This window comes from Actinoplanes sp. NPDC048988, from assembly GCF_043197815.1.
GTDB lineage: Bacteria > Actinomycetota > Actinomycetes > Mycobacteriales > Micromonosporaceae > Actinoplanes.
Genome location: NZ_JBICTW010000001.1, coordinates 1,044,359 through 1,154,476, shown reverse-complemented (window position 1 = coordinate 1,154,476; position 110,118 = coordinate 1,044,359). Strand labels below are relative to the sequence as shown.

At 70.0% G+C, this 110,118-nt stretch carries 112 protein-coding genes and 1 pseudogene; 66 read left to right on the top strand and 47 right to left on the bottom strand.

What is annotated here, in order from left to right; all coding sequences use genetic code 11:
- Positions 1 to 69 precede the first annotated feature (69 nt).
- The 4 genes from trpS to ACGFJ7_RS05130 are packed head-to-tail and all read left to right on the top strand — an operon-like array spanning position 70 to position 2,956.
- On the top strand, positions 70 to 1,092 hold the full coding sequence (trpS, locus tag ACGFJ7_RS05145; RefSeq protein ID WP_360246679.1) for a tryptophan--tRNA ligase: 1,023 nt from the start codon (positions 70 to 72) through the stop codon (positions 1,090 to 1,092).
- 6 nt (positions 1,093 to 1,098) lie between these two features.
- A complete protein-coding gene (locus ACGFJ7_RS05140) occupies positions 1,099 to 1,620 on the top strand; it encodes a 2'-5' RNA ligase family protein (RefSeq protein ID WP_392640973.1) in 522 nt (173 codons plus the stop codon).
- 21 nt (positions 1,621 to 1,641) lie between these two features.
- Positions 1,642 to 2,553, top strand: coding sequence for a YihY/virulence factor BrkB family protein (locus ACGFJ7_RS05135; protein ID WP_360246675.1), 912 nt, complete (start codon positions 1,642 to 1,644; stop codon positions 2,551 to 2,553).
- Between the two features lie 7 nt (positions 2,554 to 2,560).
- Positions 2,561 to 2,956, top strand: a complete 396-nt coding sequence (locus tag ACGFJ7_RS05130; RefSeq protein ID WP_360246673.1) for a hypothetical protein — start codon at positions 2,561 to 2,563, stop codon at positions 2,954 to 2,956.
- On the opposite strand, the gene ACGFJ7_RS05125 is transcribed toward ACGFJ7_RS05130, so the two are convergent.
- A complete protein-coding gene (locus ACGFJ7_RS05125; RefSeq protein ID WP_392640971.1) occupies positions 2,946 to 3,197 on the bottom strand; it encodes a hypothetical protein in 252 nt (83 codons plus the stop codon). The two genes, ACGFJ7_RS05130 and ACGFJ7_RS05125, sit on opposite strands and share 11 nt — an antisense overlap.
- Here ACGFJ7_RS05125 and ACGFJ7_RS05120 point away from each other — a divergent pair.
- From ACGFJ7_RS05120 to ACGFJ7_RS05070, 11 genes are all read left to right on the top strand, one after another.
- Positions 3,181 to 3,717, top strand: a complete 537-nt coding sequence (locus ACGFJ7_RS05120) for a hypothetical protein (RefSeq protein ID WP_392640969.1) — start codon at positions 3,181 to 3,183, stop codon at positions 3,715 to 3,717. The genes ACGFJ7_RS05125 and ACGFJ7_RS05120 overlap by 17 nt on opposite strands.
- Before the next feature lie 28 nt (positions 3,718 to 3,745).
- Positions 3,746 to 4,006, top strand: coding sequence for an SCO4848 family membrane protein (locus ACGFJ7_RS05115; RefSeq protein ID WP_360246667.1), 261 nt, complete (start codon positions 3,746 to 3,748; stop codon positions 4,004 to 4,006).
- 195 nt (positions 4,007 to 4,201) lie between these two features.
- Complete coding sequence (locus ACGFJ7_RS05110) at positions 4,202 to 5,299, top strand: BMP family ABC transporter substrate-binding protein (RefSeq protein ID WP_360246665.1); 1,098 nt, start codon at positions 4,202 to 4,204, stop codon at positions 5,297 to 5,299.
- A gap of 112 nt (positions 5,300 to 5,411) precedes the next feature.
- Positions 5,412 to 6,929 carry an ABC transporter ATP-binding protein gene (locus ACGFJ7_RS05105; protein WP_392640967.1) on the top strand — a complete coding sequence of 506 codons (1,518 nt, stop codon included), beginning with the start codon at positions 5,412 to 5,414 and terminating at the stop codon, positions 6,927 to 6,929.
- Positions 6,926 to 8,185 (top strand): ABC transporter permease, encoded by a 1,260-nt coding sequence (locus ACGFJ7_RS05100; protein WP_392640965.1) that lies wholly within the window; start codon positions 6,926 to 6,928, stop codon positions 8,183 to 8,185. Before ACGFJ7_RS05105 ends, ACGFJ7_RS05100 begins: the two co-directional genes overlap by 4 nt.
- 5 nt (positions 8,186 to 8,190) lie before the next feature.
- The gene (locus tag ACGFJ7_RS05095; protein ID WP_360246661.1) at positions 8,191 to 9,459 is read left to right on the top strand and encodes an ABC transporter permease; all 1,269 of its coding nucleotides are present in this window, start codon (positions 8,191 to 8,193) and stop codon (positions 9,457 to 9,459) included.
- A gap of 42 nt (positions 9,460 to 9,501) precedes the next feature.
- Positions 9,502 to 9,969 (top strand): hypothetical protein, encoded by a 468-nt coding sequence (locus ACGFJ7_RS05090; protein WP_360246660.1) that lies wholly within the window; start codon positions 9,502 to 9,504, stop codon positions 9,967 to 9,969.
- On the top strand, positions 9,966 to 10,319 hold the full coding sequence (locus ACGFJ7_RS05085; protein ID WP_360246658.1) for a hypothetical protein: 354 nt from the start codon (positions 9,966 to 9,968) through the stop codon (positions 10,317 to 10,319). The genes ACGFJ7_RS05090 and ACGFJ7_RS05085 overlap by 4 nt, the downstream gene beginning before the upstream one ends.
- A gap of 31 nt (positions 10,320 to 10,350) precedes the next feature.
- Positions 10,351 to 11,076: a cytidine deaminase gene (locus ACGFJ7_RS05080; RefSeq protein ID WP_360246656.1), complete on the top strand. Its 726-nt coding sequence runs from the start codon at positions 10,351 to 10,353 to the stop codon at positions 11,074 to 11,076.
- Positions 11,069 to 12,346, top strand: a complete 1,278-nt coding sequence (locus ACGFJ7_RS05075; protein ID WP_392640962.1) for a thymidine phosphorylase — start codon at positions 11,069 to 11,071, stop codon at positions 12,344 to 12,346. The genes ACGFJ7_RS05080 and ACGFJ7_RS05075 overlap by 8 nt, the downstream gene beginning before the upstream one ends.
- Before the next feature lie 6 nt (positions 12,347 to 12,352).
- On the top strand, positions 12,353 to 13,033 hold the full coding sequence (locus ACGFJ7_RS05070) for a DUF4272 domain-containing protein (RefSeq protein ID WP_360246652.1): 681 nt from the start codon (positions 12,353 to 12,355) through the stop codon (positions 13,031 to 13,033).
- Here the strand turns inward: ACGFJ7_RS05070 and ACGFJ7_RS05065 are convergent.
- Positions 12,988 to 13,806, bottom strand: coding sequence for a putative RNA methyltransferase (locus ACGFJ7_RS05065; RefSeq protein ID WP_360246650.1), 819 nt, complete (start codon positions 13,804 to 13,806; stop codon positions 12,988 to 12,990). The two genes, ACGFJ7_RS05070 and ACGFJ7_RS05065, sit on opposite strands and share 46 nt — an antisense overlap.
- Positions 13,807 to 13,832: 26 nt before the next feature.
- Between ACGFJ7_RS05065 and ACGFJ7_RS05060 the strand changes: the two genes are divergently transcribed.
- The 6 genes from ACGFJ7_RS05060 to ACGFJ7_RS05035 all read left to right on the top strand — a co-directional run bounded on the left by ACGFJ7_RS05060 (position 13,833) and on the right by ACGFJ7_RS05035 (position 21,582).
- Positions 13,833 to 14,918, top strand: a complete 1,086-nt coding sequence (locus tag ACGFJ7_RS05060) for an adenosine deaminase (RefSeq protein ID WP_360246648.1) — start codon at positions 13,833 to 13,835, stop codon at positions 14,916 to 14,918.
- A 402-nt stretch (positions 14,919 to 15,320) separates the two neighbouring features.
- Positions 15,321 to 19,082 (top strand): nitrate- and nitrite sensing domain-containing protein, encoded by a 3,762-nt coding sequence (locus ACGFJ7_RS05055; protein WP_392640959.1) that lies wholly within the window; start codon positions 15,321 to 15,323, stop codon positions 19,080 to 19,082.
- Positions 19,079 to 19,483, top strand: coding sequence for a roadblock/LC7 domain-containing protein (locus ACGFJ7_RS05050; RefSeq protein ID WP_014447580.1), 405 nt, complete (start codon positions 19,079 to 19,081; stop codon positions 19,481 to 19,483). The genes ACGFJ7_RS05055 and ACGFJ7_RS05050 overlap by 4 nt, the downstream gene beginning before the upstream one ends.
- Before the next feature lie 91 nt (positions 19,484 to 19,574).
- Entirely contained in the window at positions 19,575 to 19,955 is a 381-nt protein-coding gene (locus ACGFJ7_RS05045; protein WP_097318707.1) for a DUF742 domain-containing protein, read from the top strand.
- A 1-nt stretch (position 19,956) separates the two neighbouring features.
- Complete coding sequence (locus tag ACGFJ7_RS05040; protein WP_203768488.1) at positions 19,957 to 20,544, top strand: ATP/GTP-binding protein; 588 nt, start codon at positions 19,957 to 19,959, stop codon at positions 20,542 to 20,544.
- A gap of 93 nt (positions 20,545 to 20,637) precedes the next feature.
- Positions 20,638 to 21,582 carry an aminoglycoside phosphotransferase gene (locus ACGFJ7_RS05035; protein WP_392641302.1) on the top strand — a complete coding sequence of 315 codons (945 nt, stop codon included), beginning with the start codon at positions 20,638 to 20,640 and terminating at the stop codon, positions 21,580 to 21,582.
- On the opposite strand, the gene ACGFJ7_RS05030 is transcribed toward ACGFJ7_RS05035, so the two are convergent.
- Entirely contained in the window at positions 21,571 to 22,029 is a 459-nt protein-coding gene (locus ACGFJ7_RS05030; protein WP_360246642.1) for a DUF2000 domain-containing protein, read from the bottom strand. The two genes, ACGFJ7_RS05035 and ACGFJ7_RS05030, sit on opposite strands and share 12 nt — an antisense overlap.
- A gap of 99 nt (positions 22,030 to 22,128) precedes the next feature.
- On the opposite strand from ACGFJ7_RS05030, the gene ACGFJ7_RS05025 reads away from it, so the two are divergent.
- From ACGFJ7_RS05025 to ACGFJ7_RS05015, 3 genes are all read left to right on the top strand, one after another.
- Positions 22,129 to 22,593, top strand: a complete 465-nt coding sequence (locus ACGFJ7_RS05025; protein ID WP_360246641.1) for an Lrp/AsnC family transcriptional regulator — start codon at positions 22,129 to 22,131, stop codon at positions 22,591 to 22,593.
- Between the two features lie 18 nt (positions 22,594 to 22,611).
- Positions 22,612 to 23,259, top strand: a complete 648-nt coding sequence (locus ACGFJ7_RS05020; protein WP_392640956.1) for a 4a-hydroxytetrahydrobiopterin dehydratase — start codon at positions 22,612 to 22,614, stop codon at positions 23,257 to 23,259.
- Between the two features lie 481 nt (positions 23,260 to 23,740).
- Entirely contained in the window at positions 23,741 to 23,893 is a 153-nt protein-coding gene (locus tag ACGFJ7_RS05015) for a hypothetical protein (RefSeq protein ID WP_392640954.1), read from the top strand.
- Between the two features lie 1,282 nt (positions 23,894 to 25,175).
- Here the strand turns inward: ACGFJ7_RS05015 and ACGFJ7_RS05010 are convergent.
- From ACGFJ7_RS05010 to deoC, 5 genes are all read right to left on the bottom strand, one after another.
- Positions 25,176 to 27,518 carry a transposase gene (locus ACGFJ7_RS05010; protein WP_360246635.1) on the bottom strand — a complete coding sequence of 781 codons (2,343 nt, stop codon included), beginning with the start codon at positions 27,516 to 27,518 and terminating at the stop codon, positions 25,176 to 25,178.
- A 71-nt stretch (positions 27,519 to 27,589) separates the two neighbouring features.
- On the bottom strand, positions 27,590 to 28,435 hold the full coding sequence (locus ACGFJ7_RS05005; protein WP_360246633.1) for a DNA primase: 846 nt from the start codon (positions 28,433 to 28,435) through the stop codon (positions 27,590 to 27,592).
- 117 nt (positions 28,436 to 28,552) lie between these two features.
- On the bottom strand, positions 28,553 to 29,368 hold the full coding sequence (locus ACGFJ7_RS05000) for an aldehyde dehydrogenase family protein (RefSeq protein ID WP_360246631.1): 816 nt from the start codon (positions 29,366 to 29,368) through the stop codon (positions 28,553 to 28,555).
- Positions 29,361 to 30,779 carry an aldehyde dehydrogenase family protein gene (locus ACGFJ7_RS04995; protein ID WP_360246629.1) on the bottom strand — a complete coding sequence of 473 codons (1,419 nt, stop codon included), beginning with the start codon at positions 30,777 to 30,779 and terminating at the stop codon, positions 29,361 to 29,363. Before ACGFJ7_RS04995 ends, ACGFJ7_RS05000 begins: the two co-directional genes overlap by 8 nt.
- A gap of 7 nt (positions 30,780 to 30,786) precedes the next feature.
- A complete protein-coding gene (deoC, locus tag ACGFJ7_RS04990; protein WP_360246627.1) occupies positions 30,787 to 31,737 on the bottom strand; it encodes a deoxyribose-phosphate aldolase in 951 nt (316 codons plus the stop codon).
- Between the two features lie 59 nt (positions 31,738 to 31,796).
- On the opposite strand from deoC, the gene upp reads away from it, so the two are divergent.
- On the top strand, positions 31,797 to 32,429 hold the full coding sequence (gene upp, locus ACGFJ7_RS04985) for a uracil phosphoribosyltransferase (RefSeq protein WP_360246625.1): 633 nt from the start codon (positions 31,797 to 31,799) through the stop codon (positions 32,427 to 32,429).
- 494 nt (positions 32,430 to 32,923) lie between these two features.
- Here the strand turns inward: upp and ACGFJ7_RS04980 are convergent, their stop codons facing one another.
- Positions 32,924 to 33,412 (bottom strand): 8-oxo-dGTP diphosphatase, encoded by a 489-nt coding sequence (locus ACGFJ7_RS04980; protein WP_360246623.1) that lies wholly within the window; start codon positions 33,410 to 33,412, stop codon positions 32,924 to 32,926.
- 84 nt (positions 33,413 to 33,496) lie between these two features.
- Here ACGFJ7_RS04980 and ACGFJ7_RS04975 point away from each other — a divergent pair, with 84 nt between their 5' ends.
- Positions 33,497 to 34,180 (top strand): GPP34 family phosphoprotein, encoded by a 684-nt coding sequence (locus ACGFJ7_RS04975; RefSeq protein ID WP_360246621.1) that lies wholly within the window; start codon positions 33,497 to 33,499, stop codon positions 34,178 to 34,180.
- 44 nt (positions 34,181 to 34,224) lie between these two features.
- Here the strand turns inward: ACGFJ7_RS04975 and ACGFJ7_RS04970 are convergent, their stop codons facing one another.
- A complete protein-coding gene (locus tag ACGFJ7_RS04970; protein ID WP_392640950.1) occupies positions 34,225 to 35,862 on the bottom strand; it encodes a phospho-sugar mutase in 1,638 nt (545 codons plus the stop codon).
- 28 nt (positions 35,863 to 35,890) lie between these two features.
- Positions 35,891 to 37,798, bottom strand: coding sequence for a protein kinase (locus tag ACGFJ7_RS04965; protein ID WP_360246617.1), 1,908 nt, complete (start codon positions 37,796 to 37,798; stop codon positions 35,891 to 35,893).
- 205 nt (positions 37,799 to 38,003) lie between these two features.
- Here ACGFJ7_RS04965 and ACGFJ7_RS04960 point away from each other — a divergent pair, with 205 nt between their 5' ends.
- Both ACGFJ7_RS04960 and ACGFJ7_RS04955 read left to right on the top strand, forming a co-directional pair.
- Complete coding sequence (locus tag ACGFJ7_RS04960) at positions 38,004 to 39,566, top strand: methylmalonyl-CoA mutase family protein (RefSeq protein WP_360246615.1); 1,563 nt, start codon at positions 38,004 to 38,006, stop codon at positions 39,564 to 39,566.
- Positions 39,567 to 39,752: 186 nt separating this feature from the next.
- A complete protein-coding gene (locus ACGFJ7_RS04955) occupies positions 39,753 to 41,009 on the top strand; it encodes an amidohydrolase (protein WP_360246613.1) in 1,257 nt (418 codons plus the stop codon).
- Positions 41,010 to 41,019: 10 nt separating this feature from the next.
- Here ACGFJ7_RS04955 and ACGFJ7_RS04950 read toward each other — a convergent pair whose 3' ends face one another.
- The gene (locus ACGFJ7_RS04950) at positions 41,020 to 41,970 is read right to left on the bottom strand and encodes a DUF4349 domain-containing protein (RefSeq protein WP_360246611.1); all 951 of its coding nucleotides are present in this window, start codon (positions 41,968 to 41,970) and stop codon (positions 41,020 to 41,022) included.
- A gap of 103 nt (positions 41,971 to 42,073) precedes the next feature.
- Here ACGFJ7_RS04950 and ACGFJ7_RS04945 point away from each other — a divergent pair, with 103 nt between their 5' ends.
- The 4 genes from ACGFJ7_RS04945 (at position 42,074) to ACGFJ7_RS04930 (ending at position 45,401) form a co-directional block, all read left to right on the top strand.
- Positions 42,074 to 42,691 (top strand): MBL fold metallo-hydrolase, encoded by a 618-nt coding sequence (locus tag ACGFJ7_RS04945; RefSeq protein ID WP_392640947.1) that lies wholly within the window; start codon positions 42,074 to 42,076, stop codon positions 42,689 to 42,691.
- Positions 42,692 to 42,696: 5 nt separating this feature from the next.
- A complete protein-coding gene (locus ACGFJ7_RS04940; RefSeq protein ID WP_360246607.1) occupies positions 42,697 to 43,593 on the top strand; it encodes a hypothetical protein in 897 nt (298 codons plus the stop codon).
- A 67-nt stretch (positions 43,594 to 43,660) separates the two neighbouring features.
- Positions 43,661 to 44,398 carry a hypothetical protein gene (locus tag ACGFJ7_RS04935; protein ID WP_360246605.1) on the top strand — a complete coding sequence of 246 codons (738 nt, stop codon included), beginning with the start codon at positions 43,661 to 43,663 and terminating at the stop codon, positions 44,396 to 44,398.
- A gap of 46 nt (positions 44,399 to 44,444) precedes the next feature.
- Complete coding sequence (locus ACGFJ7_RS04930) at positions 44,445 to 45,401, top strand: GNAT family N-acetyltransferase (RefSeq protein ID WP_360246603.1); 957 nt, start codon at positions 44,445 to 44,447, stop codon at positions 45,399 to 45,401.
- On the opposite strand, the gene ACGFJ7_RS04925 is transcribed toward ACGFJ7_RS04930, so the two are convergent.
- Complete coding sequence (locus ACGFJ7_RS04925) at positions 45,394 to 45,858, bottom strand: gamma-glutamylcyclotransferase family protein (RefSeq protein WP_360246601.1); 465 nt, start codon at positions 45,856 to 45,858, stop codon at positions 45,394 to 45,396. The two genes, ACGFJ7_RS04930 and ACGFJ7_RS04925, sit on opposite strands and share 8 nt — an antisense overlap.
- A gap of 83 nt (positions 45,859 to 45,941) precedes the next feature.
- Here ACGFJ7_RS04925 and ACGFJ7_RS04920 point away from each other — a divergent pair, with 83 nt between their 5' ends.
- Positions 45,942 to 47,342, top strand: coding sequence for an NAD(P)H-quinone dehydrogenase (locus ACGFJ7_RS04920; protein WP_360246599.1), 1,401 nt, complete (start codon positions 45,942 to 45,944; stop codon positions 47,340 to 47,342).
- Here the strand turns inward: ACGFJ7_RS04920 and ACGFJ7_RS04915 are convergent.
- Positions 47,272 to 48,003 (bottom strand): DedA family protein, encoded by a 732-nt coding sequence (locus tag ACGFJ7_RS04915; protein ID WP_360246597.1) that lies wholly within the window; start codon positions 48,001 to 48,003, stop codon positions 47,272 to 47,274. The genes ACGFJ7_RS04920 and ACGFJ7_RS04915 overlap by 71 nt on opposite strands.
- Before the next feature lie 402 nt (positions 48,004 to 48,405).
- Between ACGFJ7_RS04915 and ACGFJ7_RS04910 the strand changes: the two genes are divergently transcribed.
- A complete protein-coding gene (locus tag ACGFJ7_RS04910) occupies positions 48,406 to 48,951 on the top strand; it encodes a GNAT family N-acetyltransferase (RefSeq protein WP_392640944.1) in 546 nt (181 codons plus the stop codon).
- A 7-nt stretch (positions 48,952 to 48,958) separates the two neighbouring features.
- Here ACGFJ7_RS04910 and ACGFJ7_RS04905 read toward each other — a convergent pair whose 3' ends face one another.
- Positions 48,959 to 50,701, bottom strand: coding sequence for an acetyl/propionyl/methylcrotonyl-CoA carboxylase subunit alpha (locus ACGFJ7_RS04905; protein WP_392640942.1), 1,743 nt, complete (start codon positions 50,699 to 50,701; stop codon positions 48,959 to 48,961).
- 34 nt (positions 50,702 to 50,735) lie between these two features.
- Here ACGFJ7_RS04905 and ACGFJ7_RS04900 point away from each other — a divergent pair, with 34 nt between their 5' ends.
- Genes ACGFJ7_RS04900 through ACGFJ7_RS04890 form a run of 3 tightly spaced genes read left to right on the top strand, consistent with a single transcriptional unit; the run spans position 50,736 to position 53,009 of the window.
- Complete coding sequence (locus ACGFJ7_RS04900) at positions 50,736 to 51,275, top strand: PadR family transcriptional regulator (protein ID WP_360246591.1); 540 nt, start codon at positions 50,736 to 50,738, stop codon at positions 51,273 to 51,275.
- 32 nt (positions 51,276 to 51,307) lie between these two features.
- Entirely contained in the window at positions 51,308 to 52,252 is a 945-nt protein-coding gene (locus ACGFJ7_RS04895) for an ATP-binding cassette domain-containing protein (protein WP_392640940.1), read from the top strand.
- Position 52,253: 1 nt separating this feature from the next.
- Complete coding sequence (locus ACGFJ7_RS04890) at positions 52,254 to 53,009, top strand: ABC transporter permease (RefSeq protein ID WP_392640938.1); 756 nt, start codon at positions 52,254 to 52,256, stop codon at positions 53,007 to 53,009.
- On the opposite strand, the gene ACGFJ7_RS04885 is transcribed toward ACGFJ7_RS04890, so the two are convergent.
- From ACGFJ7_RS04885 to ACGFJ7_RS04865, 5 genes are all read right to left on the bottom strand, one after another.
- Positions 53,010 to 53,633 carry a Maf family protein gene (locus tag ACGFJ7_RS04885; RefSeq protein ID WP_392640937.1) on the bottom strand — a complete coding sequence of 208 codons (624 nt, stop codon included), beginning with the start codon at positions 53,631 to 53,633 and terminating at the stop codon, positions 53,010 to 53,012.
- Between the two features lie 64 nt (positions 53,634 to 53,697).
- Positions 53,698 to 54,735 carry a S8 family serine peptidase gene (locus ACGFJ7_RS04880; RefSeq protein ID WP_392640935.1) on the bottom strand — a complete coding sequence of 346 codons (1,038 nt, stop codon included), beginning with the start codon at positions 54,733 to 54,735 and terminating at the stop codon, positions 53,698 to 53,700.
- A 111-nt stretch (positions 54,736 to 54,846) separates the two neighbouring features.
- Positions 54,847 to 56,265: a hypothetical protein gene (locus ACGFJ7_RS04875; protein ID WP_392640933.1), complete on the bottom strand. Its 1,419-nt coding sequence runs from the start codon at positions 56,263 to 56,265 to the stop codon at positions 54,847 to 54,849.
- Entirely contained in the window at positions 56,265 to 56,693 is a 429-nt protein-coding gene (locus ACGFJ7_RS04870; protein WP_360246579.1) for a hypothetical protein, read from the bottom strand. The genes ACGFJ7_RS04875 and ACGFJ7_RS04870 overlap by 1 nt, the downstream gene beginning before the upstream one ends.
- Positions 56,694 to 56,797: 104 nt before the next feature.
- On the bottom strand, positions 56,798 to 56,995 hold the full coding sequence (locus tag ACGFJ7_RS04865) for an acyl-CoA carboxylase epsilon subunit (RefSeq protein WP_360246577.1): 198 nt from the start codon (positions 56,993 to 56,995) through the stop codon (positions 56,798 to 56,800).
- Positions 56,996 to 57,096: 101 nt separating this feature from the next.
- On the opposite strand from ACGFJ7_RS04865, the pseudogene ACGFJ7_RS04860 reads away from it, so the two are divergent.
- From ACGFJ7_RS04860 to ACGFJ7_RS04850, 3 genes and pseudogenes are all read left to right on the top strand, one after another.
- Positions 57,097 to 58,356, top strand: a pseudogene (locus ACGFJ7_RS04860) (serine/threonine-protein kinase); the annotation flags it as partial.
- Positions 58,357 to 61,082: 2,726 nt separating this feature from the next.
- The gene (locus ACGFJ7_RS04855) at positions 61,083 to 61,298 is read left to right on the top strand and encodes a hypothetical protein (RefSeq protein ID WP_360246575.1); all 216 of its coding nucleotides are present in this window, start codon (positions 61,083 to 61,085) and stop codon (positions 61,296 to 61,298) included.
- A 24-nt stretch (positions 61,299 to 61,322) separates the two neighbouring features.
- Complete coding sequence (locus ACGFJ7_RS04850) at positions 61,323 to 62,054, top strand: M50 family metallopeptidase (protein WP_360246573.1); 732 nt, start codon at positions 61,323 to 61,325, stop codon at positions 62,052 to 62,054.
- A gap of 7 nt (positions 62,055 to 62,061) precedes the next feature.
- Here the strand turns inward: ACGFJ7_RS04850 and ACGFJ7_RS04845 are convergent, their stop codons facing one another.
- Positions 62,062 to 63,648, bottom strand: a complete 1,587-nt coding sequence (locus ACGFJ7_RS04845) for an acyl-CoA carboxylase subunit beta (RefSeq protein WP_360246571.1) — start codon at positions 63,646 to 63,648, stop codon at positions 62,062 to 62,064.
- 119 nt (positions 63,649 to 63,767) lie between these two features.
- Between ACGFJ7_RS04845 and ACGFJ7_RS04840 the strand changes: the two genes are divergently transcribed.
- From ACGFJ7_RS04840 to ACGFJ7_RS04830, 3 genes are read left to right on the top strand one after another with little or no spacing between them, the layout of a single operon-like run.
- Positions 63,768 to 65,000 carry a hypothetical protein gene (locus tag ACGFJ7_RS04840; protein WP_392640930.1) on the top strand — a complete coding sequence of 411 codons (1,233 nt, stop codon included), beginning with the start codon at positions 63,768 to 63,770 and terminating at the stop codon, positions 64,998 to 65,000.
- 16 nt (positions 65,001 to 65,016) lie between these two features.
- On the top strand, positions 65,017 to 65,871 hold the full coding sequence (locus ACGFJ7_RS04835) for a biotin--[acetyl-CoA-carboxylase] ligase (protein WP_392641300.1): 855 nt from the start codon (positions 65,017 to 65,019) through the stop codon (positions 65,869 to 65,871).
- A 4-nt stretch (positions 65,872 to 65,875) separates the two neighbouring features.
- On the top strand, positions 65,876 to 66,451 hold the full coding sequence (locus tag ACGFJ7_RS04830; protein ID WP_392640928.1) for a PH domain-containing protein: 576 nt from the start codon (positions 65,876 to 65,878) through the stop codon (positions 66,449 to 66,451).
- Here the strand turns inward: ACGFJ7_RS04830 and ACGFJ7_RS04825 are convergent.
- The 3 genes from ACGFJ7_RS04825 to ACGFJ7_RS04815 are packed head-to-tail and all read right to left on the bottom strand — an operon-like array spanning position 66,429 to position 68,331.
- Positions 66,429 to 66,965: a GtrA family protein gene (locus ACGFJ7_RS04825; protein WP_392640926.1), complete on the bottom strand. Its 537-nt coding sequence runs from the start codon at positions 66,963 to 66,965 to the stop codon at positions 66,429 to 66,431. The two genes, ACGFJ7_RS04830 and ACGFJ7_RS04825, sit on opposite strands and share 23 nt — an antisense overlap.
- A gap of 27 nt (positions 66,966 to 66,992) precedes the next feature.
- Positions 66,993 to 67,535 carry a GtrA family protein gene (locus ACGFJ7_RS04820; RefSeq protein ID WP_360243406.1) on the bottom strand — a complete coding sequence of 181 codons (543 nt, stop codon included), beginning with the start codon at positions 67,533 to 67,535 and terminating at the stop codon, positions 66,993 to 66,995.
- A 22-nt stretch (positions 67,536 to 67,557) separates the two neighbouring features.
- Positions 67,558 to 68,331, bottom strand: a complete 774-nt coding sequence (locus ACGFJ7_RS04815; protein ID WP_360243403.1) for a sigma-70 family RNA polymerase sigma factor — start codon at positions 68,329 to 68,331, stop codon at positions 67,558 to 67,560.
- Positions 68,332 to 68,606: 275 nt separating this feature from the next.
- Between ACGFJ7_RS04815 and ACGFJ7_RS04810 the strand changes: the two genes are divergently transcribed.
- The 4 genes from ACGFJ7_RS04810 to ACGFJ7_RS04795 are packed head-to-tail and all read left to right on the top strand — an operon-like array spanning position 68,607 to position 73,226.
- Positions 68,607 to 70,412, top strand: a complete 1,806-nt coding sequence (locus tag ACGFJ7_RS04810) for a phosphoenolpyruvate carboxykinase (GTP) (protein WP_392641298.1) — start codon at positions 68,607 to 68,609, stop codon at positions 70,410 to 70,412.
- Positions 70,413 to 70,468: 56 nt separating this feature from the next.
- Complete coding sequence (locus tag ACGFJ7_RS04805; protein ID WP_360243658.1) at positions 70,469 to 71,269, top strand: hypothetical protein; 801 nt, start codon at positions 70,469 to 70,471, stop codon at positions 71,267 to 71,269.
- A gap of 11 nt (positions 71,270 to 71,280) precedes the next feature.
- Entirely contained in the window at positions 71,281 to 72,411 is a 1,131-nt protein-coding gene (locus tag ACGFJ7_RS04800) for an NAD(P)/FAD-dependent oxidoreductase (RefSeq protein WP_392640924.1), read from the top strand.
- A gap of 32 nt (positions 72,412 to 72,443) precedes the next feature.
- On the top strand, positions 72,444 to 73,226 hold the full coding sequence (locus tag ACGFJ7_RS04795; RefSeq protein ID WP_360243397.1) for an isoprenyl transferase: 783 nt from the start codon (positions 72,444 to 72,446) through the stop codon (positions 73,224 to 73,226).
- Positions 73,227 to 73,230: 4 nt separating this feature from the next.
- On the opposite strand, the gene otsB is transcribed toward ACGFJ7_RS04795, so the two are convergent.
- Positions 73,231 to 74,007, bottom strand: a complete 777-nt coding sequence (gene otsB / locus ACGFJ7_RS04790; RefSeq protein WP_360243394.1) for a trehalose-phosphatase — start codon at positions 74,005 to 74,007, stop codon at positions 73,231 to 73,233.
- Between the two features lie 310 nt (positions 74,008 to 74,317).
- Here otsB and ACGFJ7_RS04785 point away from each other — a divergent pair, with 310 nt between their 5' ends.
- The 3 genes from ACGFJ7_RS04785 (at position 74,318) to ACGFJ7_RS04775 (ending at position 77,616) form a co-directional block, all read left to right on the top strand.
- The gene (locus ACGFJ7_RS04785) at positions 74,318 to 75,694 is read left to right on the top strand and encodes a PhoH family protein (protein WP_392640921.1); all 1,377 of its coding nucleotides are present in this window, start codon (positions 74,318 to 74,320) and stop codon (positions 75,692 to 75,694) included.
- Positions 75,695 to 76,009: 315 nt separating this feature from the next.
- Positions 76,010 to 76,759 carry a lytic transglycosylase domain-containing protein gene (locus tag ACGFJ7_RS04780; RefSeq protein WP_360243388.1) on the top strand — a complete coding sequence of 250 codons (750 nt, stop codon included), beginning with the start codon at positions 76,010 to 76,012 and terminating at the stop codon, positions 76,757 to 76,759.
- Between the two features lie 68 nt (positions 76,760 to 76,827).
- Positions 76,828 to 77,616 carry a serine protease gene (locus ACGFJ7_RS04775; RefSeq protein WP_360243385.1) on the top strand — a complete coding sequence of 263 codons (789 nt, stop codon included), beginning with the start codon at positions 76,828 to 76,830 and terminating at the stop codon, positions 77,614 to 77,616.
- Here the strand turns inward: ACGFJ7_RS04775 and ACGFJ7_RS04770 are convergent.
- Together ACGFJ7_RS04770 and glpX are read right to left on the bottom strand one after the other, a co-directional pair.
- Entirely contained in the window at positions 77,610 to 78,245 is a 636-nt protein-coding gene (locus ACGFJ7_RS04770) for a rhomboid family intramembrane serine protease (RefSeq protein WP_360243382.1), read from the bottom strand. The two genes, ACGFJ7_RS04775 and ACGFJ7_RS04770, sit on opposite strands and share 7 nt — an antisense overlap.
- A 65-nt stretch (positions 78,246 to 78,310) precedes the next feature.
- Entirely contained in the window at positions 78,311 to 79,354 is a 1,044-nt protein-coding gene (gene glpX, locus ACGFJ7_RS04765) for a class II fructose-bisphosphatase (protein ID WP_360243379.1), read from the bottom strand.
- A gap of 226 nt (positions 79,355 to 79,580) precedes the next feature.
- Between glpX and ACGFJ7_RS04760 the strand changes: the two genes are divergently transcribed.
- Positions 79,581 to 80,081 (top strand): DUF4245 domain-containing protein, encoded by a 501-nt coding sequence (locus tag ACGFJ7_RS04760; protein WP_360243655.1) that lies wholly within the window; start codon positions 79,581 to 79,583, stop codon positions 80,079 to 80,081.
- Between the two features lie 7 nt (positions 80,082 to 80,088).
- Here the strand turns inward: ACGFJ7_RS04760 and ACGFJ7_RS04755 are convergent, their stop codons facing one another.
- From ACGFJ7_RS04755 to ACGFJ7_RS04740, 4 genes are read right to left on the bottom strand one after another with little or no spacing between them, the layout of a single operon-like run.
- Complete coding sequence (locus ACGFJ7_RS04755) at positions 80,089 to 80,292, bottom strand: exodeoxyribonuclease VII small subunit (protein ID WP_360243376.1); 204 nt, start codon at positions 80,290 to 80,292, stop codon at positions 80,089 to 80,091.
- The gene (xseA, locus tag ACGFJ7_RS04750; RefSeq protein WP_360243373.1) at positions 80,289 to 81,515 is read right to left on the bottom strand and encodes an exodeoxyribonuclease VII large subunit; all 1,227 of its coding nucleotides are present in this window, start codon (positions 81,513 to 81,515) and stop codon (positions 80,289 to 80,291) included. Before xseA ends, ACGFJ7_RS04755 begins: the two co-directional genes overlap by 4 nt.
- 9 nt (positions 81,516 to 81,524) lie before the next feature.
- Positions 81,525 to 82,106, bottom strand: a complete 582-nt coding sequence (locus tag ACGFJ7_RS04745) for a hypothetical protein (RefSeq protein ID WP_360243370.1) — start codon at positions 82,104 to 82,106, stop codon at positions 81,525 to 81,527.
- A 30-nt stretch (positions 82,107 to 82,136) separates the two neighbouring features.
- Positions 82,137 to 82,637: a hypothetical protein gene (locus ACGFJ7_RS04740; RefSeq protein ID WP_360243367.1), complete on the bottom strand. Its 501-nt coding sequence runs from the start codon at positions 82,635 to 82,637 to the stop codon at positions 82,137 to 82,139.
- Positions 82,638 to 82,646: 9 nt separating this feature from the next.
- On the opposite strand from ACGFJ7_RS04740, the gene ACGFJ7_RS04735 reads away from it, so the two are divergent.
- The gene (locus ACGFJ7_RS04735) at positions 82,647 to 83,675 is read left to right on the top strand and encodes a 4-hydroxy-3-methylbut-2-enyl diphosphate reductase (protein ID WP_360243364.1); all 1,029 of its coding nucleotides are present in this window, start codon (positions 82,647 to 82,649) and stop codon (positions 83,673 to 83,675) included.
- Here the strand turns inward: ACGFJ7_RS04735 and rmuC are convergent.
- Positions 83,672 to 84,808, bottom strand: a complete 1,137-nt coding sequence (rmuC, locus tag ACGFJ7_RS04730) for a DNA recombination protein RmuC (RefSeq protein ID WP_360243361.1) — start codon at positions 84,806 to 84,808, stop codon at positions 83,672 to 83,674. The genes ACGFJ7_RS04735 and rmuC overlap by 4 nt on opposite strands.
- A 54-nt stretch (positions 84,809 to 84,862) precedes the next feature.
- Between rmuC and ACGFJ7_RS04725 the strand changes: the two genes are divergently transcribed.
- Complete coding sequence (locus ACGFJ7_RS04725) at positions 84,863 to 85,627, top strand: hypothetical protein (RefSeq protein ID WP_360243358.1); 765 nt, start codon at positions 84,863 to 84,865, stop codon at positions 85,625 to 85,627.
- Between the two features lie 24 nt (positions 85,628 to 85,651).
- Here ACGFJ7_RS04725 and ACGFJ7_RS04720 read toward each other — a convergent pair whose 3' ends face one another.
- The 4 genes from ACGFJ7_RS04720 to ACGFJ7_RS04705 form a co-directional block, all read right to left on the bottom strand.
- Positions 85,652 to 86,200 carry a hypothetical protein gene (locus ACGFJ7_RS04720; protein ID WP_360243355.1) on the bottom strand — a complete coding sequence of 183 codons (549 nt, stop codon included), beginning with the start codon at positions 86,198 to 86,200 and terminating at the stop codon, positions 85,652 to 85,654.
- Between the two features lie 69 nt (positions 86,201 to 86,269).
- Positions 86,270 to 88,807, bottom strand: coding sequence for a valine--tRNA ligase (gene valS / locus ACGFJ7_RS04715; RefSeq protein WP_392640917.1), 2,538 nt, complete (start codon positions 88,805 to 88,807; stop codon positions 86,270 to 86,272).
- Positions 88,808 to 88,853: 46 nt separating this feature from the next.
- On the bottom strand, positions 88,854 to 89,351 hold the full coding sequence (locus tag ACGFJ7_RS04710; protein WP_360243349.1) for a methylated-DNA--[protein]-cysteine S-methyltransferase: 498 nt from the start codon (positions 89,349 to 89,351) through the stop codon (positions 88,854 to 88,856).
- Between the two features lie 82 nt (positions 89,352 to 89,433).
- On the bottom strand, positions 89,434 to 90,867 hold the full coding sequence (locus ACGFJ7_RS04705; protein WP_360243346.1) for an AlkA N-terminal domain-containing protein: 1,434 nt from the start codon (positions 90,865 to 90,867) through the stop codon (positions 89,434 to 89,436).
- Between the two features lie 80 nt (positions 90,868 to 90,947).
- Here ACGFJ7_RS04705 and ychF point away from each other — a divergent pair, with 80 nt between their 5' ends.
- The gene (gene ychF / locus ACGFJ7_RS04700; RefSeq protein ID WP_360243343.1) at positions 90,948 to 92,033 is read left to right on the top strand and encodes a redox-regulated ATPase YchF; all 1,086 of its coding nucleotides are present in this window, start codon (positions 90,948 to 90,950) and stop codon (positions 92,031 to 92,033) included.
- 17 nt (positions 92,034 to 92,050) lie between these two features.
- Here ychF and ACGFJ7_RS04695 read toward each other — a convergent pair whose 3' ends face one another.
- Genes ACGFJ7_RS04695 through ACGFJ7_RS04680 form a run of 4 tightly spaced genes read right to left on the bottom strand, consistent with a single transcriptional unit; the run spans position 92,051 to position 94,120 of the window.
- Positions 92,051 to 92,632, bottom strand: coding sequence for a Uma2 family endonuclease (locus ACGFJ7_RS04695; protein WP_360243340.1), 582 nt, complete (start codon positions 92,630 to 92,632; stop codon positions 92,051 to 92,053).
- Positions 92,633 to 92,667: 35 nt separating this feature from the next.
- Entirely contained in the window at positions 92,668 to 93,072 is a 405-nt protein-coding gene (locus ACGFJ7_RS04690) for a GtrA family protein (RefSeq protein WP_360243337.1), read from the bottom strand.
- Entirely contained in the window at positions 93,069 to 93,761 is a 693-nt protein-coding gene (locus ACGFJ7_RS04685; protein ID WP_360243334.1) for a glycosyltransferase family 2 protein, read from the bottom strand. Before ACGFJ7_RS04685 ends, ACGFJ7_RS04690 begins: the two co-directional genes overlap by 4 nt.
- A gap of 8 nt (positions 93,762 to 93,769) precedes the next feature.
- Complete coding sequence (locus tag ACGFJ7_RS04680; protein WP_360243331.1) at positions 93,770 to 94,120, bottom strand: DUF2304 domain-containing protein; 351 nt, start codon at positions 94,118 to 94,120, stop codon at positions 93,770 to 93,772.
- Between the two features lie 247 nt (positions 94,121 to 94,367).
- Between ACGFJ7_RS04680 and ACGFJ7_RS04675 the strand changes: the two genes are divergently transcribed.
- Positions 94,368 to 96,116, top strand: a complete 1,749-nt coding sequence (locus tag ACGFJ7_RS04675; protein ID WP_360243328.1) for a hypothetical protein — start codon at positions 94,368 to 94,370, stop codon at positions 96,114 to 96,116.
- A gap of 10 nt (positions 96,117 to 96,126) precedes the next feature.
- Here ACGFJ7_RS04675 and ACGFJ7_RS04670 read toward each other — a convergent pair whose 3' ends face one another.
- Complete coding sequence (locus ACGFJ7_RS04670; RefSeq protein ID WP_392640915.1) at positions 96,127 to 96,582, bottom strand: GNAT family N-acetyltransferase; 456 nt, start codon at positions 96,580 to 96,582, stop codon at positions 96,127 to 96,129.
- 44 nt (positions 96,583 to 96,626) lie between these two features.
- On the opposite strand from ACGFJ7_RS04670, the gene ACGFJ7_RS04665 reads away from it, so the two are divergent.
- Positions 96,627 to 97,238, top strand: a complete 612-nt coding sequence (locus ACGFJ7_RS04665) for a TetR/AcrR family transcriptional regulator (RefSeq protein ID WP_392640913.1) — start codon at positions 96,627 to 96,629, stop codon at positions 97,236 to 97,238.
- On the opposite strand, the gene ACGFJ7_RS04660 is transcribed toward ACGFJ7_RS04665, so the two are convergent.
- Positions 97,207 to 97,692 (bottom strand): MarR family transcriptional regulator, encoded by a 486-nt coding sequence (locus ACGFJ7_RS04660; RefSeq protein ID WP_360243319.1) that lies wholly within the window; start codon positions 97,690 to 97,692, stop codon positions 97,207 to 97,209. The genes ACGFJ7_RS04665 and ACGFJ7_RS04660 overlap by 32 nt on opposite strands.
- Positions 97,693 to 97,787: 95 nt before the next feature.
- Here ACGFJ7_RS04660 and ACGFJ7_RS04655 point away from each other — a divergent pair, with 95 nt between their 5' ends.
- From ACGFJ7_RS04655 to ACGFJ7_RS04635, 5 genes are all read left to right on the top strand, one after another.
- The gene (locus ACGFJ7_RS04655) at positions 97,788 to 98,354 is read left to right on the top strand and encodes an NAD(P)H-dependent oxidoreductase (RefSeq protein WP_360243316.1); all 567 of its coding nucleotides are present in this window, start codon (positions 97,788 to 97,790) and stop codon (positions 98,352 to 98,354) included.
- A 110-nt stretch (positions 98,355 to 98,464) separates the two neighbouring features.
- A complete protein-coding gene (locus tag ACGFJ7_RS04650) occupies positions 98,465 to 99,340 on the top strand; it encodes a G5 domain-containing protein (RefSeq protein WP_392640910.1) in 876 nt (291 codons plus the stop codon).
- A 5-nt stretch (positions 99,341 to 99,345) separates the two neighbouring features.
- Positions 99,346 to 100,074 carry a methyltransferase domain-containing protein gene (locus ACGFJ7_RS04645; RefSeq protein ID WP_392640908.1) on the top strand — a complete coding sequence of 243 codons (729 nt, stop codon included), beginning with the start codon at positions 99,346 to 99,348 and terminating at the stop codon, positions 100,072 to 100,074.
- A complete protein-coding gene (locus ACGFJ7_RS04640) occupies positions 100,065 to 100,898 on the top strand; it encodes a nucleotidyltransferase domain-containing protein (RefSeq protein WP_360243310.1) in 834 nt (277 codons plus the stop codon). Before ACGFJ7_RS04645 ends, ACGFJ7_RS04640 begins: the two co-directional genes overlap by 10 nt.
- Positions 100,895 to 101,623 carry a peptidase E gene (locus ACGFJ7_RS04635; RefSeq protein WP_360243307.1) on the top strand — a complete coding sequence of 243 codons (729 nt, stop codon included), beginning with the start codon at positions 100,895 to 100,897 and terminating at the stop codon, positions 101,621 to 101,623. The genes ACGFJ7_RS04640 and ACGFJ7_RS04635 overlap by 4 nt, the downstream gene beginning before the upstream one ends.
- Here the strand turns inward: ACGFJ7_RS04635 and ACGFJ7_RS04630 are convergent.
- The gene (locus ACGFJ7_RS04630) at positions 101,620 to 101,982 is read right to left on the bottom strand and encodes a PH domain-containing protein (RefSeq protein WP_360243304.1); all 363 of its coding nucleotides are present in this window, start codon (positions 101,980 to 101,982) and stop codon (positions 101,620 to 101,622) included. The genes ACGFJ7_RS04635 and ACGFJ7_RS04630 overlap by 4 nt on opposite strands.
- Before the next feature lie 23 nt (positions 101,983 to 102,005).
- The gene (locus ACGFJ7_RS04625; protein ID WP_360243301.1) at positions 102,006 to 102,332 is read right to left on the bottom strand and encodes a pterin dehydratase; all 327 of its coding nucleotides are present in this window, start codon (positions 102,330 to 102,332) and stop codon (positions 102,006 to 102,008) included.
- Positions 102,333 to 102,515: 183 nt separating this feature from the next.
- Here ACGFJ7_RS04625 and ACGFJ7_RS04620 point away from each other — a divergent pair, with 183 nt between their 5' ends.
- A complete protein-coding gene (locus ACGFJ7_RS04620; protein WP_360243298.1) occupies positions 102,516 to 102,941 on the top strand; it encodes a (deoxy)nucleoside triphosphate pyrophosphohydrolase in 426 nt (141 codons plus the stop codon).
- On the opposite strand, the gene ACGFJ7_RS04615 is transcribed toward ACGFJ7_RS04620, so the two are convergent.
- Positions 102,927 to 104,459 (bottom strand): long-chain fatty acid--CoA ligase, encoded by a 1,533-nt coding sequence (locus ACGFJ7_RS04615; RefSeq protein ID WP_360243295.1) that lies wholly within the window; start codon positions 104,457 to 104,459, stop codon positions 102,927 to 102,929. The genes ACGFJ7_RS04620 and ACGFJ7_RS04615 overlap by 15 nt on opposite strands.
- Positions 104,456 to 105,628: an acyl-CoA dehydrogenase family protein gene (locus ACGFJ7_RS04610; RefSeq protein ID WP_360243292.1), complete on the bottom strand. Its 1,173-nt coding sequence runs from the start codon at positions 105,626 to 105,628 to the stop codon at positions 104,456 to 104,458. Before ACGFJ7_RS04610 ends, ACGFJ7_RS04615 begins: the two co-directional genes overlap by 4 nt.
- Positions 105,629 to 105,692: 64 nt before the next feature.
- Between ACGFJ7_RS04610 and ACGFJ7_RS04605 the strand changes: the two genes are divergently transcribed.
- Genes ACGFJ7_RS04605 through ACGFJ7_RS04590 form a run of 4 tightly spaced genes read left to right on the top strand, consistent with a single transcriptional unit; the run spans position 105,693 to position 109,398 of the window.
- Positions 105,693 to 106,322 carry a TetR family transcriptional regulator gene (locus tag ACGFJ7_RS04605; RefSeq protein ID WP_360243289.1) on the top strand — a complete coding sequence of 210 codons (630 nt, stop codon included), beginning with the start codon at positions 105,693 to 105,695 and terminating at the stop codon, positions 106,320 to 106,322.
- Positions 106,319 to 107,728, top strand: a complete 1,410-nt coding sequence (locus ACGFJ7_RS04600) for an aldehyde dehydrogenase family protein (protein ID WP_360243286.1) — start codon at positions 106,319 to 106,321, stop codon at positions 107,726 to 107,728. Before ACGFJ7_RS04605 ends, ACGFJ7_RS04600 begins: the two co-directional genes overlap by 4 nt.
- A complete protein-coding gene (locus tag ACGFJ7_RS04595; RefSeq protein ID WP_360243283.1) occupies positions 107,725 to 108,813 on the top strand; it encodes an alcohol dehydrogenase catalytic domain-containing protein in 1,089 nt (362 codons plus the stop codon). Before ACGFJ7_RS04600 ends, ACGFJ7_RS04595 begins: the two co-directional genes overlap by 4 nt.
- A 42-nt stretch (positions 108,814 to 108,855) precedes the next feature.
- Complete coding sequence (locus ACGFJ7_RS04590) at positions 108,856 to 109,398, top strand: DUF6886 family protein (RefSeq protein ID WP_392640904.1); 543 nt, start codon at positions 108,856 to 108,858, stop codon at positions 109,396 to 109,398.
- Positions 109,399 to 109,415: 17 nt separating this feature from the next.
- On the opposite strand, the gene ACGFJ7_RS04585 is transcribed toward ACGFJ7_RS04590, so the two are convergent.
- Positions 109,416 to 110,009 carry a TetR/AcrR family transcriptional regulator gene (locus ACGFJ7_RS04585; protein ID WP_360243277.1) on the bottom strand — a complete coding sequence of 198 codons (594 nt, stop codon included), beginning with the start codon at positions 110,007 to 110,009 and terminating at the stop codon, positions 109,416 to 109,418.
- Positions 110,010 to 110,118 lie beyond the last annotated feature (109 nt).

The window sequence follows — 110,118 nt, the reverse complement described above, 5'->3', positions numbered from 1 at the left end:
GGTTCGAACATGCGACAGGGCCCGCCGGGGTGTTCGCGCCTCGCCGTGGGGGACTGACACAATGGGCTCATGTCCGATCTCGCCCGTCGCCCGCGCGTGCTTTCCGGCATTCAGCCGACCGCCGATTCGTTCCACCTCGGCAACTACCTCGGCGCGGTGCGCAACTGGGTGGCGATGCAGGAGACCCACGACGCGTACTACTGCGTCGTCGACCTGCACGCGATCACGATGGGCCACGACCCGGCCGCCCTGCGGGCCCGGACCAGGATCTCGGCCGCGCAGCTGCTCGCCGCCGGGCTCGACCCCGAGCGCTGCACGCTGTTCGTCCAGTCCCACGTGCCCGAGCACGCGCAGCTCGGCTGGGTGCTCAGCTGCATCACCGGGTTCGGCGAGGCCGGCCGGATGGTCCAGTTCAAGGACAAGTCGGCCAAGGCCGCCGACTCCACCACCGTCGGCCTGTTCACGTACCCGATCCTCCAGGCCGCCGACATCCTGCTCTACCAGGCCGACCAGGTGCCGGTGGGCGAGGACCAGCGGCAGCATCTCGAGCTCACCCGCGACCTGGCCCAGCGGTACAACACCCGCTTCGGCAAGACGTTCACGGTCCCCTCGGCGTACATCGTCAAGGACACCGCGAAGATCACCGACCTCCAGGACCCGACGTCGAAGATGTCGAAGTCGGCCTCGTCGCCGAACGGCATCATCGAGCTGCTCGAGGACCCGGCCCGCTCGGCCAAGAAGATCAAGTCCGCGGTGACCGACACCGGGCGCGAGATCCTCTACGACGAGGAGAACAAGCCGGGCGTGAGCAACCTGCTCACCATCTACGCCGCGCTCACCGCGCGGACCATAGACGATCTGCTCGAGGCGTACGAGGGACGCGGCTACGGCGACCTCAAGAAGGACCTGGCCGAGATCGTGGTCGAGTTCGTCAAGCCGATCCAGGAGCGGACCCGCGCCTACCTCGACGACCCCGGATACCTCGACAAGGTGCTCGCGATCGGCGCCGAGAAGGCGCGCTCGGTCGCGTCGGGGACGCTCGCCGAGGCGTACAAGAACATCGGTTTCCTGGCCCCCGCCCGCGAGGTCTGACCAACGGTGCTCACTACCCGCATCGGTGTGGCCATCGACATCCCCGAGCCCTGGGGCGAGCAGTTGACTCGCCGCCGGGCCGAGGCGGGCGATCCGCAGGCGGCGTACACCCCGGCCCACGTCACGCTGCTGGGGCCGACCGAGGTGCGCACCGAGGCGCTGCCGGCGATCGAGCGTCACCTCGAGAAGGTGGCCGCGGCCCAGCCGCCGTTCACCATCCACCTGCGCGGCACCGGCACGTTCCGGCCGGTCACCGAGGTGGTGTTCGTGACGCTGGCCGTCGGCATCAGTGAGTGTGAGCTTCTGGCCGAGGCGATCACGTCGTCCGACGAGGTCAACCGCGACTCCCGCTTCCCGTACCACCCGCATGTGACGGTGGCCCAGGACGTGCCGGCCGAGGCCCTGGACGCGGCGTTCGAAGATCTGGCCGGCTTCTCGGCGAAGTTTCCGGTGCCGGCCTTCACGCTCTTCTCGCACGGCGGCGAAGGGCCGTGGAAACGCCGCCGCGACTACACGTTGGGTTCGTAGTTTTTCGGCTACCTTCAGCGCGTGAATCCGATCGATCGGGCGTACGACACCGCGGAGATGCAGATTCTCCGCCTTCGCCGGCGCTCGAAGTACTTCGATCACCTCAGCCGGGCCCTGCTGCGTTTCTGGGAGGCGCAGGGTGGGCGACTGGCCGCGGCCATCGCCTACTACGGGTTCTTCGCGGTCTTCGCGCTGCTGCTGATCGGGTACTCGATCTTCGGCATTCTGCTGAACAACAACAAGGAGCTGTTCGAGGTCGTCAGCGACTTCCTCCGGCAGAACCTGCCCTTCCTCGACGTGCCGGCGATCCTGGCCAGCGGCAAGACGGTCGGCATCGTGGGCATCATCGGCCTGACCTTCACCGGTATCGCCTGGGTCGAGGCGATCCGGTCGTCGCAGCGGCTGATCTGGCGCCTCAACGAGCAGCCCGGCTACATCGGGGTGCGGCAGGCGCTCGACCTGCTGGTGCTGCTCGGCATCCTGGCCCTGCTGGCGCTCAGCCAGCTCGCCGTCTACGGCCTGGAGAAGCTGCTGGCCTGGATGGCCGACGGCATCGTCCAGTCCGGGGTGAGCTGGATGCTCACGGTGGCGGTCAACATGCTGCTCGCGGCGGCGCTGCTGGCCGCCGTGCCGCGCCTGCGGATGACGGTGCGCCGGATGGTCCCGCCGGTCCTGCAAGTGGGCATCGGTGTGACCCTGCTCAACACCGTGGGCAAGTCCTTCGTCGGCCTGGTCCAGCGCAACCCGGCCTACGGACTGGTCGGTTCGGCCGTCGGCGTGCTGGTTTACCTGTACGTCTTCAACCAGCTGCTGCTCTTCGGGGCGGCCTGGGCGGCGACCAGCCCGCACGGCCGCGTGATCGACCTGTCAGCTGACGATAAAAGTGCTCCGGTGGGGCAAAATACCTGGATTCGGCACAGCCGCCCGGAATGATGTGCCCGTGGGCACTCTCGTGACGCTCGACCTGCCCGCCGGATCGCCGGTGGCCGACCTCCCCTGGGTCATCACCATCGGCGCGCTCGGCGACGAGGAGGACTGGGAACCCGTGGTCTGCGGGCCGTACGAGCGCGCGCACGCGCTCGCCCTGGCCCAGGCCGTCGTGGCCGACGAGGACCTGATGGCGGTGGTCGAACCCCTGCTGCCACGGCCCGACGCCGAGTCCATCCGGGAAGAGATCGCGCTGGCCCGGGCGGTCGCCGAGGCTCCCCTCGACGAGAAGGACGACCAGGAGGAGTACGAGACCAGGCGGGTGCGCCCGGGCCGCCCGCCGACCGAGGCCGAGGTGCGCGAGGGCTGGTCCCGGATAGCGGCCCGGCTGACCGTCCCTACCGGTTGAGCAGCTCCCGGACGCCCCGCATGTAGGTCTCCTTGTCCGGCGAGCCGGTGAGGATCCGCTGCAGGGCATAGCCCGGGACCAGGGAGAAGAACGCGGTGGTGACCGCCGCGCCGGCGGCGGCCGGTGCGGGCGGGGCCGTGGTGAAGGACGTCGTGCCGCTCGACGCGGACGACCCGCGCGGGGCCGGGTTCGGGGCGGCCTTCCTGCCGCTCGCGATCACCAGCATGATCGCCGGGATCATGGTCTTCCTGCTGCTCAAGCACCGCACGGCCCGCGTGGCCGGGCTGCTCGCCTACGGTACGTTCGCCGGGCTCGGGGCCGCCGCCGTGCAGCACTTCTGGCTCGGCATCGTGCCGGGTGACTACCTGGCCGTGGCCGGGGCGCTGGGCCTGTTCGCGCTCGGGATGTCGGCCGCGGTGGCCGGGCTGGCCGCCCTGTTCGGTGAGCCGGGCATCGGTCTCGGCGCGCTGACTTTCTTCCTGGCCGGTAACGCGATCTCCGGCCTCTCGGCGGCGCCCGAACTGTTGCCGCAGCCGTGGGGAGCGGTCGGGCAGTGGTTGCCGATCGGCGCCGGCGGGTCGTTGCTGCGCTCGGCCTCCTACTTCGACGGCTGCGGGGCGAGCTTCCCGGCCGCTGTGCTCACGGCGTACGCCATCGGGGGTGTGGTCCTAGTGTTGATCGGCCGCAAGCGGCTCGGAACGGCCCCGGCGGAGGTCGTGGAGGAGACGGTGGCCTCACCCGAGCTGGTCCCGGCGAGGTGAGCGACCGGCCCGCTGCGATAGTGGGCGCATGGTGATCTCGCGGCGATGGGCGGTCTTCCTGACGGCGGTCGGGGTGTGGACCTGGGTGATCTGGCCCCGGTTCGGCCTGGCGATCTGGCAGGACGACCGCTCGTTCGCCGATGGGCGGCCGACGTCCTTTCTGATCGTGCACGCCGTGTTGATCGTCACTTCGCTGGCGGTCGGCACGGTCGTCGGCGTCCTGGGAATCCGGGCATGGCGGACTTGCCGCAAGTTGTCCACTGTCTCGGCCGGTGCGCCGAAAGATTAAGGGCTTGTTACCGCCCGGCCCGGGAAATTGCCGCAGTATCGGATACAAGCGACGGCCAGTGTGCCTTGCGATTGCGGGCAGATAACGGTGCGCCAACAGTCCGGACCAAACTGCCTCCGCCGTCCTGGCCTGCGGCTACGCTCCCGCGTTGAAGACTCACCGACATGTGTCGGTGTGCGTTGGAAGGAGGGCGTCTTGCGCCCAGTACGTGGGAAGCGGATCGTTGCGATTCTCGCGGCAGGTGGGCTGACGCTCGCTGCCGCGGCCTGTGGCGACGCCCCTGACGAGACTCCCGCCGGCGGCAGCTCGAACGCTGCCGCCGCCGCATACAAGGCCTGCATGGTCACCGACACCGGCGGCATCGACGACAAGTCGTTCAACGCGTCCGCGTGGGCCGGAATCAACGCCGCGAAGAGCCAGGCCAGCAACGTCGACGCGAAGGTCGCGGCGTCCTCGAGCGAGGCCGACTACGAGCCCAACCTGCGCGGCTTCGTCACGCAGAAGTGCAACTTCACCCTCGCGGTCGGCGGTCTGATGATCGACGCCACCAAGAAGATCGCGTCGGAGAACACCGGCGCGCAGTTCGGCATCGTGGACGGCGTCGTCGCCGGCCAGAGCAACGTCTACCCGATGCAGTTCGCCACCGACGAGGCCGCGTTCCTCGCCGGCTACCTGGCCGCGGGCTACTCGAAGACCAAGAAGGTCGCGACCTTCGGCGGCATGAAGCTGCCGACCGTCGCCATCTTCATGGACGGCTTCGTCGACGGCGTGAAGTACTACAACGAGCAGAAGAAGGCCAACGTCCAGGTCCTCGGCTGGGACAAGGCCAAGCAGGCCGGCTCGTTCACCGACGACTTCGCCAGCCCGGCCAAGGGCAAGGCGCTGGCCAACACGTTCGTCGCCCAGGGCGCCGACGTGATCCTGCCCGTCGCCGGCGGCACCGGCCTGGGCGCGGCCGAGGTCGCGCAGGGCTCGTCCGGCAAGGTCTCGATCGTCTGGGTCGACCAGGACGGTTGCAAGAGCGCCGCGCAGTTCTGTGACGTCTTCCTGACCACCGTCGTCAAGAACATCACCGACGCGGTCGAGAAGGCGGTCGTCGCCGGCGCCACCGGCAAGCCGCTCGCGGCCACCCCGGGCTACCTGGGCAAGCTGGAGAACGAAGGCGTCTCGCTGGCGCCGTACAACAAGTTCGACAGCAAGATCGACGCCACCCTGAAGTCCGAGGTCGACGCGCTGAAGGCGGACATCGTCTCGGGCAAGGTCAAGGTCGAGTCGACCAACGCGCCGAAGTGACGTTGCGCTAGGTAACATTTCGCCGCCGCCGGTTGTGAGCCTCGCTCGCAACCGCGCGGCGGTTTCCCCTGTTCTGCAGCTGAGCGCTTAGGAGATTCCGCTGAGACTCGAATTGCGCGGCATCACCAAGCGCTTCGGCGACCTGGTGGCCAACGACCACATCGACATCACCGTCGAGCCGGGCGAGGTCCACGCCCTGCTCGGTGAGAACGGCGCCGGCAAATCGACGCTGATGAACCAGCTGTACGGCCTGCTCCAGCCGGACGAGGGCGAGATCCTGGTCGACGGCGAGAAGAAGGTCTTCCGCAGCCCCCGCGACGCCATCGCCGCCGGCATCGGCATGGTCCACCAGCACTTCATGCTGGTACCGGTCTTCACCGTGGCCGAGAACATCGCGCTCGGCGCCGAGGAGATCCGGGGCGGTCCGCTCGGGATCCTCGACCGCCGGCGCAGCCGCCGCGACGTGCTCGAGACCTCCCAGAAGTACGGCCTGCCGGTCGATCCCGACGCCCTGGTCGAGAACCTCTCGGTCGGCGCCCAGCAGCGCGTCGAGATCGTCAAGGCCCTGACCCGCGACGTCGACCTGCTCATCCTCGACGAGCCGACAGCGGTCCTCACCCCGCAGGAGACCGACGAGCTGCTCGCGGTGATGCGCTCGCTGGCCGAGACCGGAAAGTCGATCGTCTTCATCACCCACAAGCTGGGCGAGGTCAAGGCGATCGCCGACCGGATCACGGTCATCCGCCGCGGCCGCACGGTGGGCACCGCCACCCCCGCCACCTCGGAGGACGAGCTGGCCGCCCTGATGGTCGGCCGCGACGTCAGCCTCGAGGTGGTCAAGGGACCGGCCCAGCCGCAGGGCGAGGTGCTCAAGGTCGCCGGCCTGATCGTCGACGACGACCGCGGCGTGCGCGCCGTCGACGGCGTCGACCTGACCGTCCGGGGCGGTGAAGTGCTCGGCATCGCGGGTGTGCAGGGCAACGGGCAGACCGAGCTGGTCGAGGCGATCATGGGCCTGCGCCCGGCCCGGGCCGGCACGATCCAGCTCGAGGACGAGTCGCTGATCGGCAAGAGCACCAAGCAGGTGCTGCGCTCCGGCGTCGGCTACGTGCCCGAGGACCGCAGCCTCGACGGCGTGGTCAAGGACTTCTCCGTGGCCGAGAACCTCGTGCTCGACATGTACGACCGCGAGCCGTACGGCAGCGCCTTCAAGCTCAATCCCAAGGCGATCGCGGTCAACGCGGCCCAGCGGGTCGAACAGTTCGACATCCGGGTCTCGTCACCGCAGTCGGCGGTCGGCAACCTCTCCGGCGGCAACCAGCAGAAGGTCGTCGTGGCCCGGGAGATGTCCCGGCCGCTGCGGCTGTTCATCGCCGCCCAGCCGACCCGCGGCGTGGACGTCGGCTCGATCGAGTTCATCCACAAACAGATCATCCACGAGCGGGACAACGGCACCGCCGTTCTCGTGGTCTCCAGCGAGCTCGACGAGGTGGTCGGCCTGGCCGACCGCATCGCGGTCATGTACCGCGGCCGGGTCCTCGCCATCGTCTCGCCGGACACCCCGCGCGAGGAGATCGGCCTGCTGATGGCCGGCATCACGGGCACAAACGACGAAGAGGACGGCCAGTGACCACCGAAGTAGCACCTCCCGAGAAGAAGGAGGAAGAGAAGCGGGAGACGTTCATCTCCCTCTTCCTGCAGAACCTCTGGTCGGCCAACACGGTCACTGTCACCTTCCTGTCGATCTTCCTGGCCCTGGTCATCGGCGCCGTCCTGATCGTGGTCTCCGACTCGCAGGTGCTCTCCTACTTCGAGTACTTCACCTCCCGGCCCAGCGACGCGCTGAACGCGAGCTGGGACCTGATCAGCCAGGCCTACGCCGACCTGTTCAAGGGCGCGATCTTCGACCCGGCCGCGTTCCAGGCCTGGTTCGACGGGACCGGCACCTGGCAGGCCGCGTTCGGCCCGATCTCCGAGACGCTGACGTACGCGGCGCCGCTGGTCTTCACCGGCCTGTCGGTCGCGATCGCCTTCCGCGGCGGCCTGTTCAACATCGGCGGTCAGGGCCAGGCGGTCATCGGCTGCGTCACCGGCGGCGTGGTCGGCTTCGCGGTCGGCCTGCCGGTCGGCCTGCACCTACTGGTGGCGCTGGTCGCCGGCTTCCTCGGCGGCGCGCTCTGGGGCTTCCTGCCCGGCCTGCTCAAGGCCCGCACCGGCGCCCACGAGGTGATCACCACGATCATGCTCAACTACATCGCCACGCTCTTCCTGAGCTGGCTGATCCTGCAGAACGGCGTCCGCGACCCCGACCGTACCGACGCGATCAGCAAGACCATCGAGTCGTCGGCCCAGCTGCCCGCCCTGCCCTCGCCGCTACGGGTGCACCTGGGCATCGTGCTCGCGGTCGTCGCCACCGCGGTCGTGGCCTGGCTGCTCAACAAGTCGCCGTTCGGCTTCGAGCTGCGCGCGGTCGGCGTCAACCCGCCCGCCGCCAAGACCGCCGGCATGAGCGTGGCCAAGACGTACACGCTGCTGATGGTCATCGCCGGCGGCCTGGCCGGCCTCGGCGGCGCGGTCCAGGTGCTCGGCACCGCCGACAAGCTGACCGCGCAGGTGGCCGGCAACATCGGCTTCGACGGCCTGCTGGTGGCCCTGCTCGGGCGCAACAAGCCGTGGGGCACGCTGCTCGCCGCCATCCTGTACGGCGCGCTGCGCGCCGGCGGCAACCTGATGCAGGTCGACGCGGGCATCTCGCTCGAGCTGGTCACCGTGCTCCAGGCCCTGATCGTCATCTTCATCGCCGCGCCGGCCCTGGTGAAGGCGATCTTCCAGCTCCGCGCCGCCCGTTCCGCACGGCTCGGCGCCACGATGGCGAAGGGCTGGTGAGCCACATGTCGACAGCGACAGTGGAAGACCTGACCGAGATCACCGCCCCCGACCGCTTCTGGAACCGGCAGCGCCGCCTGGGCGCCGCCCTGGTGATCATCGGCCTGATCGCGGCGGTCGTGTTCGGCTCGCTCGCCGACTCGAAGACCGCCAAGTTCACCCTCAGCGACGACGCCGAGGGCGCCGCCCTGTCGATCAACGGCCAGTTCGGGGCCATCCTGTTCGGCGTCGTGACCATCGCCGCCGGTGCCGCCCTGCTGGCCGGCGTGGCCAAGCGCTGGCAGACGTGGCTGCTCGGCCTCGGCATCGTCACGTTCGTCCTGTCGTTCCTGTGCTGGCAGGTCGCGGGCAAGTTCCTGCCGCTGGTCGACACGGCCAGCGGCTCCCTCGAACTGGCCCTGCCGCTGATCCTGGGCGCGCTGGCCGGCGTGCTCTGCGAGCGCTCCGGCGTGGTGAACGTGGCCATCGAGGGCCAGTTCCTGATGGGCGCGTTCGGCGCGGCCCTGGTCGGCACCCTGGCCACCAGCGTCTGGGCCGGCCTGATCAGCGCGGTCGTCGGCGGTGTCATCATCGCCGCGATGCTGGCCTGGCTCGCCATCCGCTTCCTGGTCGACCAGGTCGTCGTCGGCATCGTGCTCAACCTGTTCGCGCTCGGCGTCACCGGCTTCCTGTACGAGCGGCTGATGCAGCCCGACGCGCTGAAGTACAACTCGCCGCCCCGCCTGCCCGAGTGGAAGATCCCGGGCCTGGCCGACATCCCGGTGGTCGGCCCGGTGCTGTTCGACACCAATCTGCTGGTCTGGATCGCCCTGATCCTGGTCTTCGTCATCCACTTCGCGCTCAAGCGCACCCGCTGGGGCCTGCGCACCCGGGCGGTCGGCGAGCACCCCACGGCGGCCGACACGGTCGGCATCCGGGTCCGCGGCCTGCGCTACATGAACGTCCTGCTGGGCGGCGTGGTGGCCGGCCTCGGCGGCGCGTACTTCACGCTGGTGTCGACCAGCGCCTTCAACAAGAACATGACGGCGGGCGCGGGCTTCATCGCGCTGGCCGCCCTGATCTTCGGGCGCTGGACCCCGTTCGGCGCCCTGGGTGCGGCCCTGTTCTTCGGCTTCGCCCAGAAATTGGCGAACTACCTGAGCGCGGTCGGCAGCCCGGTCCCGAACCAGTTCCTCAACATGCTCCCGTACATCGCCACCATCATCGCGGTGGCCGGCCTGGTCGGTCGCGTCCGCGCCCCCGCCGCCGACGGCGTCCCGTACGTGAAGAGCTGAGAACGCTGGACGACCGGCATACTTTCAAACTATTTTGAAAGTATGCCGGTCGCCGAGGCTCCGTTCTCCGAGCTCATCAACAAGCCCAAGTCGACCCTTCAGTCGCTCACCGGTTCGCGCGCCCACGCGATCCGGTTGCGGCGCCGCGACGACGTCGACCTCGTACTCACCACGGCCGACCGCTACGAGCAGGACCACGCGGTGGTCTCCGCCGCGCTCCGCCTGTTCCGCACGATCGTGCTCAACGGCCAGACCGACGCCGTGCTCGACCTGTTGCCTGAAGTCTTCCCCTGGTCGCGGTTCCTCCCCGCGGGTGACAGGCACACCTTCCTGATCGAGTTCGTCGATACGCTGCGTGCCGTGGAAGATCTCGACACACTCGCGCCCGTCACCCAGCTCCTCGCCGAATGGCGGCACACCGCCGAGGCCCACGCCGACCCGGCCGTACTGGCCGCCTTGACCGGAGGCGCCGATGACTTCGGCCCGGTGCCGGACCCTCCGAGCGCATGACCCCTAAGCGAGGCGAGCGGGTGGCGCCGCCGCCGGGCCCCGATGAGTACGACCTGACCTTCGGCACCAGCGAGGCGGCCAAGGGCTGGATCGACCTCTGCGCCCAGGCACCGGCGAATGCCCTGGAGATGTGGCGAACCCTGCGCGCGAACCCCGCTCCGTCCCCGCCGACCAGCCGCCATCATCAGCTCAAGGGATCTCTGTCGACGGGCGCCTACCGCGGTGCGGTCCTGCCGCAATGGCAGTACGAAGTAACGGCGGGCGGCCGGGTCTGGTATCTCGTCGACGCTGCGGGCAAGAAGGTCTATCTGATGTACGCGGGGACGCGGCATCCCAAGGTGACCGAGTAGCGGAGCTGGGGCGTCAGGCACAATCAGCTGCATGGAGATCGACTGGGTTGGGCTGCGGGCCGCCGCTACCGAGGCCATGCGGCACGCCTATGCGCCGTACTCCGACTTTCCGGTCGGGGCGGCGGCGCTCGTGGACGACGGCCGGGTGGTCGTCGGGTGCAACGTGGAGAACGCGTCGTACGGCGTGGGGCTCTGTGCCGAGTGCGGTCTGGTCAGCCAGCTGCACGCCAGCGGCGGGGGACGCCTGGTGGCGTTCTCGTGCGTGGACGCGACCGGCAACCCGCTGATGCCGTGCGGGCGCTGCCGTCAGCTGCTGTGGGAGCACGGCGGCCCGGAACTGCTGGTCGAGTGGCACACCGGCCCGATCCGGATGACCGAGCTGCTGCCGCACGCGTTCGGCCCGGAGGACCTGGAGCGGGTCAACGGCGCCACCAGCGGCCCCGAGGTGCCGGCCGAGCTGGCCAAGTGGCGTGGCCGCGGAACCGTCTTCGTGCACCCGGACCTGTCCGGTGGCGCCACGGTCTGGACCGCGTACTGGGAGCGCTCCGGCGGCAGCTCGGCCGAGAGCGACGCCGACAAGGGTGTTCTCGAGGAGGGCCCGAACTTCGCCACCACGGCCGAGGCCGTGGGCTGGGGTCAGGCCCGTACCCCACGGATCGTCGTGGTGGACGCCGAGGGTGGCCTGGCCTGGGCCGGGGAGGGTGAAGCGCCGGAGGGCATTCCCTCCAAGTGGACGGAAGGTTCCATCGATGAGTGAGTTCGCCGCCGTCGACGTCATCCGGGCCAAGCGGGACGGGCACGCGCTGAGCGACGCCCAGATCGACTGGGTCGTGGACGCGTACACCAAGGGTGTTGTCGCCGACGAGCAGATGTCGGCGCTGGCCATGGCGATCCTGCTGCGCGGCATGACGCCGGCCGAGATCGCCCGCTGGACCGCCGCGATGATCGCGAGCGGGGAGCGGCTGGATCTCTCCTCGGTGACCCGGCCGACCGCCGACAAGCACTCCACCGGTGGTGTCGGTGACAAGATCACGCTGCCGTTGACCCCGTTGGTCGCCGCGTGCGGTGTGGCCGTGCCGCAGCTGTCCGGGCGCGGTCTCGGGCACACCGGCGGCACGCTCGACAAGCTGGAGTCGATCGCCGGCTGGCGGGCGAAGCTGAGCAACGACGAGTTCAAGAGCCAGCTGCAGGACATCGGCGCGGTGATCTGCGCGGCCGGCGAGGGCCTGGCCCCGGCCGACCGCAAGCTGTACGCGTTGCGCGACGTGACCGGCACGGTCGAGTCGATCCCGCTGATCGCCAGTTCGATCATGAGCAAGAAGATCGCCGAGGGGACCGGCGCGCTGGTGCTGGACGTCAAGGTCGGTTCGGGCGCCTTCATGAAGGACCTGGCGACCGCCCGCGAGCTGGCGAGCACCATGGTACGGCTGGGCCGGGACAGCGGCGTGAACACGGTCGCGCTGCTCACCGACATGAGCACCCCGCTCGGCCTGGCCGTCGGCAACGCGAACGAGGTGGCGGAGTCGGTCGAGGTGCTCGCCGGTGGGGGCCCGGCCGACGTGGTCGAGCTGACCCTGGCGCTGGCCCGCGAGATGCTGGCCGCGGCGGGCGTCGACGCCGATCCGGCCCAGGTCCTCGCGTCGGGCGCGGCCATGGACACCTGGCGGGCGATGATCCGGGCCCAGGGTGGCGACCCGGACGCTCCGCTGCCGGTGGCGCGCGAGACCGAGGTGCTGCGGGCGACGGCCGACGGGGTGGTGAGCGGCGTCGACGCGTACGGCATCGGCATCGCGGCCTGGCGCCTCGGCGCCGGACGGGCCCGCAAGGAGGACCCGGTCAGCTTCGGCGCCGGCATTCAGCTCAAGGTCAAGCCCGGCGATTCGGTACGTACGGGGGACGTGCTCCTGGAGCTTCGCGCGGACGACCCGTCCCGCATCCCGACGGCCCGCGACGAGGCCGCGGCGGCGGTGTCGATCGGTACGGAGCGCCCCGCCCCTTCAAAGCTGGTGCTCGACCGCATAGCCTGACCCACCATGACGAAGGCCGCACCCGATCCGCACGCCGTTCGCGAGGCCAGCCTCGACGAGCTGCGGCGGCTCGGCCTGCCGCTGCCACCGGCGGGCTTCCCTCTGGTCTGGGAGGCGGGCGACGCCATCGAGCTGAGACCGACGGCCGAGATCGAGGCCCGGACGGCGGTGCTGCACGTGGTGGTCGCCCGCTGTTTCGGCATGCCGACCGAGGTCGCCATGAGCTGGCTGCTCGGTTCGCACCTGGTCGATTTCGTCACGCCGCCGGAGTGGCAGTTCGTGATCGGCGCCAAGGGCGATCACCGGTCGTTCGTGCTTCACCACGACGCGGTGTTCGCCCTCGCCTGGTTGCTCGGCCTGGCCCGTCATCTGGATCCGACCGCGCCGCCCGAGGGCCGGATGATGTCTCAGATGCCTGATCTGCCGGCTGGTGAGAGTTTCAACAGCTGGCGGTCGCGCTCCCTGATGTCACCGCGCGACCCGGTCGAGGCGGCCGTCCTGCTCGACCTCTACTACTGCCTCGACTGGGCGTTCCAGGAGGCCGAGCAGACCGGCCTGCCGCTGCCCGGTGAGATCGACGGCAACGCGATCGGCCAGCGACGCTGGGCGCTGGAGTGGGCAGTGGTCTTCCACGGCCCGTATCACGACAAACCGGCCGAGTGGGAAGAAGTCGACCTCTCGGTGTAGGTGGTGATCTCCACCGCCGCCGTGACCGTGACGTCGCCGGTCGGCCGGTCGCCCGGCGGGACGTGCCGGGCGGCGGGGGTCATTCCGATGAGGGTACGGGCCTCGGCCGCGCTCAGGCGCAACGTGCGGCGCTCGGTGACGGCCGGCCCGGCGGTGAAGTGCTCGCCGAGCGCGTCCCCGACCCGCTCCGCCTTGTCCGGGTCGACCCGGATCAGCCCGCGCATCAGCTCCCCCAGGTGGTCGGCGGCCGGGGTGACGACGACCAGCGCCCCGCCGGGGCGCAGAATCCGGCGGTACTCGGCGCCGTTGCGGGGCGCGAAGACGTTGAGGACCATCGCGGCGGCGCCGTCGGCGATCGGCAGCGGGCGCCAGAGGTCGGCCAGCACGGCCGCGGCGCGGGGATGGGCCCGGGCCGCCCGGCGCAGGGCCGGCTTGGAGACGTCCAGGCCGAGCCCGGTCGCCGCCGGCGCCTTCTGCAGGACTTTTCCCAGGTAGAAGCCCGTGCCCGTGCCGGCGTCGACCACGAGGCCGTCCGTTCCCGGCAGCGCGTCCGCTATGAAGTCGTAGTGGCCGGCGGCCAGGAACGCCTCACGGTCGGCCACCATCTCCGCGGTGTCGCCCACATGCGGCATGCGGCCGGCGGTCAGATCCGCGTACCCCTGCTTGGCCATGTCGAAGCTGTGTCCCCGGGTGCAGAGCAGCCGCTTGTCGTCGCGCCGGAGGTGCTGGCGGCAAACCGGGCACCGCAGGTACGGCAATGCGCCGTCGATCATTCGTCTCCTGCCTCTAGGCTCGGCTGATGGCCGCCATCGCTTACTCCGACATCGTTCCGGCGCCCAAGGCGCTGCTGCACGACCACCTTGACGGTGGTCTGCGCCCCTCGACCATCGTCGAACTGGCCGAGGCGGTGGGTCATGAGCTGCCGACGACCGACCCGGCCGCGCTGGCCGACTGGTTCGTGGCCGCCGCCGACTCGGGTTCGCTGGAACGCTACCTGGAGACGTTCGCCCACACGGTCGCGGTGATGCAGACCGAGGAGGGCCTTTTCCGGGTCGCCAAGGAGTGCGCGCTCGACCTGGCGGCCGACGGGGTGGTGTACGCCGAGGTGCGGTACGCCCCCGAGCAGCATCTGGAGCGTGGCCTCACGCTCGATCAGGTGGTCGACGCCGTGAACGCCGGTTTCACCGAGGGCATGGCCGAGGCGGCCGCCCAGGGGACGCCGATCCGGGTGGGTGTGCTGTTGACCGCCATGCGCCACGCCGCCCGCTCGCAGGAGATCGCCGAGCTGTCGGTGCGCTACCGGGACAACGGCGTGGTCGGTTTCGACATCGCCGGCGCCGAGGCCGGTTTTCCCCCCACCCGTCACCTGGACGCCTTCGAATACCTCCAGCGCGAGAACTTCCATTTCACCATTCACGCCGGCGAGGCGTTCGGCCTGCCGTCGATCTGGCAGGCCATCCAGTGGTGCGGCGCCGACCGGCTCGGTCACGGTGTGCGTCTGGTCGATGACATCACGGGTACGCCGGGTGGCGGCGAGACGGTTCTCGGCCGGCTGGCCGCCTATGTTCGCGACAAGCGGATCCCGCTCGAGCTGTGCCCGTCGTCGAACGTGCAGACCGGCGCCGCGCCCTCGATCGCCGAGCACCCGATCGGCCTGCTGCACGATCTGCGGTTCCGGGTGACCGTCAATACCGACAACCGGCTGATGAGCGGTACGTCGATGTCGCGCGAGATGGCGCTGCTCTCCGAGGCCTTCGGCTGGGGCTGGGCCGAGTTGCAGTGGCTGACGATCAACGCGATGAAGTCGGCCTTCATCCCGTACGACGAGCGGTTGGCGATCATCAATGACGTGATCAAGCCTGGTTACGCAAAGTTGATCAGCTGACTCCTTTCGGCAAGCGGCCTTGCCGGTTCGGCGGTGACACTCATCCGTTCGGTCAGAATGGTCCCTACAAAGACTGCGAAATCGGGCATCTCACCTTGCCGATCGGGCCGGACCGCGACATCGTTCATCCCGCCGCGATCCACTACGATCGGGCGCGTTCGACGAGCGTCACCCCCGCGTCTCGTCGATCGACACGAGTGACACTGAGAAACGCACCCCTATACAGCCAGTGAGACGGCCCGGTCCGAGCGCGTAGACATTGCGCCACACAACCGGTCCGTGTTCGATGGCCCTTTCTCTTTGACACTCGTCGTGATGGAATCTCGGGGGCCCGACGCGGCAGTCGGCCGTGTGCGGCGCCCGGCGAGCCGAATGCCGGGCCCGAATCAGGAGGACGGTGACGTGAGCAAGCGCCCCGAGACGGCGACCGGCGTCATGTCGCGTCTCCGTCGGCCGGCCGATCGGCTTAGAGATCTGCCGATCTGGTCGAAGCTCGGCTTGATCATGTTGGTTCCCACCCTGGCGACGATCATCGTCGGCGTCAGCGGTCTCGTGGACCACATCGAGGAAGCCAGCAACGCGGAGCGCGCGCGCAACCTAGCGGTGCTGTCGGAAGCGGCCGGTGGTCTCGTCGACCACCTGCAGAACGAACGCGCTTACGGCATCATCATCGGCACGGACGGCATGAGCAAGCAGGTCAAGGCCAACGCGCTCAAGTCCTACAACGACGAGCACGCCCAGGTCGACCGGGCCAAGGTGCCCTACGCACAGCAGAAGGCCTCGCTGGACGACGTTCCGGACAAGGTCGGCACCCTGCTCCTGCGGCTCGACCGCAACATCGAGGAACTTCCCGCCACGCGCAGCCAGGTCGCCAACGGCCGCATGGACACGGTCAAGGTCGAGGAGACCTACGACCGTCTGATCGACGACTTGCTCTCCGTGCGCGACGTCTCGGCCCAGCTGTCGAACGACACCACGCTCGGCGACCACCTGCGAGCCGTGGCCGCGGTGGCCAACGCCAAGGAGTACATGGCGCAGCAGCGCGACGTCGGCCAGAAAATCATCGGCAAGGGTGAGCTGACGAACGATCTGCGCCGCGAGTACCAGCTCGCCGACACCGGATTCGAGCTCGCCGGCACCACGCTGCAGTCGGTCGGCACGCAGTCCGAGGCCGACATGTTCAAGGCGACCAGCGACACCGAGGCCGGCCGGGCCGCGACGAACTACATCACGCCGCTGATCAGCCTTTCCGGCGCGAACACCAAGGATATCAGGGTCACCTCCCCGCAGTGGGACGCCGCGATGGCCGGCTACGGCCAGCAGTTCCGCGGCGTCGAGCAGAAACTGGACGCCCAGATCGTCACCGAGGCCACCGGCCTGCGCGACGACGTGAACCGGCGGGTCTTCATCGAGACCAGCATCCTGCTCGGCATGCTGCTGCTCGCCATCCTGTTCGCCTGGCTGGTCGCCCGGTCGATGGCCCGCTCGCTGCGCGAGCTGCGGCAGGGTGCCCTCTCGGTCGCCCAGTTCGGCCTGCCCCACGCGGTGAGCCGGCTGCGTGACCCGCAGCTGTCCACCTCGCTCACCCCGGCCCAGCTCGCCGACCAGATCGCCGAGCCGCTGCCGGTGCGCAGCCGTGACGAGTTCGGTCAGGTGACCGAGGCGTTCAACGCGGTTCACCTCGAGGCGGTGCGCACCGCGGCCGAGCAGGCCGCCCTGCGGGCCTCCGTCGCGACCATGTTCGTCAACCTCGCCCGCCGTTCCCAGATCCTGGTCGACCGGCTCATCGGTCACCTCGACCGGCTGGAGCGCGGCGAGGAGGACCCGGACCGGCTCGCCGAGCTCTTCCAGCTCGACCACCTCGCCACCCGAATGCGGCGTAACGACGAGAACCTCCTGGTTCTGGCCGGCGCCGACTCGACCCGTGTGCAGCGCGAGCCGGCCGCCCTGATCGACGTGCTCCGCGCCGCCCAGTCCGAGGTGGAGCACTACACCCGCATCGAGTTCGGCATGATCGACCGGGACATCGAGGTGGCGGCGCACGCCGTCAACGACATGGTCCACCTGGTCGCCGAGCTCTTCGACAACGCGACCGCCTTCTCGCCGCCCAACTCGACGGTCATCGTCGAGGCCCGGCACCTGCCCGAGGGCGCGCTCCTGACGGTCGAGGACCGCGGCATCGGCATCAGCCGGGAGCAGCTCCGCGACCTCAACGAGCGCCTGGCCAACCCGCCGATGGTGGACGTCGCCGTCTCCCGCATGATGGGCCTGGTCGTGGTCGCCCGGCTGGCCAACCGCCACGCGGTGAAGGTCGAGCTGCGCCCGGCCGACACCGACCGGGGCACGGTGGCCGAGGTCGGCCTGCCGCTCGCGGTCCTGACCGGCGAGGCGCAGCCCGCCGCCGGCCGCATGCAGGCCGTCGGCGCCGGCTACGACCAGCAGGGCCGCCAGGGCATGTCCGAGCCGCTCGCTCTCGAGAGCGGCCACGGCGGATACCCGACCGGCCGCCCCTTCGACCCGAACCCGCCGATGAACAACGGCGGCATGCTCGGCACCAACGGGCGCCCGGCGCCCGCCTGGTCCGACCTGACCGGCGCGCCGTCGAACGGCTCGAACGGCTTCGGCTCCTCGAACGGCTCGCTCAACGGCCTCAACGGCGGCGGCGCCAACGGCAGCAACGGCAACGGTGGCTTCTACGGTCCCCGCAGCAACGAGCCGATTCCGCCGCTGCCCGCCGGTCCTACCCAGGGCTTCGACGCCCCGCGCGGCTTCGACGCCCCGCAGGGTGCGAACGGCTTCAACGGCGCCCAGGGTCTGAACGGCAGCCAGGGTCTGAACGGCAGCCAGGGTCTGAACGGCACTCAGGGCTTCAACGGCTCGCAGAGTCTGAACGGCGCCCAGAGCTTCGACGGACCGCAGGGCTTCGACGGGCCGCAGGGCTTCGCCGGGCCGGACGGGCTGCCGCAGCGCCGCAACGGCGACGGCGGCCAGCCCCAGGGCGACGCCAACGGCTTCGGCGCGACCATCCCGCGTCAGCTTCCGGCCAACCCGGAGACCCAGGGGCGTAACCCGTTCGTCCCGCCGGTCTCCGCTCCGCCGGTGCCGTCCGCGCCGCCGTACGGTGGGACGCCCGTCTCCACCCCGCCGGCCAACGACCCGGTCTCGGCCGCTCCGGCCTCGCCGCCCGCGTGGCCGCCGGTCGCCTCCGACCGCGACCAGAGCCACACGCCGCACGTGCCGGAAAGCCTCGCCGCGGCCCTCGACATGACCGCCGAGCTTCCCCGGTACCGTCCGGAGCAGCGCAGCGAGCCCCAAGTCGAGCGTCCGGCGAACCCGCCGATCGCGGCGATCCCGTCGTCCGCGCCGCCGGCCAACCCGGTCTCGGGCACGCCGGTCTCGGCGACCCCGATCTCGGCCACGCCGGTCTCCGGCGCGGCCGACCAGGGCGAGTCGCAGCGGGCGGCCGCGGCCGCCCGGGCCGCGCACGAGCTGGCGGCCGCCCAGGCCGCGGAGGCCCAGGCCACCGCCGCCGCGCAGATCGCCGCGGCGCAGGCCGCGGCCCGTCAGCGCGACAACGGTCAGGGCCAGTTCGCCGACGAGACGATGGAGCTGCCGATCTTCCGGGAGCTCGAGTCGGCCTGGTTCACCACGGCGCGTCCGGCCGAGCCGTCGAAGCCGTCCTCCAACGGCATCGACGAGCCGGTGACCTCGCAGCGGATCCCGACCGGGGAGCCGGCGCGGACCGTCGGTGTGCCGCAGCAGGCGGTCTCGCCCGAGTCGCGCGACCAAACGCCCGCTACTGTTGGTGTCGGTGCCTCCAACGGCGCCGGCTCGACCAGCGGCCCCAACGGCAGCGTCGCCACCAACCCGTGGCGTACCGCGGCCGACGAGGGCTGGCAGGCCGCGCAGGCGGCGGCAGAGGCGCGGGTGGACACCACGACCACCGCGGGTCTGCCCAAGCGCACGCCGATGGCGCAGCTCGTTCCCGGTGGTGTCGACCGGGGCAGTGACCCCGCTCAGCGCCGTACCCCCGAGGGTGTTCGCGGGCTCCTGTCCGCGTACCACCGAGGTGTGCAGCGCGGTCGCACCAAAGATTCGACCAACCCGGAGGAGACTCCGGGAGGGCAGCAGTCCTCGCAGGCTGGCAAGGAGCATGAGGCATGACATCTACGCAGGATCTCGGTTGGCTGCTGGCCAACTTCGCCGACCGCGTTCCCGGAGTCGCGCATGCGATCGCGGTCTCCGCTGACGGTCTGCTCCTGGCGGCCTCGCGGGACCTTCCGCGGGACCGCGCCGATCAGCTGGCGGCTATCGCCTCCGGCCTTGTGAGCCTCACCCAGGGCGCCGCGCGGTGCTTCGAGGGTGGCGCTGTTCTTCAGACGGTCGTCGAGATGGACAACGGGTTCCTTTTCCTGATGTCGATCTCCGATGGCTCCTCGTTCGCGGTGCTCGCGGCTCGCAGCTGCGACGTCGGCCAGGTGGGCTACGAGATGGCCCTCCTCGTCGACCGCGTCGGCGAGGCGCTGACCCCCGCGCCGCGTTCCGCGGCCGGGGTGCTCGGCTGAACGGGCAGTGGGCCGGGGCACTCGGCCGCTGTTCAAAGCTTTGACAACAAGAGACACTTCTAAGAGTTCGAGGAAGGGGTGAGCGGTGACAATGCCCGAACGCGATGAGCCGACCGGCGCACTAGTCAGACCGTACGCCGTGACCCGCGGTCGGACCCGGCCGAAGCTTGAGATAGCGCTGGAAGCGCTGGTCGAGACAACCGTCCGCGGGCGTTCAGGAATGTCCCGCGGCGGGCAGGGTGGAAGCGAGCATCAGTACATCGCGGCGATGTGCGACGGCGGCCGTGTTCAGTCGCTCGCCGAGATCGCCGCACGCATGCAACTGCCGCTCGGTGTGGCTCGTGTCATCGTCGCCGACATGGCCCATGACGGCCTGGTCTCGGTGTACGAGCCCACCTCGCTGGAAGACGAGACCGACGCGGTAGGCACGGAACTGCTGGAAAGGGTGCTGAGTGGACTTCGCAGGCTCTGACATGTCGCCCCGTCCCTCCGCGGGACGGGTTACATCGGCGAAGATTGTCATCGCCGGTGGGTTCGGCGTTGGCAAGACGACGCTCGTCGGGTCGGTCTCGGAGATCACCCCGCTGACGACCGAGGCCATCATGACCTCGGCCGGCGTGGGTGTCGACGACAACCGGCAGGTGCCGGGCAAGATGACGACCACCGTCGCCATGGACTTCGGCCGGATCAGCATCGACCGCGACCTGATCCTCTACCTGTTCGGTACCCCTGGCCAGACGCGGTTCTGGTTCATGTGGGACGAGCTGGTCCGGGGCGCGATCGGTGCCGTCGTCATGGTCGACACGCGTCGGCTCGCCGACTGCTTCGCCGCCATCGACTTCTTCGAACATCGCCGCCTGCCGTACCTGGTGGCGATCAACTGCTTCGACGGCATGCAGTATCACAACGCTCAGGACGTTCGGGACGCGCTGGCGATCTCGAGTGACGTCCCGGTGGTGAGCTGCGACGCCCGCAACCGTGAGTCGACGAAAAACGTCCTCATCTCCCTCGTGGAGTATGTGCTGACGATGCGTCGCTCGCGCGCGGTAGCGCCCGCCTGACGATCGGTTGAAGCCCCGCTCCGCGAGTCGGAGCGGGGCTTCTGCATGCTCGAATTCGGTTGTGGCGCAGCCCGGCAGCGGCGATGATCGTCGATCGTGCGTACCTTCCTCACGCTTCCTGACGTGTCCGATGTGGTGGCCGGAGCCCTGGGCCGCCCGCCGGTCGAGCTCGACCGGCTGACCGGAGGCACGACCAAGGGCGTCTACCGGCTGCGGCTCGGCGACGGCGCCACGGCGATCCTGTACGCGTGGGCGGACGCCGAGAACTATTGGCCGCCGGCGGTGAACGTGCCGGACGATCCATTCACGAACGCCATCGGGCCGAACCTGTTCGCGACCAACCACGCGGCACTGTCGGCCGCAGGTGTCCGCGTACCCCACCTGCTGTGGCTTGACCGGGACGCCGGGCTGGCGATCGTCGAGGACGCGGGCACCGAGACGCTCGAGGCGCTGATGGAGCGCGACCCGGCGGCGGCCGCGGCGCCGCTGGCCGAGCTCGGCGATGCGCTGCGGCGGATGCACACCACCACCCGAACCGCCTGGGGGCGGCTCGCCGAGCTCACCGACGCGCGTCCGGCGCACGACGTCATCCTGGACCGGGCGCTGAGCCATCTCCGGCTGACGGCGCCCCGGGACGGCCGCCTGGCGGTGGCGGCGCCGCGGATCGAGGAGCATCTGCGCCGACTGCACACGGCGGTGCGGCCCCGCGCGGTGTACGGGCTGCTGCACGGCGAACTCGGGCCCGACCACGTGCTGATCGGGCCGGCCGGGGAACCGGTCATCATCGACATCGAGGGGCTGACGTATTTCGACGTCGAGTGGGAGCACGCCTTCCTGCAACTGCGCTTCGAATCCTCGTACGGCCGGTTGAAGCCTGTCGAACTTGACCTTGATCGTCTCGAGTTCTACCGGTACGCGCAGGTCCTGGCGCTGATCGAGGGGCCGCTGCGGATCGCCGAGACCGACTTTCCCGAGCGCGACTGGATGCTCGAGCTGGCCGAATGGAACATCGGGAAGGCGCTCGACCTACCCGAGTAGCGGCAACCTGCCGACGATCTTGTCGAGCGGGTTGCGGGGGCCGACGATGCTGACCGCGTAGTAGTCGAGGCTTTCGGCCGGGGACTCCTTCACGGCGTCGAGGTACTCGGTGTAGACACGCGTGTGCTGGGCCGCGGCCGGCATGTCGGCCACGAAGAAATCATCGCGGGCGGCGGCCTTACGGCGGATCGTCCGCAGGGCATCCGCGTCGGCGGCCAGCACAGTGCAGCCCAGCCACGGCAGCCCCGGATGGGTGCCGCCGTCGGCGTCCACCGCGTCGTCGCCGAGCAGCCCGGCCACGGCCTGCGAGGTGGCGGCGGCCGTGCAGATCGCCGCGTTGGCCGCGCGGCCCGGCGCCAGGCCGGCGTCGACCACCACGACCCACTTGAGACGGGCCGCGCGGGTGGGCGCGGTCTGGTCGATCTCCTCGGCGCTGAATCCGATCATCACTTCGTCCGTTCTTCTGCCGGTTGTTCTAGGGAAAGGCTAGGCAGGTATAAGGTCAGTCGACAATCAATCCGTACTAATCTCGGAAAGAGGTCCGTAATGGCGGATCTGGACGAACTTGATACGGCGATCCTCAGCGCGTTGCAGTCGGATGCACGGAAGACGAACCGGGAGGTCGCCGCGGCTGTCGGCGTCTCGGCCACCACCGCCCTCGACCGCACCCGGGCGCTGCGCCGCCGCGGCGTCATCCGCGGCGCCATCCTCGACGTCGACCTGCCGGCCATCGGCCGCCCGGTGCAGGCCCTCATCGCCGTCCGCATCCGCCCGCCGTCCCGGCGCAACATCGAGGCGTTCCGGGAATGGGTCAGCGCCCTGCCCGACACGCTCGGCGTCTACGTGACGACCGGCAACGAAGACTTCATCGTGCACGTGGCGGTCCCGGACAACGACAGCCTGTACGCGTTCGTCATCGACCGGCTCACCGAACGGCCCGAGGTCGCCGACGTACGCACGTCGATCGTTTACGAGCACATCCGCAACAACCGGATCGCGCCGGCGAGCTGATGGCGGCAGCATGAGGGAATGACTGTGCTGAACGGTAGGCAGATCGCGGAGGAGAAGCTCGACGGCTGGGTCTACGTGCCGGGCGGCTTGCAGACCCGCATCCATACCGGCGACTTCGCGACCGGGCTGAAGATCGTGAACGCCATCGGCGAGGTCGCCGAGCGCATGAACCACCACCCGGACGTCACCTTGCGCTACACCGAGGTGGACGTGAGGCTGACCAGCCACGACGCCCACGGTGTGACCCAGCGCGACGTCCGCCTGGCCCGCGCCGTCTCGTCGATCGTCTCAGGCGCCGGTGTCCGCATGGAGAGCGCGAGCGTCTCCCGTCTGGAGTGGGCTCTGGACTCGCCCGCATACGGCTCGGTGCGCCCGTTCTGGGCCGCCATCATGGCCATGGAGACCCCGGAGGGCCAGGAGGACCTGGTGGACCCGGCCGACGTGCACCCGGCCATCTGGTTCCAGGAGTCCGGCCCCGAGGAGCCCCGCCAGCGTTGGCATCCCGACATCTGGCTCGAGCCGACCCAGGTCCAGCCCCGTATCGACGCCGCCGTAGCCGCCGGCGGCACCTTGGTCAGCGACGCCGCAGCCCCGTCTTTCTGGGTCCTGGCCGACCCAGAGGGCAACCGCGTCTGCCTGTGCACATGGCAGGACCGCCGAAGCTGAAAGCGGCCGCCCTCAATGCAAACGAACACGCGTCGACAAAATCCGCTCTCCTTAACTGGTTAATTGCCCTCAACTGCCCACGACTCTTTGTGGATCCCTCATCTGAGAAAGCCGCTGCGATTCGTTCAGGCGGCGGCTTTACCAAAGCCGCAGATCCGCCGCCACCGATGATGGCGTGCCGATACGCGCAACATGACAAACGCGCACCAAAATGCTCGATCCGAATGGTCCCCGCCGCCGCCCGCGGTTAAGACGAAAGGCGACCCGCGCCGATCCACACCGCCCGGCGTATCCGACCCGCGACCCCACGGCCGGCCGCACCACCGTCTCAGGCTGGCTGCCGCTCCGGCCCGGGCTCCCGCCCCGTGCAGCGCCGCCGTCCTGGGCTGCGTTGCCGTGCTGGGCCGCGCTGCCGTGCTGGGCCGGGCCGCCGTGTTGGGCTGGGCTGTCGTGTTGGGCTGGGCTGTCGTGCTGGGCCGCGGTGTCCTGCTGGGCTGGGCTGTCGTGCTGGGCCGCGCTGGGCTGCGGTGTCGTGCTGGGCCGGGCCGCCGTGCTGGGCTGCGGTGTCGTGCTGGGCCGCGCTGCCGTGCTGGGCTGGGCAGCCGATTCAGGCTGTGTCACCACCTCAGGCTGAGGCGCCGCCGCACGCTGAGCTGTAGGAAGGGCTGCCTCTGCTTCGGCGGCCGGTTGGGGCTGCGTGGCCTTGCCGACGGGGGCCGTCACATCTGCCTCAGCCGTGTGCTTCCGAGAGCGCGCTGGCTCTGCGCGCGGTCGGCCTTCCCGGCGAGCCGTGGCTGTCGGCTCGTCGACCGACCCGCCTGCGGGACGCACACACGTGAGCCCTTCGTCCCAGATCAACGGCGGTATCCGTTCGAACGAGTCATGCAAACCCAGCTCGCCGCATTCGCGGGAACAGCCGTGCAGTCGACACAGCTTCAACGCATGACGCTGCTTGAGTCCCCACCGTCGCCGCTTCGCATGATCGCGCCGGAAGCGCACCATGTCCGGCGAGTGACTGGGCACCCCAGTCCAATCCCGCATAGCCGCGATTTCCGACCTAGAAAAGAACCCCAACTGTGCCATGAACCATTATCCCGTACCCGGAAGATCATAAACAAAGGAACTGTCATGCCAATCGCAAAGGATCGGAGGTGGCTGGGAGATCAATTATTGGGTGCGTGCAACGCGCATTATCATGTCGCAGGTAAATGCGCGGTTAATGCCGTGATCGGTGATGTTCCGGTGGTACCCACCTATTGTCGTGGAGCGGTCCAAGGTCACGCCGGCCCCTGTGGACAAGTCGGCGGCCTGTGGACAGCCGAAGCCGTCGGGCAGGCACGATGCGGGGGTCGTCGGCCGCGGGGCGCGAGACCTCGGCGGGCCGGCTGAGGCGATTGCGGGGAGAGTCGGGCGCGAGGCGTGAACGCGACGGCCGGGGCGGGTCAGGCGATCGCTGGGAAAGGCAGGATGTCGAGCGGACAGCGCCGCGAGGCGCAACCACCATCAGATCGAGGGCGCCCGGCGATGGTGGGGCGTAAGACGCCGCCAGATCACGTGCACGGCGATCATGGGGTAGAAGACGACGCCAGCTCGAGGTTGCATAGCGGTGGCGGGGCGCAAGGCGCCGCCGGCTCGTGTTTGCGGGGCGGTGGCGGGGCGTAAGACGGTGCTGGCTCGTGTTTGCGGAGCGGTGGCGGGCGTAAGACGACGCCAGCTTGAGGTTGCGGAGCGGTGGCGGGGCGTAAGACGGCGCTAGCTCGAGGTTGCGGAGCGGTGGCGGGGCGCAAGGCGCCGCTGGCTCGTGGCCGCGAGGCGCGCGTAGGGCGCAAAGCGCCTCTAGCGCAGGGTCGTGGGGTCAGGGCAGAAACGCAGCGGCCGGCGGTCGGGTGGGACCCGAGCGCCGGCCGTTTGGCGTGTCAGCGGGAGCCGTAGCCCGCGTTGTCGTTGCGGAACTCGTTGTCCTCGCCCTGGCCGCCGTCGCGGGTGAAGTCCCAGCCGCCGGCGGACTCGCGGCCCGGGCGACCGCCCATGGCGAAGCCGCCGATCTCCTGGCCGCGGCGCCAACCGCGGAAGTAGCCCGTCGTGTGGGCGGCGATGCTGGCCGCGTCGCGGACGATGCGCAGCGGGCGCTCCTCGCGCAGCGGGGAACCCGGGACCAGGTTGGCCTGGGGGACCCGCTTCGGGAGGCCGGCCGACGTCTCGGCCGCCACCGCGGGGGTGGCTGCCTTTTCGGCGGCGCGCCAACCCGTGTCGTTCGGGTTGGTCCAGTCGAGTTTGTCGGTCTGCTCGGTGTGGCCGGTGAACCAGGCCGACCTCGCCTGGGCGAAGATCAGCAGGTCGCCGTCGTTGCTGTCGGCCGGGACCGGCGGGGCGATGCTGCGGTCGAGCGCCGTCAGGGTCGAGCCGGCCGCCGTGCCGGTGGGGACGACGCGGCGGGCCGCGTTGCGGCGGGCGGCCTCCCCCTCGACCAGGCGCAGCGCGGGCGGCTCGGTCACCGCGGGCAGGTCGGTCACCGTCGCGTCGAGGCTGTTGCCGGTGTCGACCAGGCGCAGGGCCGGCGGCTCCTTGGGCATGTCCTGCCAGGGCGGGCGCACCCGGCCGTCGGCCGGCGGGGAGCTCGTCGAGGCGGCCGGGATGGTCGCCGTGTCGTCGGCGCCGGTGTTCAGCAGCGGCCAGTTGGCCCGCGAGCCGGGCTCGGCCTCGGGACCGCCCGGGCGCTGGGCCGGCATGGGCAGCGAGTAGTCGGTCGCGCTGTTGTTGGCCGGTGCCGGCGAGGCCGGGCGGGCCGTCGTGGTCGGGCGCGGCGGGATGACCGTGCGCTGGCGCTCGGCGCGGGCGTTGTTGATCGCCGCGTTGGTGAGTGTGGCCCGGAAGGGCTGCCCGGTCTCGGCCGGCGTGGGTGCCCCCGAGGAGGGCGCTGAGGCGCCTGGCGAAACCGGGAACGAGGAACCCGGGCCGGAGGCGGCAGGGAAGGACGGCAGCGACGGTGACGTCGGGGCCGACGGCGACGAGGTGGGGGCCACCGGGTTGCGGGAGCCGGGCACGGGGCGCGAGCCCGGCGTGATCGGCGTCATGCCCGGCGGGGGCGGCGGTGTGGAGATCGGGCGGTTGCCGGGACCGGAGACCGGGCGGCTGCTCGGGGCGGGCGCCCGGTTCGGGAACGCGGCGGCCGGTGCTGACGGGCGCGGGGCGACCGGCGAGGGCGCCAGCGGCGGCGGCCCGATCGGGTCGGGGGCGACCGGCGGTGCGGTGAGCGGCTGGGGCGAGGCCGGGCCGCTGCCGGTGGAGGCCGGCTCGGGGCGGCCGCGGCGGCCGAAGGCGGCCACCGACTGGAGCGAGGCCGGCTCGGCGGTGCGGCGGGCGGCTCGGCGGCCGGCGTCGGCCGGGGGCGTGCTGCGGGCGGCGATGGTGCCGATCAGGGACGCGCAGGCGGCATCGCAGGCGCGGACCGCGGCGACGGCCTGGCGGACCGTCTCGCCGGCGGCCGGGGCGAGCGACTTGTTGATGCCACCCCGGCGCGGCGACTCGCTGATCGCGACGTGCAGCGCGGTGACGGCGGCGATGATCTCGTCCTCGGTGCCGGCGCCGGCCCGGGTGAGCTCGGCCGCGACCTGCTCGGCGGCGCGCTCGGAGTCGCCCTGCCCGGTGAGCCGGCCGGGCTCGGGCAGCGCGTCGAGCACGGCCAGTGCCAGCGGGTGGGACGGGTCGGGGTACGCCCGCAGGGCCGCCGGGTAGAGCTCGCGCAGAACCTCGCGCAGCGCCGTGGCCGAGGCGTGCCGGCCGTTGAGCAGCGCGACGTGCGCGGCCAGGACCGGCTTGTAGCTGATCAGCTCGCGCGAGACCGGCATGCCGCTCGCGGTGAGCGCGCCCGCCTGCAGCGCCCGGGCCAGGCCGACCGCCCGCCGGGCGGCGGGCGGGGCCTGCATCTCCTCGACGGAGTCGTCGTCGGCGAAGCGCTCGGCGAAGTCGTCGGTGGTGTCGTCGTCGGCCACGACCAGCGGCCGGCCGGCCGCGGTGAGAAGTGACGTCACCAGGTGATCGTCGCTGTCGGCGGCGACCGCGGCGTCGGTGAATCCACTCGTCCGTTCCACGAGCAGCGATCCGAGCTCGGCGTAACCGCCGGGATCGTCGCCGATCTCGTGGACGCCGAGCAGTCGTCCTGCGTCGTCAACCACGGCGATGGTCAGCTGCGGGGCCGAGACCCCACGTACCGATTCATCAGCCGACGCCAGACCGCAGTACACGCGCACGAGCGCCACGGCGTCGTCCTCCCTCCCCGGGACTTCCCATTGCTGTTTGTGGCCAAGGACTGATGCTCCCTGGTGAGGGGTCAGTCGCGCCAGTCCACAGCGGCAGAGATCTTGCCGATTACCGAGCGCCAGCCCAGACTTGCCTGTTGTGCACCGATTTTCTTCAATCGGCGACGACCGAAGAATCCGCCCATACCACCGCTTTCCGCGGAACGGAGTGACTCGTCCAGGTCATCGAGGGGCGAGCCCGGCGACAGTGCCAGGATCACCGGCTTGAGCCGGAGCGCGTGACCCAGGTCGCGGGCCACCTCGCCGGCGGCGATGAGCAGTGGAAGATCCCACGTGTCGTGCCCGCCGCGCAGGTTTTCCACCACGAGGTCGAGCTCGTAGCGGTCGTCCGGCTGCGGGTCGATGTCCGTCGACTGTACCCGGTCGGCCAGGGTGGCCCAGGAGTCGAGTTGTGCGAGGTCGTGCGGAGCACCCGAACGAATGAAGGAGACCAGCGACTCGGGCGTCTTGAAGGCGAGCAGCCGGCCCTTGTGGCTCAAGAAGAGGGGGACCTCTTCGTCCTCCGCCTGGGCGGTCTCCTCGTCCTCGAAGTCGGCCGGGTCGGGCTCGTCGGCGTCGGCCGCGGCCTTGTCGTCCTCGGCCAGCAGAGCCTGGAACTCCTCGTCGACGATGACTTCCTCGTCGTCGTCCTCGGCCGCGGCGGCGCGCTTGCGCGAGTCGAACACGTCGTCCTCTTCCACACCGGCCTCGGTCGGGGTGATCTCAGAGGACTTGCGGTACGCGCGGAGGGTGATGCCGACACCGGCGGGCAGCGCGATCTCGACCGGCTCGATGCCGACCTCTTCCCACAGCTGAGCGCCGGAGGCCCCGTCAGTGGAGGCGGTCTTCGCCTCGGGCTCGTCGGACTGGCTGGCCACGGTGACCTCCGCGTTGATCGGGCTGTGGGACGGTGAGTCTGCCGACACACCCTAATGGGCGCGCCTGGGCGCTGACTGACCGTCCCCCGCACTTTCGAGATGACCGTTTATCAACGATCAGAAACCTTTCGGGTGCCACACCGTCTTGGTCTCGAGCAGAGCGGTCATCGGGCCCACCCCGGGGTCGGCTGTCCAATCCGGTGACGAGGGCCGCACCACCCGTTTGAGGGTGCCGGCGGCGGCGCGTTCGAGCTCGGTCGCGAGCTCGGCGTCGTCGACGCCGGAGAGGTCGATCGCGTTGACGTCGTCGTGCGAGGCGAGCCACGGCGCGATCTCGGCGGCGTGTCCGGTCAGGACGTTCACCACCCCGCCCGGCACGTCGGAGGTCGCGAACACCTCGGCCAGGGTGACGGCGGCCTGCGGGTTGGCGGCGATCACCACCACCGTGTTGCCGGTGACCACGGCCGGCGCGATCACGCTGACCAGGCCGAGCAGCGACGACGGGGCGACCACGGCGACGACGCCGGTGGGCTCGGGGGCCGAGATGTTGAAGAACGGCCCGGCCACCGGGTTGGCGCCGCCGGCCACCTGGGCGATCTTGTCGGACCAGCCCGCGTACCAGACCCAGCGGTCGACCGCGGCGTCCACCTCGGCGCCCTTGACACCCAGGGCCTTGAACTCGGCCCGGCGCGCCTCGAGCATCTCGGCGACGCGATAGAGGACCTGACCTCGGTTGTACGCCGTGGCGCCGGCCCACTTGGGCTGGGCGGCCCGGGCCGCCACCACCGCGTCCCGGGCGTCCTTACGGGAGGCGAGGGAGACGTTGTCGCCGTCCACCAGATAGGTCCGTCCTGATTCGCTGCGCGGGAACTTCCCGCCCACGTACAGCTTGTAGGTCTTGCGCACGGAGAGGCGCACCGATGACTCAGGCAAGGTACGCCTCCAGGCCGTGACGGCCGCCCTCGCGGCCGTACCCCGATTCCTTGTAGCCGCCGAACGGCGACGTGGGGTCGAACTTGTTGAACGTGTTGGCCCAGACCACACCGGCCCGCAGCTTGTCGGCCACGGCCAGGATCCGGGAACCCTTGTCGCTCCACACGCCGGCCGACAACCCGTACGGCGTGTTGTTGGCCTTTTCGATCGCCTCGGCCGGGGTGCGGAAGGTCAGCACCGACAGCACCGGTCCGAAGATCTCCTCGCGGGCGATCCGGTGGGCCTGGGTGACGCCCGTGAAGATCGTCGGCGCGAACCAGAAGCCCCGGTCGGGCAGCGAACACTCCGGCGACCAGCGCTCGGCGCCCTCACTGGCCCCAATTTCCGACAATTCAGTAATGCGCGCCAGCTGAGCCGCGGAGTTGATCGCGCCGACGTCGGTGTTCTTGTCGAGCGGGTCGCCGACACGCAGCGTGGACATGCGGCGCTTGAGCGAGTCGAGCAATTCCTCGGCGATCGATTCCTGTACGAGCAGTCGCGAGCCCGCGCAGCACACGTGGCCCTGGTTGAAGAAGATGCCGTTGACGATGCCCTCGACGGCCTGGTCGATCGGCGCGTCGTCGAAGACGATGTTGGCCGCCTTGCCGCCGAGCTCGAGCGTGAGCTTCTTGCCGGTGCCGGCCACCGAGCGGGCGATGGCCCGGCCGACCTCGGTCGAGCCGGTGAACGCGACCTTGTTGACGTCGGGGTGTTCGACCAGGTAGCGCCCGGTGTCGCCGGCGCCCGTGACGATGTTGACCACGCCCGGCGGCAGCTCGGCCTGGCGGCAGATGTCGGCGAAGAAGAGCGCGGAGAGCGGGGTCGTCTCGGCCGGCTTGAGCACCACGGTGTTGCCGGTGGCCAGCGCCGGAGCGATCTTCCAGGCCAGCATCATCAGCGGGAAGTTCCACGGGATGACCTGGCCGGCCACGCCGAGCGGGCGCGGGTCGGGGCCGAAGCCGGCGTACTTCAGCTTGTCGGCCCAGCCCGCGTAGTAGAAGAAGTGGGCGGCGACCAGCGGCAGGTCGACGTCGCGCGACTCCTTGATCGGCTTGCCGTTGTCGAGCGACTCGAGGACGGCCAGCTCGCGGGAACGCTCCTGGATGATCCGCGCGATGCGGAACAGGTACTTGGCGCGCTCCGAACCGGGCAGCGCCGACCAGCTCTCGAAGGCGCGCCGGGCGGCCGCGACGGCGCGGTCGACGTCTTCCGGCCCGGCCAGGGCGACCTCGGAGAGGACCTCCTCGTTGGCCGGGTTGACCGTCTTGAAGGTGTCCTTGGCCTCGCTGAACGCGCCGTCGATGAACAGCCCGTAGGACGGGGCGATGGAGACGACCGAGCGGGACTCGGGCGCGGGGGCGTACTCGAACATGGCCACCTCAGTCCAGGGTGAAGTAATCCGGACCGGCGTAATGGCCGGTGGTGAGCTTGGTGCGCTGCATCAGCAGGTCGTTGAGCAGCGAGGACGCGCCGAAGCGGAACCAGTCGGGGTCGAGCCAGTCGTCGCCCACGGTCTCGTTGATCATCACGAGGTACTTGATGGCGTCCTTGGTCGTACGGATGCCCCCGGCGGGCTTGACGCCGACCTGGCGCCCGTACCGGGCGCGGAAGTCACGCACCGCCTCGAGCATGATCAGCGTGACCGGCAGGGTCGCCGCCACCGGGACCTTGCCGGTCGAGGTCTTGATGAAGTCGGCACCGGCCAGCATGGCCAGCCAGGAGGCGCGGCGCACGTTGTCGTACGTCGCCAGTTCGCCCGTCTCGAGGATGACCTTGAGGTGGGCCGAGCCGCACGCCTCCTTGACCGCGACGATCTCGTCGAAGACCTTGCCGTAGTCGCCGGCCAGGAACGCGCCCCGGCTGATCACCATGTCGATCTCGTCGGCGCCGGCCGCCACCGCGTCGCGCGTGTCGGCCAGCTTGACGTCCAGCGGCGCCTGGCCGGACGGGAACGCGGTGGCCACGCTGGCCAGGTGGACGCCGCTGCCGGCGAGCACCTCGGCCGCGTACGGAACCATGGCCGGATAAACGCAGACGGCCGCCACCGCGGGGCAGCTGGAGTCGGAGGGGTCGGGCCGCAGGGCCTTGGCCGAGAGGGCCCGCACCTTGCCCGGGGTGTCCGCGCCCTCGAGCGTGGTCAGGTCGACCATGCGGATGGCCAGGTCGATGGCGTGGGCCTTGGCGGTCGTCTTCACCGATCGGGTGCCGAGCGCCGCCGCCCTGGCCTCGACGCCCACCTTGTCGACGCCGGGCAGTCCGTGCAGGAAAGTCCGGAGATCAGAGGCGGAATCGGGCAGGCCGGACAGCCTTGACGTCGCTGTCGCAGTCATGAAAGGGATTCTACGCGGGCCCCCGACAGTTGATCTTGAATGACCGGTAGGTTGTGCCCGTGGACGTACTCGTTGTAGATCACCCGCTCGCCCAGACCCGGCTCACCGCGATGCGCAAAGCGGACACCGACTCGGGGGTCTTCCGGGCGTCCCTGCACGAGCTGACCACCATGGTCGTGTACGAGGCGGCCCGCTCCTTCGCCACCGAGAAATACCCGATCGACACGCCGGTCGCGCCCACCGAGGGCACCCGGCTGGCCAACCCGCCGCTGATCGTCCCGGTCCTGCGCGCCGGCCTCGGCATGGCCGACTCGGCGCTGGCCCTGCTGCCCGAGTCGTCGATGGGCTTCGTGGGGCTGGCCCGCGACGAGAAGACGTACGAGCCGCGGGCGTACATGGAATCGCTGCCGGGCGACCTGTCGGGACAGCCGGTGCTGGTCCTCGACCCGATGCTGGCCACCGGCGGCTCCCTGCTGCACTGCTGCCAGCTGCTGGTCGACCGCGGCTGCACCGACGTGATCATCTGCTGCGTGCTCGCGGCTCCTGAGGGGGTTGCGGCGCTCGAGGCCTCGGGGCTGCCGCTGCGGCTGGTCACGGCCTCGATCGACCAGGGCCTGAACGAGAAGAAGTACATCGTCCCGGGCCTGGGAGACGCCGGCGACCGACAGTTCGGCGGCATGCGCCGCTTCTAGACGAGTAAGTCCTGATCCGGGTGAGTGGTCGTCGGCGACTGCTGACCTGATCAGGTCTGACGAGTGGGTTCGAGTAGGTGTTTCACCGGGGTGTGGGGTTCGATCGCGGTAAGACGGGCGCAGCAACCGAGTGAGTAGCCGCGGATCTTCCTCCAGGGCGACGGCCAGGACGTGCCTGAGCTACAGCCATGGTCAGCAGTTCGGCGTCGGAAACGTTGGGACTTAGCCGCCGGGTCCGGGCTCGTCGGCGATCGAATGGCTGTCGCGGCCGCGTACCAGCCGCCATCGTCGCGGCCGGCCGGTCTTCCTGACGCCGGCGGATCAGCTGTCGAGCCAGACCGTGGCGTGTCAGAGCCGCAGCACCGTGGAGGCGGGGCATGCCCAGCAGCGGCGCGAGCCGGCGTGGTCCCCGTGTGAGCGGGGTGCGGTTCACGCTGCTGAGCTGGCTGGCCTCACTTCACCTCATTGCGGGCGAAGTGCGACTTTGGTTGCGGTTAGAGCGACGTGTACGACCAGCTCAGGGCCTTGCCGGAGGAGAAGGGCATGACACCGTGGAAGACGGTGGGGGAAGCGGCGAAGACCAGCGGCAGGAAGTGGCGGTCGGACTCCCACATCGGGATTCGGCCGGCCAGCACGTCGGCCACGGGGATCCAGTGCAGGCTGCCCTCGTCGTTGGAGGGCAGGGGGGTGCCGGTCCACGTCGGAATCCGGAAGATGAAGCCGAACCAGTTGGCGCCGTTGCGGCCGAAGCCGGGCCACGAGATGGTTCCGGCCAGCTCGACTGAGGTGGCGACGAGGCCGGACTCCTCCTTGAGTTCGCGGCGCATGCCGGAGACGACGTCCTCGTCCGGGTCGAGCTTGCCGCCCAGGCCGTTGTACTTGCCGTAGTGGAGGTCGTCGGGGCGGGTGTCACGACGGATCATGAGCACCTCGTCGCCGGCGGGGGACAGTACGTAGCCGAGGGTTGCGATGATTGCCTGCACGAGCGCGACTCTATAAGGAAGCAACCGGGATATAACCGTCCTGACGATCGGTCTGCGTGACTGGGGACACTATCGTTTCGAGCCATGACCTCCATCGCGCTCGCCGAGGAACTGCTACTCCTCGCGTACGACGACCAGACCGGCAAGGCGACCGGATCCCGCATCGGGCTCGACCTCGGCATGGCCGCGGCTGTGCTGGTCGATCTCGCCTTGGCGGGACGTGTCGCGTACGTGGACGGGTACCTCAAAGTCATCGACAACCGGCCGATCGGCGACCCCATCGCCGACGCCGTCCTCGCCAAGGCCGCCGAGGACGAGCCGCACACCCCGGCCCAGTGGCTGCAGCGGCTGCGGCACCGCCTGCGGACCCGGGTGCTCGAGGACCTGTGCGCCCGCGGCGTCGTCCAGGACGTCGACGAGACCCAGCAGGGCTTCATCCACGTGCACCGCTACCCGACGACCGACCCCGCCTTCGAGGCCGAGATCCGGGGCCGGCTGGCCAAGGCGCTGACCACCGACGGCCCGACCGACGAGCGGACCGCCGCCCTGGCCACGCTGCTCGTGGCGACCCGCATGGAGCCGGCCCTGCGCCTGCCCGCCGAGCAGGCGGCCCAGGCGCACGAGCGTCTGGAGCAGATCGCCGCCGGCGCCGGCTTCTCGGGCAGCGCCAACCTGGAGGACTCGATCGTCCGCCCGTCCGTCGCCCTCGTGGTGGCGACGCTGGGCCGGGCCATCACGGCCGCTCTCGGCGCTCCCAAGCCGGCATGACGGGTGACGCCGGGCGCGCGTGAAAAGGCGCGCCCGGCGAAATCTCAGACGCCCAGCGCGGCGGCGATCTCCTGCCGCAAGGTGACCAGGGAAGACGCGGCGCGGGTGCGGGCCGCGGTCAGGTCACCCTCGCCGGTCGGCTCGACCACTTCGAGGTACGCCTTGAGCTTGGGTTCGGTGCCTGACGGGCGGATCACCGCGCGCGCCGACTCCGTGCGGAAGGTGAGCACGTTGTTGGCCGTGTCATCGGTTGTGGCCACCGGGGCGCCGAGCAGGGTCGCCGGCGGCGCGCTGCGGGCGCGTCGCATCGCCACCCCGATCTCGGCCAGGTCGTCGACCCGGACCGAGAGCTGGTCGGTGGCGTGCACCCCGAACTCGGCGGCCAGCTCGTCGAGCCGGTCGGCCAGGGTGCGCCCTTCGGCCTTGAGCCCGGCGGCCAGCTCGGCCACCGTGAGGGCGGCCGTAATGCCGTCCTTGTCCCGCACGAGCGACGGGGCGACGCAGTAACCGAGCGCCTCCTCGTATCCGTAGGCCAGGTCCTCGGCGGCCCGCACGATCCATTTGAAGCCGGTCAGCGTCTCCGCGTACGGCACGCCCCGGGCCGCGCACAGGCGGCCCAGCAGCTGCGAGGAGACGATCGTGGTGGCGTACGTCCCGGGGACGCCCCGCCGGATGAGGTAGTCACCGAGCAGCACGCCCAGCTCGTCGCCGCGCAGCGGCCGCCACCCGCCGCCGGCGGTGGGGACGGCCACCGCGCACCGGTCGGCGTCCGGGTCGTTGGCGATGGCCAGGTCGGCCCCGGTGCCCTGGGCGAGCGCGAGCAGCAGGGCCATCGCCCCCGGCTCCTCCGGGTTGGGGAAGGCGACGGTGGGGAACTCGGGGTCGGGTTCGGCCTGCTCGGCCACGACGGCCGGGGCCGGGAAGCCGGCCGCCGCGAAGGCGGCCCGGAACGTGCCGCCGCCCACCCCGTGCATCGGGGTGTAGGCGATCGCGAGGTCCCGGGGGCCGCCCTCGCTGAGGGTGGCGGCGGCGCTCCGGGCGTACCCCTCAATCGTCTTGTCCTCGATCAGCGTGCCCGGACCGCCCAGCGGGACCTCGGACAGGGGCCCGACGGCCCGGATGGCCGCCTCGATGCCGGCGTCGGCCGGCGGGACGATCTGCGCGCCGTCGCCGGCCGGACCGCCGAGCCCGCGGCCCAGATAGACCTTGTAGCCGTTGTCCTGCGGCGGATTGTGGCTCGCGGTCACCATCACCCCGGCCACCGCGTCCAGGGCCCGCACGGCGTACGCCAGGACGGGCGTCGGCAGCGTCCCGGGCATCAGCAGGGCCTCCCGCCCGGCGCCGGTCGCGACGCGGGCGGTCTGCTCGGCGAACTCGCGGGAGCCGTGCCGGGCGTCGTACCCGATCACCAGCGGCCCCTCGCCGCCCTGCTCGGCCAGCCAGGTGACCAGGCCGGCCGCGGCCCGGGTGACGACCGCGAGGTTCATCCCGTTCGGCCCGGCCCGTAGGCGACCGCGCAGCCCGGCCGTGCCGAAGGTGAGCGGGCCGGCGAACCGGTCGCTCAGCTCGGCGGCGGTGCCGGGCAGGCCGTCGATGAGCCGGGTCAGCTCGGCGCGGGTGGCCGGGTCGGGGTCGTCCGCCAGCCAGGTCTCCGCGAGGGATCGCAGTTCGTCAGGTGCCATCCAGACTTGATAGCACGACAGCGGATCGTCAGGCGGAGCCCAGGGCGTACGACTTGATCATCTGGTCGAAGATCGGCTTGCTGGTCTCGAACTGCGATTCCTTGGTGGTCAGGTAGAACGAGTACGCCTTGCCGCCGGAGACCACCGCGCCCCAGAGGCCGTGCCGGCCCTCCGCGCCGCTGCCGCACTTGTACTCCAGCACCGCGCCGTCCCGGCCGGAGATCTTGGTCTCGGTGAGACCGACCCGGCTGTACGGCGTGGTGCAGGACGTCGTGCCCTTCTTCAGGTTGCTCTCGGCCACACCCAGGAACGAGGTCGGCGTGCCCTTCGATTTCTCGATCAGGATGCGGACCTTGCGCTTGGCGTCCTGCGGGTCGGCGTAGTCGACCCAGCTTCCGGCGGCCTTGCGGGTCCAGCCGGCGGGCACCAGCACGCTGATGCCGCGGTCCTTGTACGCCTGCGTGGCGAAGGTCGGCGCGACGTTCTCGACCGCCGACGGCGGCGCGGCCGCCGGGGTCTTGTCGTCCCCGCCGCCGCCGGTCAGCGAGAAGACCAGGACCAGCAGGAGTACGACACCGAGGGCTCCGCCGCCGGCGATGAGCTGCTTCTGCCGCGGCCAGCCCTTGACCGTGGTGACCGCGCGACCGGTGACCTGCTTGGCGGTGCCCACGGCGTTGTCGATCATCGCCTTGCGCTTGGCCGCCGGGCTCTGCACGACAGTGCCGCCGGCCATCGGCTCGCGGGCCGCGCGGGCGCCGTTCCACGCCTCGCGGGGCGGCAGAACGCTCGTCGTGTCGCCGGTGGGCCGCGGCGGCGGCGCCTGCATGGTGCCGGTCGGCGGGAGCTCGCCCGGGCCGCCGCGGCGGGCCGGCGCGGTGTTCTCCTGCTGGAGCTTGGCCAGGTGGTCGGTGAGCGAGTCGCCCGGCGACAGCATGGCCCGGCCACCGATCTGGCCGCTCGGCTGGGGCGGGATCGGCTGGGTCTCGGCCGGCGCCGCCGGCGGGCGCGGCGAGGGGACGACCGAGTAGGGGTCGGTCATCATGTGCGGCGGGCTCTTGCTGGCCAGCGGGCCGGCCAGTTGCTGACGCAGCATCGTGCGCGCGGTCAGCACGTCCATCCGCCGGGCCGGGTCCTTTTCGAGCAGGCCCATCAGCACGGGGGTGAGCGATCCGGCCCGCACGGCCGGGGCCGGCGGGTCCTCGACCACCGCGTGCATGGTCTCGATCGGGTCGCCCTTGTCGAACGGGGGCCGGCCCTCGACCGCGGTGTAGAGCGTGACGCCGAGCGAGAACAGGTCGCTCGGCGGGCCGAACTCGCTGCCCATGGCCCGCTCGGGCGAGATGAAGTGCGGCGAGCCGAGCACCATGCCGGGCGTGGTCAGCTGCACGTCGGTCGGCATCCGGGCCACGCCGAAGTCGGTCAGCACGCAGCGGCCGTCGGAGCAGATCAGCACGTTGGCCGGCTTGACGTCGCGGTGCAGCACGCCGTGCGCGTGGGCCACCTCGAGGGCGCCGAGCAGCGCGATACCGATCTTGGCGACGACGCGGGGCGTGACCGGCCCGTCCTCGATCACCATGTCGGCCAGGCTGCGCGCGTCGAGCAGCTCCATCACGATCCAGGGACGGCCGTTCTCGTGCACGACGTCGTAGACCTGCACGACCGCCGGGTGCTGCAGGGCGGCGGCCGCGCGCGCCTCGCGCATGGTCCGCTCGTACATCGCGTCGCGGTCGCTGGGGGCGAGACCGGGCGGGAGGATGACCTCCTTGATCGCCACGTCACGGCGCAGCAGCGTGTCCGCCGCGCGCCAGACCGTGCCCATGCCACCGTGGCCCACAGCGGCACGGAGTGTGTACCGCCCGCCGATGAGCGTGCCAGGGGCTGCGCGTCCGCTGGTGGGAGCCGTGTTGCCGCCGCTCCACGTCGGAATCTGAGTCACTGAGGATGCCACCGAGGGGGTCTAGGGGCCGTCGACCAACCCCGCCATCTTGCCGGGTTCGCACCCCTAATTGAAAGTCGCGGGGCTCGTGTTTACCTGAACTCGACGGTAGGTGACGGGGAAATCGCATTCGGTGGACGGATTCGGACGCTGAGTGCAAAAGTCCTCACTCGTTCGCATTGAACGAAGCCTTAGGATCACCGGTGTGAACGCGGAGTCGGGATTCGAGATCAAGCCGGTTTACCGTCCGGGCGACGTCGGCGACGCTCCGATCGGCGAGCCCGGCGAGTTTCCGTACACGCGGGGTGTCTATCCCACGATGTACACCAAGCGCCCCTGGACCATGCGGCAGTACGCGGGCTTCGGCACCGCGGCCGAGTCGAACGCGCGCTACCACCAGCTGCTCGCGGCCGGCACCATGGGCCTGTCGGTGGCCTTCGACCTGCCCACCCAGATGGGTTACGACTCGGACGAGCCGATCGCGCACGGCGAGGTCGGCAAGGTCGGGGTGGCGATCGACTCCATCGACGACATGCGGCGGCTCTTCGACAAGATCCCGCTCGACCAGGTGTCCACCTCGATGACGATCAACGCGCCGGGCTCGGTGCTGTTGCTCCTTTATCAACTGGTCGCCGAGGAGCAGGGCGTCGAAGGTTCGGCCCTGCAGGGCACGATCCAGAACGACATCCTCAAGGAGTACATCGCCCGCGGCACGTACATTTTCCCGCCGAAACCCTCGTTGCGGCTGGTCGCCGACACTTTCGCGTACTGCCGTAAAGAGATCCCGAAGTGGAACACGATCTCGATCTCCGGCTATCACATGGCCGAGGCCGGCGCGTCGCCCGCTCAGGAGATCGCTTTCACCCTCGCCAACGGCATGGAGTACGTCCGGGCGGCGCTCGCCGCCGGCCTGGCCGTCGACGATTTCGCGCCTCGGCTGTCGTTCTTCTTCGTCGCCCGCACCACCCTGCTCGAGGAGATCGCCAAGTTCCGGGCCGCCCGCCGCATGTGGGCCCGGATCATGCGCGACGAGTTCGGCGCCAAGGACCCGAAATCGCTGATGCTGCGATTCCACACGCAGACGGCCGGTGTGCAGCTCACCGCCCAGCAGCCCGAGGTCAACCTCGTGCGGGTGGCGATCCAGGCGCTCGGCGCGGTCGCCGGCGGCACCCAGTCGCTGCACACCAACGCGTACGACGAGGCCATCGCCCTGCCGACCGAGAAATCGGCCCGGCTCGCCCTGCGCACCCAGCAGGTGCTGGCCTACGAGAGCGGACTGACCGGCACGGTCGACCCGTTCGCCGGCTCGTACGCCATCGAGGCGCTCACCGACGAGGTGGAGAAACAGGCCACCGAGCTGATCGACCGGGTCTTCTCGTACGGGTCCGCGGTGGACGCGATCGAGCAGGGCTTCCAGAAACAGGAGATCGAGACGTCGGCGTACCGCATCGCCAACGAGATCGACAACGGCGAGCGGGTGGTGGTGGGCGTCAACCGGTTCGTCGCCGACACCGAGGAGCGGTACGAGCCGCTGCGGGTCGACCCGGCGATCGAGGCGGCCCAGGTGGCCCGGCTGGCCACGCTGCGGGCGGAACGCGACAGTGTGGCGGTCGAGACAGCCCTGGCGGATTTGGCGAAGGCCGCCGGTGGGAACGACAACGTCCTACCGTTGATGAAAGAGGCGTTGCGTCTTCGTGCCACAGTGGGCGAGGTATGCCACACCTTGCGCGGCGTGTGGGGGGTCTACCGCCCCGTCGAGCGCTTCTGACGGCTCTCATCCCGTGATCCGGGCTGAATCGTCGGGTCGCAGCCGTTGAACCGCGTCACCTCAACGGTCCGTAACCGTTTGTAGGCGTGTGCGGGAAAGGCGTTGCACAGCGTTACGTAAAACGGTCTAAGCTGTCGCGCGTCATAAAAACCCGGCAAAAACTTCACTAGTGATACGGAAGCCGACGTGACTACTGCTCTGACGGAGCCCGAAGGGGCCCAGACGGAGTGGCCCGGGCCGTTGCCCGGTGCCGAGCCCCTGCCCGGCCAGCTCGACCGCTGGCTCGCCTCCCGCGGCGCGGAGCTCGTAGCGATTCGACGGCACATTCACGCCCACCCCGAACCCTCCTATCGCGAGTTCGAGACGGCGGCGCTGGTCGCCCGCGAGCTGGCCGTGGCCGGCCTCTCGCCCCAGCTGCTGCCCGACCGCAACGGCGTCATCTGCGACATCGGCCAGGGCGACCGGGTGATCGCGTTCCGGGCCGATCTCGACGCGCTGCCGTTGCAGGACCTCAAGGACGTGCCGTACCGCTCGACAGTGCCCAACGTGGCCCACGCCTGCGGCCACGACGTGCACACCACCGTCATGCTCGGCCTCGGCCTGGCCCTCGCCCAGCTCGACGAGCGCGGCCAGCTGCCCGGCCGGGTCCGGCTGATCTTCCAGCCGGCCGAGGAGTCGGTGCCCTCCGGCGCGCCGCACGTGATCGCCGCCGGTGGCCTCAAGGACGTGGCCGCGATCTACGCCCTGCACTGCTACCCGCAGCTGCCGGCCGGCCTGGTCGGCGTCCGCTCGGGCCCGTTCACCGCGGCCGCCGACATGATCGACGTCAAGGTCACCGGCCCCGGCGGGCACACCGCCCGGCCGCACCTCACGGCCGACCTGGTGCACGCGCTCGGCCGGATCATCGTCGACGTGCCGTCGCTGCTGAGCCGCCGCATCGACCCGCGGGCCGGAGTGTCCATGGTGTGGGGCTCGGTGCACGCGGGCGAGGCGCCCAACGCCATCCCCGGCGTCGGCGAGGCCCGCGGCACGGTGCGCATCCTCAACCGGGACGCCTGGCGCCAGGCCCCCGAGCTGATCACCCAGCTGATCCAGGACGTGGTGGCGCCGACCGGGGCCCACGTCGAGGTGGGTTATCACCGCGGCGTTCCGCCGGTGATCAACGACCGGATGGCGGCGGCCGTGATCGCCGGGGCGGCCGGCGCCGCTCTCGGCGCCGACCGGGTGGTCGAGGCCGAGATCAGCATGGGTGGCGAGGACTTCGCCTTCTACCTCGACCACGTGCCGGGCGCGATGATCCGGCTCGGCACCGCCCGCCCCGGCTCGGACGAGAAGCACGACCTGCACCAGGGCGACTTCGACGTGGACGAGAACTGCATCGGCTACGGCATCCGCGTCATGGCCCACACCGCCCTCGCCGCCCTGGCGACCGGCGCGTTCTGAGCCGGAGCCGTCAGTCTTTTTCGGCCGGCGCCGGGGCCGGGGTTGCCAACGCCGCGGACGCCGGCCCGGTCGGCCGGCGCCGCAGCCGCCGGACCGCGTACAGGACAGCCCACGCCGGCAGGCCGATGGCGATCACCCACGGCAGCAGGGCGCCGAGCACGGTCAGTAGCACCCTCAGCGACGCCAGCAGCGCGTCCCACCCGGCGCCGAGCCCGGCCAGAAAGCCCGGCGGGTCGTCGTCGGCTCCGGCCACCGGGTCGGCGTCCGGGTCGAGGAAGGTGACGGTGATCGTGGAGAGCGCGGTCAGGTCGGCCAGGTTGCGCTTCTTGGCCTGCAACGACGCCAGGTCGGACTCGCGGGTGGCCACCTCGCGCTCCAGCATGACCAGGTCGTCCAGCGACTTGGCCTGAGCCAGCAGCTTGCGGCCGCTGTCCACCCGGGCCTGCTGCACGGCGATCCGCGCGTCCAGGTCGACGACCGCCTCGGTGACGTCCTCGGTGCTGATCTGGCGCTGCTCCTCGTCGCCGAGCTTGGCCAGCTGGTCGACGACCTGACCGAACTTGGCGGCCGGGATGCGCAGCTCGAGGGTGGCGCTGCCGGCGCCCGAGCCGCTGGTGCGGTTGTCGCCGCCGACGAAGCCGCCGGCCGTGGTGGCGATGCCGGTGGCCTGCCCGGCGGCGGCGTTGACGTCCTTCACCCGTACCGAAAGAGACCCTCGGTAAATGATCGAGCGTTGCTCGACGCGCAGGTCGGGCGCCTGCGCGGTGGTGTCCTGGCCCTGGGCCGGCGCGGCCTCTCCCTTGGCCTGGTCCGGCGCCTGGTTGGGCGCCGCCGCCGGAGCCTGGGCGGCGCCGCTGGTGCTCTGCGAATCGCTGGAATCGGCGCTGCATCCGGCGACCAGAAGGCCGGTGATCAGGACGGTCGCCGCGAGATATGTCTTCCGGTTACGGATAGCACGCATAGTGTGTCTCCCTGTCCCCGCTAGAGATGTGGGTTTGGGACGTGCGGCACCGCCTTCACGGTTCCGGCAGACTGGTCACGAATCGGCGGCGACGGAGGGTCCCATGCGCATCACCAAGTTCGGGCATTCCTGCCTTCGCGTCGAGGGCGAGGGCGTCCTCGTCATCGACCCGGGCAACTTCAGCGAGCGGTCCGCGGTCGACGGGGCGGACGCGGTACTGATCACCCACGAGCATCCCGACCACGTCGATCACGAGACCATCGCGTCGGTGTCGCGGATCTACGCCCACCCCGCGGTGCTGGCGACGCTGACCAGCTTCCGGGGCGAGACGGTCGCGGTCGAGCCGGGTCAGCGTCTGGAGGTCGCCGGCTATCAGGTCACGGCCCACGGCGGGCAGCACGCGGTGATCCACCCGGACATCCCGCGGATCGTCAACCTGGCCTATCTGGTCGCCGACGCGAACACGAACCTCTACCACCCGGGTGACTCGTTCACCGTGCCGGTGGACACGACGGTGGACACGCTGTTCGCGCCGATCAATGCTCCGTGGATGAGGGCGTCGGAGTCGATCGACTTCATCCGGGCCGTCCGGCCCGGACGGGCGTTCGCGCTGCACGACGGTCTGCTCAACGCGAACGGCCGGAAGATCTACGGCGGCCTCTCGGAGAGGCTGTCCGGCACGGCGTGGGCGCACGTGGCACCCGGCACGGTCATCGACTGACTTACATGAGCACAGCCACCGAGGAACTGATCCAGCGGTTGTACGAGGCGCCGCCGGAAGGCTTCGTGGCGGCCCGCACGGCCGCGGTCGAGGACGCCCGCAAGGCCGGGGACAAGGCCACCGCCAAGCGGCTGGCCGCGCTCAAGAAGCCGACAGTGGCCGCGTGGGTGGTCAACCTGCTCGCGCTGCGCCGCCCGGAGCTGGTCGAGGAACTGGCCGACCTGGCCACCGCGCTGCGCGAGGCCCAGCGGGGCCTGGACGGCGACGCGCTGCGGGAGTTGACCGCCCAGCGCCGGCAGGTGGTGTCGGCTCTGGTCAACGCGGCCGGCAAGCTGGCCCGGGCCGAGGAGCCGGGCCTCAAGCTGCCGCTGGGCGAGGTGGAGGCCACGCTGACGGCGGCCATGGCCGAGCCGGAGGTCGCGGCCCAGGTGCGTACCGGCCGGTTGATCCGGGCCGCCACCTACGCCGGCTTCGGCGAGGTGCCCCGCCCCCGCCTCCGTCTGGTCACCGACGTGCCGGACGAGGACGACGACGAGGCCGAGGTCATCGAGCTTCCGCAGCCGTCGGCGCGGGAGCGGGCGGCCGAGGAGCGCCGCCGCCGTGAGCGGGAGCAGCGCAAGCGGGAGCTCCGCCGACGGTTGGGCACGGCCCAGTCGGCCGAGCGCCGGGCCGACGAGCAGCTCGAGAAGGCCGAGGGCGCGGAACGTGACGCTGGTCACGTCGTGGAGGACCTGGACGCCGAGCTGGCGGAACTGGAACGCCGGCGTACCGAAGCGCAGGCCGAGGTCGCCCGCCGCAAGCAGGCTCGTCGCGACGCCGAACGGGCCGCCGCGGCGGCCCGGCGCGAGGTCGGCGACGTCCAGGCCGCCTTGGAGGATCTTGAAGCTGACGAGTCGGATTGATCCGTTTGGCCGCCCCAAGCGGGAAGATTATTTTCCGAAACGGTCCGAGGAGAGCAGAATCGGGCGGGTGACCCCCGAACAGGCTGCCGCCACTGCCAAAACGGGACTCGCCACCATCGTGGGCGCCTTTGCCGAGTCGCCGCAGACACTTCGCCGGGCCCGCCTGCTCGGCCTTTCCGGCTGGGCCTACCACGTATCGGCGCGCGCCGGCGCGCTCGGTGACGTCCGCCCGGAGACCGTCGCCGCCGCCATCGGCTTCATCGCGCCCGAGGCCGTCATCGACGGCTGGGAGGCGACCGCCAAGACCTCCGCGCCCATGGAGGTGGCCACCTGGCACCTGCACGAGCTCTGCACCTGGGGCGCCGAGCAGCTCGGTGGCTTCCCCCGGCTCGGACGGCTGCACGAGCTGACCCACCGGGTGGTGAGCGCCGTCGACTACGCCGGGTTGCCGCTGTTCGCCGCCTGGCGAGCCATGCCGGTGCCCGAACAGAGCGCCGGCGCCCAGGCCGCGGTGCTGCTGCACCTGCTGCACGAGCACCGGCTCGGCGTGCACCTGGTGGCCGTGCGGGCCAGCGGGCTCACCCCGCTCCAGGCGATCATCGCCGGGCCCGAGGGGGAGACCGGCGCCGTCGCGTTCGGCTGGCAGCCGCCCTACCCGCCGGCCGGCCCGATCGTGCGCCGGCTCATGTGGGCCGACTCGGTGGCCGACGCGATGGCCGGCCAGGCCTACGCGTCGCTCGACCTCGCCGAGCGGGTCGAGCTCATCGGCCTGCTGGAGTCGCTGCGGCACCGCCTCGCCCCGTGACGTAATTCGATGGCCCGCCGCGGGCGCCTCGTGGTCGGATGCTCCGATGACCGAGCTTCCCGACGGCTGGAGCCTGCGCCGGCCCACCCTCGACGACGTGCCCGCGATCCTCGAGCTCGTGCACGCCAGCGACATCGCCGCCCTCGGCTACCCCGACTTCAGCGCCGAGGAGGTGCGCGAGTCGCTCACCGAGCCGAACACCGACATGGCCCGCGACGTCTGGCTCGCGCTCGACCCGGGCGGCAAGGTCGTCGGCTGGGCCTTCCCGGTGAACGCGGCCGGTATCGACCGCGACTTCGTCGAGGTCTACGTCTGGCCCGAGCTCGGCCGGCCGGCCATGGTGCCGCTGCTCGAGATCATCCTGGCCCGGGCGGCCGAGCGGGCGGTCGAGTTCGGCCACAGCCCGTACGAGGTGCGAGCCGGCGCCGTGCCGACCGAGGAGCCCTACATCCAGGCGCTGCTCGACCACGGCTTCACGTTCCTCAAGCAGCACGCCCGCATGCAGATGTCGCTCGACGGGGTGCCGCACACCGCGCCCGAGCCGCCCGAGGGCGTCATCGTCCGCCTGGTCCGCCCGGACGACGACGCCGACATGCGCGCCGTGCACAGCGTGATCAGCGAGGCGTTCCTCGACTCCGACCACCGGACGGCCGACTACGACGCGTGGCGCAAGATCCTCGACGAGGAGCCGGTGCACGTGTACGACGAGTGGTTCGTGGCCGAGGTCGACGGCCGGGTCGTGGGCGCGCTGGAGTCGTCGGCCGACAGCGGCGACGCGCACGACGAGGGCTGGGTGAAAAGGCTCGGAGTGCTCTCCTCGTACCGCAAGCGGGGTCTGGGAGAGACGCTGCTGCGCCATGCCTTCGCCGTGTACGCGCGCAAGGGTTACGCCAAGGCGGGACTGGGCGTCGACCTGGCCAATCCGACCCAGGCCGCGCGCCTCTATCTCGCCGTCGGCATGAAGCCGCTGTACGAGGCGAACGTCTACCGCAAGGTCATTTAGCTTCCGGCGGCGGCGTGCTGGTGGGCCGCTGCCGAAGCTCGGCGACGTAGTCGTCGGGGGCGCCGGCCTTCTCGGCCGCGTTGGCGATCTCGGAGAGATACCACGCGGTCGGCAGGCCGCCCTCGTAACCGGCGAACACGTACACCCAGGCGCTGAACTCACCCTCGAGCGTCGAAACACGCACGGTGACCTTTTGATACGCCTCGGCGGTCACGCCCTCGACCTCGTCGAGCTGCGCGGCGTCCCAGGGGTGGACGTCGTAGAGCGAGACGAAGACCCGGTCGCCGGGCGACTCGACGATCGTGGTGACCGCCCCCTCCCAGCCTAATTCCCCCTCACCGGCGAAGGTCAGGCGCCAGCCTTCTATCCACCCCACGCCCACCATGGGCGAGTGCGGACAGTAGGCCCGCATGCGGGCGGGGTCGAGGTTCGAGCCATACGCGGCGTAATGACGCACGGCGATGACGATAGCCCGATCGGGCGGTGGTGGAGAATACAAGGAGTGCGTGTCGGCACATTGGCAGCGTGGAGGGAAGCGTCGTGAGTCGGATCGTGATCATCGGTGGGGGACCGGGTGGGTATGAGGCCGCGTTGGTGGCGGCCCAGCTCGACGCGGACGTCACCCTCGTCGAGGCGGACGGCCCGGGCGGTGCCTGCGTGCTCACCGACTGTGTGCCGAGCAAGACCTTCATCGCCAGTTCCGAGGTGATGACCGGCTATCGGCACAACGAGCGGTTCGGGATCCGCTCGGCCGGCCTGGACGGGGTCACGGTCGACGCGGCCGCGGTCAACGAGCGGGTCAAGCGGCTGGCGCTGGCCCAGTCGAGCGACATCCAGGCCAAGCTGATCAAGGCGGGCGTCGACGTGGTGCACGGCCGGGCGCGGCTCGGCGAGGACACCCTCGGCCACACCCACCAGGTGCTGATCACCCCGCACGACGGTCTCGAATATGCCGTCGATGCCACAACGGTGCTGCTGGCAACGGGTGCGACGCCCCGCGTGCTGCCGACCGCCAGGCCCGACGGCGAGCGGATCCTCGACTGGCGCCAGCTCTACGACCTCACCGAGCTGCCGTCCCACCTGATCGTCATCGGCTCCGGTGTGACCGGCGCCGAGTTCGCCAGCGCGTACCTGGCCATGGGGGTCAAGGTCACCCTGGTCTCCAGCCGCGAGCGGGTCATGCCGCACGAGGACGCCGACGCCGCGATGGCGATCGAGCGGGTCTTCCGCGAGCGCGGGATGACCATTCTCAGCCAGGCCCGCGGCCGTTCGGTGGAGAACACCGGTGACGGCGTGAAGGTCACGCTGGGTGATGGCAAGGTCATCGAGGGATCACACGCGCTCATCGCGGTCGGCGCGGTTCCCAACACGGCCGATCTCGGGCTTGAGGAGTACGGGGTCCAGGTCGGCGACGGGGGCTACGTGACGGTCGACCGGGTGTCGCGCACCAACGTGCCCGGCGTCTACGCGGCCGGCGACTGCACCGGCGTGCTCGCGCTGGCCAGCGTGGCCGCCATGCAGGGCCGCATCGCCATCTGGCACGCGATGGGCGAGGCCGTCGCCCCGCTGCGCCTGCGTACCGTGGCCGCGAACGCCTTCACCGACCCCGAACTGGCCACCGTCGGCGTCAGCCAGAACGACGTGGACGCCGGCCGGGTTCCCGCCCGCCAGGTGATGCTGCCGCTGACCGGCAACGCCCGGGCCAAGATGGCCGACCTGACCGACGGATTCGTCAAGCTGTTCTGCCGCCCGGCCACCGGTCAGATCGTCGGCGGCGTGGTGGTGGCGCCCAAGGCGAGCGAGCTGATCCTGCCGATCACGATGGCGGTGGAGAACAACCTGACAGTGGACCAACTGGCCCACACGATCACTATCTACCCGTCGCTGTCGGGCTCGATTGCGGAAGCGGCCCGTCAGCTGATGCTTCACGAGCTGCAGTAACGGTTTCCTCGGCGTCTTTGCGGCCGCCGAAGATGGCCAGGATCCACCCCGCCGTGCCGAAGACCACGGCGGCGGTGGCGGCGACCGCGAACAGGCGCCAGGCCGACTGGGTGATGGCCGTGCCGCCGACGTGGCCGACCAGCCCGCCGTACGAGCCCCAGGCCAGCGCGGCCAGGCCGTCGTACAGGATGAACAGCTTGATCGGGTAGCCCCGGCGGCCGGCGTGGAAACCGGCCGCCATCCGGCCGCCCGGCACGAACCGGCAGAGCAGCAGCACGAGCGGGCCGGGCCGGCGCAGGCCGCGAGTGAAACGCTCGGCCGCGCGGCGGGTCTTGGACTCCTCTTTGGCCTCGTCGTCGTGCTTGGGCCCGTAGCGGGCGCGCAGCGCGGCCAGCCGGCCCGAGCCGAGGTCGGCGCTGGACCGGCCGAGGCTGCTGGACCGGCCGAGACTGAAGGCGATCGAGTCGCCGGTGAACATGCCGAGCGCGCCGATGGCGATCACCAGCGCGAGATTGAGATTTCCGTAGACAGTCAGCGCGCCGGATGTGATCATGATCGCCTGGATCGGGACCACCGGAATCATCGCGTCGACCGCGAGGAAGCCGAAGAGAGCAAGGTACGCCCACGCCGGTGTTGCCATCATGGTCAACAGTTCGGTCATGGGTCCTTTACCTCACGGGGTGTTAGGGGCCTCTCGGGAATTGTCCGGGGAGGCACCTGAGAATGTGCTGTGTTTCAGGATGCTCCTGATCAGGGCCGGTCGGCGGTGATGCCTGACACGGTATTGTCTCGATCTCCCCGGCGCTCGCGGTTTTTCCTCCCGCCACCGCGTCTTGTCCTATTTGTCACCGGGCAAGTTTTCCGCTGAGCCCCCTCGGGCGTACCGTGAGGTGGCCGGAACTCCGGGTCCCCCGTTCTCGGTGTGCCGGCCGGCGGGCCGTCGGTAGGTCCCGTACCGGCGGCCCGTCTCCTTGCCCACGCTGGGCCTCCCCACGCTGGGCTTCCCTATGCTGGGCCTCCCCACGCTGGGCCTCCCCGTGCTGGGCTTGCCTACCCTGGGCAGATGCCGGTTCTCGCAGCTCCCGTCTACGACGTCCAGAAGTCCTTTTTGGAGGCCATGGCCGAGTACGAGGCGGAGGGCCGAGGCTCGCCCGGCGACCACAGCAACATCGGTAGTGACCTGCGGGTCTGGTCGGCCACGTGGTCACAGCCGGCGGGTTTCCGCAGCTTCGTCGACGCGTTGCGGGCGCAGGCGCTCGAGGCGACGCCCCGCCCGGCCTCGTTCGTGCCGACCACCGTGCTCTGGTGGGTCGAGGGCGTCGACTACCTGGGCCGGCTCAACATCCGCCAGCGCCTGGCGCCCGGGGTTGCCGGCCAGCGGAACGGGCATATCGGTTATGACGTACGCCCGTCGGCGCGCCGCCAGGGCCACGCCACCGCGATGCTGGCCGCCGCGCTGCCCATCGCGGCGTCGCTCGGCCTCGACCGGGTACTCGTCACCTGCGACGTCGACAATGTGGCGTCCCGGCGCACGATCGAGCGCAACGGCGGTGTCGCCGCCGTGCCGATCGACGAAAAGCTTCGTTATTGGATCGTGACCGCTCGCTGAGCCTCGGTCAGTCGATGGTGCAGACGACAGTGCCGGCCGTGACCGTCTCGCCGACCGCGAGGGACAGCCCCGACACGGTGCCCGCCTTGTGGGCCTGAAGGGGCTGCTCCATCTTCATGGCCTCGACCACGACGATCACGTCGCCCTCGGAGACCGTGTCGCCGTCGGCCACCGCGACCTTGACGATCGTCCCCTGCATCGGCGCGGTCAGGGCCGCGGCCCCACCCGCCTGGGCGGTCGCGCCACTTCTGGTCTTCCTGGCCGCCGGCGCCTTCGGCCCGGCCGGGCGGCTGGTCAGGAGCTGCGACGGCAGCCGGACCTCGAGCCGCTTGCCGCCGACCTCGACCACGACTGTCTCGCGCGCCTCGGGCTCGTCGCCCATGGCCGGGGTGGTGAAGGGCTCGACGCCGCCGGCCCACTCGGTCTCGATCCAGCGGGTGTGCACGGTGAACGGCTCGCTCGTGAAGGCCGGGTCGCGCACCACGGCCCGGTGGAACGGCAGCACCGTGGCGATGCCCTCGACCACCGTTTCGTCGAGCACCCGCCGCGAGCGCTCCAGCGCCTCCTCGCGGGTCGCGCCGGTCACGATGATCTTCGCCAGGAGCGAGTCGAAGTTGCCGCCGACCACGCTGCCCTTCTCGACGCCCGCGTCCACGCGGACGCCGGGGCCGAGCGGCCACGCGAGCTCGGCGACCTGGCCGGGCGCCGGCAGGAAGTTGCGGCCCGGGTCCTCGCCGTTGATCCGGAACTCGATCGAGTGCCCGCGGGGCACCGGGTCCTCGGAAATGTCCAAAGTGGCGCCATCAGCGATACGGAACTGTTGGCGCACGAGGTCGAGCCCGGCGGTCTCCTCACTGACCGGGTGCTCCACCTGAAGGCGGGTGTTCACCTCGAGGAACGAGATCGTCCCGTCCTGGCCCACGAGATATTCGACCGTGCCGGCGCCGTGATAGCCGGCCTCCCGGCAGATCGCCTTGGCGCTGGAGTGGATCGAGGCGCGCTGCTCGTCGCTCAGGAACGGCGCCGGTGCCTCCTCGACCAGCTTCTGGTGGCGGCGCTGAAGCGAGCAGTCCCGCGTGCCGACCACGATCACGTTGCCGTGAGTGTCGGCCAGGACCTGCGCCTCCACGTGGCGGGGCCGGTCGAGGTAGCGCTCGACGAAGCACTCGCCGCGCCCGAAGGCCGCCACCGCCTCGCGGGTCGCGCTCTCGAACAGCGACGGGATCTCCTCCATCGTGCGGGCCACCTTGAGCCCGCGCCCGCCACCGCCGAACGCCGCCTTGATCGCCACCGGCAGGCCGTGCTCCCGGGCGAACGCGATGATCTCGTCGGCGTCCGCCACCGGCTCGGCCGTGCCCGGCACGAGCGGGGCGCCCGCCCGCTGCGCGATGTGCCGGGCGGTGACCTTGTCGCCCAGGTCGCGGATCGCCTGCGGGGTGGGGCCGACCCAGGTCAGCCCGGCGTCGATCACGGCCTGGGCGAAATCGGCGTTCTCGCTGAGGAAGCCGTACCCCGGGTGCACGGCGTCGGCGCCGGCCCGTTGCGCGATCTCGATCAGCTTGTCGATGCGCAGATAGGTATCGGCGGCGGTCTCTCCGCCCAGCGCGTACGCCTCGTCGGCGAGCCGGGCCGGTAATCCGTCCCGGTCACTGTCGGCGTAGACGGCGACGCTGGTCAGCCCGGCGTCCTGGCAGGCCCGGATGACCCGGACGGCGATCTCGCCGCGGTTGGCGATCAATACCTTGCGCACGAGGTGAGCCTAGCGGCACTTTTATGCTGACAGGGTGTCCGCTACGCGCATGATGATTCTCGGCCTGGTCCAGTGGATGCAGCCCGTGCACGGCTACGACGTCCGCCGCGAGCTGCTGAGCTGGAACGCCGACAAGTGGGCCAACGTCCAGCCCGGTTCGATCTACCACGCCCTGCGCAAGTTGAGCGAGGAAGACCTGCTCCGCGAGGTGGCGACGGAGCAGGTGGGCGCCCGTCCGGCCCGGACCACGTACGAGATCACCGACAAGGGCGCGGCCGAGTTCCAGGCGCTGCTGCGCAAGGAGTGGTGGAACGTGGCGCCGACGACCGACCCGTTCATGGCGGCCTTCTCGTTCCTGCCGGCGCTTCCGCCGGAGGAGACGGCGGCGGCCCTGCGCAGCCGGGCGACCCAGCTGACGGCGGCGGCTCAGCAGCTGGACGCGGCGATGAAGGCCGAGTGGGCGGACAACAAGCCGGAGTACGTGAGCTGGATGTGGGAGCGCAGCGCCGTCATCTTGGAAGCGGAGATCGCCTGGTGCGAACGAACCGCCAAACGCATCACTGATCAAATTTGACTACTAAAACTTGACGGTCGTACGCTTCCCGCATGATAGAGACTCGCGGGTTGCGCAAGTCGTTCACCTCGCGCCAGGGGCGCGACAAAAAGACCGTCGAAGCCGTCCGCGGCGTCGACCTGGAGGTCGCCGCGGGCGAGATCTTCGGCTTCCTCGGCCCGAACGGGGCCGGCAAGACCACCACCCTGCGGATGCTCGCCACCCTCATCGAGCCCGACGGCGGCACCGCGACGATCGCCGGGGCCGACCTGCGCACCGACCCGGGCGAGGTGCGCCGCCGCATCGGATACGTCGCCCAGGGCGGCAGCACCTGGGACGACTCGACGGCCCGGGAAGAGCTGGTGCTTCAGGCCCGGCTCTACGGCATCGGCAAGGCGGAGGCCCAGCAGCGGGCCGAGCGGGTGCTCGACGGCTTCCAACTGAGTGAGTACGCCGACCGGAAGTGCAAGACGTACTCGGGCGGCCAGCGCCGGCGCGTCGACATCGCGCTCGGCATCATCCACGAGCCCAAGGTCGTCTTCCTGGACGAGCCGACCACCGGCCTGGACCCGCAGAGCCGGGCCCACATGTGGGACGAGATCCGACGGCTGCGCGCGGAGGGCATGACCGTCTTCATCACGACCCACTACCTCGACGAGGCCGACGCGCTCTGCGACCGGATCTCCATCATGGACAACGGCGAGATCGTCGCCTCGGGCACGCCCGCCGACCTCAAGCGGGAGATCTCCGGCGATGTGGTCCGGGTCGGCCTGCCGGTGGACGCGGTGGCGGCCGCGGCGCAGGCCTTGACCTCCTACAAGCTTGAGACGTACGAGGACAACGTGCGCCTGTACGTGGAGGACGGCGCCGTGGCGATCCCACAGATCCTGCGCGCCCTCGACGCCGCGTCGGTTCCGCTCGGCACGATCGAGCTGCACCGGCCCAGCCTCGACGACGTGTTCCTGACCAAGACCGGCCGATCGCTGCGGGAGAACTGACATGAAGCTGCTGCGCGACACCTCACTGATCTTCAACCGGCAGATGCAGCTCCTCCTGCGCAACCCGGTCTGGATCTTCGTGGGCGTCTTTCAGCCGGTCATGTACCTGCTGCTGTTCGCGCCCCTGCTGAAGCCGGCCCTGCAGGTGGGCTCCAACGCCGAGGCGTACCAAATCTTCGTCCCCGGTCTGCTGGTCCTGCTGGCCATCTTCGGCGGCCTGTTCCAGGGCTTCGGCCTGATCGCCGAACTGCGCGCGGGCGTGATCGAACGGTCCCGGGTGACCCCGGTGAGCCGCCTGGCCCTGCTGCTGGGCCGGTCGCTGCGCGACGTGGTCTCGCTGATCGCCCAAGCAGTGATCATCACCCTGCTCGCACTCGTCTTCGACCTGCGCGTGTTCCTGGGCAACCTGCTCCTGGCGTACCTGATGCTGGCCCTGATCTCGCTGATGACCTCGGCGCTCAGCTACGGCGTGGCGCTGGTGGTGAAGAGCGAGGACGCGCTGGCGCCGCTGATGAACACGGTGGCCCAGCCGGTGCTGCTGCTCAGCGGCATCCTGCTCCCGTTGACGTTCGCGCCGGGTTGGCTGCAGGGGATAGCCGACTGGAACCCGTTCTCGTGGGCGGTGAACGGCACAAGGGCCCTGTTCCGGGGCGACCTGGGCGCGCCGGACGTGTGGCAGGGCCTGCTCATCATGGCGGTGCTGGCGGTGGCCGCGGTGGCGTGGGCGGCCCGGGAATTCGCCCGAAGCGTCCGCTAGCTAGTCCTTGCTCCACAACTCGATGATCGGCACACCCATCTCGGCGAGGAGCGTGCGGAGCAGCGGAAGCGAAAGCCCGATGACGTTACCCGGGTCCCCTTCAATCCGGTCGACGAAGGCTCCGCCGCGCCCGTCGAGGGTGAAGGACCCGGCCACGTGCAGCGGCTCCCCGCTCGCGACGTAGGCCTCGATCTCCGCGTCACTGATATCGGCGAAGTGCACGGTGGTGGTCCCGACGGCCTCGGCCTGCTTCCCGCTGACCAGGCTGGTCAGGTGATGCCCGGTGTGCAGAACACCGGACTTGCCCCGCATGCGAAGCCACCGTTTGGTCGCTTCCTCGGCGTTGGCCGGCTTGCCGAAGATTTCCCCGTCAAAGGCCAGAACAGAGTCACACCCGAGCACGACAACCCCCGGGTCGGCGTTGAGCTGGGCGGCGATGGTCCGAGCCTTCATACGGGCAAGCGCAAGACACAGCGAAGACGCGTCCTCAGCCTCCACCACGGACTCATCAACACCACTGACCATCACTTCAGCGTCAATCCCAGCCGCGGCAAGCAGCTGCCGCCGAGCCGGACTGGCCGACGCCAAAATCAGCCGATACGCAAGGTCCTGTTCCTTCTGCACGCCCCGAGGCTACAAGTCAAACACCCGCAAAAGCAGCACACACGACGGCGTTTCCCCCGCAGACCTACACACCCTCACGCCGCCGCCGAAGGAGCACAAAGCCCAAAACACCCCCAAGCCCCACCACGGCAGCAATCCCGCCGTAGAGGAGCCCACGCCCACTCCCACCCTCCGAGTCCTCCTTTTGGGCGGTCCTGACGGCAGCGGAAGTGGCCACAGGACTCGTCGCTGCGGCGGTGGGTACAGCCGGGGTTGGAGCTGTTGAGGCGCCAGCATTAAGCGGTATCACATCGGCTGTAAGCGCCTTAATAAGGTTGAGCCGCCCGAAACCGCACTCATTGTCCCGTCCGGGAGGGCCAATATCGTCAGCCGTGGCGGTGAGTCGATGAACTACCTCTTCAGCGGAAAGCCGAGGGAACTTAGCCCGAACAAGCGCAGCAGCGCCAGAGACAATGGCCGTTGCGGGCGATGTGCCTCCGATATCAGCATATCTAGTTTTCGGCTCTGCGGTCGTTATATCGATACCGGGAGCGCAGATTGTCACCTTAGCTGTCTTAAGTGACGTGGAAGAGTACTTACCGTTTCGTCCTACGGACCCGACCGCGAGAACGCCGTCCATCGCTGCCGGGAATCCTACGATGGTGGACGTAGAACTGTTACCTACGGATGCAACCACAACGATGTTCTCGTCCATAGCTTTCGCCGTTGCATCCTGAACCTTAAAAGAAGGGCCAATCGCTGCCGATATGCTGATGACGCCTGCGCCCTGCGCTATCGCCCAATTCATGCCCTCCGCCATCTCGTTTGCCGGAGCCACATTTTTCGAGTTGGATATCTTTATGGGAATAATTTTAGCAGATGGAGCAAGGCCAAGGACACCATTTTCTCCGCGGCCGTGGGCCGCTACCAGCGCGGCCATCTCGGTGCCATGGCCGGCTCGGTCGTTCTGACCGTTTCCGCTCTCCCCCGACACGAAGGTCTTTCCCGTAAGGAGGTTGCCCTTTAGGTCTGGATGCGGGTAAGTGCCGGTGTCGACAACTGCTACTTTGACCCCTGCGCCCTTTGTAATGTTTTGCGCGTCGGCTACTTTGAGAGCGCTCAAGTGCCATTGGTCACTGCGGAAACTGTCGGCCCTTGCTGGGCTAGAGGGAATAACTACGATGCCTGCAAGAAGAAACGCGGAGGCGGCTGCTAAACTTTTGCGTTGCATTACTTAGAGTCCGATCGCCGGCCCAGGATCGATCCGTCGTTCTCGCGACGGCTCCACCACAGGGTCGACGCCTTCAGGTGTCTGCCAAGGGTTATCGGGATCCCAGCGCGTTCCGTCGGTGCTGTCCGTTCGGCCTGAGCGCCGCTGTCCGCCTTGCCCGTAGGGCATAGCGCTGCCGCCGGCATGTTCTAGCCCTGTAATTCCATGCATGCCTGCTTTGGCAGAAGGTCCGCCACCACCAATTACTCCACCGACGGGGTTTACGCGGCTAACTCCAGGTCGTGCTGTCCCAGGCTGACCCAGCCCTCCGCCGGGAACCGCGCCGATCATTCCGCCGGGTGGCATGGCGTGAAGTCCTCCGGAGTTCGGGCCAATCGCGCGGACCAGACCCTCTTGAGGTGTGCTTACTCCGCGACCCAATCCAGAGACTGGTGGTTGAGTAGAGGGAGTCCCGCCCGTTGGCAGCGTTCCAAGCGGGGGAAACAGGACCGGATTCGACCCGAGCCCCGGCGCGGCACCCGGAACGCCGGGTGTCGGCGTCAGTCCGATAGAAGGCGGTCCCAATGGAGCGGCAGCTGTCGGAGTAGTTCCGCCGAGGATGAGCCCGGGTTGTGTTGCGCCAAGGCCTGGCTGCGGACCACCTATTCCGGGAAGCGCTGCACCGATGCCGGGCTGGCTACTTAAGGGCGGCGTACCCGTGGGCGGGGTGTTGCTTGGAAAAGTGATTTCCGGCCGCCTGGAGGATGCTCCGCTTGCACTGTCAGCAGCGAAGCTCGGCGTGATAGGCGGGATTGGCGGCGCCACATAGGTAGAGCCATCATTGATCTGGGAAGCGTCATCAGTGAACTTCGGCTGATAAGGCCTTGGGGTTCTTATGCTGACCTGGGCGAGAGCCAAATCGCTGCTTACGGTGCTTAGTAGGGCGGCGGCCTTTTGGCGTAGCTGCTCCTGGTGGCCGTCTGGTACGGGGGGCTTTTCGGTGGGGGTGCGGTCTGGGTCTGCTTTTTGGGCCTGCAGCTGCTCGGTGTTGAAAGTGGTCAAGAGCTGGGCGTTGGCCATGTACTCGTCGTGGATGGCCTGGATGTCTTTTTGGGCCAGGCTGATCGACAAGGTGGCTGAGGCGAAGGCGTCGTGGTTGGCCAGGGCTGCCTCGTACGTCTCGTCCAGGTTTTGGATCAGCTCGTCCAGGCGGGTCAAGTAGGCGCGGGCGGCCTCGTTCTTTTCCGGGGGCCACACGGCGGCCAAGTTGTCGCGGTAGTTCTGGACCTGCCAGCGGTGTTCGGTGATCAGGTCGGCTGACTGTTTCCAGCCGGTCAGCAGCTCGTAGTGCTTTGCCGTGTCGGGCTGCTGGATCAGGTTCTGCATGTCGGGGATGGTCATGGCGTACCAGTTGGTGCCGCCTCCGCCGTCTGCTGCCAGCATCAGAGGTCTCCCTCGACGGTTGTGGTCTCGGGTATGCCGTACTTGTCGAAGGCCTTGTCGACGTCGCTGACCTTGGCGTGGGAGAAGGCGTCGGAGCCCGCGTACTTCTTGCTGATGTCGGCGGCGGCCGAGGCGAAGCCCTGCGTGCCGTTCGCGTAGTTGTAGACGTTCTGGTGGGTCACGTCCTGCGCCTCGCGGTGGGCCGTCAGGAACGAGGCCAGCTCGGCGAAGGAGACGTGCAGGGGCGCCAGCGGGGTGCCCATCGAGGCGGACACGCTCTCAAGATGGGGGGCGTAGCTGTCCTTGACGTTGGCGGCGAGCTTGGCCGCGAACTGCTCCATCGCCCTGATGTCGGCCTCGATCTGGCCGAAGTCGGTGGTGCCGTAGTCGCGCAGCCACGCGGGGCCGAGGTCCTCCTCAGGAATCATCGCCATCCTCCCCCGAAGATCGGAACAAAACCGGACCAGCGAGGGTGAGAGTAGTCGGTTGCCGCCAGCCTCGGGGGTGGCTGTGGACAGTGGCCGGCGATGATCTAGCGGGGCAGGGCGGAGGCGCGCCAGGAGGCGGGACGCATCGACGGGCGTGCGGAGCGGGTCCACTCCGACGAGGTGATCCGCGGGGGCTCCCCATCCACTGCGCCCGATGCCGCGGCCAGTACCGTGACCAGCGCGGCCAGCTCAAGATCGGTCGGTTCGCCGCGCACGACGCTGACCAGCGGTTCCTTATCCATCGACCGAGCGTACGACGTGACCAGGGAGATCCGGTGACACGTATCCCACACTCGGCTGATCGATTCGCTGTGGCTCGACAGGACCGGGTATTTTCTCCGTGATGTCTTCCTCGCCCCCGCTCATCGTCGCAGACCGTTACCGGCTCGTCGCGCCGCTCGGTCAGGGCGGCATGGGCCGCGTCTGGCGGGCGACAGACGTCGTCCTGCACCGGGACGTGGCCATCAAAGAGCTCGTCCCGCCGCCCGGTCTGACGCCCGGCGAGCGGCAGGAGATGCGTGAGCGGTCGCTGCGCGAGGCGCGCGCGATCGCCCGGCTCAACAACATCAACGTGGTCCGTGTGTTCGACGTGCTGCGGACCGATGCCGACCCGTGGATCGTCATGGAGTACGTGCCCTCGCGCTCGCTCCAGGACACCTTGGCCGCCGAAGGTCCCTTCAACGCCGTACGGGCCGCGGAAATGGGCCTTGGTGTTCTCAACGCTCTGCGCGCCGCCCACCGGGCCGGGGTCGTGCACCGCGACGTCAAGCCGGGCAACGTTCTGATCGGCGCCGACGGCCGCGTCGTGCTCACCGACTTCGGGCTGGCCACCGTGCCGGGCGACCCCAATGTCACGCGTACGGGTCTGGTGCTCGGCTCGCCGGCGTACATCGCTCCGGAGCGGGCCCGTGACGGCTCGGCCGGTCCCGCCGCCGACCTCTGGTCGCTCGGCGCGACGCTGTACGCAGCGGTCGAGGGCGCGTCCCCGTTCGCCCGTCCGTCGGCGATCGCGACTCTGGCCGCTCTCGCGACCGAGAACCCGCCGCCGGCCCGTAACGCCGGTCCGCTCAAGCCCGTACTCAATGGTCTTCTGCGTAAGGACCCCGCACACCGCATCAACGCCGAGGAAGCGGAGCGCCTGCTGCTGCGCGCCGCCGGTCGTCGCGGCAAGCTGACGTTCCCGATGAGCCCGACCATGCGCCGCCCGGGTGTCGGCCGCGACCGCACCGGCCTGCCCAACACGGGTACCACGCCCGTCGTGCCCGGTCCCCGCCCGCCGGTCCGCCCGACCAACCCGCCCCCGCAGCCTCCTGTGGTGAGTGGCCGTCCGGCGGCCGGCGACGGCCGGCCGCCGATCTTCACCCCGGGCAAGGCCACTGTGGGCCGTCCGGCCGCCGAGACGCCGACTCGTGTCGACCGCCCGGCCAAGCCGCCCCGTACCGATCCGCCCAAGACCGACAAGCCGCGCCTCGACGCCACCCGCGTCGACGGTCCCCCGGTGCGAGACGACAAGACCGCTTTCTTGAGTACGCGTCGGGGACCGGCCCCCGACGCGGCGCGTCCCAACGCCGTGCGCCCCGAGCCCCCGAATGGCACACCGCCGCGGACGACCCGGGCCGGGCACGCTGGTTTCACCGCGGCCGACGTCGCCGCCGCGCGCAGGGGCCGGCCGGCCCCCGCCAACGACGCCACCACAGTCGTGCCCACCCCGAAGCCGATGCCGGCCGACGCGACAACGGTGATGCCGCGCGTCGTCGGCAAGCCGCCGGTGGACGCCACGACGGTGGTGCCGTCGCCGGCCGACGCCACGACCGTGGTTCCCGCGCCGAAGCCGTCGATCGATGCGACCACCGTGGTTCCTCCGCCGAAAAAGCCGGTCAAGGCGCCCACGAAGAGCGCGCCCCCGGCCACGGCTGAGGCGAGTGCGGTCACTGAGTCTCCTTCCGGGTACGCCGGAAGCCCGGCGACCGGGAAGCCCGAACAGAACGCCGCGCCCGAGCAGATCGCCGCGCCCGAGCAGGTCGCCGCGCCCGAGCAGGTCGCCGCGCCGGAGCCGAAGACGGAGCCGCACGCCAAGGTCACCGAATCGCCGGCAAGGGTCAGCGAATCGCCGGCGAAGGTCAGCGGGACGCAGGCAAAGGTCACGGGCTCGCAGGCGAAGGTCAGCGGGCCGCAGGCGAAGGTGGCGCAATCGCCGGCGAAGGCCGGCGAGCCACAGGCTAAGGTCACCGAGTCGTCGGCAGGGGTCAGCGAATCCCAGGCCGAGGTCAGCGAGCCGCGAGCCAAGGGTGGGGTGTCGCAGCCGACGAAGAGCGAAGCTCCGGCCGCAACGGATAAATCCGTTAAATCCGGCACCTCGTCGGCTGGGGTGATCGCGCCCGCAGCGGACCCCAAATCGAGTAGCGGTGCCGACTCGAAGCTCGATTCGGACGTGAAGGCCGAAGGTTCGTCGGCGGCAGTGGACAGCGCGGCGGCTGATTCTGTGACCGCGGTTGACTCCTCGACGACGGTTGACTCCGCGACGGCGGCGGCTGACTCCGCGAGGGCGGCGGCTGACTCCGCGACGGCGCCTGACTCTGCGGCGGCGGCTGACTCTGCGACGGCGGCGCACTCTGCGGCGGCGGCTGACTCTGCGACGGCGGCGCACTCTGCGGCGGTGACGGCTGGCTCTGTCGCGGCGATGGAATCTGCGGTGGCGGGAACTGGCTCTGCGGCGGCTGACTCCGTGACAGCAACCCACTCGGCGACGGCGGCGGAGTCCGGGACGGTGGCCGAGACGGCGGCGGCTGTGGAAGCGGCGGCACCGGCTTCGGCGGCGGGCTCCGCGACGGATGTGGATGGTGCTCCGGCCGGGGGTGGCTCGACCAGCAAGAAGGTTGAGAAGCCGGACCTCGAGTCGGTTGACGCGTCCGCATCGCCGGAGAGGGGCGAGGCCGCGGCGTCTCGGACGGACGCCGACGTCGCGGTCGAATCCACCTCCAGTCCCGCGGCTGGAGGGCCCACGTCGGAAGAAGCTCCGGCGGCTGAAGCCTCTGCGGTTCAGGCGACCACGCCAGAAGCGCCCACGATGTCGCCGGCTCCCGCGTCGGGAGCATCGACGTCGTCGGGTGCCCTCGCAGCGCCGGCGCCTGCCTCGAGTGCTTCGGCGGCGGCGAAACCGGCTACGGAAGCGGCCGCGAAACCGGCTACGGAAGCGGCTGCGAAACCGGCTGCGGAAGCGACTGCGAAACCGGCTGCGGAAGCGGCTGAGGAAGTGGCTGAGGAAGTGGCTGCGGAAGCGGCTGCGGAAGTGGCTGCGAAAGCGGCTGAGAAGTCCGTGGCGAAGTCGGCGGCGCGGAAGTCGGCGGCCATGCCTCTGGGCAAGCCCGCGGCTCCGGCCGTGGACGAGCAGGCCGGTGGCGCTTCGGACGACAAGAACGCCACGCGGCTGGTTGCCGATCTGGGTGGAACCGACAAGACGGCGGTGGCCGGGATGCTTCCGCCGCGGCGGAAGAGCTCCGACATGCCGGCCATGCCGGGGGTCAACCGGTCGAACCGTCCCGCGTGGACGCCCATGCCGGTCACGCCCGCGTATTCGAGCAGCCCGGGCGTCACCGTCTTCGGTACCCGGCTCACCTATCGCCAGGCCGCCGTCGGGTTCGGCGTACTGCTGCTCATCGTCGTTCTGGTCGTCGTGCTCGCCGTTCAGGCCTTCGGCGACGACGACAAGCAGCCCGACCCGAACGCGGTTGCCCCGACCACCTCGGCGGCCGCTGCCCCGCCCGCCTCGGCGCCGGCCGGTGCCGTCGCCTCGCCGAGCAAGCCGCCGACCACGACGGCGGCGGCGAGTGGGTTGCCGGCCGGCTGGACCCTGCGTACCGACGCCACGGGTTTCAAGGTCCCGTTGCCGCCGAATGCCACGCGGCGGGTGACCGCCAACGGTATCGAGTACAAGTGGAACAACCGCCTGCTCATCGTGTCGCAGACGACCAGCCCGCAGGCCGACGCGTACGACGACTGGGTCGAGCAGGAGAAAGACCGCTCGGGCAGCATCTACGAGTACCAGAAGGTCCGCGTCGACCGGGTCACCGGCTTCTTCAAGAACGCCGCCGACTGGGAGTACTACTACACGACCAGCACCAACAACCGGCAGCACGTGATCAAGCGGAACTTCGTCGTGAACGACCACCAGGCGTACTCACTGAACTGGTATGTCAGCCCCGACGACTGGGACGCGTCCCAGGCCGACATCAAGGCCATCTACGCCGGATTCAAGTCGAAGTAGTCCCTCGGGCGCGTGATTCGCCGGATGAATGGGTAGTTCACGTCGTATCACCGAGGAGGTGCGACATGAACTGCCGACGGTACGGCAGTAAGCCCAGCGTAGGATTCTGGGTGCTGATCGGGTTCGCGGATCTCGTTGTGCTGACCGTGACCATCGGCCCCCTGGCCATGGTCGCCATCATCGCCCTGCTGGCCGTGTTCGCCGGCGGTGTGTACGCCGCCCGCACGCTCACCAAGCGAACCGAAGCCCCGGCGAAGGCGGTAGTGCGGCATCACCCATAGCGTGATCGGCTACAGTTCGGCGCTGTGTCGATCGAAGGTGTGACTGACTTCTGGGACAAGCTGCTCGGCGCCCAACCGGACCCGCCCGGTCTGCTGGTCCTGCTCACCGCGCTGGCCGGCCTGCTGGCCGTGTCGTTCCGTCCGGTGTGGCGGATCGCCCGTAACGCCGTCACGATCGCGCACGAGGGCGGTCACGCGCTTTTCGCGCTGCTGACCGGCCGCCGGTTGCGCGGCATCCGGCTGGAGTTCGACACGTCCGGGCTGACGCTTTCGTCGGGTCGCCCGACCGGCCCCGGCATGATGTTCACCCTGCTCGGTGGCTACATCGCGCCGTCGCTGGTGGGCCTGCTCGGTGCCTGGCTGCTCGGCGGCAACCGGATCACGCTGCTGCTCTGGCTGGCCGTGGTTCTGCTGCTGCTCATGCTGATCAACATCAGGAACCTGTTCGGCGTGGTCTCCCTGGTGGTGACGGGCGCGATCGTCTTCGTCGTCTCCTGGTACGCGTCGCCGCAGGTGCAGGCCGCGTTCGCGTACGTGGGCGTCTGGTTCCTGCTGTTCGGCGGCGTCCGCCCGGTCTTCGAGCTGCAGAGCCTCCGGCGCCGAGGCCGCATGCCCGAGTCGGACGCCGACCAGCTCGCCCACGTCACACACGTCCCGGCGATCTTCTGGGTCGGCGTCTTCCTGGTGGTGAACCTGATCGCCCTGGTCGTGGGCGCCTTCCTGCTCGCCGGCCAGTGGCTCCCCAGCAACGCCTGACAAGCGCCTACAGCGGGATGTTCCCGTGCTTTTTCGGCGGCAACGTCTCCCGCTTCGTGCGCAGCATGCGCAGCGCCTGCACCACCTGGGCTCGCGTCTCCGACGGCTGGATGACCGCGTCGACGTAGCCGCGTTCGGCCGCGATGTACGGGTTGGCCAGCGTGTCCTCGTACTCCTGGATCAGTTCGGCCCGCCGCCCCGCCGGGTCCTCCGCCGACGCCAGTTCGCCCCGGTAGAGGATGTTCACCGCGCCCTGGGCGCCCATCACCGCGATCTGCGCCGTCGGCCACGCGAAGTTCATGTCGGCGCCGAGGTGCTTGGAGCCCATCACGTCGTACGCGCCGCCGTAGGCCTTGCGGGTGATCACCGTGATCTTCGGGACGGTGGCTTCGGCGTACGCGTAAATCAGTTTGGCTCCTCGCCTGATGATGCCGTCCCATTCCTGCGTCGTTCCCGGCAGGAAGCCCGGCACGTCGACCAGGGTCAGCACCGGAATGTTGAAGGCGTCGCACGTACGGACGAATCGGGCCGCCTTCTCCGAGGCCGCGATGTCGAGCGTGCCCGCGAAGTGGGTCGGCTGGTTGGCGACCACGCCGACCGGGCGCCCCTCGACGCGGCCGAAGCCGACCACGATGTTCTGCGCGTAGAGCGGCTGCACTTCGAGGAAGTCGTCGACGACCGTCTCGACGACCTTCTTGATGTCGTACGGCTGGTTGGCCGAGTCCGGGATCAGGGTGTCCAGCGCCAGGTCGTCCGCGGAGGGGGACAGATCGGCCGGCATCTCGAACACGGCCGGCTCGTCGAGGTTGTTCGACGGCAGGTAGGACAGCAGCGCCCGTACGTAGTCGATCGCGTCGTCCTCGTCGGCGGCCAGGTAGTGGGCGTTGCCGCTGCGCGTGTTGTGGGTGCGCGCGCCGCCCAGCTCCTCCATGGCGACCTCTTCGCCGGTGACCGTCTTGATCACGTCGGGGCCGGTGATGAACATGTGTGAGGTCTGGTCGACCATCACGGTGAAGTCGGTGATCGCGGGGGAGTAGACCGCGCCGCCGGCGCACGGGCCCATGATCAACGAGATCTGCGGGATGACTCCGCTGGCTCGTACGTTGCGGAAGAAGATGTCGGCGTAGAGGCCGAGTGCGACCACGCCTTCCTGGATGCGGGCGCCACCGGAGTCGTTGATCCCGATGATCGGGCAGCCGGTCTTCATGGCCAGGTCGAGCACCTTGACGATCTTCTCGCCGAAGACCTCGCCGAGGGAGCCGCCGAAGACGGTGAAGTCCTGCGAGAAGACGCAGACCTGCCGGCCGTCGACGGTGCCGTAGCCGGTGACCACACCGTCGCCGTAGGGGCGGTTCTTCTCGAGCCCGAAGTTGGTCGAGCGGTGCCGGGCGAGCGCGTCGAGTTCCACGAAGGAGCCCTCGTCGAGCAGCATGGCGATCCGCTCGCGGGCGGTCTTCTTGCCCCGGGCGTGCTGTTTCTCGACGGCACGCTCGCTTCCGGCGTGCACGGCCTCGTCCGTACGGCGGGTGAGGTCGCCGATCTTGCCGGCGGTCGTGTGGATGTCGTCCCGGGCCGTGTCCGGCTGCGTCGTCACAGTGGTTCCTCACGTTTTCCGCGAAGGGTGGAAACAGCGGACTTGATCGTAGTGCGAGATCGGCTCGCGCGCCGCTACGGGTGCGTTTCGCACTCAATGCCCCATTCGTTACGCCTCACGTGACGAACTGGATGACCGCGGCCGGGATCGCCCTCATCGCCGGCGGCATCGCCACTCTGATCTGTTTCCGCAGCGTGCTGTTCCGTGTCGGAGGCCGCCGGGCGGGTCGGAGGGCGGTCCGTGAGGCCACGCGCACCGCGGTCCTGGAGGCCGAGGCGAGGGCGCCTCGCGGCGTGCGGGGAAGCCGGCGCCGGGGCCGGACCGCGGCGCCGGAGGAGGACGAGCGCGGCGGCCTCGCGATGATCGGCCTGGCCGCCGAGGAGGACCTCGAAACCCCGGCGGCTCGGCCCAGGCGCCGGCGTCGCCGTCAGGAATCGATTTCGTACGCCGATGGGCACGGCCAAGCGCACGAGCCGGTGGCCTCGGAGCTCGCGGAAGACGTCTTCCCGGAGTCCGCCCTCGAGCCGGTGCCGGCGGCCGCGCTGGAACCCGAGCTCGATCCGGAAGGTGAACTGGAGCGGGACCGGGAGTTCGAGCGCGAACTGAGATTCGAACGCCAGCGGGAGTTCAGGCGCGGCCTGGAGTTCGGCCCCGAGCCGGAGCTCGATTTCGGTCGAAAGCCGGAGCCGGAGCCGGAGCCGGAGCTCACGTTCGCGCCGGAGCCGGAGCCGGAGCCGGAGCCGGAGCCGGAGCCGGAGTTCGAGCCGGCGCTGGAGCGCGAGCCGAGCCGGGATGCCGAGCGGGACTCGGCGACCGGAGCCGGCGAAGAAAACGCGCCGGAGCCCGCGCCCCGATCCGCCGCCCGTCTCGGTCACCGGGTCGAGGGCTGGGTCCGCCCCGAATACCGGCAGACCCGCGACGAGTTGCCCTCCGGCGAGTACTGGACGCCGATCCCGGTCGAGCTCGACGCCGACCACGAGCCCTCCGCCAAGGGCTACGGCTGGCCGGTCGCCGTGGAGCGGCTTCCCCCGGTTCCCGACTACGAGCCGGCCACCGGCTTCGACCTCACCCCCGTCGAGATGGAGCCCACCCAGGCCGTGCCCGCCTGGCCTCTCGACGACGGCGACCGCTCCGGCCGGATCCGTCTGCCGCGCAGCTGGCAGACCCGCAACGACAAGCGCCGCGCGGCCCGCGACCAGCCCACCCCGCCCCGCGAGTGGCGGCCGGAGAACGAGGCGGTCCCGGCCGAACGCCGCCCGCGTCCGCGCCCGCGACCCCGCCCGGTCGACCCCCCGCCGTCCCATCCGAGCCGCGTCTACGTGAGCCGCCACGCCGCCGACCCGCCGCAGTGAAGCGGACTAGGCTCTGCTGATGTCTTCGCCGTACACCGACCTGGACCGTCCGCCGCTGTCGCCTCGGGCGCTGGAGCGGGCGCTCGTGACGCCCGGCGGTTTCTGGCGGCGGCTCGATCTGCGGGCTGAGACGGCCTCCACCAACGCCGACGCCGTCGCGGCCGCGCAGGCCGGGGAGCCCGAGGGCCTGGTCGTGGTGGCCGAGAGCCAGAGCGCCGGCCGGGGCCGCCGTGACCGGCAGTGGACGTCCCCGCCGCGGGCCGGGTTGACCTTCAGCGTGCTGCTGCGACCCGGCGTGCGGAACGAGGAGCGCGGCTGGCCCGCCGTGCCGCCCGGCGCCCTCGGCTGGCTGCCGCTGCTGGCCGGGGTGGCTCTGTCCGAGGCCGTGACCCGGGTGGCCGAGGTCGAGGCGGCCCTGAAGTGGCCGAACGACCTGCTCGCGGCCGGCGGTAAGTGCGCCGGCATCCTGGCCGAGGCCTCCGGCGACGCCGTAGTGGTGGGGATCGGGCTCAACGTGAGCACCCGGGCCGAGGAGCTGCCCGAGACCAACGGGCTGCCCGCCACCTCACTTCGGGTGGCCGGCGCTCCGGTCACCGACCGTGACCCTCTGTTGCGGGCGACACTGCGCGGCATCGCCTCCTGGTACGAAGGGTGGCGCGGCGCCGACGGGGACGCCGAGATGTCCGGCCTGCTCGCGGCGTACCGGCGGAACTGCGCGACCATCGGCCGGCAGGTCCGTGTGCTGCTGCCGGCCGGCGGCCCGCTGGAGGGCGAGGCCACCTCGGTCGACGCCGACGGCCGCCTGGTCGTCCGTACGGCGGACGGCGCCGACAATCGCGTCTCGGCGGGTGACGTGCTGCACGTACGCTGACGGCGTGGCGTTCCCTCAGGAAGTGCTGGCCGAGGAGGAGGAACTTGTCCTCCACCTGCGTCCGCATTGGAAGTCGGCGATCCGCCCGGGCCTGATCGTTGCGCTGGCGGTCGTCGTGAGCACCGTGGCCTGGGTGATGCTGCCGACCAACGAGGGCGGCCGCATCGGTTTCGGCGTGGTCGCGCTGATCATGCTTTATCAGGGCGTCCGGTACGGGGTGACGCCGCTTGTCAAGTGGCGGTGCACCCACTACGTGCTGACCAGCGAGCGGATCCTGCTTCAGGATGGCGTGATCGCCCGGGAGCGGCGTGACCTGCCGCTCAACCGGGTCAACGACCACGTGGTCAACCAGTCGGTGCTCGACCGGGTCTTCGGGTCGGGCACGTTGAAGGTCGACTCGATCGGCGAGCAGGCCGTCTTGCTGGCCGCCGTCCCGCGGGCGCAGAGCGTGCAGACCCTGCTGTACGAGCTGATCGAGCAGGATCGCCTGCGGCACCCGGAGGACGAGGAGGAAGAGGAAGAGCCGGAGCTGCCGGTGCAGCAACGGCGCGGCCTGTTCAGGAGACAGGCGAAGAACTAGCTTGGGGCTCTTCCTCGGTGCTCAGCTCGGCCAGGCCGGCGGCGGCGTCGAGGTCGGCCAGCTCGGCCTCGTGGCCGTCGACCGGCGGCTTGAGGAAGACGAAGGTCCGGTAGGCCCAGAACCGGAAGATCGTGGCGACCACTATGCCGAGCAGGGTCACGCCCATGAACTCGTACTTGTTGTGCTCCTCGGTCAGGCCGAAACCGTACTTGCCGACGGCGATGGCGCCGGACTGGATGACCATGCCGATCAGGTTGAAGCCGAAGAACAGCGTGTACTCACGGCGCAGCGCTGTGCGCGTGTGGTGACGGTACGTCCAGTAGCGGTTGGCGAAGTACGCCAGGGTGGTCGTGATGACCGTGGCGACCACGCTGGCCTTGACCGCGCCGATCGGCAGCAGCGCCCATGTGATGGCCATGTAGAGCAGCGTGTTTCCGGCGCCGATGACACCGAACGCGATGGCTTCGGGGGCGAGACGGCGCAGGTGTGACGTCAGCGAACTGACAGAAGGCATTGGGCAACCTTACGGGAGAGTGGGCTGTTACGCCGTGTCACGAACGGGGGATGCAGGCGGCGTCACATGAGCCGCCCGGCCGTCGTGAGGGGGTGGCGGGCCCGGCGGGGTCGCCGCGGGAAAGACGAACCGGCGGTACGACCAGAAGCGGAACAGCGTGCCGACGGCGGTGCCGACCAGCTGGCCCGAGATGTTGTCCGCGAGCCGCGTCTGGAAGACCGGCCAGACGCTGCCCAGGCCGTAGTGGCTGATGGCCAGGCAGGCGAGCCCGATGCCCAGGCCGATGGCGTTGAGCACGAAGAACATCGTGTACTGCCGGGTGATGTTCGTGTGGGCCGCGTGCCGCCAGGTCCAGAACCGGTTGCCGGTGAACGCGACGGTGGTCGCCAGCACGGTCGAGATGGTCTTGGCGAACAGCGTTTCGACGCCGGCCTGGAGCAACACGTTGAAGATGGCGAGGTCGATGGCGAAGGAGATGGTCCCCACCGTGCCGAACTTGCCGAGCTCCCGGACGAGTCCCCGAATCCTTACGCGCAGGCCCGAGGGCTGCGTCGGCGAGATGTCGGGCACGGTCCGAGCGTACCGGGGGTCGTCACGCCCCGCTGTTTTCGTTGGCGAGTCTTAACCCCCGCTGCTGGTACGGCGGGTGCATGTCGCTGATCTCGGCGATCTCGGCGACCCGTTCGCGGCACCCGGCGCACCAGCCCAGATGCAGGCGCATTCGGTTGCTGTCCCGGGGCGCGAGACGCCCGCGCAGGTGGACCCCGAGGCGGTCACCGGCCCACCGGCATTCCGGGTGCTTGGCCACCGCGACGTGCTGTTGGAGGTAGAGGCTGCGCAGGCCTTCACGGGCGCGGTGGGCGAGCACGGCCACGGCGTTGGGGGTCATCCCGAGCATGCCGGCCACCTCGGAGGGGGTGTTCCCCTCGACCGCGGTCTGCCACAGCACGTCGCGCCACCGCTCGGGCAGTTGCCGGAACGCGGCCGCGGCGTACGCCCGTTCCAGGCGGTCCAGGGCCGGGTCGGTGTACGGCTGGCCCTCGTCGTACCGGGTCAGATCGTCGGTGAACTCGATCCGCCGGTCCCGCCGGGCCCGGTGGTAGCAGACGTGCCGCATGGTGGTGGCGAGGTAGGCGCGGAAGGCGACCAGCGGTCCCCGGCCGGCCCGCAGGGCGGCGAAGACCTTGGCGAACGTCTCGGCCACCAGATCGTCGGCGTCGGCCGGGTCACGGGTCAGGCCGTACGCCAGTTGCCGGGCCGCCGCGTGGTGCCGTTCGTAGAGCGTGCCGTACGCCGCGGTGTCCCCTTCACGGACCGCCGCCAGCAGTTCGGTGTCCGTGTCGGTTGGACTGCCCGGGATGGTCATTCCTGCCTCCTAGGAGAGGAAAGCCCGATTACCCAAGCTTAGGGGGTTAAGTCCGTTTTGTGAAAGTCGACGAACGGCGGGGCGCGACCCCGGCCGAACCGGCGATGCTGCGCGGAACTGCGCTCAATGTCGAAGAATCGAACGTCCGTAAGCAAACCTGCCGAGGATTGTGCGGTTATCCACAGCAACTACCGATGAACACAACGTTGCATCCCCTTAGGCTGCGATGACTCCCCAAGACTGCAAGTGGTCCTGGTCAACGCCGACCGAAGGAGATCACCGTGCCCCCTACTTCTCATCCCAGGCTGCTCGCCTGGATCGAAGAAGTAACCGCCCTGACCACCCCCGACCGCGTCGTCTGGTGCGACGGCTCGGAGCAGGAGTGGCGAAATCTCACCGATGCCCTGGTCGAATCGGGCTCGCTCGTGCGGCTCGACCCCGAGAAGAAACCGAACTCGTTCTGGGCGCGCACCGACCCCGGCGACGTCGCCCGGGTCGAGGAGCGCACCTTCATCTGCTCGGCCGACGAGGCCGACGCCGGCCCCACCAACAACTGGATGGCGCCGGCCGAGATGAAAACGACCATGACCGAGCTCTACCGGGGCTGCATGCGCGGCCGCACCATGTACGTCGTCCCGTTCTGCATGGGCCCGCTCGACGCGCCGCAACCGATGTTCGGCGTGGAGCTGACCGACAGCCCGTACGTCGTGGCCAGCATGCGCATCATGACCCGGATGGGCGCCGGCGTCCTCGAGGCCATGGGGGAGGACGCCGACTTCGTGCCCGCGCTGCATTCGGTCGGCGCGCCGCTCGCGCCGGGCGAGAAGGACGTCCCCTGGCCGTGCAACGACACGAAGTACATCTCGCACTTCCCGGAGACCCGGGAGATCTGGTCGTACGGGTCCGGGTACGGCGGCAACTCGCTGCTCGGCAAGAAGTGCTACGCGCTGCGCATCGCCAGCGTGGCCGCCCGCGACGAGGGCTGGCTGGCCGAGCACATGCTGATCATGAAGCTGACCTCGCCCGAGGGGCAGGTCCGCTACATCGCCGGCGCGTTCCCCTCGGCCTGCGGCAAGACCAACCTGGCCATGCTCGAGCCCACCCTGCCCGGCTGGAAGGTCGAGACCGTCGGCGACGACATCGCCTGGATGCGGTTCGGCGAGGACGGCCGGCTCTGGGCCACCAACCCCGAGTTCGGCCTGTTCGGCGTCGCGCCCGGCACCGACTTCCACACCAACCCCAACGCGATGCGCACGCTCGCCCGGGGCAACTCGGTCTTCACCAATGTCGCCCTCACCGACGACGGCGACATCTGGTGGGAGGGCATGGGCGAGCCGCCGGCCCACCTCACCGACTGGAAGAACCAGGACTGGACCCCGGACTCGGAAACCCCGTCGAGCCACCCCAACAGCCGATTCTGTACGCCCATCGAGCAGTGCCCGATTCTCGCCGACGAGTACCACGACCCGCGCGGCGTGCCGATCGACGCGATCCTGTTCGGTGGCCGTCGCCGCACGACCGTCCCGCTGGTCACCGAGGCCCGCGACTGGGTGCACGGCGTCTACCTGGGCGCGACCCTGTCGTCCGAGACCACCGCGGCCGCGGTCGGCCAGGTCGGTGTGGTGCGCCGCGACCCGATGGCGATGCTGCCGTTCATCGGCTACCACGCCGGCGACTACTTCCAGCACTGGATCGACATGGCCAAGGGCGCGTCCGGCGACGCCGCCAAGCTGCCCAAGGTCTTCTACGTGAACTGGTTCCGGCGCGGCGACGACGGCCGGTTCCTGTGGCCCGGCTTCGGCGAGAACAGCCGGGTGCTCAAGTGGGTCGTCGAGCGGCTGGACGGCAAGGGCGAGGCGGTGGAGACCGCGATCGGGCACGTGCCCACCCCGGACGCCCTCGACCTGACCGGTCTCGACCTCGACACCGACGATCTCGAGGCCGTGCTGCGCGTCGACCGCGACGAGTGGCTGGCCGAGATTCCCCAGGTCACCGAGTGGTTCACCAAGTTCGGCGACAAGCTCCCGGCCGTGTTGTGGTCCGAGTTGGACGCTCTGCGGGCCCGTCTGGCCGACGCCTGAGCGCCGGCGCCCGCCTCGCCCTCGCGTGAGGCGGGCGCGTACCGGGTACCAGCGGAATCGTGCCCCGTGCCCTCCGCGTTCTGACCGTGCTGCTGGTGACCACCGCGGCCGTCACCGTGCTGGTCGAGATCCTCAACTACTCGTACGCGCCGGAGCACGGCTTCGGCCTCGCGGTCCGCACCGGCTGGGCGCTCCTGCGCACCCTCGGCTGGCTTCTGCTGATCTGGCAGGTCCGCCGGTCGCGGGCGGCGGCCCGGCCGCTCGGCCTGATCCTCGCCGTCACCACGATCTTCGCGGTGGGCCGTCTCGTCGTGCCGCGATCGGGGACGCCACCCATGGCCGGCGTGATCGGCTTCGCCGTCCTGGTCGTCCTCTGTGTCACGGTGGTCGCCCTGCTCTACCGGCATCCCGTCGTGCGCGACCATCTGGTGCACCAGCCGAAACGGTTTGGGCCGCGCCGGGCCCCCGTCAGCGGGTGGCTGCTGACGGCCCGGCTCGCCGCCTTCACGTACAGCCCGTTGATGTTGGTGCCCTGTCTCATCTCGTTCGGCGAGCTGCGAGACCGGCCACAATGGCTGCTGGCCGTGGTGTTCTGGCTGTTCGCCGGCATCGCGGTCAGCTACGCGGTGCTGCTGTGCACGATCTTCCTGATGCGCGGGAAGGCGGGAGCGCGCCGGGCCCTGGGCTGGGTGACCTTCTTCGTCCTGCTCTGGGACCTGCCGCTCTGTTACTTCCTGCTCGGCGCCGACGGCCTGATCCGGGACGGCGCTCCGCTGGTGGCCGCCGCGCTGCTCACCTGGTACGCCTTGTACCGGGCCGCCGCCGTGGCCGACCTCCCCACCGGGGCGCGTATCTGAGGAGGACCGGCATGCCGGTCGAGAGCTTCGACGTGGTGGTGGCCGGCGCCGGTCCGGCCGGGGCCGCGGCCGCGATCGCCGCCCGCCGGGCCGGGGCGAGGGTGTTGCTGCTCGACCGGGCCGACTTTCCGCGCGACAAGCCGTGCGGTGACGGCATCGCGGCCGAGGCGGTCGCCGTGCTCGACGGCCTGGGCGTGTCCGGGGTGACCGATGGTTACCCGGCTATCGAACGGTTGCGCCTGGTGGCGCCGGGTGGGGCGACCGTCGCGCGGCCGTTGCCGAAACCGGCGCACACCGTTCCCCGGCGGGTCTTCGACGAACGTCTCGTGCGAGCCGCGGTCGCGGCGGGGGCGGAATTGCGACATCATTCCGTACGCCGGGTGAGCGATCACGGCGACGCGGTGGTCCTCGACGATCTCGTCCGGGCGAGAGTGCTCATCGGCGCCGACGGCGCCGGCTCGGTCGTCCGCCGGCATCTCGGCCATCCGGTCAACCCGCCCGGCCACCTCGCCGTGGCGATCCGCGGTTACGCGCCGACCACCAACACCGGCGAACAAATCATCGTCACCACGCGGCAGCGCTGGCCCGCGTACGCCTGGGAGTTCCCGATCGGCGACGGCACCGCCAACGTCGGATACGGGGAGGTCCTTCGGGGCGTGCCGCTGTCCCGGGCGTACCTCCTGGAAAGAATGCGGAACCTCCTGGCCGGCGCCGAGCCGGCCGGAGTGCGCGGGCACCACCTCCCGCTCTCGACGCATCGGCCGCCGCCGGGCCGCGGCCGAGTGCTGCTGGCCGGCGACGCCCTGTCCTTGATCAACCCGTTCACCGGGGAGGGGATCTTCTACGCCGTGCTCTCCGGCTCGCTGGCCGGCGCGGCGGCCGCGGCCGGACCCGAACGGGTGACCGAGCGCTATCGCGACGCCCTGCGCCGGCGGCTCGGCCGGCACCTGCGCCACTCCGGCTTCGCGGCCCGGCTCAGCCGGCGGCCGCGGGTGGTCGACGCCGCCGTGAGCGCTGCGGCCCGGGATGGTGGTGTTTTCGACCGGATGGTGGAGCTGGGGCTCGGTGACGGGGTTTTCGACCCTCGCACGATCGGGCTCATCACCTTGCGGTTGAGTCACCGTCGCCGAGCCCACCCTTGAGTCGCTACCGGGGCGGGCTAGGGTTTGATGCGATGAGTCTGCGGTCCCTGATCTCCACTCCGTTCTACCGCGTGTACGAACGGCGGCTGGCCGGCAAGCTGGCCGGCAAACCCGTGCCCCAGCACGTCGGCGTGATGTGCGACGGCAACCGTCGCTGGGCCCGCGAAATGGGGTTCGTCGACCCCAACGACGGCCACCGCGTCGGCGCCGCCCGCGTCAAGGAGCTGCTGACCTGGTGCGACCAGGCCGGCATCAAACACGTCACGCTCTACCTGCTGGCCACCGACAACCTGCGCCGCCCGGCGGCCGAGCTCGACCCCCTGCTGCGGATCATCGAAGATCTGGCCAGCGAGCTGGCCGAGGACGGCAACCCGTGGCGGCTGCGCATCGTCGGCGCCCTCGACGTCCTGCCCGCCTCCACGGCCACGATCCTCAAGGCGGCGCAGGAGAAGACCCGCAACCGCACGATCGGAGTCGAGGTCAACATGGCGGTCGGGTACGGCGGCCGCCGCGAGATCGCGGACGCGGTGCGCTCGCTGCTGCACGAGCAGGCCGCCGCCGGCCGCACGATCGAGGAGATGGCCGAGATCCTCGACGTCGACCACATCGCCGAGCACCTGTACACCCGTGGCCAGCCCGATCCCGACCTGGTCATCCGCACCAGCGGCGAGCAGCGGCTCTCCGGTTTCCTGCTCTGGCAGTCGGCGCACTCAGAGTTCTACTTCCACGACGCCAACTGGCCCGACTTCCGCCGGATCGACTTCCTGCGGGCGCTGCGGTCGTACGGCAACCGGCAGCGCCGCTTCGGCGCCTAGCTCCCTAGAAGCGCTTGAGGCCCTCGGCGAGGAACTCGGCCACCGCGCCGGGGGAGTCGAGGGTCAGGTCGGCCGCGCTGGACACCTCGGCCCCGGTCTCGGGGTTGGCCACGGCCACCGCGACACCGAAGAACGACGGGTCGACCGCCTCGCGGGCGCGCAGCGCGTCGAACGCCTTGATGTCGGACATGTCGTCACCGAAATACCACGCGCAGCCCGCGTCGCGGACGCCCTCGGTGATGACCATGCCCTTGTCCTGGTCGACCGGGGGCTTGAGCTCGACCACCATGCGGCCGGCCTGGATCCGCAGGCCCTTCGCCTCGGCCTGCTCGTGTCCCCAGCGCTCGACGTCGCCGGCCCGCTGCGGCGCCGTGCGGTAGTGCAGGGCCACTGACAGGCGCTTGTACTCCACCAGGACGTCGGCGGGCAGCTCGGTCTTGGCCCGCTCGGCCAGCTCGGCCATCGCCGGCACCCAGGGCAGCGCGGCCGGCTCGGTGACGACCTCGCCCTCGTGCCACACCTCGAGGCCGTACAGCCCGTAGAGGTCGACGCCCTCGAGCGAGGAGAACCGGGACCGCAGGAAGCTGACCGGGCGGGCCGACACGATGGCGACCCGCTGCACGACGGTGGCGAGCTTTTCGAGCACGCCCAGCACGGACGGCACCGGCTGCGACGCGTCCGGGTCGTCGGTGACCGGCGAGAGCACGCCGTCGAAGTCGAAGAAGAACGTGGTGCGCTGCCTGTGCTCGGCGGTGAACGCCCAGGCCTCGGAGATGCCCACGTCTGAAAGGCTCAACGGATGGGTCGGACGCGGAGTCTGTGCCACGAGCCTCAGATTACCCGCCGAGGGTGACGTTTCATGCGCGCAAAATTAGCCGAGAGTTGGACGTCACCCGTTTTTGCGTACTACCGCGTACGCCTGATGACCGCTAGCGTTTGAGTCATGGCACGGGGTCATCCCGAGCCAGCCGGCCGGCCCGGACCTGCGACAAGTGCGCCACGGGGCCTGCAATCCGTCCCGTGCATGAGATCGGGCGCCGGAGGTGGCGGACCGCGGGCGTACCGGGTTGCACGCCCGCTGGAGCAGGCCTGTGACATCACGCCGATCTGACGCCGACGTCGCTAAGTCTTCACGTGACTCGGCCGCCAAAGTCTCCGGAACCATGGAACCGGCCCGTGAGGGCCGTGTTTTCGTTCTGGACACCTCGGTCCTGCTGTCCGACCCGGCGGCGTTCCGCCGGTTCTCCGATCACGAGGTGGTCATCCCCCTCGTCGTGATCTCCGAGTTGGAGGGAAAGCGCCACCATCCCGAGTTGGGCTGGTTCGCTCGCCAGTCGCTGCGTTTCCTGGACGAGCTCCGGATCAAGTTCGGCCGGCTCGACGAGCCGGTGCTCTGCAACGACGAGGGCGGCACGCTGCGGGTCGAGCTCAACCACGCCGACCAGAGCGTCCTGCCGCAGGGCTTCCGCAACGACTCCAACGACACCCGCATCCTCTCCGTGGCGCTGGGCCTGGCCCACGACGGGCGGGAGGTCACGCTCGTCAGCAAGGACATGCCGCTGCGGGTCAAGGCGGCCTCGGTCGGCCTCACCGCCGACGAGTACCGGCACGGCCAGGCCAGCGACCCCACCTGGACCGGCATGGCCGACCTCAAGCTGGGCGAGGAGGAGGTCAACGCGCTCTACAGCGGTGCGGAGCTGGAGGTCGAGGAGACCGAGCGCCTGCCCTGCCACACCGGCCTCGTGATCCACTCACCGCGCGGTTCGGCGCTGGGCCGGGTCAACCCCGACAAGTCGGTACGGCTGGTCCGCGGCGACCGGGAGGCGTTCGGCATCCGCGGCCGCTCGGCCGAGCAGCGGGTGGCGCTCGATCTGCTGCTGGACGAGTCGATCGGCATCGTCTCGCTCGGCGGCCGGGCCGGCACCGGCAAGTCGGCGCTGGCCCTCTGCGCCGGCCTCGAGGCCACCATGGAACGCAACCGCCACAAGAAGGTCATCGTGTTCCGCCCGCTCTACGCGGTCGGCGGCCAGGAGCTCGGCTACCTGCCCGGCACCGAGAACGAGAAGATGTCGCCCTGGGCTCAGGCCGTCTTCGACACGCTCGGCGCGGTCGCGCACGCGAACGTCGTGGAGGAGGTCATGGCCCGCGGCATGCTCGAGGTGCTGCCGCTGACCCACATCCGCGGCCGGAGCCTGCACGACGCCTTCGTGATCGTCGACGAGGCGCAGTCGCTGGAGCGCAACGTGCTGCTGACGGTGCTCTCCCGCATCGGGCAGGGTTCGCGGGTGGTGCTCACCCACGACGTGGCGCAGCGCGACAACCTGCGGGTGGGCCGGCACGACGGCGTCACCGCGGTGATCGAGGCCCTCAAGGGACACCCGATCTTCGCCCACGTGACGCTGACCCGATCGGAGCGTTCGCCCATCGCCGAGGTGGTCACCGATCTCCTCGAAGAGATTCCACTCTAAGTGATCGCTACACTCCGTAAGGTGACAACGGAGTCCCCTTCGGAGTGACGCGGTTTATGGAGTCTTTCACCCGTTTTGAGCGCGAAATAGTAGTGAGCAAAGTCACAACTCCGCTCTGACGTTTCACATCTACTTCACGCTGCGCCATGGTGTCTGACGAGCGCCATGCGTGGCCATCGTCGTCGGAGATCGACTTCGGGCCATCGTCTCGATTGACAGCGATCGAGATGTCGGCCCCTGTGGTCGCGGTGCTCACGGCACGTTCCCCCTGGTGGAGGGCGTGCCGTGTCATTGCCCCCGACGAAGGGAACCTTCGTGAATCGGCTCTGGAGCCGGGTCGGAGTACGAGTCACCGCGGTCGGCCTGCTTGTCGCGGGTGCCGCCGGAGGTGTCTATTTCGGACAGGACCGGGAAGTCCAGCAGACGAGTGCCGGAGCGCAACTTGTCGTGCAGGCGGACGTCGATGACACCCTGCTGCTGAAGCAGCGCCAGGCCGAGCACGCCGCGGACCGGGCGCAGCGCAGCCAGGCCGAGGCCGGTGCCGCCGAGAAGGCCGCCGCGGCGGCCAAGGTGTCCGCCGCTCAGGCGCACTCGACCGAGCAGAAGCTGATCGCCGCGAAGAAGGCGGCCGAGGCCAAGAAAAAGGCCGAGGAGGCCGCCAAGAAGGCGGCCGAGGCCAAGAAGAAGGCCGAAGAGTCCGCGAAGGAGAGCGGCGGCAGCCCTGCCGAGTACACGGGAGACATCCCGGCCTCCTGCAACGAGTACTCGGGCGCCCGCAAGACCGGCTGTGCGCTGATGATCTCCGCCGGCTTCGGCATCGACCAGTTCCCGTGCCTGGACAAGCTGTGGAAGAAGGAGAGTGGCTGGAACTACAAGGCCACCAACCCCAGTTCCGGCGCGTACGGCATCCCGCAGTCACTGCCCGGCAGCAAGATGGCCTCCGAGGGTGACGACTGGAAGAGCAACCCGGCGACCCAGATCAAGTGGGGCCTCGGTTACATCGAGGGCCGGTACGACACCCCTTGCGGCGCCTGGTCGCACTCGCAGGACACCGGCTGGTACTAAGTAGACACGCTTTTTGACGGGCCGCGCGGCTAACCGCGCGGCCCGTTTTCTTGTGATCAAATGTCCAGATGGTCCGAAATGCCGCTTCGCTGGTCATGATCGGTGTCCTCGCGGCGGTGCTGGGCGCGGGCTCTTCACCGGCTCAGGCCGGCGGAGAGCCCCGCCCGGTTCGCGAGGTGGTCGGCGGCACCGTGGCGCCGCAGGGCAAGTTCCCCTGGGTGGTGCGGCTCTCGATGGGCTGCGGCGGCACCCTGGTCGCGCCCCGGGTCGTGCTGACCGCGGGCCACTGCGTCGACGGCACCGGCGACACCGACCGGATCCAGGTCACCGCCGGCGTGTCCGACCTCAAGTCCCGTCGCGCGCTGACCGCCCGCAGCATCACGGTCATCCGCGCCGCCGGATTCAAGGACGAGACCCGCGGCGACGACTGGGCGGTCGTCCAGATGGACCGCGTGTTGCACCTGCCCGTCCTGCCGATCTCGGCCGAGCCGATCGGGAAGGGCCGCTACACCGTGATGGGGTGGGGGCAGACCCGCGAGGACTCGGTCAAGCAGGAGCGGCGGCTGCACTACGCCACGGTGCCCGTGGTCTCCGACGCGAGCTGCGCCAAGGCGTACCTCAAAGCGGGGGTGACGCTCGTCGGCGACGAGCAGATGTGCGCCGGTGACCGGCGGGTGGACACCTGCCAGGGCGACAGCGGCGGCCCGATGGTCGACCAGGATCGGCGTGGCCAATGGGTGCAGGTGGGCATCGTCAGCTGGGGGCTCGGCTGCGCGCGGGACGGATATCCGGGTGTCTACACCCAGATCTCCACCTTCCGTCCCGCGATCATGGCGGCGTTGCGGAAACTTCAGTAAGAGATCGTCTTAGGCCGCTTGCGGCGGAACAGGATCGCGGCGATCGCGCCGCCGAGCAGGCCCAGCAGGTGACCCTGCCAGGAGACCGGCTGGTCGGTCGGCAGGATGTTGTAGACCTGGTACCAGTACAGCAGGCCGATGAACCCGGCCACGCCGAGGTTCCACCAGCTCCGCTCGACCAGGCCGCGGGTCAGCAGCAGGCCCAGGTAGCCGAAGATGACGCCGCTCGCCCCGACCACCACGCTGTTCGGGTCGCCCACGAACCAGACACCCAGGCCACTCACCAGCATGATCACGAAGGTCGACCAGATGAACCGCCGGACGCCGCCGGCCAGGGCGAACGTGCCGACCAGGATCAGCGGCACGGCGTTGCCGTAGAGGTGGTCCCACCCGGCGTGCAGGAACGGGCTGAACAGCACGCCGTCGAGCCCGGCGATGCGGTGCGGGATGATGCCGCCGGCCACGTCGAGCTGCCCGGAGCCGATGCCGACGTCGATCGCCTCGATGAGGAAGAGGAAGGGAACGACGGCGCACATGGTCAGGAAGGCGCGCCCGAGGGACGCGTAGAACTCGTTCGTGCCGAACTTGGCCTCGGCCTCCGCGCGGGTCGTGTCTGCCCCGTAACTCATTGGTCAATGGTTCCAGGGAGGGGCAAGGCCCGCCAACAAATAGCGGGCCTCACCTTCGGCGAGAGTTAGATGACCGGCTCGCCGTCACCCAGCGGGACGGTCGGCAGGTGACCGTCGAAGTCGATGGCCGAGTACAGGGCCAGTTTCTCCAGGCGGTGGTACGAGTCGATGACCCGGATGGTGCCGCTCTTGGAACGCATGACGATCGACTGGGTGTGCGCGCCACCGGAGCGGTACCGCACGCCCTTGAGCAGGTCGCCGCTGGTCACGCCGGTGGCCACGAAGAAGCAGTTGTCGCCGGTGACCAGGTCGTCGGTGGTCAGCACCCGGTCGAGGTCGTGCCCGGCGGCGATCGCCTTCTCCCGCTCGGCGTCGTCGTGCGGCCACAGCTTGGCCTGGATCATGCCGCCCAGGCACTTGATGGCACAGGCGGCGGTGATGCCCTCCGGGGTGCCGCCGATGCCCATCAGCACATCCACGTCGGACTCGGCCCGCGCGGCCGAGATGGCCCCGGCGATGTCGCCGTCGGAGATGAACTTGATGTTCGCCCCGGCCTGGCGCACCTCCTCGACCAGCTTCGCGTGCCGTGGGCGGTCGAGGATGCAGACGGTCACGTCGGAAATGCTCGACCGCTTGGCCTTGGCGATCCGCCGCAGGTTCTCGGCGGTGCCGGCGTTGATGTCGACGACGTCGGCGCAGTCCGGCCCGACAGCGATCTTGTCCATGTAGAAGACGGCGCTCGGATCGAACATGGCGCCGCGCTCGGCCACCGCCAGAACGGCCACGGCGCCGGGCATGCCCTTGCTCATCAGCGTGGTGCCGTCGATCGGGTCCACCGCCACGTCCACCTCGGGCCCGGTGCCGTCGCCGACCCGTTCCCCGTTGTAGAGCATGGGCGCCTCGTCCTTCTCGCCCTCGCCGATCACCACCGTGCCGCGCATCTGAATCGAGTTGATCAGCTTGCGCATCGCGTCGACGGCCGCGCCGTCACCGCCGTTCTTGTCGCCGCGCCCGACCCAGCGGCCGGCTGCCATCGCCGCCGCCTCGGTGACTCGAACCAGATCGAGGGCGATGTTGCGGTCGAGATCCTGCGGGACCCGTGCTGGCATGGGCGCCTCCTCGCGACTCTGCGGGGTTGGTGAGTAACCAGATCCTCACATGTGCGGATGTGCAAAGTCCCGCGCCAGCGACATGGTTAACAATGGGTGAGTGGAACCAGCCGCACCGGACACCTCCGCCCCTTCCGCCCCTCAGGCGAAGCCCACCCCAGCGCCCGAGCCCGAGCCCGCCCCCACACCCGCGGCCGAGGCGCCGGCGCGGCTCGAGCGGGGGCAGGTGCGGTCGCCGAAGGACATGGCGATGTCGTTGCTGGTTCTGCTCGTGCCGATCGCGCTGCTGCTGATCTTCTACCGGACCGTGCTGAACGGCGACGCGCCGATCACTGTCGACCCCGCGCCCGCGCTTCAGGAGGCGCAGCGCGCGAACATCTTCCCGGTGCTTCAGCCGACCGGCCTCGGCGACGACTGGCACGTGTCAGCCGCGACCTTCCGCCGCCAGGACGCGGGCGCCACCCTGCGGATCGGTTACGTCGACCCCGACAAGGACGCCGTCCAGCTCGTCGAGAGCAGCGTGCCGTCGGCGACCCTGCTCCCCACCGAGCTCACCAAGCAGGCCAAGCCCGCCGGCGAGTTCCGCACGGACGCCGGCGTCTGGCGCCTGTACGACGCTCGCCCCGGCGAGAAGGCCCTGGTCCTGGCCGACCAGACCCGCACGGTCATCGTCATCGGCAAGAGCGACACCGACACCCTCGAACACCTCGCCGAGTCCCTGCGCTGACCCCGGGTCAGTTCTCGGCGCGGGCGGCGCGGGCGGCCTCGATGCGCTCGCGGGCGCCGTCGAGCCAGCGCTGGCAGATGTCGGCCAGTTTCTCGCCGCGCTCCCACAGGGCCAGCGACTCCTCCAGGGAGCTGCCGCCCTGTTCCAGCCGTTCCACCACGGTGGCCAGCTCGGTCCGCGCCTGCTCGTAGCTCAGCTTGTCGTCGCTCACTCTTGCTCCTTTACGACTGCTCGCAACTCGCCCTCGGCGAGCCGCACCCTCACCAGATCGTCGGTCTCGACCTCGCCGGCCGCGCGGACCACGTGGCCGTCGGCGCGCTGCACGATCGCGTAGCCGCGCTGCAGCGTCGCCGCCGGTGACAGCGCGCGCAGCCGGGCCAGCGTGTGCCGCAGGTCGTCGTCGGCGCGGCGCACCCGGTGTTCGAGGCTGCGCACGGCCCGCTCGCGCAGCGCGGTCACGTCAGCCGCGCGCTGGTCGACCAGCAGCTCGGGCCGGGCCAGCGACGGGCGCGAGCGCCACGACTCGAGGCGGTGGCTCTCGCGGTCGACCAGGGTGAGCACGGCCCGTTCCAGGCGGCGGCGGGCCACGTCGATCAGCTGTCGCTCCTCGGCCAGGTCGGGCACGATGCGCTTGGCCGCGTCGGTGGGCGTCGAGGCGCGCAGGTCGGCCACATAATCGAGCAGCGGCGCGTCGGTCTCGTGGCCGATCGCGCTGACCACCGGCGTCCGGGCGCCGAAGACGGCCCGGCACAACGCCTCGTCGGAGAACGGCAGCAGGTCTTCGACGCTGCCACCGCCACGGGCGATCACGATGACGTCGACCGACTCGTCGTTGTCGAGCACCTTGAGCGCGTCGATGATCTGCGGCACCGCGGTGGGGCCCTGAACCGGCACGTTGATCGTGAAGAACTCGACGGCCGGCCAGCGGCGGCGCGTGTTCATCAGGACGTCGCGCTCGGCGGCGCTGGCCCGGCCGGTGATCAGGCCGATCTTGCGGGGCAGGAACGGCAGGCGGCGCTTGCGCTCGCGGGCGAACAGGCCCTCGGCCGCCAGCAGTTTCTTGAGCCGGTCGAGCCGGGCCAGCAGCTCGCCCAGGCCGACCTGGCGGATCTCGTCGGCGCGCAGGCTGAGCGTGCCCCGCGCGGGGTAGAACTCCGGCTTGGCGTGCAGCGTGACGCGGGCGCCCTCGGCCAGCTCGGGCGCACCGGCGTCGAGCACGTCGCGATGGGCGGTGACGGTGAGGCTCAGGTCGGCCGACGGGTCGCGCAGGGTCAGGAAGACCACGCTGGAGCCGGGGCGGCGGCTGATCTGGGCCACCTGGCCGTCGACCCACACCCAGCCCAGCTTGGCGATCCAGGCCCCGACCTTCTGGCTGACGACGCGGACCGGCCACGGCTCGTCGGCGGTGCTCTTGGCTCCTGCTGGCTCACTCACCCGGCCAGATTACGGAAGCCCTCTGACATTCTCGTCGTCCGCGGTGCGCGTCCCGCGTTGTTCGGCATGATCGGCCGAGGTGCGGCCGGCGGGCCGGGCGGGGCCGGGACGAGTCGCGGGGCGGGTCGTGGAGCGGGCCGGCGCCGGCCTCAGACGGCCGGCGACGACCAGCACGAGCATGCCGGCGAGCGCCCAGAAGAGCAGGTCGATGACGATCCGGGCGCCGTCGGCGTGCCAGCCGCCGGGATCGCGGGCCACCACGGTGTACGGGAAACCGTGCGTGACGCCGTACCGGGAAGAACAGCAGTTGACCTTGACTGTGGGCAGTGTCGAGATGACCAGGCCGAGCACGGCGACGGACGCGCCGGCCACCCACGCGGTCCGCCCCGGACGGCAGCCGACGCGCTGAAGGCCGAGCAGGGTCAGGCCGGCGAGCAGAAGTACGGCGTGGAACAGCCCATAGGTGAACGAGTCGACTCCCATGGCGAGGTTGAGCAGGGCGAGCGCGGTGAAGGCCCAGCCGATGATCAAGCGCAGTGTGGTCGCCGCTCCCGCCAGCAGTCCGGGGTCGTCCACCGGGGCCTCAGGCATGAATTCGAGTATCCCGGCGAAACGGTGAAGTTACCGGCGAATCGGATGTTGTCCGCTTTTCGACCGCCGGATCACGAGGAAGAGCACCAGGAGCAACAACCCGGCGTACGAGAAAAGCAGAAGATCCGCGAAGAGCGAGATGAAACTGACCGTCCAGTCCGCGCTCGACGCGAGCCGGACGGCGGTCTCCTGATCGTCCGCGACGGCGCCGCGGCCGGCCCAGGTGAACGGCCAGCCGCGATCGACCAGGTAGGCCACGTCGCAGCACACCTGCGACTTCGAGACGGCCAGGCCGGCCGCCGTCCCGGCCACGGCGGAAACGGCCATGACGATCGCGGTGAGGCGGCCGGGCAGGCGGACACGATGCGGCATGAGCAGCACCAGACCGCCCGCGGCGAGCACGGCGCCGATCAGCAGATCCAGCCGGTAACTGGCCGAATGCAGATTGAGAAGGATCCAGGTCAGGCCCAGCACCAGCGACAACGCGCCCACCGCGAAGTACAAGCCCTTGGTTGCTTCCCGCACGATCACCGCACGAGTATGCCTGTGGCACGGATCGCAGAGAAGCATGCGCGAGAGGGATCCACGTACCATGGCCGGGTGACTGAGCCCCGGAAGCGTGTGTTGCTGGCCAAGCCGCGCGGCTACTGCGCCGGCGTCGACCGTGCGGTGCAGACCGTCGAGGAGGCGCTGAAGCTGTACGGCGCCCCGGTCTACGTGCGCAAGCAGATCGTGCACAACAAGCACGTGGTGAGCACGCTCGAGGCGGCCGGCGCGATCTTCGTGGAGGAGAACGAGGAGGTGCCCGAGGGCTCCACCGTCGTCTTCTCGGCCCACGGCGTCGCCCCCGAGGTGCACGAGCAGGCCAAGAGCCGCAACCTGAAGGCGATCGACGCGACCTGCCCGCTGGTCACCAAGGTCCACCACGAGGCGAAAAGGTTCGCCGCGGAGGACTACGACATCCTGCTCATCGGCCACGAGGGCCACGAGGAGGTCATCGGCACCTCCGGCGAGGCTCCCGAGCACATCCAGCTCGTCGACGGCCCCGACTCGGTCGACCAGGTCGTCGTCCGCGACCCGTCCAAGGTCGTGTGGCTCTCGCAGACCACGCTCTCGGTCGACGAGACGATGGAGACGGTCGCCCGGCTGAAGACCCGCCTGCCGCTGCTCCAGTCGCCCCCGAGCGACGACATCTGCTACGCCACCCAGAACCGGCAGCACGTGGTGAAGGAGATCGCCCCCGAGTGCGACGTGGTCATCGTCGTGGGCTCGACGAACTCCTCCAATTCGGTACGCCTCGTCGAGGTCGCGGTGGACGCGGGCGCCCGCGCCGGCCACCTGGTCGACTACGCCTCCGAGATCAAGGACGAGTGGCTCGAGGGCGCGACCACGGTCGGCGTCTCCTCCGGCGCCAGCGTCCCGGAAGACCTGGTCATGGAGGTTCTGTCCCACCTGGCGGCCCGCGGCTTCGGCGAGGTCACCGAGTTCACGACGGCCGAGGAGCGCCTGACGTTCTCGCTGCCGCAGGAGCTCCGCCGGGACATGAAAGCCGCGGCCGCCCAGGCCTAATCGATCAGCTCCGGTGACTGCGGTTGCCTCGGGGCGACCTCGATCTGCGGCGGCGTGACCAGCTCGTCGTCGGAGACGCCCATCTCGGCGAGCTTGCGGGCGCTGACCAGCACGCGTGCTTCCAAGGACCCGACTGCCCGGTTGTACGCCGTGACGGCACCACCCAGCGCGGTGCCGACCCGGCCCACGTGGTCGCCCAGGGTGGCGAGCCGCCCGTACAGCTCACGGGCCAGGCTGTGCACGGCCACCGCGTTGCGGGCCAGGGCCTCCTGCCGCCACGAGTAGGCGACCGTGCGCAGCATGGCGATCAGGGTGGCCGGGGTGGCCAGCACGACGTTGCGCCGGAAGGCGTGCTCCATCAGCGTCGGGTCGTGCCGCAGGGCCACGTCGAGGAACGGGTCGGCCGGCAGGAAGAGCACCACGAAGTCGGGGGACTGCTCGAAGGCGGTCCAGTACTCCTTCGCGGCGAGCGCGTCGATGTGGGCCCGCAGGTGGCGGGCGTGCTGGTTGAGGTGGGCGTCGCGGCCGCGCTCGTCGCGCGCCTCCAGGGCCGAAAGGTAGGCCTCGAGCGGCGCCTTGGCGTCGACGACGACGGTGCGGCCGCCGTGCATGCGGACCACGAGGTCCGGGCGGACACCCGAATTGTCGGTGGCGGCGGTCACCTGCTCGGCGAAGTCGCAGTGTTCCAGCAGGCCGGCCGCCTCGACGATGCGGCGGAGCTGATGCTCACCCCAGCGGCCGCGCACCTGCGGGGTCCGCAGCGCCGCGACCAGCTGTTTCGTCTCGGTGCGGAGCTCGCCCGAGACCTCGCTCATCGAGCGCACCTGCTCGCGCAGTTCGGCGTACGCGTCGACGCGCTCCCGTTCCAGCTCGGCGACCCGCTGCTCGTAGCGGCGCAGGGTCTCGTGCAGCGGCGCCACGGCCCGGGCCACCGCCTCCTGCGACTGGGCGGTCGCCTCGTACGACAGCGCGCGCATCGACTGCTCCAGGCGTTCCTCACCGTCGGCGCGGGCCTGCACGGTCGCCTCGAGCCGGGCGATGTCGGCGGCCGCCCGCAGCCGCGCGGCGAACCAGCCGATCGCGGCCCCGGCGGCCAGACAGAGGAGCACCACGGCCAGCGTCGAGACAGTCACATGACGGAGATTGCCAGACGGCTCGGACGTGATTCGCGAGGGTACCGTTGGAACATGAGCGTGTTGCTGATTCTGGCCATCATCGTCGTGGTCGTTCTCGTGATCGCCTTGGCGCGGCGGAACGGGGCGGCATCTCAGCAAACGCGGCTCGAGGACGCCCGGGCCGAGGCCCAGCGGTGGTACGAGCGGCTGGGCGGTCAGCTCATGAACCTGCACGGCAGTGACACCGCCGCACAGCAGGCCCTGGCCGACGCGGGCGAGCGGTACAACGCCGCCGGCGGCCAGTTGCAGCAGGCCAACACCGTCCGGCAGTACGAGCTGGCCCGCGAGTCGGCGCTGGAGGGCCTGCAGTACGTGCGGGCCGGGCGTCTCGCGATGGGTCTCGACCCCGGCCCCGAGCTGCCGCCGCTGGCGAGCGCGCAGGGCGTCGGCCAGTTGACCAAGGAGCGCGAGGTCAACGTCCAGGGCCACAGCTACAAGGCGGGCCCGCAGCCGGGCGCCGACACCCCGTACTACTACCCCGGTGGCCGCGTGCAGGGCCGCCCGGTCCCGGCCGGCTGGTATTCGACGCCGGTGTGGAAGACGGCGCTCGGCGCCGGCGCGGGCGCCCTCGGCGGCCTGCTCATCTTCGACGCCCTGTTCTCGCCCGGCTTCGGCGACATGGGCTACGGCGACGGTTTCCAGGACGGCTACGCCGACGCCGCCGGCGACTTCGGCGGCGGCGACATGGGCGGCGGTGACTCGGGCGGTGGCGACTGGGGCGGTGGCGACTGGGGCGGCGGCGACATGGGCGGTGGCGACTTCGGCGGCGACTTCTAAGCACCGGTCTCCCGCCGGCGACTCTTAGGCGCCGTCGGTTTGGCGGAGGTGTTTGGCCAGCTCGCGGCGTAGCCGTCGCGGGCCTGGCCAGATCTCGCTGAGGTCGGCGGTGAACGCGGTGCCGTTCGGTGTCTCGGCCAGAGCGGGCCACCCGACCCGCTGGCCCTGCACCGGGTGCACGCTGTCGAGATCGACCGGGGTCACGTCCAGGACGTTGCGCAACCGCTCCCGGCGCACCTTCACCGAGGCGATGTCCTCCCAGGCCAGCAGGATCGGGTCGCTGTCCTGCGCGGCCAGTTCGAGGCCGCCCGACGAGACCCGCACCCACGTCTTCAGGGAACCCCGCGTGGAGTACGCGAAGCAGGCCGCCCCGAAGACCGCGACCACCCCGGCCTGGAACGCGGTGTGCCACCACGGGTTCCCGGTGCCGCCCGTGACCGCCGCCATGATCGGCGAGACGAGGGCGAACGAGAGCATCAGCAGGATGAAGACGGTGACGAACGTCCGCACCGGCGACGACCGGAACAGCACGGCGTCGCGTGCGGGCGCCTCCACCTGATCAGGCGCGATCATGCCTCCCATGCTGCCCTGCCGGCGGCCCCGGCTCCGGCGTTTCGCCGGAGCCGGGCCCACGAGCTCCGGTCAGAAGGCGCAGGCGATGACCAACTCGGGCGTACGGTCGGGCAGCTTGTCCAGCTTGGCGATGCGTCCCGCCGAGGTGAGGTCGCCCTCGATCAGCGCCAGCTTGTCGAGCAGCTCCGCCGGCCCGAGCGCCTCGGCCAGCGGCACGTCGGCCTTCATCGACAGCTTCCGGTCGCTCTTGGCCCGCCGAACCTGGCGCAGCGCGTCGCCGGCCAGGTCGAGCAGGCTCGCGTCACCCTCAGTCGCGACCCGGGTCAGCTCGTACGTCGTCGGCCAGGTCGCCTTGTGCACCGACCCGTACCGCCACCACGACCAGACCTCCTCCGTCACGTACGGCAGGAACGGCGCGAACAGCCGCAGCAGTACCGACAGCCCCGCCGCCAGCGCCGCCCGGGCCGAGTCGGCGCCGGGCCCCTGCGCGTACGCCCGCTCCTTGACCAACTCGATGTAGTCGTCGCAGAACGTCCAGAAGAACGCCTCGGTCGCCTGCAACGCCTCGGTGTGGTCGTACCTGTCGAACGCCTCGGTCGCCGTGCCGACCACCGCCGCGAGCCGGGTCAGCATCGCCCGGTCGAGCGGCTCGGTGACCGGCTGCCGCAGCGCCTCGGCCGCGCCCAGCCCGAGCGCGAACTTCGACGCGTTGAGCAGTTTGGTCGCCAGCCGCCGGCCGACCTTGATCTGGGCCGGGTCGAACGCCAGGTCGGCCCCGGGCCGTCCGTTGGCCGCCCAGTACCGCACCGCGTCCGAGCCGTTCTGCGTCAGCAGGTCCATCGGGGTGACGACGTTGCCCTTGGACTTGGACATCTTCTTACGGTCGGGGTCGAGGATCCACCCGGACAGGACTGTCGTCTTCCACGGCAGGACGTCGCTTTCCTGGTCGGCCCGCAGGACCGAGGAGAACAGCCAGGTGCGGATGATCTCTTGCCCCTGGGGGCGCAGATCCATCGGGAAGGTCCGCCGGTGCAGGTCGTCGTCGTGCTGCCAGCCGGTGACGATCTGCGGCGTCACCGATGAGGTGGCCCAGGTGTCCATCACGTCCGGGTCGGCCGTGAAGCCACCCGGAACGTCGCGCTGCGACTCGTCGAAGCCGGGCGGACACTCCGAGGAAGGGTCGACCGGCAGCGCCGTTTCGTCCGGTATGAGAAGCTGGTCGTAGTCCGGTTCGCCAGCGTTGTCGAGCCGGTACCAGACCGGGATCGGCACGCCGAAGAACCGCTGCCGGCTGATCAGCCAGTCACCGGTCAGCCCGTTCACCCAGTGCTCGTAGCGATGCCGCATGTGCTCGGGGAACCACTGCAACTCCTTGCCCCGGGCGATCAGCCGCTCGCGCAGCGCGGGCTCGCGGCCGCCGTTGCGGACGAACCACTGCCGGCTGGTGACGATCTCGAGCGGTGAGTCGCCCCGCTCGTAGAACTTGACCGGATGGGTGATCGGCCGCGGCTCGCCGATCAGGTCGCCGGACTCGGTGAGCAGCCGGACGATCTCCCGCCGGGCCGCGTTGACGGTCAGGCCGGCGAACTCCCGGTAGGCCGCCTCGGGAACATCCGCCGGACGGTCGGCCAGGAAGCGGCCGTCGCGCCCGAGAACGACCCGCGTCTCGAGCTGAAGGTCGCGCCACCAGGTGACGTCGGTGATGTCACCGAACGTGCAGACCATCGCGATGCCGGTGCCCTTGTCGATCGCGGCCATCGGATGGGCCTTGACCGGCACCTCGACGTCGAAGAACGGCGTCCGGACACTGGTCAGGCCCTCGTAGCGCTCGTCGCCCGGGTGGTAGACCAGCGCGACGCAGGCCGGCAGCAGCTCGGGCCGGGTCGTGTCGACCTCGACCGGGCCGTCCGGCCCGTGGAAACGCAGCCGGTGGTACGCGCCCGGGCGCTCCCGGTCCTCGAGCTCGGCCTGCGCGACCGCCGTGCGGAACCCGACGTCCCACAGCGTCGGCGCCTCGGACGTGTAGGCCTCGCCGCGCGCCAGGTTGTTGAGGAAGGCGCGCTGCGAGACGGCCTGCGAGTGCCGCCCGATCGTCGTGTAGGTCAGCCCCCAGTCGACCGAGAGGCCGAGCGTGCGCCACAGCGCCTCGAAGGCCTTCTCATCCTCGGTGGTCAGCCGGCCGCACAGCTCGACGAAGTTGCGCCGCGAGATGGCGATCGGCTGCTTGGGCGGCGTGGCCGGCGGCTCCCAGGCCGGGTCGTAGGGCAGCGCCGGGTCGCACCGGACGCCGTACACGTTCTGGACCCGGCGCTCGGTCGGCAGCCCGTTGTCGTCCCAGCCCATCGGATAGAAGACGGCCTTGCCGCGCATGCGCTGGAACCGCGCGACCGTATCGGTGTGGGTGTACGAGAAGACGTGCCCCATGTGCAGCTCGCCCGATACGGTCGGCGGAGGCGTGTCGATGCTGTATACATCCGAGCGCTCCTTCGAGCGGTCGAACGCATACGTGCCCTCCTCCTGCCAGGTCCGCGCCCACTTGTCCTCGAGCCCGTCCAGCGACGGCCGCTCGGGGAGACCGGCGCGTCCGGTCGTTCCCGTATCAGTCATGGCTGAATGCTACGGCGCGGCCGGATCGAGGGCTTGGCAATAAGCGTCACGCCGACGCCTCGTGGTCGAGCAGCCACTGCTTCACCGGCACACCCCAGCGGTAGCCGCCGAGCGTGCCGTCCAGCCGCAGCACCCGGTGACAGGGCGTGAAGAGCGCGACCGGGTTGCGCGCGCAGGCCGACGCCGCTCCGCGGACCGCGGCCGGACGCCCGGCCAGGCGCGCGAACTCCGAATAGGTCACCGGGGCGCCCGGCTTGATCTCGCGCATGACCTGCCACGCGTACCGGATGAAGGGCCCGCCGGTCCGCTGCTCGACGGTCACGGCGTCGATCGCCGAGCGGTCACCGTCGAAATAGGACCGGACGTGGCCGGTGACCGGCCCGACGTCGTCGGCCGGCTCGGCCGGGGCGCGCAGATCGGGATGGATCAGGCTCACCAGGTCGGCCACGTCGGTCGTGAAGCCGGCAGCGCGCACGGCGCCGGACGGGGAGACGATCACGGTCAGCGGGCCGGTAGGGGTGTCCAGCGTGCGGTACTTCAACATCGGGTCCTCCTGGGGTCGCGCTTCAGCTTGGCCCGTTCGGACGGGCCATGGGAAAGATCTTGTTGAGCCTGTGGACAACGCGTCAGGCCGCTCTCCACAGCCGGATCAGTCCGTATGAGCGCCACGGCCGCCACCGCTCGGCGTGCGCGGCGAGCGCCCTGGCCGCGGTCGGCAGGCCCAGAGCCGCTGCTCCGCGGCGTACGGCGAGATCGGTGGGAAGGAAGACGTCCGGATCGCCGATCGCCCGCATCGCGACATATCCGGCCGTCCACGCGCCTATCCCGGGGAGTTCTTCCAGGCGGGCGACGGTTTCGGCCCGGTCCGCGCCCGGCTCGAGGTCGATTTTGCCGTCGGCCACGGCCGCCGCCACCCGCCGGATCGTGTCCCGCCGCGCCGCCGGCATCCCGAACGCCGCATCCGGCAGGTCGGCCACGACCGCGGCGGAGGGAAAAGCAGCGAGGCCCACTTCGGAGGGAAGGGCGACCCGGGCCGCTGCGATGATCCGGCCCAGGGTCGTTCGCGCGCCGGCCACCGAGACCTGCTGGCCCACGATCGCCCGCACGGCCATCTCGAAACCGTCGACCGCGCGCGGCACCCGTACACCCGGCTCCTCGGCGACAGCCGTCGCCAGCGCGCCGTCCGCACCCAGCGTGGCGTCGACCGCGTCGGGGTCCGCGTCCAGATCGAAGAGCCGCCGGCAGCGGGCCACGGCCGGCGCCAGGTCGCGGACGTCGCCCAGCCGCAGCGTCGCCGTGACGAACCGGTCGGCCGGCGTCAGCGCCACGGTCGCGCTTCCATGGGGCAGGGACAGGCCTCGGCGGTACGTGTTCCCGTCGCGCTCCTCGACCCCCGGCAGCGCCCGCGTCCCGAGGAAGTCGAGCAGCGCCGGCACGTGCAACGGCGAACGGTACGCCAGCCGTACGGAAATCGTCCCCGGCTCGTCCGCCGCACCACTGGCCCGCCGGGCCCGCAGCTGGCCGGGCGCCTGCGCGTACACCTCCTGGATGGTGTCGTTGAACTGGCGGACGCTGCCGAAACCGGCCGCGAACGCGATCTCGGCCAGGCCCAGGCCGGTGGTCTCGATCAGAATGCGCGCCGTCTGCGCGCGCTGGGCCCGGGCCAGGGCCAGCGGCCCGGCGCCGAGTTCCGCGGTCAGCAGCCGGTTCAGGTGACGCTCGGTGTAACCGAGGCGGCTCGCCAGCCCCGGCACGCCCTCCCGGTCGACCACCCCGTCGCCGATCAGGCGCATCGCGCGCCCGACCAGGTCGGCCCGCACGTCCCACTCGGGTGAGCCGGGCGCCGCGTCCGGCCGGCAGCGCTTGCAGGCGCGGAAGCCGGCCCGCTGCGCGGCGGCCGCGCTCGGGTGGAAGCGCACGTTCTCCCGCTTCGGCGTGATCGCCGGGCAGGACGGGCGGCAGTAGATGCCGGTGCTGGTCACGGCGGTAAAGAACCAGCCGTCGAAGCGCTGGTCCCGGCTGTCCACGGCCCGGTAGCACCGCTCGAAGTCCAGTTCCATGTCGTTGAGTCTGCGCTTGCCGCTGTACGGATTGCTGGCGGGATTCGGACATGGCCATGCACCCCGTAGACTGACGCTCCGTGAGCCTCACCATCGGAATCGTCGGCCTGCCCAACGTCGGCAAGAGCACCCTGTTCAACGCCCTGACCAAGAACGACGTGCTCGCCGCGAACTACCCGTTCGCGACGATCGAGCCGAACGTCGGGGTCGTCGGGCTGCCCGACGAGCGCCTGGAGAAGCTGGCCGAGCTGTTCAAGAGCGAGAAGGTCATTCCGGCGCCGGTCAGCTTCGTCGACATCGCCGGCCTGGTCCGGGGCGCGTCGAAGGGGCAGGGGCGGGGCAACGCGTTCCTCGCCAACATCCGCGACGCCTCGGCCATCTGCCAGGTCGTACGCGCGTTCTCCGACCCGAACGTGCTGCACGTCGACGGCAAGGTGTCGCCGTCCGACGACATCGAGACGATCAACACCGAGCTGATCCTGGCCGACCTCCAGACGGTCGAGAAGGCGCTGCCCCGCCTGCAGAAAGAGGCGAAGCTCAAGAAGGACCGGGCGCCGGTCGTGGCCGCCGCCGAGGCCGCGTTCAAGCTGCTCAACGACGGTGTCACGCTGCACGCGGGCGCGGCGAAGGCCGGCATCGACGTGGAGCTGCTGGGCGAGCTGCACCTGCTGACGACCAAGCCTTTCCTGTACGTGTTCAACGTCGACGAGGAAGAGCTCGGCAACGCCGCGTTCCTCGACGAGCTGCGCGCCCTCGTGGCGCCGGCCGAGGCCGTCTTCATGGACGCCAAGATCGAGTCCGAGCTGATCGACCTGTCTCCCGAGGACGCGCAGGAGCTGCTCGAGTCGACCGGCCAGACCGAGCCCGGCCTCAACCAGCTGATCCGGGTCGGCTTCGACACGCTGGGCCTGCAGACGTACCTGACGGCCGGCCCGAAGGAGGCCCGCGCCTGGGTGATCCCGGTCGGCGCGACCGCCCCCGAGGCCGCCGGCGTCATCCACAGCGACTTCCAGCGCGGCTTCATCAAGGCCGAGATCGTCAGCTTCGACGACCTGATGGCCGCCGGCTCCATGTCCGCCGCCAAGGCCGCCGGCAAGGTCCGCATGGAGGGCAAGGACTACATCATGAAGGACGGCGACGTCGTCGAGTTCCGCTTCAACGTGTGACGAGCACGGCGCCCGGCTCAGCTCTTGGGGCCGGGCACCAGCTTGTCCAGGTCGATTTCGATCGGGAACGGCACTGTGGTGCGCAGCGTGTGGCGATGGATGCCGGTCGGCACGTACGACCGGGTCGGTTCGTCGAGTTCGTAGGCGTGAACCACCGGCGATGTGTCCTCGACTTCGATGCGCCAGTAACTCGCAATACCGGCTTCGGCGTACTTACGCAGCTTGACCGTTCGATCGCGGTGTGCCGACTCCGGTGAGACAACCTCTCCGACCAGAAGTGCCTCTTCGGGCGTGTAAAAAGTACGGAAGAGGTCGAAGGGCGCCCTTGTGATCAGGAGATCGGGCTCGGGACGGTTCCATTTGTCGAGCCGAATGGTGATCTCGCGGTCGACCGCGATGCCTTCGGGGACCTGATTCGTCAGAGCGTTCACCAGCGCGGTAATCATCCGGGCGTGCCAGATCCGCTGGGGGGACATCATGAAGACGAGTGCTCCATCGATGAGCTCGGTATGGCGCGGTGCTTCGGGCAGTCGGTCGAGGTCGTCGGCGTACCACCCCTCTGGCCGAGGTGGGCGCATCCACTCGGGCACCGCGGTCATGGCGTCACCGTAGCATTCTGACGTGACGGATCGCGTCAGATGAAGATCCACTTGCGGGAGATGAAGTAGTTGATCGTGGAGAGGGCGGCGGTGGTCAGGACCTTGGCGATCAGGTACATGACGCCGAGGGTGGTCAGGGCCTTGACCAGCAGGACCGTGATCAGCAGGTTCACCGCTACCAGGGCCAGGTATTTGGCCAGCTGATGCCGGAGGCGGCCGGTGGAGGCGAAGGCCCACTGGCGGTTGAGCAGGAAGTTGACCAAGAAGCCGGCCAGGAACGCGATGGCGGTGGCGGGCTCCAGCCACATGCCGGCCAGGCCGTGCAGCACCCAGAGCAGGCCCGCGTCGACGACCACGCTGGTGCCACCGACGATCAGGAAGCGGAAGCCGCTGCTGCGGGTGATGCGAAGTGCGGTTTCGCCGAGGGTGCCGGCCGTCATCGGCGGACCAGGGCGAGCAGCAGCGCCAGGCCGGAGCGGAACAGGTAGATCATCGCCTTGGTCGGCGAGTTGCTGGGCGTGCCGCCCTGGCGGGGGCGCATCGACACCGGGATCTGCTTGATCACGTACCCGCAGCGCTTGGCCTGGACGATCGTGTCGACCGTGTCGCCGAGGTATTCGACCGGGAAGTTGCGCGAGTAGAAGTTGATCAGCTCGCCGCGGCAGGCCCGGTAGCCGGAGGTGGTGTCGGTCAGCCTCGTGCGGGCGATCGCGGACAGCGCCTTAGACAGCAGCTTCATCGCCCACTGCCGCGGGCCGGCCACCTTGTAGACGCCCTCGCCGGCGAAGCGGGCGCCGATCACGAGGTCGGCGTCGGACAGCGCGTCGATCATGTCCTTGATGTATCGGGGGTCGTGCTGACCATCGGCGTCCATCTGCACGGCGACGTCGTACTCGTGCTCGACCGCGTACCGGTAGCCCAGCCGGCGGGCTCCGCCCACCCCGAGGTTGTAGGGGAGCCGGACGACCTTGGCGCCGGCGGCCCGGGCGACAGCGGCCGTCGCGTCCCGTGAACAGTCGTCGACGACCAGAATGTCCATTCCGGGGACTTCTTGCTGAAGTTCCTTGATCACCGCGGCGATCGATTCCGCCTCGTTCCACGCGGGCAGGATCGTCAGCACACGTTCCATTGTCGCGGTCACGGTGTTTTCACTTTCTCCCGCAATTCCTGCAATTCGGCGACATCGGCCCGAAGTAGGGCAATCTCCTCGGAGAGGCTTCGGGTTTCCTCCTCCAGCCGGCTGCTCTCCCACGAGAGGTGCACGGTGACCAGAAGCAGGAAGACGACACTGGCGAACAGGAAGAGGCTCAGCCCGGACGCGATGCCGAGGAACGAGGACAACCCGTCGAGCAGTGTCGGGATGAACGCCAGCGGAAGCACGGCGACCGCCACGAGCAGCCACAAGGCGCCGTACTTCTCACGCAGTTGCCGCCGCCGCAACAACTCGAATATCACGACCAGCATGACAAGGCCGGTCGTGGCCGTCACGAAAGTAAGTCTCATTGATTGTCCCCCGCTGTCCCCGCGGTCTTAGCGTGCGGACACTACCGCACACCCACCACATTCGAGAGATTGAGGCTTGGGGATTTTTGGGTAAGTATCGGTGTACAACAGGCAAATGACGTCGGTCTGTCTATGCGCGGGCTGTGGCGTGCGGCCGTTGCTGCTACCGTTTCGCCGGTCATTCGCTGGTTGACGCCACCGGCGCCCCAGGGCAGGAAGATTAACGACCATCATGACGACAGAGGTCATGCCGACCGTGCAGCGCGACGCGACGGCGGCGAAAGAAAGCTCCGGCCGTCTCCGGTGGGCCATCATCGGAGCCCTGGTTCTGGGATGGCTGGCCGCGTTCGTGTGGCGGCTCTGGCTCGGGCACCCGATCACGCACCCGGTCGCGCACACCGACGAGGACAGCTACATGAACGCCGCGCGCGCGATCGCCGGCGGTCCGGGCGGCTTCAGCTCGGAGACCCCGCTGTTCCGCCGGGTCGGATACCCGCTGCTCGTGTCGCCCGCCTTCCTGTTCAACCTCGACTTCGCGACCTCGTACAAGATCGTCCAGGTCATCAACGCGGCGATCAGCGCCCTCACCCTGCCGCTGGCCTACCTGCTGGCCCGCCGGATGTTCGGGCTCAAGACGTGGGTCGCGCTGGCCGCCGGCGTCGTCGCGGTCACCATGCCGGCCGGCACGTTCTGGTCGCTGGTGGGCATGACCGACGCGGTCATGGCGCCGCTGCTGCTCGGCTGGTTCCTGGCGGTCCACTGGTGGCTCGGCGACACCACGCGCAAGGGCGCCGCGATCACCGTGGGTGCGCTGACCGGCGCGCTCTACATGGTCCACGTCCGCGGCACGATCCTCGCCGCCGTCTACTTCGCGTTCCTGGCCTTCCTGATCTACCGCCGCAAGGCGACCTGGCGCCTGGCCGCCCTGTCGGTCGTGCCGCTGGTGCTGCTGGTCGCGCTCAACCAGATCATCATCGTGCTGCTCGGTGACAAGGTGCACATCCGCGGCGACATCGTCGGCGGCGGCACCCTCGAGGTGTTCACCAGCGCCCAGCGGCTCCAGGTGTTCTTCGGCTCGCTCGGCACCAACATCTGGTACATGTGCGTGGTGACCGCGGGTCTGGCCGGCATCGGCTGGGCCCTGGCCACGTTCGAGATGTTCCGGCCCAAGCGCGACGTCGCGTTCCGCTGGACCGGTGGACTGGCCCTGTTCAGCACGCTCGGCGTGGCCCTGGGCGCCGCGCTGATCCTGGCCGGTCTGGTCGACACCAACGCCGACGCCATCTACTCGCGGTACGTGCAGGCGTTCGTCCCGTTCTGGATCGTCTTCGGCTTCGCCGTGGTGGTGCGAAGCAGCCTCCGTGAGGTGGCGAAGTACGCCGTGGTGCCGGTTCTGGTCCTCGGCGCGGGCGGAGCCCTGATCGCGTACCGGCTGCACTATGTCGCCGAGCAGGGGCACAAGCTGTCGTACGGCGTCTTCGGCGGCCCGGACATCATGACCATCACGGGCGGCTACGCCAATTTCCGCCCGCTCGTCGGTACGGCCATCGGGCTGGCCGGGCTCGCCGTGATCGTGGCCCTCACCCGGTTCCGCCGGCTCGCGATTCCGGTGCTGGTGCTGATCGTGGCGGCGAACCTCGTGACCATGTCGGTGATGCGCGACCGCCTCATCCAGGCGCTCGGTGACAAGTTCAGCACCGCGATCGATCTGAAGAAGCTCGGCGTCGGTCCCGGTGACAAGGTCGCTCTCAGCACCAGGATGACCAACGAGGGCTACTTCGTCATGTACCACGACGTCTATTGGCAGGAGGTCGGCTTCCTGCCGAAGAGCGGCCTCCCGCCGGCCGACGTCGACGTCGTGATCGGCCGCTACATCCCCTCGTATCCGGACTACACCTGGAACGGCACCAAGTACGGCTTCAAGCTGTTGCAGAGCACGGGTGCCGCCGACGGCCAGGTCGGCGTCTGGCGCCGTCAGTAGCGCCGATCGCTCAGACGAGGGCCCGTTCGTAACAGACCGAGAGGTCGGAGCCGGCGTACGGGCCGAAGAGCGGGATCTCGCGGTAGCCCTCCCGCTCGTAGAAGCGGATCGCGTCGGGCTGAGCCGGGCCCGTCTCGAGGCGCAGAGTGGTCCAGCCCCGGCTGCGGGCGGCCTCCTCCAGGGCCCGCAGCAGGGCGGTGGCCGTGCCACTGCCCCGGCTCGCGGGAGTCACGTACATCCGCTTGACCTCGGCGCTGACGTCGTCCAGGCGGCGCAGCGCGCCGCAGCCCAGGGCGCGCCCGTCGTCGTCGAACGCGACCAGGAAGAGGTCGATGTCGGCGGCCGAGGGCGGCGTGCCGGGCTCGTGGTCGTCACTGCCGTAGCGCTGGTCGAGTTCCGCCCGCTGCGCCGTTCGCAGGGCGATGCCGGCCGGGTCGTCCCAGGGTCGTTCCTCGATGGTGGTCATGCACGTCCTCCAGTCGTAACAAGCGTTACGGTAACATGTGTTACGTGGCACGGACGGCGGACAAGAAGGCACAGGAGGCGGCGCTCTCCCGCGCCGTGTGGGACGTGCTGGGGCAGCAAGGTTTGGAGCGATTGACCGTACGGGCGGTGGCCGCGGCCGCCGGATGCACGACCGGACTCGTCATGCATCGGTTCCCCAACCGGCAGGCGCTCCTGCGGCATGCCCGGCAGCTGCTGCACGAGAAGACCCGGGACCGGGTCGAGGCGCTGGAGCGGGACGCGCCGTCGCCGCGCGCCGCGCTGCGGGAGGTGCTGCGTCAAGGGCTAGCGCTGGACGCCGAGGCTCGGCAGGAGAGCGTCGTCTGGATGGGTTTCCTGGCCGCGGCCGTCGCCGACGACGAGCTCGTCGAGAGGCACCGGGCCAACAACCGCGCCTGGCGGGCCCGCGTGGAACGGCTGGTCGGTGAGGCCGCGCCGGCCTGGCCGCCCACTCGGGTGTCCGATGTGGCCCTCGGCCTGATCGCCATGGCCGAGGGCGCCGCCGCCTTCGCCGCGGCCGACCCCGGCGCGTACCCGCCGGTGGCCCAGGAACGCATGCTGACCGAGGCGCTGGCGGCGTACCAGCTCAGCGAGGAGCGTCGCTGGCGATCTCGTTGAGCGCGGCCGCGAGCTTTTCGAGGTCGATACCGTCGAGGTGGTCGAAGATGTGCCGCCGGACGCTGGCCAGGTGGGTCGGCCAGGCCTCGCGCAGGCGGGCCAGGCCGCGCTCGGTGAGCACCGCGTTCCACCCGCGCAGGTCGTCCTCGCACTTGACCCGGGTCAGGTAGCCGAGCGACTCGAGCTTGGCCGCGAGCCGGGTCATGCCGCTCAGCGACATGTCGCACGCCTGGGCCAGTTCACTCATCCGCATGCGGCCGTGCTCGGACTCCGACAGGTGCCGCAGCACGTTGTATTCGCTGGCCGACATGCGCTGCTCGCGCTCGAGGTCGGTGTTCAGCTGCCGGGGGAGCAGTTGCAGCATCCGGCCGATGCCCCGCATGACCGCTTCCTCCGAGGGCGTCAGGGCATGGAGGCCCGGCGGGAGCGCCGGGTCGGGCGTTGTGGCGGACATGACATTGATCGTACGGCCAACGCCCAGGAATACTTCTTTGACGTAGCAAGTTTAGTGAGCGTCACAGACACAAGAAACAGAGATCGGAGCCACCGATGACCACCAAGATCGGCATCATCCTGGGCAGCACGCGTCCCGGCCGTAACGGCGAGGCCGTGGCCAAGTGGGTGCTGGACATCGCGTCCAAGCGCACCGACGCCGAGTTCGAGCTGGTGGACCTCCTCGACTACAACCTCCCGCACCTCGACGAGGCCATCCCGCCGTCGATGGGCCAGTACACCAAGCCGCACACCCTCGAGTGGGCCAAGAAGATCGCGTCGTTCGACGGCTTCATCTTCGTCACCCCCGAGTACAACCACTCCACCTCGGGCGCGCTCAAGAACGCGATCGACTTCCTGTTCGCCGAGTGGAACAACAAGGCCGTCGGCTTCGTCGGCTACGGCTCGGTCGGTGGCGCCCGCGCCGTCGAGCACCTGCGCCTGATCGCCGGTGAGCTCATGCTGGCCGACGTCCGCGCTCAGGTCCTGCTCTCGCTCGCGACCGACTTCGAGAACTACAGCAAGTTCCTGCCGGGCGCCCACCAGGAGGCGGCCCTCAACACCGTCCTCGACCAGACGGTGGCCTGGAGCACGGCCCTCAAGCCGCTGCGCAACGCTGCCTGATCAACTGGGACACACCGGAGCGGGGGGTGCTTGCATCCCCCGCTTCGCGCAGCACAATGCCTAGGGTGCAAAACCAGACAACTAGTGACTCTTTGCAGCAACTGCTTGAAATGCCACGAAAGTCTTGGTGGGCCCGGCTGCCGTTCGGGGTCCGCATGGCGGCCGGCGGCGGTGCGCTGCTGGTCGTGACGTCCGTGGCCCTGGGGGGCGTGGCCGCCCTGACCAGGGACGACCCCGCCGCCCCGCGGATCGTCACGGCCGTCGGGCAGGCCGCCGCCTCCCCGGCCGCACAGGACCCGCAGGCGCCGGCCCCGGTCGCCCCGCACCACGCGAAACCGCAGTACGACGCGGCGGCCAGCCTGCCCCGGATCGACAATCAGGCCGACCGCACCGCCACCCGCACCCCGAAACAGGCGGCCGCGGTGCCGCCGTCCAAGCCGCTGCAACAACCGCGGCGACAGCCCCAGCAACAAGGGCAGCCCCAACAACAGCCGCAGCAACAAATGCCTCCGCCCGTGATCGCCGCCGGCGATCCGCGTCCCGTGCTGACCACCCGCACGGAGACCGAGACGCGCGAGATCCCGTTCCAGACCCGCCTCGTGCGCGATCCGTCGCTGCCCCGCGGCGCGCGGAAGATCCAGACCGCCGGTGTGCCCGGCGAGGAGACCCTGCGCTACCTGGTGACCTTCACCGACGGCAAGCAGACCGAGCGCCGCCTGCTGGACAGCGCGATCACCAAGCAGCCGCAGCACCGGGTCATCGTGTTCGGCTCGCGACGGGGACCGGCCGGACCGGGTGCCGGCGGCCGCCCGCCTAAGGGCTGTGACGACTTCTGCCTGCCGCTCGGCCGGTCGGCGGACTGCCGGCAGGAGAGCGCCGCCCAGCTCGGCGGCTCGGTCACGATCCTCGACCAGGACATCGCGCTGCTCGACGCCGAATCGCTCGGAAATCTCGGGTGCGGCCCGAAGTGGGCGTCGCCAAGATAGGGCGCGTGGACTTCGACGAATTGCTCGCGGAGGCGGCGGCCGTTCCCCTCGAGGGCTGGGATTTCTCCTGGTTCGACGGCCGTGCCACCGAGGAACGCCCGTCGTGGCGTTACGCCGATCGCGTCGCCGAGCGGCTGAGGACCGCGAGTGCCGCATTGGATCTGCAGACCGGCGGGGGCGAGGTCTTCTCGTACGCCATCGGCAAGGCCCCGGGACAACGCCGGCTGGTCGCCACGGAAGCGTGGCAACCGGAGGTGGCCGCCCGCAACCTCGAGGCTCTCGTGGTGCGAGCCGACGACCATCTGCCGTTCCTCGACGCCACGTTCGACCTGGTCGTGAGCCGTCATCCGGTGAGCACGCCCTGGACCGAGATCGCCCGCGTGCTGCGTCCCGGCGGCATTTTCCTGTCTCAGCAGATCGGCGACGGCAGCAATCGCGAATTGTCGGAGGCCATGCTCGGTCCCCTTCCGCCTCCGGCGAGGAGAAACCCGGGGCGGCTCGCGGAAGCGGCCGGTCTGGAGCTTATTGACGTACGGGCCGAGCGCCTGCGCGCCGAATTCCTCGACGTCGCCGCCGTGGCGTATTTCCTGCGTAAGGTGATCTGGACCGTGCCCGACTTCACCATCGAGAAGTACCGGGACCGGTTGCGGGCGGTCCACGAGGAGATCAGCGTGAAGGGCATGTTCGTCTCCTACGCGACCCGCGTGCTGATCGAGGCGCGCCGGTGGCCCTGACCGAGGCTCAGCTGGCCGCGATGGCCGCCGAGCTGATCCTCGTGCCCGGCGTCACCGCGGTGGTGCTGGGTGGCAGCCGCGCCCGCGGCACACACCATCCCGGTTCCGACACCGACCTGGGGCTCTATTACCGGCGACCGCTCGACATCGACCGGTTGTCCGAGGTCGCCCGCGCTCTCGCCGGCCCCTCGGCGCAGGTGACGGCGCCCGGCGGGTGGGGCCCGTGGGTGGACGGCGGCGGCTGGCTCGAGGTCGGCGGCGACGCGGTCGATCTGATCTATCGCGATCTCGACCGGGTCGCCGACGTCTGCGAGTCGGTCGAGCGGGGCCGGTACGCGTTCCACACGCAGGCGGGCCATCCGCTCGGGTTCGCCGATCACGCGTACGCCGGGGAAGTCGCCCTGGCCCGGGTCCTGGCCGACCCCTCGGGAGAGGTCGAAGGGCTGCGCCGGCGGCTGCGGGTCTATCCGCCGGCCCTGGCCCGTGAGCTCGTGGCCGGTCTGTGGGAGGCCGACTTCCTCGTCAAGCTCGCCCGCAAGGGCATCGCGCGCGGCGACAGCGCGTACGTCTCCGGCTGTCTGTTCCGCCTGGTCGGGGTGTGCGCGCACGCCCTGCACGGAGCGGCCGGCCGATGGCTGATCAATGAGAAGGGCGCGGTGGCCGCCGCGGCCGCCCTGCCCGGCGCTCCGGCCGAGTTCGCCGAGCGGGTCGACAAGGCCTTCGCCGCCGTGGACGGCGACCCGCTGCGGCTGCGGCTGGCCGTCGACATCGCCGCCGATCTGGTGCTCGACACCGCCGACGCCTGCATGATGATGTCGCGATGACCGCAGACGAGCCCACCATCCTCGCGACCAGCGCCTTCTTCGAGGTCGGCCGCTTCGGCGACTTCGCCTGGCGCCCCGGCAAGATCCATCGGTTCGCGGCCGAGCTGGCCCACGTGACGCAGCCGCGGATCTGCTTCCTGACCCAGGCCAGCGGCGACTTTCCGCAGGTCATCGGTGCTCACTACGCGGCGTTCGCCCGCACCGAGTTCATCGCGTCGCACCTTCAGCTCATCCCGATGCCGAACGTGGCCGACATCCGGTCGCACCTGCTCGAGCAGGACATCATCTGGGTGCACGGCGGCAGCGTGGCCAACCTGTGCGCGCTGTGGCGGGTGCACGGGGTCGACGAGATCCTGCACGAGGCCTGGCAGGCCGGTGTGGTGCTCGGCGGTGTCTCGGCCGGCTCGATCTGCTGGCACCAGGGCGGCAGCACGGACAGCTTCGGGCCGGACCTGCAAGCGTTCACCGACGGGCTGGGCTGGCTGCCGTACAGCAACGGCGTGCACTACGACGCCGAGGAGCAGCGCCGCCCCAAGATGCACGAACTGATCGGCGACGGCACTCTGGGCGACGGCTACGCCACCGACGACGGGGCCGCCCTGGTCTACCGGGGTACGACCCTGTCCGAGGTCGTGGCCGACCGGCCGGGGCCGCTCGGCTACGCGCTGCGCCGGCGGGACGACGGCTCGGTGGAGGAGACGCCGCTTCCGACCCGGGTGCTCTAACTCGCGTAATGCAGGATCACGTTGTGCACGTGGTGGGTCTTGTCCGAGCCGCGGAACTCGACCTCGTACGTGTGCGTGCCGACCGTGATGGCGATCGTGCCGGTGGAGAAGAACTGGCCGGCCCAGCTCTTGTTGCTGACCACGCTGACGCTGCTGACCTTCGAGTACGGGATGCTCGTGATCGCGAAGCGCTTACCGACGAAGGACTTGTCCTGGATGATGATGCGGCGGTTGGTCAGCCCGATGAAGCCGGTGCCCGCCCCGATCGCGTCGTAGACGGCGATGATCGTCTCGCCGTCGAGCAGGCCGCTCTGCACCTGCTCGAACTGGCCCTTGCTGTCGTAGGTCACGTCGCTCATGGCGCGAGCGTAGCGAGGAGGGGCTATTGCGGGTTGGTCAGCTCGGAATCGGTCACCGTGCGGTAGAAATCCTCGATTCGGGCGGCGAGGGCGACCTCACCGTCGGTGAGGGTGTCACCGTCTCGATCACCCACGCAGATCTGAGTGTGACCGTTGGTGCGCCTGATGTTGGGTTGAATGCGAAGTGTGTCCGCCGCCACCTTGATCCGTTCGGTCAATGCGGCATGCTGACTGTCGTCGCACGCGAGCTCGCGCCGGAGCTGGACGCCGTCGCGCGTCCACTCGCTCAGCACGGTCAAAGCGTCTGTCAGGTAGTCGGAGCGGTTCACTCGCTGTCTTCTGGCCCGCATCGCCCATCCCCCTAGGCGTCGTTGCCGGCTTGTGGCCAAACTGTCGCCGTGTCGTCATGGTCGGTGCCTCACAGTCTTGCTCTCCAGGACAAGCATGTCCACGCCCACATATATGTGTTTGCGTGACGATCGGGACGGCTCGGGCACCCGGAACGGCAAACTTTTGTGGAAAGCTCTGATCTCATGCGGTCGGAACAGGATGTCAAGTCACCAAAGTCACGCAGAGTAATCGTGGCGGCGGTGATCATCAATGACGGTCGCGTACTGGCATGCGAGCGGTCGGCGCCGCCCGAGGTCGCGGGCCGCTGGGAGTTTCCGGGGGGAAAGGTCGAGCCGGGCGAGACCGAGGAGCAGGCCCTGGCCCGGGAGTGCGTCGAGGAGCTCGGCGTCCGGGTCGAGGTCGGCGGCCGGGTCGGGCCGGACGTCTCCCTCGCGCACGGCCGGGCCGTGCTGCGGGTCTTCAACGCCCGGCTGCTGGGCGGCGACATGCCGCGGGCGCTCGAGCACACTGCCATGCGCTGGCTCGGGGTGGACGAGCTGGACAGCGTGCACTGGCTACCCGCGGACAAGCCGATCGTCGCGGAACTGCCCGCTCTACTGAGCGTCTGAGCCGTACGTCTTGCGCAGTTCCCGCTTGAGGACCTTGAAACTGGGCCCGAGCGGGAGCGACTCCGCGAAGCGGATCTTGCGGGGGTACTTGTGCTTGCCGAGCTTCTCGCGCGACCACTCGATCAGCTCGTCGGCCGAGACACTGCCCTGTTCGGCGACGACCACCGCGCAGATCTCCTCGCCGTGCGTCGCGTCGGGCACACCGATCACGGCCACCTGCTGCACCGCCGGATGCCGGGCCAGCGCCTCCTCCACCTCACGCGGGTAGACGTTGAAGCCGCCCCGGATCACCAGGTCCTTCTTGCGGTCGACGATCGCGATGAAGCCGTTCTCGTCCTTGGTGCCGAGGTCGCCCGTACGGAACCAGCCGTCGACCACCGCCTCCTGGGTCGCCGACGGGTTGTTGAGGTAGCCGGCGAAGACGTTGTGGCCGCGGATGACGATCTCGCCGAGCTCGCCGTCGGGCAGCAGCTCGATCCGCTCGTCGATCTCGGGCCGGGCGATCTCGACCTCCACACCCCAGATCGGGTGCCCGACCGTGCCCGGCTTGGTGCCGAACGCCGGCTGGTTGGTGGTCGCCGTCGGCGAGGTCTCCGAGAGGCCGTACCCCTCGAAGATCTCGGCATGGAAGGTCTCGTTGAACTTCTCCAGCACGGCGACCGGCAGCGAGGCGCCGCCGGAGACGCAGAGCCGCAGCTCGGGAAGCTTCTCGGCCTTGCTCGCGGCCTCCAGCAGCCCGATGTACATGGTCGGCACACCGTGGAAGATGGTCACGTTCTCCTTGACCATCAGCTGGATGGCGGCCTCGCCGGTGAAGCGGGCGAGCAGGACGAGGGTGCCGCCCATCCGGAAGGTGCCGTTCATGCCGACGGTCTGGCCGAACGTGTGGAACAGCGGCAGGCAGCCCATCGTCACGTCGTCCGGGCGCAGATCGTGGATGTCGAAGACGTTCACGATCGTGTTCATGACGAGGTTGAGGTGGGTCAGGAGCGCGCCCTTGGGCTTTCCGGTGGTGCCGCTCGTGTAGAAGATGACCGCGACGTCCTCGGCCTCGCGGCTGACGTACGTCCGGAGCGGCGTCGTCACGGCTTCCTCGAGCCGTGCGATGCCCGGCACCGCGGGGCCGACCGAAGCCACCCCGACCTCCGCGATCTTGGCGGCCGCCACCGCGTTCTCCAGCTGCGAAGAATGCGCGACCAGCAGCTTGGCGCCGCTGTCCCGCAGGACGTAGGCGTTCTCCTCGGGGGTGAGGAGCAGGTGCATCGGTACGATCGTCGCGCCGACCGCCAGCGTCGCGTAGTAGACCCGGGGGAAGTCGGCCAGGTTGGGGATCTGGATGGCGACGACGTCGCCGGGGCCGACGCCCAGCTCGCGCAGCCCCGAGGCGTACGCAAGCGTCTGTTGCCAGAGATCGCGATAGGTGATCCGTTCGGTGGTGACGCTGTCGATCACGGCGATCTTGTCGGGGAACTTGCGAGCCGACTCGGCCAGGACGGTGGCGAGCGACAATTGGGTCATGCCAGGTGACCTCCGATCTTCGTGTACCCGCGGAGCAGGTCCCGCGAGATGATCAGGCGCTGCATCTCGTCGGTGCCTTCATAGATACGCATAAGTCGCACCTGGCGGTACCACCGTTCGATCGGAAGCTCGCGCGTGTATCCCATGCCGCCGTGGATCTGCATGACGCGGTCGACGACCTCGTTCACCATCTTCGCGCCGTAGAGCTTGGCCATCGACGAGGCGTGCCGCGGGTCCCAGCCCTGGTCGACCGTCCACGCGGCGCGCAGGATCAGCCAGCGGGCGGCCTCGATCTCGACCTCGGAGTCGGCGATCATCCACTGGATGGCCTGGTTCTCGCCGATCTTCCGGCCGAACGTCTCCCGGGTGTTGGCGTAGTCGATCGCCATGCCGAGCGCGCGCTCGGCGATGCCCAGGGCGTTCGACGGGATCAGGTACCGGCCCTTGCCGATCCACTTCATGCCCAGCTCGAAGCCCTGGCCGATCTCGCCCAGGATGTTGCGGGCCGGCACCCGTACGTTGTCGAAGACCAGGGCCGCCGGGCCGCCCTCGCCCATGGTCTGGATGAACTCGGAGCGCCAGCCCATCTCGCGGTCGACCAGGAACGCGGTCGTGCCGCCGCCGCGAACGCCCTTCTCCCGGTCGGTGACCGCGACGACGATGACGAAGTCGGCGTCGTTGCCGTTGGTGATGAACGTCTTCTCGCCGTTCAGCACCCAGTCGTCGCCGTCCTTGGTGGCGCTGAGCTTGATGTTCGCCGCGTCCGAGCCGGCGCCCGGCTCGGTGATCGCGAAGCAGGAGATGCGCTCGCCCTCGATCGTCGGGATCAGGAACTCCCGCTTCTGGTCCTCATTGGCGTAGTAGAGGATGTTGTCCGCCTCGCCGCCGAACTTGAACTGGATGAAGGTGCGGCCCACCTCGGTCCAGATCAGCGACTGGAGTACGGCCGGGAGGTTCATCCCCCCGTACTCCTCCGGGGTCGACAGGCCCCAGAAGCCGAACTTCTTGGCCTTTTGCTGTAGCTCCCGCAGTTCGCTGAGTTCCAGGCCGGGCTGGTGGCGACGCTCGCGGAGCAGCGCCTCCTGTTCCAGCGGCATGACCTCGCGGGTGATGAACTGCCGGGCGGTGTCGCGAATCGCGCGTTCCTCGTCGGTGAGCGAGAAGTCCATGTGCTTTAAACTAGCGGTGTAAGTTTTAACACGTCCAGTGCAAGTTTTTCGATGGGAGACCGACTTGGCGCGGCCACGGCAGGCGTTGCTGACCCGGGAGCGGATCGTCGAGGCGGCATCGGCACTCATCGACGCCGAAGGGCTGGACGCGCTCTCGATGCGGCGGCTCGCCACTGAACTGGGTGTGCAGGGTCCGTCGCTCTACAACCACTTCGCGACCAAAGCGGAGATCGTGGACGCGGTCGCCGACTCGGTTGTCGCTCAGGTCGACTTGTCGTTTTTCCAGTCCTGTAAGTGGCCGGATGCCCTAAAAAAATGGGCTATGTCCTATCGGGCGGTGCTGGCCGAGCATCCGAACATCGTTCCGGTGCTGGCGCAGGGCCCCGGCCGCCGTCCGGCCGGTCTGGCCATGGCCGAGGCCGTGTACGGGGCGCTGGTCGAGGCCGGCTGGAGCTACGCGCGCGCCACCCACATCGGCGCGCTGATGCGCTACCTGGTCACCGGCTCGGCGCTCGGCTCGTTCGCGCTGGGCTTCGACGTGGATCCACAGCTTTACGAACGTTATCCACACCTGCACCACGCCCCGCTTCTGGCGGAGCATCATGAGGCCGTGGACGAGGGCGCCTTCGAACTCGGCCTGGACCTGCTGATCAACGGCCTTCAGGCCCGACAAGAGATGGGGACCCGTTCATGACATCGCTCGATCGCCCACACCTCTACCTCGGTGGGGAGTGGGTCCCGCCCACCTCCACCGAGACGATCGCGGTTGAGAACCCGGCGACCGAGGAAGTCCTGGCCCACGTTCCGGCCGGCTCGGCCGAGGACGTGGATCGCGCGGTCGCCGCGGCCAAGGCCGCCTTCGACGGCTGGGCGGCCACCCCGAGAGCCGAGCGGGCCCAGGTGCTCGACCGGCTGCACACCTCGCTGACCGCCCGCGCCGGTGACATCGCCAAGACCGTCGGGCTCGAGCTGGGCACGCCGGTCAAGGTCGCCCAGCGGGTCCAGGCGGGACTGCCGCTTGCGGTCCTTCGGGGGTACGCGGACCTGGCCGCGCGCGAGGCGCACGAGGAGACCATCGGCAACTCGCTGATCGTGCACGAGCCGGTGGGTGTGGTCGGCGCCATCACCCCGTGGAACTACCCGCTCCACCAGGTCGTGGCCAAGGTCGCGGCGGCCCTCGCGGCCGGGTGCACCGTGGTGCTCAAGCCGAGCGAGCTGACGCCCCTGGTGGCGTACCTGCTGATCGACGCGGCCGAGGAGGCCGGCGTGCCGGCCGGCGTGCTCAACCTGGTGACCGGCACCGGCCCGGTGGTCGGCGCGGCCATCGCCGGGCACCCCGATGTGGACATGGTGTCGTTCACCGGCTCGACGGCGACCGGCAAGGCCATCACGCACGCGGCGGCCGACCGGGTGGCCAAGGTGGCGCTCGAGCTGGGCGGCAAGTCGGCGAATGTCATCTTGGAAGACGCCGACGTGACCCGGGCGGTCAAGGTCGGTGTCGGCAACGCCTTCCTCAACTCCGGTCAGACCTGCACGGCCTGGACCCGCATGCTCGTGCACCGCGACCACTACGACGAGGCGGTCTCGTTGGCGGCCAAGACCGCTGCCGGCTACACCGTGGGCGACCCGTTCGACGAGGGGACGCGGCTCGGGCCGCTGGTCTCCGCCGCGCAGGCTTCCCGCGTGCGTGGCTTCATCGACCGTGCCTCCGCCCGGCTGGTCGCGGGCGGGCTCGAGGCGCCGGTTCCGTCAACCGGACATTTCGTCGCGCCGACCGTTTTCGCCGACGTCGACCCCGACAGCGAGCTCGCCCAGGAGGAGATCTTCGGCCCGGTGCTGTCGATCATTCCGTTCTCCTCGGACGACGAGGCGGTGTCGATCGCCAACAACTCCCGCTACGGCCTGGCCGGTGGCGTGTGGGGCTCGCCGGACAGGGCGCTCGCGGTGGCACGCCGGCTGCGCACGGGTGCGGTCGACGTGAACGGGGGCGCGTTCAATCCGTTCGCGCCGTTCGGTGGCTACAAGCAGTCCGGTGTCGGCCGTGAGCTCGGCGAGTACGGTCTCGCCGAGTTCCAGCAGGTGAAGGCGATCCAGCGATGACCGCGTGGTTCAACGGGCTCGTCCTGCGCGAGGCGGGTGCCCGGCCGGCCGTGGCCGAGCTGCACCTGCCCGAGGTCGGCCCCGGGCAGGTGCGCATCAAGGTGCGGGCGGCCGGGGTCTGCCACAGCGACCTGTCCATGGTGAACGGGACGATCCGCCCCTCGTACCCCCTGGTCCTCGGCCACGAGGCCGCGGGCGAGGTGGTGGAGGTCGGCGAGCGGGTCACCCGGGCCGCGGTGGGCGACCACGTGGTGCTGAACTGGCAGCCGGCGTGCCGCAACTGCTGGTTCTGCCAGAACGGCGAGCCGTGGCTGTGCTCGACGTCGTCGGGCGTCGCCTCCCTGGAGAACGGGGTGACCCTGGACGGTGTGCCGGTGCACGTCGGCCTGGGCCTGGGCGCCTTCGCCGAGCAGGTGGTGGCGCCGGAGAACGCGGTGGTCCGGGTGCCGTCCGAACTCGACTTCGAGCGGGCGGCGCTGCTGGGCTGCGGTGTCCTGACCGGTTTCGGCGCGGTCCGCAACACGGCCCAGGTCGCCACGGGCGAGTCGGTGGTGGTGATCGGCCTGGGCGGCGTGGGCCTGTCGGTGGTGGCGGCGGCCCGGGCCGCGGGCGCCTCGGACGTCATCGCGGTCGACGTCTCCGAGGCCAAGAAGGGCCTGGCCGAATCGGCCGGGGCGACCGACTTCGTGGTCTCCTCCGACACCCTTTCCAAAGAGATCCGAGGCCGTACGTCGGGCCGGGGGGCCGACCACGCCTTCGAGTGTGTGGGGCGCGCCGCCACGATCCGCGCGGCCTGGCGCGCCACCCGGCGCGGCGGCCGGGTGACGGTGGTCGGCATGGGCTCGAACGACGACCAGGTGTCCCTGTCGGCCCTGGACATCTTCTCCTCCAACCGGACGCTGCGCTCCTCGGTCTACGGGCAGGCCGACCAGGACGTCGAGATCCCGGCCCTGGCCGCCGAGGTCCTGTCCGGCCGGATCAGCCTGGACCACCTGATCACCGACCGCATCACCCTGCCGGAGGTCCCGGACGCCTTCGACCGCATGGCCCGGGGCGAGGGCGCCCGCTCGGTGGTCGTCATCTGAAAGTCGGCGGTCTCGGGCGCGTCCGTGCGGTAGGACCGTGGGATGCGACCCGAGGCCGGCCAGGTGCTGCACTTCTCCGAGGACCCGACGATCGAACTGTTCGTGCCGCACGTGGCGGCAACGGCCCGGGAGACCGAGGCGTACGTCTGGGCGGTCGGCCCCGACCGGGCCCCCGACTACTGGTTCCCGAGGCAATGCCCGCGAGCCATGGCCTGGGTGCGCCCCGGCACGTCCGAAGAGGACCGCGCCCGGATCATCGGCGCCGGCGGCGGCAACCGGGTCCACGTCATCGAATACACCTGGTGGAACGCGATGCAGACCACCACGTTGTACGCCTACCGCCTGCCGGCCGCCCCGTTCCACCCGATCGACGACACGGACGAGCCACCCGCCGTGGTGGCAACCGAGCCGGTGCGCCCCTTAGGGCCGGCCGAGCCGGTGGGCAACCTGATCGACTGCCACGCCGCCGCCGGCATCCAGCTGCGCCTGCTGACCAACCTCTGGCCGTTCTGGACCGAGGTCATCACCACGACCGTGGGCTTCAGCGCCATCCGCCTCCGCAACGCCCACCCCAGCCCCAGCTGACGGCGCCACGAAGCGGCTCAGGCGGACGGCGGGGCCTGAAGGAGGGACGTGATCGTGCGGGACAGGGCGGCCCGGGCCGCGGGGACCGACAGGTTCATCGTTTCGCGCCAGGTGGACCAGGTCGGCCACATGCTGATCGCGGTGAGGGCGTTCAGCAGCTCCTCGTTGCCGTCGACCTCGACCGCGAACAGGGTGCCGAGCTCGGCGCGGACCCGCTCCACGTGCAGCCGGCGGTAACGCTGCAACGTCTCGGAGAACGGCTCCTTCAACGCGGCCGCCTTGGCCGTCGGGCCGATCTGCTCGAGCAGGCGGGTGCGCTGCCGGCAGTAGGCGTCGATGCGCTCGGCCAGCGGCAGCTCCGGCGACACCGGCTTGTGCGCCGCGTCCCGAATCTCCAGAACGCGGCGGCCACTCGCCGTGAACAGCGCCTCCATGTCGGCGAAGTGGCTCCACAGGGCGCGCAGCGACACCCCGGCCTGCTTGGCGATGCGGTCGGCGGTCGGCCGCAGATCACCCTCGCGGATCAGCTGCAGATGGGCGTCGACGATCGCGTTGCGGGTCCGCTCCGACCGCGCCGTGCGCCCGTCGACGCGCTGAGGTGCCGGACTCACAAGCCGCTCCGGCTCCGCGCCACCGCCAGGCAGCGCTGCTCGTACCGAATCCACACGCCCCCACCCGCACGCCACCGCCGACCCGCGCCCTCGCCCGTGCCCGCGCTTA

Coding starts and splice junctions, on each gene's coding strand:
- trpS (WP_360246679.1), top strand. CDS start 70: ATGTCCGATCTCGCCCGTCGCCCGCGCGTGCTTTCCGGCATTCAGCCG.
- ACGFJ7_RS05120 (WP_392640969.1), top strand. CDS start 3,181: ATGATCGCCGGGATCATGGTCTTCCTGCTGCTCAAGCACCGCACGGCC.
- ACGFJ7_RS05125 (WP_392640971.1), bottom strand. CDS start 3,197: ATGATCCCGGCGATCATGCTGGTGATCGCGAGCGGCAGGAAGGCCGCC.
- ACGFJ7_RS05115 (WP_360246667.1), top strand. CDS start 3,746: ATGGTGATCTCGCGGCGATGGGCGGTCTTCCTGACGGCGGTCGGGGTG.
- ACGFJ7_RS05095 (WP_360246661.1), top strand. CDS start 8,191: ATGTCGACAGCGACAGTGGAAGACCTGACCGAGATCACCGCCCCCGAC.
- ACGFJ7_RS05090 (WP_360246660.1), top strand. CDS start 9,502: ATGCCGGTCGCCGAGGCTCCGTTCTCCGAGCTCATCAACAAGCCCAAG.
- ACGFJ7_RS05085 (WP_360246658.1), top strand. CDS start 9,966: ATGACCCCTAAGCGAGGCGAGCGGGTGGCGCCGCCGCCGGGCCCCGAT.
- ACGFJ7_RS05080 (WP_360246656.1), top strand. CDS start 10,351: ATGGAGATCGACTGGGTTGGGCTGCGGGCCGCCGCTACCGAGGCCATG.
- ACGFJ7_RS05075 (WP_392640962.1), top strand. CDS start 11,069: ATGAGTGAGTTCGCCGCCGTCGACGTCATCCGGGCCAAGCGGGACGGG.
- ACGFJ7_RS05070 (WP_360246652.1), top strand. CDS start 12,353: ATGACGAAGGCCGCACCCGATCCGCACGCCGTTCGCGAGGCCAGCCTC.
- ACGFJ7_RS05065 (WP_360246650.1), bottom strand. CDS start 13,806: ATGATCGACGGCGCATTGCCGTACCTGCGGTGCCCGGTTTGCCGCCAG.
- ACGFJ7_RS05060 (WP_360246648.1), top strand. CDS start 13,833: ATGGCCGCCATCGCTTACTCCGACATCGTTCCGGCGCCCAAGGCGCTG.
- ACGFJ7_RS05050 (WP_014447580.1), top strand. CDS start 19,079: ATGACATCTACGCAGGATCTCGGTTGGCTGCTGGCCAACTTCGCCGAC.
- ACGFJ7_RS05045 (WP_097318707.1), top strand. CDS start 19,575: ATGCCCGAACGCGATGAGCCGACCGGCGCACTAGTCAGACCGTACGCC.
- ACGFJ7_RS05040 (WP_203768488.1), top strand. CDS start 19,957: ATGTCGCCCCGTCCCTCCGCGGGACGGGTTACATCGGCGAAGATTGTC.
- ACGFJ7_RS05030 (WP_360246642.1), bottom strand. CDS start 22,029: ATGATCGGATTCAGCGCCGAGGAGATCGACCAGACCGCGCCCACCCGC.
- ACGFJ7_RS05025 (WP_360246641.1), top strand. CDS start 22,129: ATGGCGGATCTGGACGAACTTGATACGGCGATCCTCAGCGCGTTGCAG.
- ACGFJ7_RS05020 (WP_392640956.1), top strand. CDS start 22,612: ATGACTGTGCTGAACGGTAGGCAGATCGCGGAGGAGAAGCTCGACGGC.
- ACGFJ7_RS04995 (WP_360246629.1), bottom strand. CDS start 30,779: ATGTTCGAGTACGCCCCCGCGCCCGAGTCCCGCTCGGTCGTCTCCATC.
- deoC (WP_360246627.1), bottom strand. CDS start 31,737: ATGACTGCGACAGCGACGTCAAGGCTGTCCGGCCTGCCCGATTCCGCC.
- ACGFJ7_RS04975 (WP_360246621.1), top strand. CDS start 33,497: ATGACCTCCATCGCGCTCGCCGAGGAACTGCTACTCCTCGCGTACGAC.
- ACGFJ7_RS04970 (WP_392640950.1), bottom strand. CDS start 35,862: ATGGCACCTGACGAACTGCGATCCCTCGCGGAGACCTGGCTGGCGGAC.
- ACGFJ7_RS04950 (WP_360246611.1), bottom strand. CDS start 41,970: ATGCGTGCTATCCGTAACCGGAAGACATATCTCGCGGCGACCGTCCTG.
- ACGFJ7_RS04945 (WP_392640947.1), top strand. CDS start 42,074: ATGCGCATCACCAAGTTCGGGCATTCCTGCCTTCGCGTCGAGGGCGAG.
- ACGFJ7_RS04940 (WP_360246607.1), top strand. CDS start 42,697: ATGAGCACAGCCACCGAGGAACTGATCCAGCGGTTGTACGAGGCGCCG.
- ACGFJ7_RS04930 (WP_360246603.1), top strand. CDS start 44,445: ATGACCGAGCTTCCCGACGGCTGGAGCCTGCGCCGGCCCACCCTCGAC.
- ACGFJ7_RS04915 (WP_360246597.1), bottom strand. CDS start 48,003: ATGACCGAACTGTTGACCATGATGGCAACACCGGCGTGGGCGTACCTT.
- ACGFJ7_RS04910 (WP_392640944.1), top strand. CDS start 48,406: ATGCCGGTTCTCGCAGCTCCCGTCTACGACGTCCAGAAGTCCTTTTTG.
- ACGFJ7_RS04895 (WP_392640940.1), top strand. CDS start 51,308: ATGATAGAGACTCGCGGGTTGCGCAAGTCGTTCACCTCGCGCCAGGGG.
- ACGFJ7_RS04890 (WP_392640938.1), top strand. CDS start 52,254: ATGAAGCTGCTGCGCGACACCTCACTGATCTTCAACCGGCAGATGCAG.
- ACGFJ7_RS04875 (WP_392640933.1), bottom strand. CDS start 56,265: ATGCTGGCAGCAGACGGCGGAGGCGGCACCAACTGGTACGCCATGACC.
- ACGFJ7_RS04870 (WP_360246579.1), bottom strand. CDS start 56,693: ATGATTCCTGAGGAGGACCTCGGCCCCGCGTGGCTGCGCGACTACGGC.
- ACGFJ7_RS04865 (WP_360246577.1), bottom strand. CDS start 56,995: ATGGATAAGGAACCGCTGGTCAGCGTCGTGCGCGGCGAACCGACCGAT.
- ACGFJ7_RS04855 (WP_360246575.1), top strand. CDS start 61,083: ATGAACTGCCGACGGTACGGCAGTAAGCCCAGCGTAGGATTCTGGGTG.
- ACGFJ7_RS04825 (WP_392640926.1), bottom strand. CDS start 66,965: ATGCCTTCTGTCAGTTCGCTGACGTCACACCTGCGCCGTCTCGCCCCC.
- ACGFJ7_RS04815 (WP_360243403.1), bottom strand. CDS start 68,331: ATGACCATCCCGGGCAGTCCAACCGACACGGACACCGAACTGCTGGCG.
- ACGFJ7_RS04800 (WP_392640924.1), top strand. CDS start 71,281: ATGCCGGTCGAGAGCTTCGACGTGGTGGTGGCCGGCGCCGGTCCGGCC.
- ACGFJ7_RS04795 (WP_360243397.1), top strand. CDS start 72,444: ATGAGTCTGCGGTCCCTGATCTCCACTCCGTTCTACCGCGTGTACGAA.
- ACGFJ7_RS04775 (WP_360243385.1), top strand. CDS start 76,828: ATGGTCCGAAATGCCGCTTCGCTGGTCATGATCGGTGTCCTCGCGGCG.
- ACGFJ7_RS04770 (WP_360243382.1), bottom strand. CDS start 78,245: ATGAGTTACGGGGCAGACACGACCCGCGCGGAGGCCGAGGCCAAGTTC.
- glpX (WP_360243379.1), bottom strand. CDS start 79,354: ATGCCAGCACGGGTCCCGCAGGATCTCGACCGCAACATCGCCCTCGAT.
- ACGFJ7_RS04745 (WP_360243370.1), bottom strand. CDS start 82,106: ATGCCTGAGGCCCCGGTGGACGACCCCGGACTGCTGGCGGGAGCGGCG.
- ACGFJ7_RS04735 (WP_360243364.1), top strand. CDS start 82,647: ATGCCTGTGGCACGGATCGCAGAGAAGCATGCGCGAGAGGGATCCACG.
- ACGFJ7_RS04725 (WP_360243358.1), top strand. CDS start 84,863: ATGAGCGTGTTGCTGATTCTGGCCATCATCGTCGTGGTCGTTCTCGTG.
- ACGFJ7_RS04720 (WP_360243355.1), bottom strand. CDS start 86,200: ATGATCGCGCCTGATCAGGTGGAGGCGCCCGCACGCGACGCCGTGCTG.
- valS (WP_392640917.1), bottom strand. CDS start 88,807: ATGACTGATACGGGAACGACCGGACGCGCCGGTCTCCCCGAGCGGCCG.
- ACGFJ7_RS04710 (WP_360243349.1), bottom strand. CDS start 89,351: ATGTTGAAGTACCGCACGCTGGACACCCCTACCGGCCCGCTGACCGTG.
- ACGFJ7_RS04705 (WP_360243346.1), bottom strand. CDS start 90,867: ATGGAACTGGACTTCGAGCGGTGCTACCGGGCCGTGGACAGCCGGGAC.
- ACGFJ7_RS04695 (WP_360243340.1), bottom strand. CDS start 92,632: ATGACCGCGGTGCCCGAGTGGATGCGCCCACCTCGGCCAGAGGGGTGG.
- ACGFJ7_RS04690 (WP_360243337.1), bottom strand. CDS start 93,072: ATGACGGCCGGCACCCTCGGCGAAACCGCACTTCGCATCACCCGCAGC.
- ACGFJ7_RS04685 (WP_360243334.1), bottom strand. CDS start 93,761: ATGGAACGTGTGCTGACGATCCTGCCCGCGTGGAACGAGGCGGAATCG.
- ACGFJ7_RS04675 (WP_360243328.1), top strand. CDS start 94,368: ATGACGACAGAGGTCATGCCGACCGTGCAGCGCGACGCGACGGCGGCG.
- ACGFJ7_RS04670 (WP_392640915.1), bottom strand. CDS start 96,582: ATGACCACCATCGAGGAACGACCCTGGGACGACCCGGCCGGCATCGCC.
- ACGFJ7_RS04660 (WP_360243319.1), bottom strand. CDS start 97,692: ATGTCCGCCACAACGCCCGACCCGGCGCTCCCGCCGGGCCTCCATGCC.
- ACGFJ7_RS04655 (WP_360243316.1), top strand. CDS start 97,788: ATGACCACCAAGATCGGCATCATCCTGGGCAGCACGCGTCCCGGCCGT.
- ACGFJ7_RS04650 (WP_392640910.1), top strand. CDS start 98,465: ATGCCACGAAAGTCTTGGTGGGCCCGGCTGCCGTTCGGGGTCCGCATG.
- ACGFJ7_RS04635 (WP_360243307.1), top strand. CDS start 100,895: ATGACCGCAGACGAGCCCACCATCCTCGCGACCAGCGCCTTCTTCGAG.
- ACGFJ7_RS04630 (WP_360243304.1), bottom strand. CDS start 101,982: ATGAGCGACGTGACCTACGACAGCAAGGGCCAGTTCGAGCAGGTGCAG.
- ACGFJ7_RS04625 (WP_360243301.1), bottom strand. CDS start 102,332: ATGCGGGCCAGAAGACAGCGAGTGAACCGCTCCGACTACCTGACAGAC.
- ACGFJ7_RS04620 (WP_360243298.1), top strand. CDS start 102,516: ATGCGGTCGGAACAGGATGTCAAGTCACCAAAGTCACGCAGAGTAATC.
- ACGFJ7_RS04615 (WP_360243295.1), bottom strand. CDS start 104,459: ATGACCCAATTGTCGCTCGCCACCGTCCTGGCCGAGTCGGCTCGCAAG.
- ACGFJ7_RS04610 (WP_360243292.1), bottom strand. CDS start 105,628: ATGGACTTCTCGCTCACCGACGAGGAACGCGCGATTCGCGACACCGCC.
- ACGFJ7_RS04600 (WP_360243286.1), top strand. CDS start 106,319: ATGACATCGCTCGATCGCCCACACCTCTACCTCGGTGGGGAGTGGGTC.
- ACGFJ7_RS04595 (WP_360243283.1), top strand. CDS start 107,725: ATGACCGCGTGGTTCAACGGGCTCGTCCTGCGCGAGGCGGGTGCCCGG.
- ACGFJ7_RS04590 (WP_392640904.1), top strand. CDS start 108,856: ATGCGACCCGAGGCCGGCCAGGTGCTGCACTTCTCCGAGGACCCGACG.